Here is a 110,379-nt window from a genome sequence, read left to right as displayed (position 1 = left end):
CCAGTACTCTTCTTCGGTGACATCGAAGTCGTCGATCAGCTTGAACAGGTCGCCGACCAGACGATGCACGATCTGCTTGGCGCGGTCATTACCACCGGTTTGGTCGAAGCCAGCCACGGTTTTGATAAAGTCCTGGACTTCGGGGGTATCGAATATCTTCACGGTCATGGTGACATCCTCTTTTTTATAGGGTGTTGTTTTATTAATGAGAACTGACGTGTACGTGCGTAATTAAGTGTCGTCTTCACGCACCGATGAAGGATGACGGCACAAAGGCTTAACGTTTATTTCCATATAAGGGAACAGCGGCAGGTTGCTAACCAACTCTTGTAGCTCGGCGTTATCTTCAACGTCAAAAATACTGACATTTGAGTAGCTGCCTGCCACTCGCCACAAGTGACGCCATTTGCCCTGACGCTGTAAGTCTTGCGAATACGCTTTTTCGGTCGACTTAATCTTCGCCGCTTGCTCTGCGGGCATATTGGGCGGCAACTTAACGGTCATCTCTACTTGAAACAGCATACGTTTCTCCTCTTAGAACGCGGGTGAACGCAAATAATATCTTTACTAACAAGGCTTTAGTTTGCGGGATGTTATTTACGTGCGTAGTGAGCCAATTTATCTTCGTCAAGCGTGATACCCAGCCCTGCGCCTTGCGGGAGTTCCACGCCAAACTCGGTGTAATTGAGAGGTTGAACGACAATGTCATCCTTAAGCAGTAGTGGGCCAAACATTTCAGTGCCCCAGGCCATTTCCGGCAGGGTAGCCCAAGCATGCAATGAGGCAGCCGTGCCGATCGTGCCCTCAAGCAGCGTGCCGCCATATAGGCCAACCCCAGCCGCTTGCGCGACATGAGCCAGTTCCAGTACGCCATGAATACCGCCGGATTTAGCGATCTTCAGCGCAAAGGCACCACTAAACCCGCCGCACACGAGATCTAGTCCATCGCGGGCATCCTGAACGGCCTCATCAGCTAGCATTGGCACGTTGAAACGGTTAGCTAAGCGAACTAAACCAGCATGTTCGCGGGCGTGAATAGGCTGCTCAATTAACTCAATACCGGCATCCTGCAGCGCCTGAATCCCCCGCACCGCCGTGGATTCATCCCAGGCCTGATTAACGTCAACGCGCACACTGGCACGCTCACCTAGCGCTTCTTTTATCGCCGCCACATGACGTACGTCCTGATTAAGCGGATTAGCACCAATTTTCAATTTGAAGTCGCAGTGGCGACGCTGCTCTAATCGCAGCAGTGCTTCGTCGATATCTTTAGCGGTATCTCCGCTGGCCAGCGTCCAAAGCACGGGTAAGTGTTGTTGTTGAGCGCCGCCAAGAAGGTCAGCGATACTCAAGCCCAAGCGCTTGCCCTGAGCATCTAATAACGCGGTTTCTAGCGCTGACTTGGCAATCATGTTGCCGCGGGTATGGCGATTAAGCCGGGCGCGCAGCTGATGGACATTGTGAGAAGGCTGACCGATCAGCAGCGGGGCAAGATAGGTATCGATATTGCGCTTGATGCTCTCCGGACTTTCCGGCCCGTAGGCCAAGCCACCAATGGTGGTCCCTTCGCCGAGCCCTTCGACACCGTCGGAGTGGCGCATGCGCACAATGACCATGGTTTGGCAGGCCATGGTGGTCATGGAGAGTTTGTGAGGACGAATGGTCGGTAAATCGACCAGCAGTGTCTCAATCTGTTGGATGACGGTTGACATGGCGGCTCCAGCGTCTGGCAATCATTTAACTGAATGTCAGTTTGATAGGCGTTAGGAGACGCAACCAATATTGTTTAAGTGCCTTGCCATACCGAGGAGGTATCACCAACGCATGATTGCCCCTTTTCAACAGTGCACCCGCCACACTGGGATATAGTTCTTTGCGTATTGGAAATCTCTGCATTTCGTAATACTTTGCAAGTAAATTAAAAATACATTAACTATCAAACAGATATAAAACCCACCGCCACCAGACAAGCACACTTTCCCCCTCTTGCTTGGGTGCAGAGGGGGCTGCGACAAAAGAATAAGGCGGAAGTAGCTATCAAAGGGTGTTCATGCAGAGCTATAGCACAGCTAAGCGCTGTCGTGCGGCGATCACATCATCGTGGGGATCGTGGTTCCAGAGCCACTCGAAACGTTTTTCCAGATTTTCGATTAGCTTGGCTTCATCGGCGCCGATGCCAACTCCGGCATATTCGTAGACATCTCCTGCTTCATGGGAGGTTCTTTGAACTTTGCAGGTGCGCGCGTGACGTACCTGCTCAAACGTAGCTAGAACATCGCTGACGTTATGAAGATCGCAACTAGCATCTGCCAGCAAACTGGCTAGCACGTAGGCATCTTCAAGTGCCTGACCGGCGCCTGCGCCCTGGTGAGGCACTAATGCGTGGGCGGCGTCGCCGACAATTAGCACGCGGTCACGGTGGTAGCGGGCGAGTTCGGGTAACTCATGCAGCGCCCACCGCGTTGGCTCAGGAATGCATTCTAGGATTGCTTGGCAAGCCGAGCTCCAGCCCTCAAATACTTTCAGCATTTCCGCCTGGGGTACGGGCTGTACCCACCCGGCTCCTTCGGGCAGCTTTGGATTCGGTGTGGAACGATCCGTAATAAACGCGACAACGTTAATCAGCTGTGATTGTTTGACGGGGAACGTCAGTATGTGGCGGTCTTTGCCTAGATACATCTGGGGCACTAAGGCTAATCGCTTCTCTCTGCCTTTTGCCTCCAGCGCAGCCTCCAGTTGGTCAGTCGGGATCATGCCGCGATAGGCATAAGTACCACTCCAAAACGGATTTATCTCGCCGTACTGCTCTGGAGGTAAGACATGGCGGCGCACTACGGACTTGATGCCGTCAAAGCCGATGATCACATCGCCGGTAAAGTGCGTGCCGTCGTCAAAGTAGGCTGTGGCGTTATCACTGTTTTGTTTGACCTCGACACAGCGCTTACCGAAGTGAGCGATGCCTTCCGGTAGATTGGCGACAATGGCATCCAGAAAATCGGCTCGATGTACTGAAGATTGGCCCACACCTGGCGCTAAGCTGGCGGTTAAGTATGTGTCATCGATACCACGACGCCATTCAAACCAAACATCTACAAAAGGTGCTGGGGAGGAGTCGGCAATCCGCTGATAAGCGTATTCCAACCCCAACAGCTGAATGGCTTTTACCGCGTTGGGGCCAAAGGAGACCCCGGCGCCAATTTCTGAGAATTGGGGAGCGGCTTCGAAAAGTTGAACATCAAGGCCGCTATCTCGGGATAGCGCAACGGCGAAGGCTACGCCGCCGATACCGCCACCGACAATGCCAATAGAGAGACGTTTTTGCTGTGTATGTTTGGCTGGCATGTTTCACTCCGCTCAGGGATTTATCGTTATCATGTTGAGCATCACGCTCTGCCCTTAACGCTATTAGGATGAAACAGCAACCACCACACAGCCCCCTTCATCTGGACTATAAACGGTGCTAATAACAATATGAATCAAAGCGTTGAAACCCCCACCTGCGGTCGGAATAGACTATTGTCGAACAATTGGCTGAGCGCATTCTGATGGTCAAGCTTGCCAATATTGACCTGAACTTGCTGGTGGTATTTGACCTACTGTACCAAGAGCAAAACACTCAGCGGGTTGCACTGCGCCTTGGCATTACTCAGCCAGCGGTAAGCCATGCTTTAAAGCGTTTACGCCTTTTATTGGGGGATGAGCTCTTCGAACGCACTTCACAAGGGCTCCAGCCAACGCCTCGTGCCAGCCAGCTTCATCCCGGCATTGCGGACGCGTTAGCCAGAGTGAATGACACCTTGAACCTGCGTGATGATTTCAACCCAGCCCAGAGTGAGCGCACCTTTAATCTCAACATGACCGATATTGGTGAGATCGTTTTTCTGCCACGCTTACTGCAGCACTTCTCTCAAACAGCACCAGGAATCTCACTGCACACTGCTCGCAGCCACAACAATGAGCTGAAATACGAGATGGAAGAAGGTCAGATTGATCTAGCCGTTGGGTTGATTCCACAGCTTGGGGCGGGTTTCTATCAACAGCGACTATTTGTGCAGCGCTATGTCTGCCTTATGCGCCATGACCACCCACTCGCCACCGGTGAGTTTGGCATAAAGGAGTTTTGCTCAGCTCATCACGCCGTTGTCGTTGCTCAGGGAACCGGCCACGGGGTGGTAGAAGAACAGCTAGCAAACGCTGGTATTAAGCGCCCGGTTAGATTAACACTACCGCATTTCGCTGCCGTTCCCTTCATCGTGAGCAGCAGCGATCTTGTGGTGACGGTCACGAATAAGCTGGCCGAGGCTACCTGTGAACGATTTGGGCTCACCGTTCGTGAGCATCCTCTCGCGCTTTCAGAGATTCCGATCAACCTCTTATGGCACCGCCGTTTTCATCAAGATCCCGGTAACCGCTGGCTGCGGGGGCTGATGTTTTCAATGTTCTCTGAATAAATCGTCAGCAGCCCTAGGCATTGGGCCTGGCCCATGCCGCACGGCTGCTGTGGGCAGCAGTCTTATTGGTGATTTTCCAGGTGCCTTGAACCTTGAGCAGTGCAATCACATCGACCCAAGAGTCCTCAAGGTTCTCGCTATTATCAAAACCTAGCAGCACGCTGGCGACCTCTCCGGCCTGTGTGATGGCAATAAAACGGCTTTTGACCGCTCGCTGGCTATTGGCCCAGCGCTCGAAGCGATCGCTGATCAGGTCAGTCGCTACCGCGCCCTCAGCGTCCAGAGCAAAAATCCACGCCTCTTTATGGAAGGCTTCCTGAAGCTTTTCCATACCGCCTTGAAAGCCATCCACATAAAGCTGTACAACGCGTTTGATCTCGTCTATTTCAGGCGCATCGCCCACGACAGTGATATTCGTCATCTCTTTACCCCTGCTTATTAGTTGTCGGTTTTGTATTGTTTATAACCCAAGCATCTCACGAGCCTGCTGCCAGGTAGCTACCGGGCGCTGGTACTTCTCGCAAAGGGCTACGGTACGCTCGACCAACGCCGCGTTGGAGGGCGCCAGGGTTTCGCTATCCAGACGCACGTTATCTTCAAGCCCCGTCCGAGTATGGCCACCTGCCGCAATCGACCACTCGTTAAGCAGGTATTGATTGGCGCCAATGCCCGCACCGCACCACTGCGCATCAGGCGCCAGCCGTTTGAGCGTCTCAATATAGAAATCAAAGGTTGGCTTATCAGCGGGCATCGAGTTCTTTACGCCCATGACAAACTGTACATAAAGCGGCGTCTTAAGCTTGCCTTGCTTAGAGAGGTTCACTGCCTGGTGGATATGCGACAAATCAAACGCCTCTATCTCGGGCTTAACGGCGTACTTAAGCATCTCGTCGGCAAGCCACTCCACCAACTGTGGTGGATTCTCGTAAACACGATTAGGGAAGTTATTGGATCCAACCGAAAGGCTGGCCATATCAGGCTTGAGCGGCAACATACCGCCACGTGCCTCTCCAGCGCCCGAGCGTCCACCGGTAGAGAGCTGAATGATCATGCCTGGGCAGTGCTTCTTGAGCCCTTCCATCAAACGACCAAACTTCTCAGGGTCGGATGAAGGCGTTTGGTCATCGTTGCGAACATGGCAATGAGCAATAGTCGCTCCCGCTTCAAACGCCGCCTGGGTACTTTCAATCTGCTCCTCAACCGTAATCGGCACGGCAGGGTTGTTCTCTTTACGCGGCAGGCTGCCGGTGATAGCGACACAGATGATACAGGGCTGAGACATGGAAACCTCTTCTTGTTCGCATTGCGAATATTGATTTGCATTACGAACAAGATAGGGCGAATATTTACCAGCGTCAAATCTGAATCGCTACCAATGCCGGTGACAGCCACGTTTTAGAAAGAGACATCGAATACCAGAGGGACAATGGTGTAGAGCGCGACCATGATCACCAGCAAGCCGATGACATTGAGCCAGATACCTGCCCGGATCATGCTCTTGATGGGAAGATCCCCGGTTGCGAAAGCCACCGCATTGGAAGGTGTCGCCACTGGCAACATAAAGGCGCAGCTCACGGCAAAGGTGACCACAATCGTCATCAGAAAGGGCTCGATACCCAACCCCACGGCAATAGACCCCATAATCGGGAAGAAGGCAGCCGCCGTCGCTGTGTTACTGGTTAGCTCGGTCAATAGGATGATGACGATAGCAGTGATGGCTAGGATCAGGATCGGAGGTAACCCCGATAATCCCGAAACGCTCTCGCCAACCCAGGCACTCAAGCCAGTGGCGGTGAACTGGGCTGAGAGAGTTAGGCCGCCGCCAAATAGAATCAACACTCCCCAAGGCACGTCACGGGTGGCCGACCACTCCAGCAACGCTCCTTTCCCTTTAGAGGCAGGAATCACAAACATTAGAATCGCCGCTAAGATCGCTACACTGGTATCGTTGATGTTACCTAACCAAGGCAGCGCACTCTGCACGACTGGAATTCTCGCGATTAACGGCAAGAATACCCAGCAGAACACTGCCCCGGTAAAGACCATCAACACACGCGACTCTTCAGGCGTTAGTCGGCCCATCCCTTTGAGCTCTGTCTCAATCATCGCTCGGCCACCCTGGATATTCTCAACCTCCGAGCGGAACACCAGCTTGTTAAGAACTAGCCAAGCCAGCATCAGCATGGTGAATGAGAACGGCACACCCACTAGCATCCAGTGGCCAAACCCGATACTAAGCCCGTGGGTGTCTTCCATATACGCGCGCATTAGCGCCATCGGCGGCTGGCCGATCAATGTGGCCATGGAGCCGATGGTAATGGCATAGGCAATGCCCAGTAGCACAGCGGCAGAAAACTTGGGCGTGTCATCACCGTTACCCAGTGACTTCACTAGCGCGATGATCGAGCCTCCAATTGGCACCATAATCACTGCTGTGGCGGTATTGCTCACCCACATGGTGATAAACCAGCTTGCGAACATCAAACCGAAGACGATTTGAGCCGGCTTGGTTCCTACGGAGAGCACCGTCAGTAACGCGAAGCGTCGATGTAAGTTCCAGCGCTGCGTTGCCAAGCCCAGCAGCACGCCACCCAATACTAGAAAGACAATACTGTGGGCGTAGGGCGAGGCAGTCTCACCAACCGAGGCAATATCGAAAAAAGGGAACAGCACCAGCGGCAACAGCGACGTGGCAGGAATGGGTATCGCCTCAGTCATCCACCAAGTGGCCATCAGCATCGCAATGCCTGCCACTAGACGAGCATTGAAGGCCAGCGTTTCAGGCAAAAGGAAGAGAACACCCAAGCCAATAACGATACCCATTACAAGTGAGATTGGCTTGAAAGCAGAGGCTTCGGAGTAGGGCGCTTGTTCAACGACCCCTGTGGTATGCGACATGATCGTTTTACCTGCATAGCAATAACAGTGCAGGTGAGTGTTACCTTTGCGTGGCTATGCTACCAATACCTCTCAGGTTGATATGCATACCTAATTGAGACATTTACTCATAAACGCGAATCTATTTATATCCTTAAAAATCAACAACTAATTTCTTATAAATAAGAATTTCAGAAGTTAAAGAATCCTTAAATTTTGCACGGGATAGGGTATATTCCCTTAAATTGAGACGTATCGCTTACGACTAATAGATGGACTAACTCTTTCGCCGGTGTCAGCCACCTACGAGTAGTCGCAAAGCAAAGCACCTCACGACTTTTTAGGGAGTGTCCGCATGCATGTAGATACTGCTATTACCAGCCGCAAATCGGATCGCCGTTTTCTCGGCCCCCGGCAGCTTTATAGCCTGCGGCATGTTTATCTAAAGTGTAATACTGGTCGCTCGTGGCCAAGGGCTGCATACCTGCCCCAAGCTGCTTTTTCTGGGTACCACTCAATTATTCGCGACGAGCTTGAGCTGGACGAAAACTCGCTACTGCTTTGCGGTATAGCGCTGGCGTACGAGGATCCTGATGCACCTGAAAACGCATTTATTACCGAGCGAGAAAGCGCAGGGAGCTTTACTACCTTTCACAGTAGTTAAACGAAAAAAACCCAAGCGTCAGCCTGGGCAAGGAGGATAGTTGAGAAAAGCGAGGGTCTATTCCAGCGACACATTGACTAACCAAACGTCGTTTTACGCGATGACGGTCAGCCCAGCTATTCAACTGATGAGATAGTCAACTATATACAGTTACTAAAGCTTTCTGAAACAGAGAAAGAGAATCGATCATAGCGCACCTGGGGTTAGTCACCGGATACCGGAGCCCTTTCCGTTAGGCAGTCTTCTCTCATCAACAATGTTCCGCTGCCATCTGGAATGATTACAACGCGTTTAAGTTGCGGAACATCTTGCTTAGGCATCGGTTAATATAAATGATTTCATCCTTATGCAAGTCGGCAAAAGCCTTTTCTACCACACGCCCCATGAGCTCTCTGACCACAGTCAACTTGGCTTCACCACTCTCAGTCAACTCCACCTCAGTGACGCGACCATCCTGGGGAGAAGGAGAGGTCTTGAGCAACCCTATCTCTTGCATTTTATAGACGATTTTAGTGATGGTGGAGAGCTTCGCCGCCGCATGAGTGGCAATATCCGACATACTCAAGCGGCCTTGCTCACGCAGGATCATGAGCACCCGCCATTTGGAAGAGCTCAGCCCATGAGGCTTGAGCAGAGCATCCACATCGGCGCTGTATTTAGCATTCAATCGAGCTACCCAGTAGAGGGGAAAGTCTTGCGCTCGATACTCATCAGAAAGAGGAAAGAAGGAGGAGGCAAGTTCATCCTTGTCGACCATAAGGTAGGCGCTCCCAGCGCTACGAAAATAGTGGAATATTCTAGCATGTATTCTCTATAACGAAAGCGCTCAACGAATGCTTCACTCCCTCACTCAAGCCGACGTGTCTCAGAAGGGTACTCACCAAACAATTTGTAGTAGCTTGCCGAAAAATGGCTCAAATGACGAAATCCCATTTCGTAAGCCACATCACCAACCCTACTTTCCATTAAGGTTGAGTTTGCTAACTTTCGCCGTACAGCATTCAACCTGATACATCTTAAAAACTCGATCGGGCGCATCCCCACCACTCGCTGAAAACTATTCTGTAATGTTCTCCGACTGACGCGTAAGCGCTCGCAGAGATCAAGCACACTAAGCGGGTCGCCCGGATCGTCCAGGGCTAACTCCTGGCTTTTCTTGACGATATAGGCACTCACAGCAAGCTCGCTGCGCTTCTCCTCGGAATGTGACTGCAAGAAAATATCGAGCAGCACAGCCATCAAGGTATCTTCGACATCCTTCTCAAGCGCGGGAGCTCCGTGCTCCCCCGGCCTGATAGAACCATCGAAATTCCGACACACCTGAACTTTTATCTCTTTCAGCAACCGCATCGGGACATTCATGCCCGGCAGCGAGATAAACTGGGAAAATTGAGCAGAACCCAGCTCGATGTCCGCCAACCGGGTGAATCTTTCTAGATCGACGCTCAACGACAGGAACGCCATCCTTTCCGGCGCATGTAGCAGGAACTCTTCGCCATCGCGGAGCAGAAGAACACTATTGGAGCCTACCTTGCTCCCCTGAATAATGGGCGGCCTTCCTGTGGCAAAGGCCATGCAGAACCGCTGCTTAGGTGCGTTTCCATGCTGGACGACTCGCTTATCCAGCACCTCATGAAAAACTTGAAAACGCTTTCCTGACACCTGGGAAAGTTCACTCGAAAAGCGCCCTGAGCCCAGCTGGTCATAAACCTGCTGCCATCCCTGGATAGCAGCAGCATGCTGTTGAGAGTCATGAAAGGAACGAACTTCGTATCGCATACCCGACCCCCTGAAAACTCCGCATCACCCATAGCCAAGCAGCATGGTTCACTTCACAGTGCCGACCACCCACCAAGTTAGAATTGTCAAAAGAACGCCGCCAAGACGAGCTGCGCGTAAACATTGGTGCCATTGCCGCCCACTTGTGTCCCCCCCTCGGCTTCGTCTTTCTTAGGCTTGTACAGGCCCAGCAAGGGACTGATGACAATGTTATCGGTCACGGCCCACTGCGCGTAGAGATCCAGCTCCCTGCCATCCAGATTCAGCGTATCGCTACCCTTTAGGGTGCTGAAGTCGAAGAAGAGCGCACCAAGGGTAAGCCGTTCCATAGGGCTGGCGGTCAAGGCGATATGATGGACATCGTTATTGCGTGCATAGGGCCCCGCATAGTTAGCCGCGACTTCACCTTGCAACCAAGTGCCCAGCTCGGGGGGGCTGCTCAGGCCGGTAAACAGCGGATCCCAGCCCTCCGAATAGCGGGTATAACGGTAGGTCAGGCTGGGCGTCCAGGGGGCATCGGCGAAGGTGTAGCCAGCCTCGACATACCAAGCATTTTCTGTGCCAGAATCTTTACTCTGCCAAGCATGTTCGAACGCGAAGTTGGCGTTTTCAATACCGGCGTCACTTTCACCCCGCACGCTGTAGACGTTCATTCCATCACGCTGCTGGAGAAAATCATCGGCCCACTCACGGTTGACATCAAGCCCGTGTACCCAGGTCAGCCCGATGAGACCAGCATCGCCAGCGTAGTCGAGGGTAGCAGCGCCCAGTTCGGTTTCTGCCTGGCCCAGATTGTCAGACTTGAGCCAGGCCGCCGTCCCGTGCAGGCCCTCTTGACCGCCGATACGCACCACGGCGGTGCGATCAAAGGCGTGTCTGGCCGCCAGATAATAGGCGCCGCCACGATTGAGTGCACCGTCCGCAGGCCCTCTGCCCAGGTTCAACCCATCGTCGTTAATGATAAATCCCTTGCCGAGCTGGACGGCCTGCCGACCCAGCGAGAAATCCAGCCCATCCTTCCCAAGCGCGGGGAAACGATCCGCGGAGCGCCACCCCAGATAGGCATCCTCAAGCGTCGTACTGCGCTCCGAGCCGTCGCTGTTACCACCGGCATCACCATCTCCCCAGGTGGCGGAGCTGACCCAGTTGAGACCACCGTAAAAGGTGCCAGATTCTCCCACCCCCTGATAACCGCTGAAGCCGTACTTGATGAAACCCTCGCGCCAGTTCGAGCCACCTTCTCTGCTATCGTAGTTCTTGCGACTGTCCATCCAGCCATGAACGGCCAGCAGATCGGCATTTATTGCCCCCTCAGCACTCGAAGACAGTTCGTAGGCTTGGGCCTGACCTACCTGACCAATGGCGATTGCCAGCGCCAAAGCCCCATTGGCAACCCAAGTCGTCTTGAAAGAGTTCATATTTGCACCTTGATGATTTTGTTCTTATAGGCTCGCTTGATGTGAAAACACGAGCTGTTTGATTCAAGCATGCGCCATCCCCACGGAGATTGAACGCGCTCGGTTAACGCACTAGCCCTGGCGCGAAAGAGCCACCTCAAGCGCCTGAACGATCATGTCAGCCTCATCGTTCGTCAGGGTCAAAGGCGGTGAGAGGATGATCTTGCTGCCGACGGGGCGCACAAGTACTCCTTGCTTGCGTGCCTCCTCAGCGATACGTGCTGCATGCCCTTCGCCAGGATCGAGCGGCTGCCGGGTGCACTTGTCAGCGACCAGATCAAGGGCGATCATCAGCCCCTTGCCGCGCACTTCGCCGACCACATCGAAGCGGTCGCTCAATGGTTTCAGCCCCTCAATCAGGTGCGTGCCGACCTTCGCGGCATTGCCTGTCAGGTCTTCTTTCTCAACGATATCCAGCACTGCCAGAGCGGCAGCACAGGCAACCGGATGACCGCTGTAGGTGTAGCCATGCATGATCACGTTGGCAAAGCCTGGAGCGTTCTCGACGGCATCGGCGATGCGCTGATTGAATACCGTGGCGCCGAGAGGGATATAGCCGGCAGAAATCCCCTTGGCCAAGCAGAGGATATCCGGCGCCACCCCCCAGCCACGGCTGCCAAGCATACAGCCACTGCGGCCGAAGCCTGTCACCACCTCATCGGCGATCAGCAGTATGTCGTGTCGGTCGCAGACTTCCCGCAGCCGTGGCCAATAACTGGAAGGCGGCACTATCACGCCACCAGCCCCCTGCACCGGCTCGGCGATAAAGGCAGCGATCGTGCCAGCACCAAGGAAAGCGATCTGTTCCTCAAGTTGACGAATGCAATGCTCGACCAGCTCTTCCGGCTCACGGCAATCCCAGGGATTGCGATAAAGCCATGGAGTATCAAGCAGATAGCAACCTGCGAGCAGTTCGCCATGGTTATAGTGATAGACGCCGTTGCCGCCGACCGAGGTTCCACCTACATGCACGCCATGGTAACCGTTGCGTAGCGATAGGAAGCGGGTACGGCCCGGCTGGCCAGAGGCGATCCAGTATTGACGCGCCATTTTCAGTGCAGTCTCTACCGCATCGGAGCCGCCGGAGTTGAACAGCACTCGGGCCATACGCTCCTGAGCGAACATGCCGGTCAGACGCTCGGCCAAGTCGAACACGCGCGGGTGGGCGATGCCATCGAAGGTCTGATAGTAGGCCAGCTCGTCGAGCTGCGCGGCAATCGCGGCCTTAACTTCGGGGCGGTTGTGACCAACGTTGACGTTCCACAGGCCACCGACACCATCGAGCAGGCGGTTGCCATCGATATCGGTGACGTAGTTGCCGTCGCCGCGGGCGATGATCAGGGTATTGGCCCGATTGGCTGGCGCCGAGGGGCTCATCGGGTGCCAGAACTTCTTTTCCGCCGTCTTGTATTTTGCGTACATGGGTGCGCCCTTTGTCGCTTCTTGTTTAGCACCCTGCTTGAGCACGAGATTCGTGGACATGGTGACCATCCTCACTGTTGAGCGTCGGACTTACGTACGAATAAGAGCTGCTGAGCAGTGAATTCCAGCAGCCCCTCCAGGCCAAACTCGACGCCAAAACCAGACATCTTGCAGCCTCCAAAGGGTGTGTTCGGTTGAATCTGGGCGTGGCAGTTGACCCATGCCACACCACTCTCCAGCCGACTGGCAATGGCCTGGGCTTCGGCTTCGTCAGTGCCCCACACCGAGCCGCCCAGCCCCATGCTGCTGGCGTTGGCACGTTGCAGTGCGTCTTCCACGTCGCGATAGGCGATCAATGGCAGCACTGGGCCGAACTGCTCTTCATCCACCAAGCGATGGCCATCGGTGGCACCGGTGACAATAGTGGGGGGATAAAAGAAACCAGGTCGGCTTAGGCGCTCCCCTCCGCACAGCACCCGTGCACCATGGGCACGAGCATCATCAACAAGCTCGCCCACCAACGTCAGTTGCTCCAGGTTCTGTATCGGCCCAAAGGTCACACCTTCCTCAAGACCGTTACCGATGACTTGTCTCTGAGCAATAAGCGTCAAGGCCTCGGCTAGTGCCTGGCACTGGGATTCGTGCACGTAGAGTCGCTTGAGAGCGGCACAGGTCTGCCCCATGTTGAGGAACGCCGCCTGGAAAATGTCCTCGGCCACCGCCTCGACCGGTGTGCCGGGCAATACGATAGCCGCATCATTGCCTCCCAGCTCCAGGGTCAGTCGCTTGAGGTTTCCGGCTGCCGCTTGCATGACGCGTTGTCCTGTCTCAGTGGAGCCTGTGAAGACAATCTTGTTGATACCCGGGTGAGAGGTAATGGCATGTCCAAAGCCATGCTCCCCAATGACGATATTGGCGACCCCCTTCGGTACATGACGGGCAATAATCTTGATCAAGCGAATCGTACTCAGGGGCGTAAGGCTGGATGGCTTACTAATGACACAGTTGCCTGCGCGCAACGCTGGCATGATGTGCCACACAGCAATCATGAAGGGCCAGTTCCAAGGGGTGATAGAGGCCACCACTCCCAAGGGTTTGTGGTGCATTTCGATGCGCTGCGTAGGCGTCTCTTCAATCAGTTTGATCGGGAGTTCTTGACTGGCGGCATAACGTGTCCAGGCCACGCCACCTCCCACTTCGGCGTAGGCCAAAGCCAGCGGTTTTCCTTGCTCCTGTACAATCAGCTTCGCCAGCTCATCTGCCTCGCGCTCCATATCATTGGCAATTAGATGCAAAAGCTCACAACGTTGCTCATGGGAGCTGAGCCCCCACTGGGTGAAAGCCTCCCGAGCAGCATTGACGGCTTGATCCAACTGTGCGGTTGAAGCAGCCGAGCACTGCGCAAAAGCGGTATCGCTGGCAGGGTTAATGACCTTGAAGCTGCCTTTTTCCCCGGCCACATCTTCGCCATTGATAACCAGATCGTAATTTTCCATAACGCTTCCTTTTGTTTCTCACCCAGACAATGGGTTGTTTTGCCGAGCTTTTTAGTGAACTTAAAGTTTATGAAAACCAAGCGATTGATATCTTTCAGGCGAAGATCGACGAAGGCGTACTGCCAGAATGACGCCTACCGCCAGAAACAGAGGAATGAGCATGCAGAGGCCATACGAGAGCACCTTGCTTGAGCCCGTCAGGACGTCAAAATGCATCACCGCAATCACTAGCATGAATAACAGGGCCGCACAGGATAGTGCCGGGAACAGGCGCGTTCGCCACATGGCCTCTTGCAACTCGGGGTGACGGATAAAAAAGTACAGCACCGCCAAAGAGGTAATGGCCATCAATAGGATTAAGGAAAGGGCCGCCAAACTGGAGAACCAGGCGAAGAGCTGCAGAATGGGATCACCACCGGAAGCGGCAAAAATCAATATCGCGCTGGCAGCTATCAACGTTTGTAGAAGCGACCCAATGTGGGGACTCTGATGAACCGGATGGGTCGTTCCCAATATGCTTGGCAGCAAACCATCACGGCCTATGGCGAAGAAATAGCGAGCGGCGGAGTTATGAAAGGCGAGCAAACCAGCATAGATGCTGACCAGAAACATCACGCGAATAACGCGCGTCAACTCGGGGCCCACATAATGATCGGACAGCCCATAAATCAGTGTGGTTGGATCGTCGAGGCCTTGGAGGACGGTAACAATTTTATCAACCCCCGTACCGACCACCATCGACCATGTGGAGAGGGCATAAAAGCAGCCAATCAGAAGTATGGAGGCGTAAGTCGCCAGAGGAATATCTCGCTTGGGGTTTTTGGCCTCTTCCCCATAGATGGTCGTCGCCTCAAAACCGATGAAAGCGGCAAAGCAGAACAGTAGGCCTATGGACGGGGCACCACTGAAGACATGCTCGGCATTGAAAGCGTCGAGGTTAACGCCGCTGTCCCCACCACTCGTCAAAATGGCAACATCTAATATTAGAATAACCAGATACTCTGCCGTGACAACAAAGCAAAGCACGCGGGCAGAAAGATCAATTTTTCGATACCCCAGCAATGCGATACTACCCATCGCCAGCAGCGAGTAGAGCCACCATGGGTGGTGCAGGCCAAAGACTTCACTCATGGTGCCTGCCGCAACGCCACCAAACATCCCATACAACCCTATCTGCAGGATGTTATACGCAAATAGGGCGAGTCCGCCGGCGGCACCGCCAGCCACTCCCCCCAGCCCTCTTGCCGAAAAGGCATAGAAGCCCCCGGCATTCGTCACGTAGCGAGCAATGGTGGTGTACCCCACCGAAAACATCAGAATAATCACTAGTGCACACCCAATCAGTGCCGGTGTGCCTGCACCATTTCCCAGCATGATGCCAATCGGAAAGCCGCCAGCAAGAACACTGAATGGGCTGGCGGCGGATACCACGAAGAAAATAATGAAACCGGCACCTAAGGCGCCGCGTCTTAGCTCTGTCGAACTGACAGTAGGAGAGGAAATAACGCTCATTGTTTCAGCCTTTATATTATGCTTATTGGAATTAACAGGGTTACTACCTACATACTATTCCCATCCATCCGTGACCGTTATCCCAAATTGGCATCAATAATTTCATAAAAAACAATGCTTTATAAAATCCAATGAAGATATGGGCAAACTGATTCATCAGCATCGATCATGGTTGGGAAGGCAAGCATGCCCCAGGCGGAATCAAGCAATAAAAAAGTCACCGCAGTGACCAACAAGAAACTCCTTATTTCGGTGCCATAACAAAGTCGAAACTCGTCTGCCACTTCACCTTTCCGCTATTGACTGGAAAATAATCCATAATAAGTGAGTCTTTAACGCCGAAGACCGCATCCGATGTCAGGTAAGCATCACCGGCTACAAAGGTGTGGGTGACAATCCGTTGATAGTCAGGATGAGTGAGCAAGAAGTGCATGTGTGCTGGCCGCCACGGATGACGCCCGAGACTTTCCAGCATCTTGCCTACCGGGCCGTCATCAGGGATCGGATAAGAAACCGGCTTAATGCCAATAAATTCGTAGTAACCATCGGCGGCAGTAACGAAAACGCCGCGATTGTTCCACTCTGGTTGCTGATGGGGCTGCTGAATGTCGTAAAATCCGTCACTGTTGTCTGACCAAACATCGATGCGTACCCCCTCGATAGGATGGCCCTCCAGATCAAGCACCCGACCCTGATAGCGGCACGGCTCGCCCTTGCCATCCAACGAGATGGAAGCTCCCATGGGCAACTCCGGCGCCCCATCCACATGAAAGGGACCGAACACCGTATTTTCGGTTGCGCCCGCCGGACGTCGATGCTGAATGGCATCCACCAGCATGGAGACCCCGAGAGTATCGGAGAGCAAGATGAACTCCTGCCGCTTGTCATCGCACATTTGTCCGGTACTGGTCAGGAAATCGATTGCCAGTTCCCACTCAGCCTGGGTGAGTTCGACCTCCTTGACGAAACCATGCAAGTGCTTGATCAGCGAGCCGATGACCTGACGCAGCCGTGGGTCGATATCTTCCCCCATACGCCTATTGACCGACTCAACGGAGTGCTCTTCAGTGAAGTAATCAATTTGGGACATGGTTAATTCCTTGGTGAGAGCCCTGTCGCCAGGGCCGAGATGAATTATTCGGGACGGGCACCGTTCCAGGCACGCTCGAGCAGCTCGCGTATGGCTCCGCGCTCCACCGGCCGGGGGTTCCAGTACGGGTTCTGCACCGCCTGATCGGCGACGCTGTCCAGATCCGACTCGCTCAGCCCTAAGGCTTTGAGGGCAAGAGGGGCACCGAGTGACGCCGCAAAGTCGTAGAGACCACCACCAAGCTCACCGCCGAAGAGAGCCGCAGCGGGGGCCAGAGCCTCCTCTGCCGATCGAGCGTTGTAAGCCGCGGTATGCGGCAGCAGGATGGCGTGGGTATCGGCATGCGGCAGGTCGAAGCTGCCTCCCAGGGTGTGGCAGAGCTTGTGGTGTAAAGCCATGCCTACGCTACCCAGCACGGTGCCGCACAGCCAAGCGCCATAGAGCGCGTCACTGCGCGCCTGCAGATTCTGCGGCTGTTCAACGATGGCAGGCAGCGCCTGCTTGAGACTGCGAATGCCCTCCATGGCCATGAGGCTGCTGATGGGGTTACGATCCTTGGCATAGAGCCCTTCCACTGCATGCGCCATGGCGTTAAGACCGCTGGTCACACTCACTGCCACCGGCAGTCCAATAGTGAGTTCTGGATCGTAAATCACCACTTCAGGAAGAATGGAGGGATCCTTGATAGTGGTCTTCAGGCCATTTTCAGTTTGCCCCAGAATCGGCGTGACCTCGGAACCGGCATACGTTGTCGCTACCACCACCTGCGGCGCATCGTTGCGATAGGCGATCGCCTTGCCCAGTCCTATCGTCGAGCCGCCGCCCAGTGCGACGACACAGTCGGCGCCTGCTCTATCAAAAGCCGTCATGGCCTGCTCGGTTACCTTCACAGGCGTATGCATGGCCGCCTCGCTGAAGACCCCGGCGCCCAGCTCACCAAGCTGCAAGTTGAGACGTTCAGCATCCTCGCGACGGGAGGGCGTCGACAATACCAGGGCCCTGGTGCGCCCCAACTGGCGCACCTCGTCAGCAATCCTGGCCTGGCTACCCAGGCCAAACACAACCCGCGCCGGGTTGGCCGTATAGAGAAAAGCGTGTGGCATACTTTTGCTCCCTTAGGGTTTGAGCAATACCGATTGCGAGGGGTAATCAGTTGCCCAACCCTCCTGTAGAGGAGCGACGAAGACATTCTCCGTACGCGTTCGGGTGATTTTCCACTTCCCGTCAGGCTCCTTGCGGAAGGCGTTGTTGAGCCGCGACGAACGCAGCAGCGCCTTGCCATTGGAGAAGATCCAGGGCTGGCAATGCACCCACTGGCCCTCCGCAACGTCGCCATTGACATAGATCTGCTCCGAGGTCAGGTAGTGGACGTTGAGCAGGAGCTTGGGATCCTGATCCTTCTTCCAGAACCCTTGGAAATGGCGCCGGATAGCTGCCGCTCCTTCGGCACGGCCGAACTGGTTGTCGTAGTATTCGCCAACGCCCTCCCAGACGGCGTCTTCCGTGTATAGCGCCATGATCAAATCGATACGCTCTTCATCGCTGGTCACACCATATTCGGGAATTGGCGTATCGCACAGAAACATGTAGCGGGTCTGGAGGCGACGTATCTCGGCCTCGGCCTCCAGGGTTTCGATACGTGTCACCAACGCCTTCAGTTCGCTATTTGTGACTTCTGACATTTCTCGCTCCTTTTCTTGTTTGCCGGAGGGTCAACCCCGACGTTAGGTTTGCCCTTTTGCTCAAAATACGCGTAGGGCAGTTAAGGCCGTCTTTGCACTTGCTTAGCTGTTTACAACGACGCACCAAGATGCTCAATCACGCGCCCCAAGCCTAACTTGATCGCCCCGACTCCGGACGGCTCCAGGTTCTCAAACAGGCGCTGTTCGTAGTCATCAGCCATAGACAGCAGGCGTCGTGCCAATGCCTGCCCTTGCTCGCTAAGCTGAACGCAACCATTGCCGTCTACCACCAGCGCACGTTCGCGCAGCCCTGCAAGGGTATCCTCAAGGTCTGCCTGGGGTTGGGCCACACGCTGGGCCAGGGCCTCCGAGGGCAACGGGCCACGATCCGCCAGCAAGGTAAGAATTCGCCACTCATTGTCGTTGACCCCGAGGCTGCTGAGCCGCGGATAGAAATCGCCTCTATAGGCGGCTAGCGCCTGACGCATCAGGTAAAGCAAATGCTTGCCCAAACGACCATCCAGTGCCGTTTGCTCGTCAACGTTCAACACCATGGGATGAGGCTCGGGTACGGCATAGCGCCCGTTGTGGAACACCAGGGCACTGCCCTCGTTGCGATAGGCGTAGCGCACCACTTCGCCAACGATGATTAGGTGATCACCGCCCTCGTAGACATTCCACGTGCGGCATTCGAAATGCGCCGCGGCCCCCTTTATCTTGGCAACACCGCCGATGCCCTCCTCAATGGCAATGCCGCTGAACTTGTCCTCTCCCCGGCGCGCGAAGCGATTGGAGATGTCGACCTGATCATTGCTGAGCACGTTGACCACAAAGTGCTCGGCATTGCGGTAGGCAGTCAGGCTGTAGGCCCCCTTGTCGATGCTCCAAAGGATCAGCGGTGGATCCATCGACACCGAATTGAAGCTGCTGGCGGTGACGCCGTGGTTCTCTTCACCGCTGCGCGTGGTGACCACCGTTACGCCGGTGGCGAACTTGCCCAGCGCGCTACGGAAATCTCTCGTATCGAAGCTCATAAGCGAATCTCCATCCCCAAAATGGGATCGTTTTCAGCGCCCTAATTTCTCGCCGGTCGTACCGGCGATACCGTAGTCGCTCTTGGGTATCTCACTGATGATGACCCGTACATTCGCTTCGGGCGCATCGACCGACGACACGACGGCATCGGTGACCTTGCGGATCAGTGACTCTTTTTGGGCCTGCGTGCGGCCCTCCATCATGTAGACGTGAACGGTTGGCATTGTTTTGTCCTTTGCTTGTCGTCAGATTCTTGTCGTCAGAGGTCGAGAACGATCCGTTTACCCTTGGCCCGGGAGCAACAGACACACATCATGTCGCCTTCCTGTTTTTCGTCTTCGGTCAGAAAGTGATCGCGATGATCGATCTCACCTTCGAGGACGTCGGCCACGCAGGTACCGCACACGCCCTCCTCGCATTTCACCTCCACTTTCACGCCGGCCTTGGCGAGGGCCTTCGCAATCGTCTCCTCGCTACCGACGAACACGCTGACGCCGGATCTTTCGGCGACCACTTCGAAAGCCTCACCCGAGACATCGACGTCGGCGGAGAAGAATTCACGATGAATGCGCTCATCGCCGATGCCATACGCCTGGGCACGAGAGATCACCCAATCCATGAACCCCTGTGGGCCGCACACATAAATGTGTGCCCCCTCCCTGGCACCAGCGAGTTCGGCATTCAGATCGAGTTTTGTATCGACTTCGTCGTCATGGTGATAGGCGACAACGTCGGACAGACCAGCCGCCTCCACCTCGCTCTGGAAGGCCGTCAAGCTGCGTGAGCGCGTGCAGTAGTGCAGCGTGAAATCCTTGCCCAGCGCCTGTAGGCGCCGCGCCATGGCTATCATCGGCGTGACGCCAATGCCGCCGCCGAACAGCAGGCTCTGCGGTGCTTCTTCATGTAGCGGAAAGTGGTTTCGCGGCCCGTCGATCTCGAGCGTTTCCCCCTCTCTCGCAATCCTGTGCAATGTTTCCGACCCCCCACGGCTATTGGGGTCGCGCAGCACACCGATCTCGTAAAACTCGTGCTCTTGCGGATCCGAGCAGAGCGAGTACTGGCGCCACAGGTCGATGTCTCCATCGCGGACATGCACGTCGAGGTGCGCTCCGGCGGTGAAAGGGGGCAGGGGCGCGCCGTCCAGAGCGCGCAGCTGCAATCTGACAATTCCCCCCGGCTCATCAATACGCTTGTCGATCAATAGCATCAGGCTTTTGTTAGTGGTTTCCATTGGCATCACCTCATGTAGATTCCACCATTGACGTCCCAGCAAGCGCCATTGACGAACGCCGCCCGGGGGCTCGCCAGCAGCGCCACCAGGTCGGCAACGAAGTACGGGTCGCCCAGGTGGCCTACCGGGATATTGGCAATGGCTTTCTCGACGTCTTTGCCAAGCACGGAACGCACCATGGGTGTATCCATGGGCCCAGGCGCAATGGCGTTGCAGGTCACCCCGAAGGGAGCCAGATCCCGCGCGAAAATTTTCGTCAGCGTCAGAATGGCGCCCTTGGAGGCGGCATAGTGAGCCCCGGTGGCCGTGCCGCCGTTCTGCCCGGCCAGGGAGGCGAGATTGACGATCCGCCCATAGCCACGCGCCTTGAAGTGGCGGCCAAATATTTGGCTACCCGCAAAGGTGCCGCCGGCGTTGGTGGCCAGCACGGCATTGAAGTCCGCGGGGTCGATCTCCAGCACCCCCTGGACGGCCGTACGCGCCGCATTGTTGACCAGCACTTCTACTGACCCCCAGCGTTCTATGCACTTGTCGAGCACGCTCTGGAAGTCTTCGGGGTTGGTTACGTCTAAGGTGGCGGATACGGCGGTGTCGCCCGCAAGGTCTAGCTCTGAGGCCACCGCCGCGGCCGGTTCGAGCTCAATATCCGAGATCACTACTCGGAAACCAGCTCTATGCAGGGCACGCACGGCTTCGGCGCCGAAGCCACGCGCCCCGCCGGTCACCACGGCCGTCTGGACTTTGTCGGGTGCAGGCATGCTCATCAGAACAAATAGCTGAACGAGTTCAGCATTCCATCGGAGTTGAGCAGACGCGCCACCTTATGGCGGATTTTGAAGCCGCCCGGCGTAACGATGAGGATGTAGGTCAGGTTCGCGGCCCAGATCCGCTGGCGACCGAACTTGTCTTCGATCAGGTGCTCGGCGCAGCGAACCGTGACGTCGTCGGCTTCGACCTTAACAATCACAAAGCGCGATACCGTTCTCACCGTCTGTGCAGGGGGGGCCGATGAAATCGAAAACCCTTGCTGGAAGCGTGTAATGCGATCACGACGCATCTTCGCATCGTCATGGCAGAGGTTGAGCATGTTGTCGAAGTCCTCGCCATCGCCAATGGGTAATGTATAGAAGCCTTCGTCGCTCCACAGGTCGAGCCAGGCGTCGTAGTCCTGACGATCCAGAATGTCCGCCTCGGCCCAGATGAAGGCTTCCGCGTCGCGCAGGAGAAGCCCTTTTTCCTTTTTGATCATCTCGTTCATGCCTGCATCATCCTCTTCCACATGTCGTATGCCGCCCGCATCCCGGTTTCGGCGCTAATATGGCCGCGCGGCCCCACCTCGCCCGGCTGTTCATCGTCGAGGCCGCGATTGAGCAGAATGGGCAATTCCGCGCCCCCTTTGACGCCGCGCTGGATCCGCTCCCAAACTTCGGCATCATCGGGTGAACCAAAGCCCATAGGCCCCTGAAAGTGCTCGTGCAGGCGCAGGCGTACCTGGTTGGCTGCCTCGGGGCCGCCCTCCATGCCGATGGCGATATGGCGAATGTCGGTTCGCTCGACGCTCACCGGCGTCAATACCCGGAAGAAGGCCAGCGAGAACGACACGTTGGGAAAGAGATTGAGGTTGAAGCCCGCACCACCCACGGCACGCACGATCCGTTTTACTTGATCCTCGGGATAGCCTTCGCTGCGCAGCTCTTGGGCCAGCGCCTCGAAGCGCTCCGGGATCGGTGCTTCGAGGTTTTCGTCGAGATCCACCAGCTCGGGAATCATGACCATAACCGAATGCCCGTTACCCAGATCCTCGACGTACCCTTTGCCCTGTTCCAGGAAGGAGAAGACTGCCTCTGTCTCGCCATCCAACGACTGCAGAAAGGATTTGTGGACGACGGGAAAGTGGTAAGCGTCGGTGGTGTTCTCGAGCTGGACTTTCCAGTTCATCGGCACGCTGAACTGGTGTTCGCCCAACACCTTGACTGGGTACCCCGCTCCCTGCTTCATGAACAGGTCGATCCACTTGGTGACCGGGCCGAGAAAATCGACCAGCGGTTCGACCTCCTCGTTGAAGGTGGCGAAGACCATGCCTGCATAAGACTCGGTGCGTAACTTGAGCAAGCCATGCTGCGCCTTGTCGAAGTCGTCACCATATTGCTCGGGGTAAGGCAACGCCCGAAGCGAGCCATCAAGCCCGTAGCCCCAACCGTGGTAAGGACACTGGAACGATGAAGTCTTGCCCTTTTTCACTTCACAAACCGTGGCAGCACGATGGCGGCAGCGGTTCACCATGATATGGATCTCGCCCCTTCTATCGCGCACCACGATCACCGGTTCGAGCCCCACCTGGGAGAGCCTGAACGAGCCCTTGTCAGGGAACTCGCTTTCGTGGGCGACCCACACCCAGGTTTTCTTGAAGATTTTCTGCATCTCCTCCTCGAACAGCTTGGGGTCTTCATACATGGGGGTCTGAATATGATCCCTGAATACGAGCTCGTGAGGGGTGATGTCGATTTTGTTTTCGGTACTCATGATGACCTCGAAATCTCTGTTGTCTTCCTTGTTATCAATGGCTTATCGATGACTCACTCATCACTCGGGCACGACGAGCTCGCGTCCGATTCGCGCCTCGACACGGCAGTATTTCCAGAGCTTGTAGGTGCCGTCCCCTACCGGTGTGGTGCGAAAGAAGTTGCAAGCTTTGGCGACAGAATCGTAGTCCTGTACATCCGCCATAATGTAGAAAGTCCAGGGAGCGGCGATGGAGGGGCCGACCTGGATACAGTCGTCATCCATGATGCCCAGGATCGTGAGGCCGGGCAGGCCGTCGATGCCCTGCAGCATCTCGCGGGTGGCCTCCCACACCTGCTTGGCCTCCTCCGCGGTGGCGTTCATGAAGTTCTGGTTAATGCCGCAGCAAAAAAGTACGCGATGCATAATGTTGGTCTCCGCTTGTCAGATGATGTCGCTAGTTCACAAATAGCCCGGCAGGGGGTCGTGGTTAAAGAAGATGGCGCCGGCGTTCTTCCAGGTGATCTCGCCCATGAAGGCGTGTTGAGTGCACAATAGGGAGTCGCGCAGAATGCGTGATAAGGGATGGCTGTTTTCGGCGCCGGTCATGCCGCTGATCTGGTAGACGCTGCGAATAGCCGCGGCACACTCCTGGGTCAGATGGGTGGTGGAGAGACGCAGCAAGTTGGTTTGATCGCGACTCGGCTCGGTACCGGCCTGAATGGTGTCCCATGCCGACTCGGTGCTGTCATAGAAGAAGGCACGGGCAGCACGCACCTGTGCCTCGGCCTTGGCCAGGGCAATCTGGGCGTACTCGCGCTCGCCCAGATTGGGTGCTCCGGTGACCGACTTGCGCCCGCCGACCATGGCACGCACCACATCCAGTGCTTCCCGAGCCAGTCCCAGCGTAGTCACCGCCAGCACCTGGGCAGCAAAAGCCAACGCGGGATAACGGAAGAAGGGAGCGTCGACATTGGCCTTGGCGCCACGCACAAACGTCCACTCCTCAGCGACATAGGCGTCATCAACCACTAGGTCGTGGCTACCGGTGGCGACCATGCCGACCATGTTCCAGGTGGGGTCGATGAGAACTTGCTCGCGTGGCAGCACCGCCATACGCGGCAAGGCGCCGGGCTCGTCGGGCTGGATTCCGACGCCGCACAGTGAGGCGCCCATGCAGCCGCTGGCGAATTTCCAGCGGCCCTTGATGCGAAAGCCGCGCTCGACCCGCTCGGCGGGATGGGGGGGGAAGATACCTCCCGCGAACACCACATCAGGAGAGTCCTTCCAGATGCTGGCGATGGTTTCCTCGGGCAGGGCAGCTAAATAGGCGGGATTCATACCGAAGCTGGCAACCCAGCCGGCAGAGCCATCGGCCGCCGAGATCGCCTCAACCATTTTCAGAAACTCGGCGGGTGTTTTCTCATCGCCACCGTAACTGGCCGGCACCATGGCACGGTAGACGCCGATGGCCTTGAACTCCTCGACGATGTCCGCCGAGAGGTAGCGCTGCGCTTCGAACTCATCACGCCGTTGGCGGATGCTGTCGAGCAACGCATCAAAGCGCTCCTCGCCGCCCCATTGGGTTTTATCGACCTGGCTGTGCATAAATATCTCCTATTATTGGTAGGGTCTTGTCACGCTGAGCCTTGACCATGTAACGCGCGGCCCGGCATAAACCAGCCTCGTCGCCTCGCCTGCCGACGAGCTGCAGGCTCACCGGTCGGCCCCAATTCGGAGACATAGGCAGGCTCAAGGCAGGGTGTCCCGAAAGGTTAAAGGGCCGTACAAGGGAGGAGATGGCCAGATCCTGTTGCCCCTCCTCGGCTGCCGCGCGGCTCAGTGGAAAGTGCGGCAATGTCGGCAACGCCAGTACTTCGCAAGTCTCAAGCAGCCGATCCACCTCGACAGTGAAGGCCTGGCGCACTGCTTCCGCCTCGCGCAGCTCGGCTTCGGAGGTCTTGGCAGCCGCGCGCAGTCGGCTCTCCACGTCTTTCCCTAAGCGGCCACTGTCGAGCCAGACACCGCAGGCCATATAGGTTTCACGGTTGATCAGCGCCATGGCGGCATCAAAAGCCTCGCCCATCAGTGGTAAAGCACGCTTTTCAGCGGCCAACTCGGCAGCGTCGAGATACGCTTCCAGCGTGCCGAGAATTGCGACATCGGCCGCCACGTCTAGCGTGCATATACGTGGCACCGCTTCACTGCTTTCGACCGAGAATCCCGCATCTATGGATGACATGAAGTCGATCAACTCCTCGATATTGGCGCTGAGCGGCCCCACGCAGTCCAGGCTGCTGGACGCGGGCATAACGCCGCGTCGACTGAGCCGACCAAACGTCGGCTTCAAGCCATACACCCCACAGCAGGCCGCAGGCACCCGGATCGAGCCTCCCGTGTCGGTGCCGATGCCTATCTCGGCCAAACCCGCCGCAACCGCCGCCGCTGAACCACTGGAAGACCCACCCGGGATCAGCGTCGGAAAGCGCGGATTCTCGGGGGTTCCCGTCCAGGCATTGAGCCCAGTCATGCCAAACGCCAGCTCATGCAGATTGGCTTTGCCGACGATGCGATAACCGGCCGCCAGCGTGCGTTCGACGATCTCGGCATGCCTCTCTGCCGCTGGCGCGTCGGCCAGCGCCGCTGAACCTGCCTGGGTTGGATAGCCGGCGATATCGATGCTGTCCTTAACCACGACTCGCTTGGAGCCCGTGCCTAAGTCGAGATGCTGAATAAGAGGTGGCATGGCATTTTTATCCACTTATCACATGAAATTTCAAGTATTTGAAAACACTTTATTACTCATATTTTCTTCAAATTAAAGGACGAATAGCACGATGTCGGGGACTAGAAGTAGTAACGCGATACACAATAGATAAGGCGTCATGAAGTAACCCACGCCCAGAAAGATATCGCCAAAACTGAGCTCAGGGTCGAGGCTTTTGACGATGAAAGCGTTAACCCCTACCGGCGGCGTGATCGCTCCCATGCTGGTCACGATGCAGACCATGATGCCGAACCAGATCGGGTCGTAACCCAGTACCAGCGCCACCGGAAAGAAAATGGGGATCGAGATGATCAGGAAGCCCATGGCATCCATCAGCGCCCCGCCGACGACATAGATAAGCAGTACGCAGGCCATGACCAGCACCGCCGGCAGGGGCAGCGCGGCGGCCCACTCGCCGACCAGGAAGGGCAGCCGCGTGACGGTCAGGAAGCGACCGAACACCACCGCACCCGCCACCAGCATCAGAATCATCGCAGATGTTCTAAGGGTGTTGCTTAATGATTCCCACAGCATCTCCCATGATAGCCTTCCGCGCAGACCGATAAGGGTAATGGCCCCGACACAGCCAACCGCGGCCGCTTCGGTAGAGGTGAACCAGCCGGCGAACAGACCGCCCAGCACCAGAGTAAAGAGGACGAATATCTCCACCACCCCTTTAAGAGAGGCCAGGCGCACTCCCCAGGAGGAGCGTTCACCAGCGGGCGCCATGGCTGGGTTGCGCCAGCAAAGGCAAGCAATGGTCAGCACGAACAGCGTCATAAGGATTAAGCCGGGCAGGATGCTGGCGATAAAAAGATCACGGATGGCAAGCTCGGCTTGCAAAGCGATCACGATCAGTACCGCGCTGGGGGGAATGATGACCCCTAGAGTACCTCCAGCCGCCACGCTGCCGGCACTCAGCGCTTTGTGGTAGCCAAATTTCTTCATTTCCGGTAGGGCAATAGTACCTACCGTGGCGGCTGTCGCCGTATTGGAGCCGCAAACGGCGGCGAAACCAGCACTGCTTAATATCGTTGTCGTGGCCATGGAGCCCTGGCGGTGCCCCGTCCAGGCATAGGCAGCCGCAAACAGCTTCTCGGTAATCCCCGAGCGGAACAGCAGCTCGCCCATAAAAACGAACAGCGGTATGACGCTCAAAGAGTAGGAGGAAAGCTGCTCCCAGATACCGGAGCTGATGATGTTATAGGCCGCCATGGGGCTGGTGATATGCAGCATCCCAAAGAAGCCGACGATGAACATGGCAAAGCTGATCGGCACCTTCAGGATAATCAGCAGAAAGAGCGCCAATACGCCAATCATGGCGACCATTGTGAAGCTCATGCCTCTCTCCCCTGGGTCAGGCAATCCCGCACATCCATCAACAACACGAGGCAGAATGCGGTAAAGCCGAAGGCGACCAGATAGATAATCGGATAAATGGCCAGGCGAAGAGATTGCGATAGTGCACCTCGCTGCATGGCAAAAGTGCCATACTCCCAAAGCTTGAATGCCACCATGGTAAAGAAAAGCAGGCTCACCACCGCTACCAGGAGTTGGATGAGGCGCTGGAGCCGCTGAGGCAGTCTAGCCACCAGCATGTCCAACTCAATGTGCGCCTTGGTCAACTGGGCATAGGCCAAAGAAGATGACACCACCACCGCCGTCAACCAACCTACCACCTCGGTAGTTCCACCGAACGAAGACGCCAGCTGACGCATGATAATGTTGGTCACCACCAAGGACATCATCGCCAGCAAACTCATACCAGCGAGCACAAGCAACAGCCGACTGATTAGGAGTGTGAATCTATTCATGGATGCTCCCTCTTTAATGCCGAATACCCCGCCCGACCCAAGGCCCTGATTACCAACAGCCGTTACTGCTGTTGGTAATGCTCGAAAAGCTCGTGCATTCGCTCATTAAACTCGTAGGCGGGGAGCCCTAACTCAGCAACTCGGGACAGACGCTCCTCATTAAGCGGCATAAGACGTTCGGCCCAACGCGCTGCTTCCTCGTCGCTCAGCGAAACGACCTCTACCCCCTCTTGCTCACGCGCCCACTTTATAGACTCCTCAACATGAGAATCGAGATAGTCACCTGCGAAAAAGGCCATTTCAGCACCCAGCTCATCGATAACCTGCTGAACATCCTCGGGCAGCGACTCCCAGCGCTGACGATTCATAACCGCCACCAGCACCGCATTGGTCAAGGGGTAGTCGGTGATGGACTTAACGGTGCGCGCATAGCCCAGATCCATCAGCACTTCCCGGGAGCTCACGTAGCCATCGACGACTCCCGCTTGCAGTGCCTCGCCCGTATCAGCCTGCGAGAGCGCTACCGGTACCCCACCCAGCGCCGCTAGTACATCGGTACTGTCGCCAGGCACACGGATCTCCTGGCCGTGCAGTTCTTCCAGTGAAGTAACTGGCTGCTTGGTCTGTAAATAACCGGGTTCGGAAGTAAACGCAGTGATGACCTTAAAATCCTCAAGGCCCAACTGCTCGGGGGGGAACTCTTGAATCAAATCATAGAGTGATTGGCTTGCTACGGTCGAATTGACGTCCAGCCCCGTCAGGCTACCGGCCAGATTAAGCAGCGGAAAACGGCCCGGCTCATAGGAAGTGATCGACAGCCCGATATCCGCAACGCCGCTCAGCACACCGTCATACATGTTATTTGCCGTTAGAAGCGTGCCGCCGGGGAAGGTATTGACGGTCACGCGGCCATCAGTGCGACGATGAAGCTCTTCCGCCCAACGCTCCATTTGCACACCGAGGAAGGTGCTGGCAGGCGAAATGAACGCATAGCTAAGGGTGATGTCACTGGCAGCGACGAGCGGACTCATCAGCATACCTACTAGGCTAGTGGCACCCGCCAAGCGCCGAATGCTTGACACTTTTTTCTTCGTCGTCATGGGTCTTATCTCTCTTTATCGTTGTTGTTGGGTGCTTCTTGCCACTCAATACATTCAATATCACATGAAAATTCAAGCAATGCAACAGCCTCATACGCCACAATGAGAACTCACGCGATAGATGGCTTACTGCACAGGATCTAGCGTTGCCAATCGCTGCTGCCGTTCGAGCAAGACGAACGAACCTACCGTCTCAGCCAGACGCAGTGACTGACCCTCGAGCCTATCAGCCGCCGTTGCGGACTCTTCGACCAGTGCCGCGTTCTGTTGGGTCATTTGGTCGAGCCCAGCCACCGCCTGATTGACTTGACCGATACCCTGGCTCTGCTCGCTGGTTGCCGCACTGATTTCGCCAAGCACATCGGAGACCCTCGACACACTGGCAACGATTTCGTTCATGGTGGCACCGGCTGCGCGCACGAGCTCTGAACCAGCCTGAGTCTTGGCGGTGGCATCCTCAATCAGTTCCTTGATCTGCCGAGCAGCGGCGGCGCTGCGGCCAGCCAACTGACGCACTTCGTCTGCTACTACCGCGAAGCCTCGGCCATGTTCTCCAGCGCTAGCCGCCTCAACCGAGGCGTTGAGCGCCAGTAGGTTGGTTTGAAAGGCAATGCTATCCATCACTGAGACGATCTCTGCAATCCGCTGCGACGCGCTATCAATGTCGTTCATGGTTCGCACAGCTTGCGACACCACGTTACCGCCCTGGGAAGCGACTTGCGAAGCAGAGACGGAGAGCTCCTTTGCCTGCCGAGACGCTGAAGCGGTATGTTCAACGGAATGGGTCAGCTGCTCCATGGAAGCCGACGTCTCCTGCAGGTGGGAGGCCGCCACCTCAGTTCGGGCCGACAGATCCTGACTTCCCACGGCAATCTCACTCGCAGCTGCACGCACTGAGTCGCTGCTGTCGCGCACATCGAGTAGTACATCGTTTATTTTATCGACAAAGGCATTGAACTGGATCGCCAACCTAGCACTTTCATCGCGGCCATTGGCGGGCAGGCGGCGGGTCAAGTCGCCATTGCCGACAGCGATGTCATGCATGCGCTCAGCCAACCGACGCAACGGACGAGCAATGCTCTCCCCCACCAACCATGCCGCCAATAACCCCAGACCTGCAATGAAAAGCCCGATCAACGTCATACCCAGAATGTCTCTATCAAGCTGTTCCTCTGTTTGCCGCTGCAGTTCATGCAGTCCAGCAAGCACTGCATCTTCAGGCTGTCGAATCATCAGCACCCAGGTGTTGTCGCCCCCTCCAATAGTAAAAGGCCAGTACAATTCGATTACGCCCTGCTCGGCATCATGGATATACGTAGGCTGGCCTCCTTGGGCCTGCTGTATGCGCTGCTGCAAGGTGGCATCAAAAGCCTCACTAAAAGGTACTCCCAGCGTGGCTCCCTCATGCGTATACGCTACCAGCCCCCCTCTCGGAGCCACCAAGGCCATGTCTCCCGATCCCTCATAGAGTTCTCTATTTTCCTCCAAGAGCATGGACTGGATAAAATCTACCGTCAGATCAACGCCGGCAATACCGCGAAACTCGCCGTCGACAACGATCGGGGCGACGAAGGAAGTCAACATCACTTCCTCCTCCCCCACCTGATAAACGTCAGGGTCTGTAATACATGGCCTCAACGTTTCTCGTGGGCAGAGATAATACTCGCCCTCGCGCAACCCATTGGGCTGAATAACCTCGCTCTCCATGATGGCTGCTTCCTGAGCCATGATGTCGAGATCTCCGTTCTCTCCTCGATACCACAGGGGCATGAAGCGCCCCTGCGGGCTATGTCCCGGCAGGCCACTGTCAGAATAAACGTCATCCTGATCGAAGGCATTAGGCTCCCAGGCAGCATAAGCGACAGAAACATCCTGGTTGACTTCCAGATACTTTCGAATGGCGCCGATTACCTCCTGACGATTAAAATCAAGAGTGGGCCCACCGTTATAAGACACTTCACCCTGCATGGAATTGACAGCTGCCAACCCTTTGGCCATCTCGAGTGCCTGAGTAAATTGAACCTGTATGCTCTCGGCTTGATAGGACGCAATGGCATGCAAACGGCCTTCAGTCTCATCCAGTAGTATGTTCTGCGCTCCCACCTGAGTGGCTTTCTGTGATCTTGTATTTGCCATTACGAAGTAAGCAGACAAAGATAACACCGCCAATATTGTTGAGATGCCAGCCAGCAACGTGACAAATGTGCGAAGGGATTTAAATTTCATATCATCAACCTGTGCAGGGGTTTGATTTTTATTTGTCCAACAGCATGGTTGCGGTAAATCACAGAGATAAAGCGGCGGTTTCCGCTCAACCGGTATGACATAAGCGACCACCTACTACCAATATCACATGAAATTTCAAATAAAAATACACAGTATGTACTTGAATATGTGCATTACTCTCTAACAGCCCCGCACACAGCCCACAACGCAAGGAGCATCTAGTCTCCGCCTCCGGCTACCTTCAGCTTCATGCCTTGCAGAACGTCACTAGCCAGTTCAGATATGGCACACGACAAAAAAGCCCAAGCTTAAGCCTGGGCAAGAGGATAAACGGAGAAAGGTGAGAGGCTATTCCAGTGATTCGTAAGGCAGACCCACATAGTTTTCTGCGATGGTGGTCATCCCTGCTTTAGAGCTGGTGACGTAGTCCAACTCGGCCAACTGCATGCGGCTGTTGAAATCTTCCTCATCGGAAAAGTTGTGCAGCATAGAGGTCATCCACCAGGAGAAGCGCTCCGCCTTCCAGATGCGCTTCAGGCAGGTTTGCGAGTAGCGCTCGATCAAATCCGTGCGGCCCTCTTGGTAGACCTTCACCATTAGCCGATAGAGCGTATTCACATCGCTGGCGGCCAGGTTTAGCCCCTTGGCGCCGGTGGGCGGTACGATATGCGCCGCATCGCCGACCAAGAACAGCCGCCCGTACTGCATGGGTTCGACCACATAGCTACGCAGCGGTGCGATGCTCTTCTCAATCGAAGGCCCAGTCACCAGCTTTGCGGCAACGTCATCAGGCAGGCGGCGCTTCAGCTCTTCCCAAAAGCGCTCATCCGACCAATCTTCTACCTTTTCATCCAAGGGTACCTGAAGGTAGTAACGGCTGCGGGTGGCAGAGCGCATGCTGCACAAACTGAAGCCGCGCTCGTGGCTTGCGTAAATCAGCTCGTCCGAGACCGGGGGCGTGTCCGAGAGCACCCCCAACCAGCCAAACGGGTAGACCTTTTCAAACTCTTTAATACGCTCTGGAGGGATCGATTGGCGGGAGACACCATGATAACCATCGCAACCGGCAACATAGTCACAATCAAGCCGGACGGTTTCACCGTTATACTCAAAGGTGAGGTAGGGGCTGTCGCTATCCAGGTCGTGGGGCTGAACGTTTTCCGCCTCGTAAAGAGTTGTCGCGCCAGCGGCGGCGCGGGCCTCCATCAGGTCCCGCGTGACCTCGGTTTGGCCGTATACCATCACTTTGCTGCCGCCGGTCAGTTCGTCCAGCGCAACCCGCACGCGGCGGTTATCAAAAACCAGCTCAAAACCGTCATGGGGCAGGCCCTCTTCATCCATGCGCTGGTCAACCCCCGCTTCGCGCAGCAAGTCCACCATGCCCTGCTCCAGTACACCGGCGCGGATACGGCTTAATACATACTCACCGCTACGCCGCTCAACAATCACGTTATCAATGCCTTGACGATGCAGTAGCTGACCCAGCAATAGGCCTGAAGGCCCTGCGCCAATAATCGCGACCTGTGTTTTCATAGGGGATGCCTCATCATTGTCATTATCTAAAACGTATGACTTGTATTTTTCAATGAAACACGCCGCATAATAAGGCATGATCTAGATCAATTATTGGACATTTAGCGTCTTATTACCCAACCTTAGTCGTATAGGAGAAGCAGGTGATGCCAGCCTCATCGGCAACGTCCGTTCCGGTCTTTAAACTGTATGGCGAGACGCAGCACTGGCCCACGCCCGACTTGCTCCACTGCGAGTCTATCCCCGAGCGCAGCCAGCTACATGACTGGCGGATCCGGCCGCACCGCCATGCGGATCTCGTGCATATTCTGTTTATTTCTCACGGTAGCGTTGAGCTGGAACTGGAGGGAACAAGCCATCAGCTTCAGAGCACCAGCGCTATCGTTGTGCCCGCGATGGCTATTCACGGCTTTCTCTTTTCACCGGATGTGGAAGGACACATTATCACCCTGGCCAAACCGCTGGCCGACCACTTACATGCACTAATGGGTGAGAGCAGTACGCTAAAAAAAGCCGACTTCTATCCGCTGCTCCAGCCAAACCAGACCGACAAAATTGCCACGCTGGTGGCCCAGATCGACCAGGAGTACCGCCAACCGGCCCCCGGACGCAACAGCCTACTCGAAGCACTTACCCAAGCCTTGGTAGTCGAGCTATCGCGTCTTTGTGCTTATGCAGGCCGCACGGCAAAACGCTATGGCCCCCGCCAAAGTGACAAAGGGCGGCAGCATTTAGAGCACTATCAAGCGCTGATCGACGCCCACTATCGCGAGCAGCCAAGTATTGAGCAGTTAGCCGAGCAGATCGGGGTGAGTAGCGCGCACCTGAACCTGCTCTGCCGGCAGCTCGCCGGGCGCAGCGCCCTGCAATTGCTGCATGAACGCTTATTGCTGGAAGCCAAGCGTCAGCTCACCTATACCAATATGACCATCGGCCAGGTCTCCGACAGCTTGGGCTTCTCTGAACCGGCTTACTTCACACGCTTTTTTAAGCGCAATACCACGCTCTCGCCGCGGGAGTTTCGGCTGCGCCAGCACGCCCAGTCATAGGCGCGAAGCCGTGTTGCTATCTGGCTGGCAATGAGAGCTAACCAACGCTGAAGCCAGCCAAGGGTCTGAAGCTGGTGAGACCCTTTAGCCGCCTAGCAGCCAACTAAAATTTGGAGCACCACCGACACGTAGTGAAGCGCTTTTTAATGTATTCTTATTCGCCTTTATCAGAACTAAAAAGCTGATTGAGCTTTGCATATTGGAGCAGCATTATGGTTTTACCATCTTGAATTTCTCCCGAGCTAATCTTGGCGTAAGCGTCATTAAAATCTAGCTCTAACACCTCGATATTTTCCTGCTCATGCTCTAAACCGCCTCCTGAAGAAACTTTCATGTCGTCTGAATATTCAGCCACAAAAAAGTAAAGTTTTTCGGTGACCGAGCCCGGTGACATATAGGCTTCAAATATTTTCTTTACTTTATCGACCCTATAACCCGTTTCTTCCTCGGCTTCTTTTTTAATACAATCTTCAGCATTATCTTCATCTAGCAACCCTGCACATGTTTCGATTAACATTCCGTTGGCATTGCCATTAACAAATGTGGGCAAACGAAACTGGCGAGTCAATATGACACTACCTTTACTGTTATTGTATAAAAGTATTGTCGATCCATTACCTCGGTCATAGGCTTCACGCTCTTGCCTCTCCCATTCGCCATCTGGTTTTTGATAATCAAATGAGTATTTATTGAGGGTATACCAGTTATCCGACAATAATGTTTTCTCGATATTTTTAACTTTAGTATCCATAGCACTCTCACGATATAAGCCATACTAAGAAGCTTAACAATAAACTAAAATACTGATAGTTCATTGCTTAAATTGCAGATAATAGCTTTTCAAAAAAGCTTTTCAAAATGCCAAAAGGCCAGCGCAAATGCGCTGACCCTTTTTGGTGTCTCTCGACCCAATGTCAAAGCTACGGGCAACTGAGCGTTTAGATACCGTAGCGATTAAACAGGTGCGCCCGGTGGTGGCGGTAGGCACGCTCGGTCATTCGCTCAAGCAGCCGATAGGCAACGCCCAGGGTTCGTTTAATCAAGGAAGCGTTAGTAGCGGAGATCATGGCAGTGGTACCTGACAATTTAGTGAGGATGCTAACAGCATAGCCAAGCACTAGACTTTAGTCCAATGCTTGCACTTTGCCTATCGATACCAGCTACATCCGGCGCTATCGCTTGAAAAGCAGTCGAGTGATATGTCTTCGAGATAGAACTGGTGCGGTTCAGAAATCTGGCTCCATGACACTGAAGGAGTCATTTCCTCGAACATATTACCGCCGGTTGTGGTCTTCTTTTTACCCGTTAGGTAATTAACGCTCACTTCGGTTACTTCCCCCGTGCTGCGCGAGAACCCTGAGTAGTCGTAGCCGATTAGCCGGAATTGCTCGCTCTCAAGCCGAAAGGTAAATGCCTGCCGTGAGACCCCATAGCTTCCACAGCTCAGCCAAGTGCCCAACGCGACGAGGATTCGCCCACGCGCTATCGAGATATCTCCTTCACTTAGTAGTGGATCCGCCAAGCACGGATTCTCCTGACTATGCTCACTGGGCAGTAGATTATCGCGGGTCAAAAACGTACGGTACCCGCTTTGGGTATTAAGCAGCACAATAAGGCGGCGAGGATTAAGGTTGAGAACGGGTGACCCAAACCCGTCATTCTCAAATAGGTTGTCAGCACTCACTTCTTCGACCACGAGCACCGCATCATCTGCACCGTCTCGGTTCAAGTCGCCCGTTGCACTTGAGATGAGCTTCCAGCCAGAGGGCACCCAGTGCTCAAAGAGGGTTGGCGGCTCGGCAAATGTCGAACCGGTAGCAAGAAGTAACGCAACGGCTAGTGTCAAAACCGATAATCGCGGCTTAATGGTCAGACTCCTCTAGACATGAAGCCAAAATAAGGTTTAGCGTCATTTTTGAAACTCAGCACTACCACGCTTATACCGCGCGAGTTTCGGCAACGCTAGCACCACACCCAGTCATAGACGCGAAGCCGTTATAGCGCCCGACGGCAAGCCCGAGTGCTTTCGCCGCGCCCGAAGATCCCCGGGGGAGACCCCATAGCGCTTGCGGAACACCCGCGCAAAATGCGCACCATCAGAAAAGCCGTGCTCCAGGGCAATATGCGTAATGCTGCATTGTTGCAGCGCCGTATCTAATAACGCCAGGTAACACTGCTCCAAGCGTAGCTCACGGATAAACGCGGCCGGTGGTGCCATACGATAACGCCGGAACTCCTCGTAGAGCCCGCGTACCGAGATATTCAGGGCATAGGCCAGATCTTCCGGCGCCAGCAATGTATCGGCAAGGCGCTCAAGCACCATACGTCGTGCTTGGGTAAGTCGCTCGCTGGGCATGGGGGCGTTATAGAGCTGTTCTCGTTGGTAGCGCCAGAGTGAGCCGAACACCAGCTCCAAGGCAGCATCTTCCACCTGAGCTACCGATGGATCACTGTCACGCCTAAGCTGAACACGCAGTGCGGCTAGCGCGGCATACGCAGCGGCATCTACAGGGATGGCAAGCCCTTCACAGCGTTCGGCTAAGCGTCGCCATTCAGGCATATCGGCAAGGTCGACTCTCAACATCAGGGCACGATACTCCCCGTAGGTATGCAACCGGTAGGGGCTAGATAGCCGATAAATAGTCATCTTTCCAGGGGCTAACCGGATAGTTTGCCCACCCTGGCTCATCAGCGCGCCACCGTGTAATTGCCAGACCAGCTTGAAGAGGTGATCACCACTGGTCTGGGCCGCCAGCCGCGGGGTGCGAGCGACGCGCACCGGCGAACTGGCGATGTCTACCAGCCAGCTTCGCAGCAACGCGCGCCCTCGCAGCTGAGCGCAAAATGCGGGCGTTAACGGCGAAACCTCCAGGGGCAACAGATGCCTGTCGTTGGCTTCCACGAAACATTCCAGGCTGGTGGTGCTTAACGAAAATAACGGTGCGCTATCGGGGTATGCTGCCCCCCTTGAGGTAAGGGCATTCATATCAGGGTGACTCCGATTTTATTGTTTCTGTTATTGATTGGTCTCCACACCTATTTAGCTTGCTCCAGACGCTTGCGCTTGGCAACCCACCGCTGCAGCCATCGTCAAGTGTTCTGCAGAGATGGACAAGACCCGGCATGCAATGAGGCATTGAATGGTGAATCCGCAATAGGAGAAGCGCCATGCAAAATAATCATAAATTTCATGCCCTCATTAACGGTGAATTGATCGCTGGCACCCAGCAGATGCCGGTGATCAACCCAAGTAACGAAACGATACTGACCCACTGCCCCAGGGTCACACCTGCAGAAGTGGAGGTGGCTATTCGCGCGGCCAGAACGGCGTGGCCAGCCTGGCGGGACACGCCCATTGAACACCGCCGCGGCGTATTACGTGCCATTGCCGACTGCATTGAGGAGAATGCCGAGGAGCTACAGCGCTGGATAACGCTGGAACAAGGCAAGCCGCTGGCAGGTGCCGCGGTCGAAACCAGTCAGGCCCCTGCCATCTTGCGCTACTTCGCTGAAATGGATCTTTCACCCCGCACGCTGCAAGACGACGAACACCAGCGCGCCGAACTCCACCGTCGGCCTCTGGGGGTTGTGGCGGCGATCGTACCTTGGAACTTTCCGCTTGTGATGGCCTGCTACAAGCTGGGGCCTGCGCTGATCGCAGGTAATACCTGCCTTATCAAACCAAGCCCCACCACACCACTGGCGACGCTGCGCCTGGGTGAACTGATTGCCGACCTGGTACCGCCCGGGGTAGTCAACATACTACCGGACGGTGGGGATGTTGGGCCTTTATTGACCGGCCACTCTGGTATCAACAAAGTCTCTTTCACGGGATCCACGACCACCGGGCGGGCGGTTATGCGCTCTGCCGCCGACAGCCTGCAACGCCTCACCCTGGAGCTAGGTGGTAACGACGCCGCCATCGTGCTTGACGACGTGGACATTGACGCCGTGGCACCCCAGCTGTTCGCCCTGGCCTTCATCAACTCGGGGCAGGTGTGTATGTCGATTAAACGCCTCTATATCCAGTCGGGTATCTACGACCGCCTGTGCGACGCCCTCGCCGAGCTAGCCCACGCCGCCAAGCTGGGCGATGGATTAGACCCGGCGACGCAGTTTGGTCCCGTGCAGAACCATCAACAGTTCGAGGCAGTGCAAAAGCTACTGGAGCTGGCCCCCCAGCATGGTCGCATCATTTCGGGTGGTCATACCTACGGCCCAGGCTACTTCGTCGAACCCACCCTGATTCGCGATATTGAAGAGGGTAACCCACTGGTGGATGAGGAAATTTTTGGCCCGGTGCGTTCGCTGCTGCGCTTTGATGACATCGATGAAGCCATCGCGCGAGCCAATAACTCGCCTTATGGCCTCGGCAGTTCGGTATGGACGAACGATCTCACCCTGGGCAAGCAGATCGCCTGCCGATTGGAATCAGGCAGCGCCTGGGTCAACCAGCACTTCGCCGTGGCGCCGCACATTCCCTTCGGCGGCCATAAGCAGTCCGGCATCGGGGTGGAGTTCGCCGAGGCAGGGCTACACGAATATACCGCGATCCAATCGGTGGTGATCGCCAAGTAATCCGTTTGAACCCAGTCAGGAGCATGCCATGAATATCATTGCCGCCGTTGCCCGCTCCCCGCGGGCGCCATTTTCTATTGAAACGTTACAGCTTGAAGCGCCCCGCGCGGGCGAAATCTTGGTCCGCGTGGTCGCCACCGGTATTTGTCATACCGATATCGCCATGCGCGATCAGCAGCTACCCACGCCTCAACCTGTGGTGCTCGGCCATGAAGGCGCCGGTATTGTCGAAAGTGTCGGCGCAGGCGTCACAAAAGTAGCGGCCGGCGACCATGTCGTCATGACCTTCAACTCTTGCGGGCACTGCCCCAGTTGCTCGGGCGGTCAAGCCAGCTACTGCCATGACTTTTTCCCCCGCAATTTCTTTGGCACCCGTGCCGATGGTTCCAGCGGCCTATCGCAAGATGCCGAGCCGGTGCACGCCAATATCTTCGGTCAATCCTCCTTCGCCAGCCACGCCCTCTGCCATGAACGCAATGTCGTCAAAGTGCCCCACTCAGCATCGCTGGAGCTGCTCGGGCCACTGGCCTGCGGTGTGCAAACCGGCGCCGGGGCCGTGCTTAACTCACTCAAGGTGGCGCCAGGCGATTCGCTGCTCGTGTTTGGCACCGGCTCCGTGGGCCTGTCGGCCATTATGGCGGGGGTGGTCGCCGGTGCGACCACCATTATTGCGGTCGACATCCACGAGCAGCGGCTGGCACTGGCAAAAGAGCTTGGCGCTAGCCATGCCATTCCTGCCAACGCAGAAGACCTTATGGAGCAAATCTTCCAAGCCACGGGCGGCATTGGCGTTGACTACGCCATTGATACCACTGGGCTGCCTGCCGTTATTCAAAACGCAGTAGCCGCTTTAGCACCACGTGGCACCTGCGGGATTGTCGGCGCGTCCGACCCTTCGATCACGGTAGAGTTAAACCTGACCCATATGATGTCGGCGGGGCGCAGCCTGCGCGGCATTGTAGAAGGCGACTCGTTGCCGGATGTTTTTATACCGGCGCTGATTCGCTTGCATGAGCAGGGCCGCTTCCCGTTCGATCGACTTGTTACCTTTTACGACTTTGATCAGATCAACCAAGCGATTGACGATGCCGAGCATGGCCGGGCAATCAAGCCGATTGTGCGTCATCCCCACTGATCATCAGGGCCTGTTGAGCCCAACAGGCCCTAATCTCAACCTCATTAGCCCACATCTGTTTTACCACTAACACTGCCCCCCTCTGCATTTGCAGGGGTTACTTCCCGAATGACTCTTTCTAGTATGGAGTGCGAGCACGCCTCACCGGCGGGCAACCCATGGCCATTTAGGCCAGACCTACCCTCGCTAGGAGAAACCATGATCATTCCCAAGAACAATGCCAAGAGCCATCCCAAGCACAATTCCAAGAGCTATACGAAGTACAATGCTATCTGTCTTGCTGCGATCGTTTCCCTTACCTCAACGGCCTGTTTGGCATCTTCTCTACAAGAAAACGGGGAGCGAACAATCGGGGAACAGTGGGTCACCGAGACGATGATTAATGCTCGGGCCAATATGTTTAACCCTAACCTCAATTTTCTGACGTTCCAACAGCTAGACAAAATGTTTGCCACCCGCCGCGTGGCCGCTTCGTCAACACCGTGGCCGCTTGAAACAGACTTGATTGAAATTGATGACAGTTTCTCGTTTGAAGGGAACGAGGTACCTTTAGAGGAGTACCTGGAAAATACTAAGACCAACGCGCTACTGGTCATTAAAGATGGCAAAATCGTTTATGAGCAGTATCGAAACGGCTTCAGTGATGACAGCCAGCACGCGGTATTCTCGGCCTCAAAGTCGATCCTGGCGACCTTGGTAGGCATCGCCGTTGAAGAGGGCAATATTGAGAGCCTCGATGACCCGGTCACTAAATACCTACCCGAACTAGCAGGCACTGGTTACAACGATGTTCGCGTCATTGACGTGCTGCGGATGCGTTCTGGCGTTGCCTGGGAAGAGGTCTATGAGTTTGGCGGAGACACCCAACTAACGGAAGTGCATGACAACGCGCTTGTGGCTAACAACTACCGCTGGTGCGATTACGCCATTGCCTCTTCCGAGCCGGAGTACGCGCCCGGCGAACGCTTTAATTACGCCACCCTGGATACCAGCGTGCTGGGCTGTGTGCTGGCGAGCGTTTTAGATACCACGGTCGCTGAGTACATGTCTGAAAAAATCTGGCAGCCTGCGGGTATGGAAGCAGATGGCTTCTGGATCATGGATGGCGGCGATGAGTTCTATGGCGCTGGTTTCAATGCCACCCTGCGCGACCTCGGCCGCTTCGGCCTGATGATGCTCCATATGGGCGAGGCTAACGGCAACCAAGTCGTGCCTGCCCACTGGGTAACAGAGGCCACGGTGTCCGACCCTGGCTATGAGCATATTTCGGAGGGCGCCGACCTCGGCTACCAATATCAGTGGTGGACCCTCCCTGATAGCGATGCCTACACCGCCATGGGTATCTATAACCAATACATCTATATCGACCCGGACAACCAAACCGTGGTGGTGAAGTTGAGCCACACGCCCGATGCTGTCGGCTGGGACGATGACAACTTCGCCTTCTTCGACAAGCTCTCTGAGCTCGTTTCTGAGTAAAAATCAGTTAAAAAACGACTCGCACCGGCCTTGGCATACCAGCCATTTATGACTCACCAGGCTGACGCAGCGCTGAAAGCAGCTCTACTTTGTTGCTAACACCTAACTGCACATAAGCGCTACGCAGATACGTTCTTGCCGTTGCCGGGGTGATGCCCAGCATTCGGGCGACTTGTTTATAGGAGCTACCCTGAGCATAGAGGCTAGCGGCACTGAGTTCACGCGGGGAAAGCGCACTTGAACGCTGATGGGAACATAGCGTCAGGGCAATGAGGTCACCACAGTGATGCACGATGATGCCTTTGTTTTCATCAGCAATTAGCGCGGGCGGGGTCGTGCTTAGCTTGTCGGCGATAAGGCGTGGCAGGCTAGAACCCTGCCATCCGACATATTTTCGTTCGAGCGCCACGCGAACCGCTTTACCAATATAGAGAAGCTCCCCCTTCCTATTGGTAAGTGCATAGTTATCCCAGCCATTGGGCAGAGTCTCAAAACGAATCTTGGCTAAATACTGCTTCCAGTAATACGCCAAATGGGTGAGAAACTCTTCCATTAGCAGAGCATCAAGCCTATCGAATCCGCGACTTGTTGCACTGCGATAAATCGACACAAAAAAGAGCATCCCACTGCATGGAAACTCTAGCGTCACAGCCATGCTATGCAAAATGTCATGACGCCGACAGAAAGCTTCAACCTCGGCGCAATCCGTGTCAGGTAAATCGTCATGCCCTCCCCGCACCGCCTTGCCCAGGTAGGAGATTGAAGCCTTAGCGAACCGATCCACCCCGGAAATACGATGCCACTCTTGGGCAAAAGACGAACGCAGCCCCAAGCTGCCATCCATCATGACCCTGGGTGATGAGCCAGGCGATGAGGCGTCTGACGAAAGATACAGTTGCCCCCACCAAGCGGCATCAAAGCCGACAATATTAGCGAAGCCTTGCACCGCCTCACATAGCCATCTTTCAGGAACCGAGCACCTTGGCAGCTGTGTCAGCTCCATTAGCTCACGGCTGAAACGCTTCAATACATCGGCATCACAGGAAAGTGTTTGTGCCTTATTATTATTGATGTCCATAGTCCCACCTGCTGTCGGCCCCAAAGGCCTTGCATCGTTACTATCTCAACGACGCTTAGACTTAGACAAACACTGCCTAGAGCAGAAACATTGTGCTCAAAATGGGGAAGGCGATTAACAGCGCTAGTCGTATCAAGTCAGACACTACAAAAGGCGTCACGCCCTTGAAAATCTCCCCCAGCCCCACATGCGGCGCCATCGCTTTAATCACGAACACATTCATCCCCACCGGCGGGGTCATCAGCCCCAGCTCAACGGTCAGCACGGTCAAAATACCGAACCATACCGGATCGATGCCCATGGCCTGAATAATGGGGTAAACCACCGGCACGGTGATTACCAGCATGGCGATGGAGTCCATAAACATGCCCAGCACAAAGTAGAGCGCCAGGATGCACAGCACCACCACAATAGGTGTGAGATCCATGCCGTAGAGCAGATCAGTGATAGAGAACGAAATGCGCGACACCGAGATGAAGTACCCCAGTGTTTCAGCCCCCACCAGCATAAAGAACACCACCGCAGAGAGCGCCAGCGTCTCTTGTACGCTATGCCATAGCTGGGCACCGCGCATGCCTTTTACCAGAGCGTAAAGCAGCGTGGCGAACGCGCCGACACTGGCCCCCTCGGTGGGTGTAAAGGCACCAAAATAGATACCTAAAATCATCACCAGGAAAACGCCAAAGAAGGGTATTAAGCCGGTCAGCGAGGATAGCTTCTCTTTCCAGGCAGTGGGTTGGCCCGCTACCGCCAGGGAGGGGCGCAGGTACATCACTACCGAAATGGTCAGTGAATACATCACTAGCCCGAGCAGGCCGGGAATCAGCCCCGCCATAAACATATCGCCAACGGACTGCTCGGTAAGAATGGCGTAAATAAGCAGCGCGATGCTGGGCGGAATCATAATGCCCAGCGTGCCGCCAGCAGCCAGCGCGCCGGTGGCTAAACCACGGTTATAGCCATAGCGCTCCATTTCCGGCAGCGCCACCCGGGTCATGGTGCTCGCCGTCGCCAGCGATGAACCGGAAATTGCGGAGAAAATACCGCAAGAGCCCACCGCAGCAATCGCCAGACCACCCTTCCAGCCGCCGCAAATAATGCGCGTTGAGTCAAATAGCTTCCCCGCCATCCCCGAATGGGCAGCAAGTACGCCCATTAAAATAAACATGGGCACGGCGCTGAAGCTGTAGTTAGAGAGCACCTCAACCGGGACGGTTTTTAACTGCGCAACGGCTGCATCCCAGCTTATGACTTGGGCAAACCCCACGACCCCGACAATCAGCATGGTCAAGGCGACCGGCACACGCAGAATCATCAGTACCAATAAAAGCCCTAGCCCAATGGCACCAATCGCTTCACTCCCCATGAGTCACCTCCTCACCCGCCGCATAAATGACGCCTAGCAAGGCATGAATAAAGCTACGTATTCCCAATAGCAAACTGAGCACCGCTGCCAATTGGTAAATCGGCCCCATGGGCAGTCGCAGGTCTTGGGTTATTTCCCCATGTCGCGTAGCGGCAGCAGCAGAATCCAGTAAGCCCACAAACAGGATCAGCCCCAACGCCATAAAACCGAGCAAAAAGAAGCCCTGCACGCGATTTTTGATTGCTTGTGGTAAGCGATGTGAGAACGCTTCCACCACCACTTGGCTTTTTTCGACATTTGCCGCCATCGCCGCCAGTAGCGCGAACAGCATCAAATAGCTAACCAGTTCCACACTCCCCGATACGCGCAGCGCAATCGCGCCTTCCGTCAACCGGGAAAGGTAGCGTGTGCTGACATCAGCAATGGTAACCGCCAGCAGGCCAATCAAAGCGACCCCGGCCACCAAGCGACAAATAAGGGCCAGCCAATGGCTGGCCCGGTAAAGAGTAGATTGCATGACACATTACCCCTATTGGGCGCTGCAAGACTCACTGGCTGCCAACGCCGCCTGATAGACATCGCGCGCCTGATCAAGACCGCGCTCTTCCAGCTGCGTCAGGTAGTTTTCGATACCTGTTTCAAGCGGCTTCTGCCAGTCAGGATGCGCCAGCGGATTTTCAATTTCACGAATGGTATGGCCCGCGTCGGCAGCCTCTTGCTTACCTTCCACATCGAGCCGATCAAACACCGCACCGGCGTTTTCAGCCCATCTCATACCGGAATTATTATCGATCACCGCCTGCTGCTCGGGGGTCAGGCTGTCATAACTACGCTGATTCATGGTGGCCACAAAGATCAGCGTGTAGAACGGTACTTCGGTGTGATAGTTGACGAGTTCGTTGATACGGAAGCCTTTCAGCCCTTCCCAGGGGAAACTCAGACCATCAATAACGCCGCGCTGCATTGAGGTGTAAATATCAGGGGCTGGCATGCCCACTGGGCTGGCGCCCATATTTTCCAGCATTTCACCCGCCACCGCCGTTGGGCGGCGAATACGCAAGCCTTCTAGATCAGCGGGCGTTTGCACATCGGTATCGATGGTGTGGATACCGCCAGGCCCTGTGGTGAACATAAATAGCGGACGCGTATCTTCGTATTCGCTTTCCAAGTGACCGTCGTCATAGAGCGTCTGTAGCACGCACGCCCCTTGTGTTGCGGTGCTGGCTACACCCGGTAGCTCAACAATTTGCGACAGCGGGAAACGGCCAGCCGTATAGCCCTGGGCGGTGGCGCCAATATCGGCAATACCGTTGGCTGCGGCTTCATAGATGGAGTCCGGTTTGGCTAAGGTACCGGCGGGAAACATTTGAATGGTTAGATCGCCATTGGACTCTTCTGCAATGGTATCGGCCCATGCTTGCAGAACATCTTGATTAACGCCGGAAGGGCCAGGCCAAAAGTGGGCCATACGTAGCGTGGTTTCTGCCTGGGCCGAGCTAACGGCCAGGCCAGCAATTGCCGCTGCCAAAATGCATCGGGATAGGGACATTTTCATGGGAGCCTCCGGGACTTTCTTGGATTATTTCAAGTTCGCATAGCGAATACTAGTTCGCTTTAAGCCATCACATTAGTCCACTACGAGGCGTAGAGCTAATCGACATTCGTCTATGCTCAGGTATAGCAACGCGTCGTTCTAGCCGAGTGCTTAGAGTCTCCAGTGATGCTGGCTAGAAGGCTTGCTATAAAAGGTACAATGGCATTATATAATTGGACTTTTCCAACATTCGCTCGCCACTATGGTCGAAGTAGCGACCAGTAGCGCACTTAACGATCGCCTGAAGTACCAAAAAAAAAGCCACCTTCAAACACACCAAGGCGGCTTCAGTGTGAAAAATACGATTACCTTGTCAGCTCGGTATACTTCTCTACCGAGCAAGCCGCCCCACCATAAGGATTTCTTATTGACGTCGCTTTCTTACCAGACATCCTGCTTACACTAGCTAAATGGGGTAATGGCGCGGGCCCAGCTGCATGGTCATCCAGCGCAGATCCGTGAACTCCTCTATCCCGGCCTTACCGCCAAAGCGTCCATAGCCGCTCGATTTAACGCCGCCAAACGGCATCTGTGGCTCGTCGTGCACGGTGGGGGCGTTGATGTGACATATACCCGACTCAATGAGCTGGGCAAACTGCATTGCTCGGGCGGTGTCACGGCTGAATACGGCAGCCGAAAGACCATACTCGCTATCGTTCGCCACGCGCAGGGCTTCTTCTTCATCCTTAACGCGCATCATTGCGACGACCGGCCCGAACGACTCTTCGCCATACAGACGCATCCCCTTGGTAACCCCATCCACCACGGTGGGCTGCATAATGACGCCTTCGGCCTTGCCGCCACAGGCCAGGCGAGCGCCATGCTGCTGGGCATCGTCGAGCAGGGCGTTAAGCTTCTCGCCCGATTCGCGATTGATCAGTGTGCCCAGCGCATTGCCTTCGCCGCGGGGATCCCCCGCGCGCAGCGTTTGCGCCTTGCGGGCCAGCTTTTCGATGAAGGCGTCGGCGACCGCATCCACTACGATCAGACGCTCGGTGGACATACAGATCTGGCCCTGGTTGAAGAAGGCGCCAAAGGCGGCGGCCTCTACGGCGGCGTCCAGGTCGGCATCGTCAAGCACCACGAATGGCGCCTTGCCGCCCAGCTCCAGCAAGACCGGCTTAAGATGACGCGCCGCTTTTTCGGCAATGATGCGCCCCACTTGGGTAGAGCCGGTGAAGTTGATACGCCGTACGGCTTGATGCTCGATCAGCGCCTCGACGACCTCGGCGGCCTGTGGCGGCGCATTGGTCACCACGTTCACGATGCCATCGCCAAGGCCAGCCTCAATCAGCACCTCCCCGATCAGGTGGTGCGTGGCGGGGCACTGTTCAGAGGCTTTAAGAATCACCGTATTGCCGCACGCCAGCGGCGTTGCGATGGCACGGGTGCCCAGAATAATCGGCGCGTTCCAGGGGGCGATCCCCACCACCACGCCGCAGGGTACCCGCACGCCCATCGCCAAACTGCCGGGCACGTTAGAGGGTATTACTTCGCCGCCTACCTGTGTGGTCAGCGACGCCGCCTCGCGCAGAATGTTGGCGGCGACCATAACATTGAAGCCTGCCCAGCCTGCCGTAGCGCCGGTTTCATCGACCATGCGTTCGATAAAGTCAGCTTGCCGCGCCTCCATGACCTCTGCCGCTTTGAGCAGCTTGGCGCGCTTTTCGCCGGGGCCGGTCGCAGACCAAGCCGGGAAGGCACGGGCTGCAGCCTCGGCGGCGGCCCGAGCATCGCTAGCAGTTGCGGCCGCTGTACAGGTGATAGTTTCTCCGCTCAGCGGGTTGGTGTGCTCGAAGGTGGCGGACTCAAGAGCTGAGCGTGGATGGCCGCCTATAAGCAGATCGAGAGTGTTCATGGCGTATTCCTATAATGTAAATGGTAAGGCTGACTACCGTTGCGCCAATACTTATTTTTCACACTGATCGCGTAACGTCAGAGCTTTCTCGTAGACAGAACGAGCGCTATCCAAGCCCCTTTGCTCAAGACGCTCAAGGTAGTTCTCAGTGCCTTGCTTAAGAGGGGGAGCCCAGGCGGGGTCATTGAGTGGATCTTCCACTGCATAGATGGTATCACCTTGAGCCATAGCCTCTTCACGCCCAGTTTTATCAATACCATCAAATACTTGACCGGCCTTACTAGCCCATGCCATACCACTATTATTATCAATCACTGCTTTTAGTTCGGGAGAGAGGCGATCATAAGAGGCTTTATTCATAGTGGCTACGAACGTGCCTGTATAATATGGCAACTCCAAGTGATGATTCACTAACTCATTGATACGAAACACCGTCATGGCTTCCCAGGGGAAACTTAATCCATCTATCACGCCACGCTGCAGTGACGTATAAATATCTGGTGCAGGAATACCCACTGGGTGCGCGCCCATACTTGTGAGCATTTCTCCTGCTACCTCGCTGGGGTGCCGCATCCTAAGACCTTCTAAATCAGCGGGCGTTTTAATTTCGGAATCTTGTGTATGTAAATAGGCTGGCCCAGTGGTGAATAAAAATAGCGTATGGGCATCTTCGTACTCCTCCGCTATGTCACCTTCATCATAGAGTGTTTGTAAAATACAGGCCCCTTGCGATGCGCTAGTGGATACGCCAGGAAGTTGCACGATCTCGGAGAGAGGGAAGCGACCGGAGGTATAGCCTTGTACAGCGATGGCAATGTCAGCCACGCCATTGACCGCCGACTCGTAAGCGTGGTCAGCCTTGCTCAACGTCTGGGAAGGATAGATTTCTACTTTTAACTGGCCGTCAGACTCCTGCTCTACTTTTTGTGCCCAGGCTTGATAAATTTCCTGGTTAACCGTCGAGCCAGCAGGCCACAGGTGAGACATGCGTAGTGTTGTATCAGCATTAACCGAAGCACAAAGACCTACAGTTGATAGGCTGAGTAACAGTGGCGATATTGTTTTTTTCATGAGGGTTCTCTCTGTCATTGTTATGGCCTTCATTGTTTGGCGTGATCACCACGCCCTCTGGGTGTAGCGTCGTATCAAGGTTCTATCGTTGTTGTCGGCACCTCCAGTAATATCGGGCGGGAAGCATCCAGCGCCCGGCATAGCGCGTCCTCGAAGGACTCAAGCGTCTCAGTACGAACCGCCTCAACACCGTACCCCCGAGCCAATTCACAAAAATCCAGCCCTGGCACGTCGAGCCCCGGAGCGTCTTCTGCATCCAGCAGCCGCGAGAACCAGCGTAGCGCTCCATAGGTGTCGTTCTTGAGAATGATAAATACCACTGGAACGTTGTACTGAGCGGCGCTCCACAAAGCGCTGATAGCATAGTTCGCTGAACCGTCACCAATGACCGCAATCACCTGCCGATCGGGTTGAGCTAGTTGCACGCCCACTGCAGCAGGCAAGCCAAACCCGAGCCCCCCTGCCGCCGGGAAGAAGTAGCTTCCAGGGTGGCGCATCTCAACGCGTTGCCAGAAAGCAGTCACTGTCGACGTCGACTCTTTAACGTAGATCGCATCCTCTGGCGCTAGGGCATTAAGGGAGTCAAAGACACTCTCCGGGGCTAGACGTCCAGAGGAAACCGCCTGAGGTGGTGGCAAAGGAAGGGGGTTGGGCAGAACACGGTCACTTTGTGCCAATAGTGGCAGCAGAGCCTCCAGAGTGGCATGAATGTCGCCAACCAGAGCATCTCCCACCGGGGCGCGTGCGGCCTCCTGCACGTCGCCGGTCAAGTGCAACAGTTTTGCGCCTTGGGGTAAGTAACGGCCTGGCGCATATTGGTGATAGCGAAATACCGGAGCACCGATCACCAGTATCAAATCATGGCCATCCAGCTTATCCGAAATTCCCGAAATAGCCGCCGGTAAGACACCGCGGAAACAGGCATGCCGTGTCGGAAACGGACAGCGCGAAGCAGACGGTGCCACCCACACCGGCATACAGAGTCGTTCGCTCAGCTCCACGGCCAGTGAATTGGCACGCACAGCATCAACCTCAGGCCCTAATACCAACACAGGGCTGTGAGCTTGATTGAGATTTTCAGCCAAAGCTTCCAGTTGGGCGGCTGAAGGTAAACCGGCATAGCTAACGTCGTGCTGAACGACTTGGGCTGCGTCACCTTCTACTTCATGATCCCAGTCGTCATAAGGAATTGAGACATAGACCGGCCCACGGGCTGGCAGATTAGCCATATGAATCGCCTGGCTCAACGTACGCGGCACATCCTCTGCACAGGCAGGCTCGTAACTCCATTTAACCAACGGGCGTGGAAGTGTTGATGCATCAACATTAGCCAGCATGGCCTCAACACCGATCATCGAACGGGCCTGTTGGCCTGCCGTAATGACCAGCGGTGAATGGGAATACCAAGCATTGGTCAGTGCTCCCATCGCATTGCCGGTACCCGCGGCTGCATGTAAGTTGACCAGCACCGGCTGGCCGGTGGCCAGGGAATAACCGTCGGCCATGCCAACGACCACACCTTCATGGAGGCCAAGGACATAGCGGAAATCTTCAGGAAAGCGCTTGAGGAACGGCAGTTCATTGGAGCCGGGGTTACCGAAAACAGTGTTGAGTCCCTGTCGGCGGAGAAGCTGGTAAGTAATAGAGTGTACGGTTGGCATGCTTGGCTCTAGTGTGAAGGCGTTTGTTTCACACTAATTGGCCTTTAAACATCTATCAAATAAATATATGCTCTATAAAATATAAATGGTATCTATACTATGTCCGCTATTGATCTAAATCTAGTCCGGGTATTTGTCACTCTCTTTGATGCCCGTAGCGTAACGGTGGCAGCGGAGCGTTTGAACGTCACTCAGCCGTCAGTGAGCTACGCGCTATCGAGATTGCGTGACCTGTTTGACGACCGCCTTTTTGTACGTTCTCGCGACGGCATGGAGCCGACCTTCACTGCGATTCAGCTCTACCCAACGCTGCGCGACTCGCTAGCCCAGATCGACAGTACGCTGGAGGAAAATCGCGATTTTGTCCCGCGCTCTTCACATAGACGATTCCGACTAGCCCTTACTGACCTCGGCGAGCTGGCACTATTGCCACGCATTCTCTCTCATATGCATACCGAGGCGCCAAATGTTGAGCTTGAAGTCATTGCTCTGGAAATCGATAAGGTCGAAGAGTGGTTGGCAGCAGGGAAGGTTAATGCGGTCATCTGTAGTAGGCCTATTACTGCCTCTGGCGTGGAGCGCCAAATCATTCTCAAGGAGCGATACGTTTGCCTGTTGAATCGTCATCATCCAAGTATTGATGATCACCTCAGCTTGGAGCAATTTATGGATGCTAAACATGCGGTGGTTGCTGCTTCGTCAGGACATGGTCTGGCTGAAGATGTGCTGGCAAGGCTAGGGTTGAAGCGCAAGGTTAGCCTCGTGGTGCCCCACTTCTCTATTTTACCGAGAGTCCTGCAAAAGAGCGATTTGGTGGTAATTTTGCCTCAGCAAATTGCTTCTGCCTTTGTGAATGAAGCACCACTAAAAGCACTTGAATTACCATTCGAAGTGCCTCCATTCGATGTAACACTTTACTGGCAGGCACACACTTCGCGTTCGCCCGCTCAACGTTGGTTTTGTAAAAGCATCATTAACGCTATTACCGCAGGAAATTGATTTTTTAGCAGGCTAGTTTGATATAAATCGTGTGGAAATAAAGCCAACTCTCGAACATTCAGCTGTAAGTGGCACCGCTGCCCGACCATCTCTCATAGAGTAATTTCTTTCTTATAATCAATAACTTCAACACATCATCATTGATATATTAATTTTTTGCGCATTTTATGGCTTAGCTTTGTGGCATGGCCCATGGATGATGATGAGCAATTAATATAGATATTATTTATGAACAACCTATAATTTATTTGATTTATGGGAAAGTAATCCAGTATAAGTAATGAATCAGAAACGTGCATATGAGGAAATATTAGCACGGTTTTCAACACCTAATATGTTCGATCACCTTTTAAAAAACTCAGCCAAATTAAACGGTATCGATTTTCAGGAGCAGAATTTTTAAGAGGATAAAATAGTGAATAATCAAACCAGGCAAAAACCTAGTATCGCTATCCTTGGTGCAGGAGCAATGGGTGGACTAATAGGAGGGAGCCTTTCCGAAGGCGGCGCGGACGTTACTCTGATTGACGTTAATGCGGAGCATGTTGATGCTTTGCGCCAGAATGGTCTCAAGCTCAAAACAGATAAAGGTGAGCGATACATCCCTATCCCAGTGCTTTTTCCTTGGGAAGTGAGTAAAACTTATGACCTTATTATAGTTTTCACTAAAACAATGCACACCACGTCGGCAATAGCAGCAATACGTTCAGCAATAGACGCTAATACTGTCCTCTTAAGCCTGCAAAATGGGCTCGATAACAAACTTTCTCTTATGGAGTTCGTAGATCAAAAGAATATTATGGTGGGTATTACCACTTATCCTGCTGACATGAAGGGGCCAGGGTGTGTGGAATCTCATGGCGAAGGAATTGTCAGGCTAGCCTCCGCCTCGGCTGCACCACCCCTACTTGATTATATGCCTGGACTCTTCGCACGTGGTGATATGAAAGCGATTATTGATCCACAGGTAGAGGTGGCAATCTGGGAAAAAGTGATATTTAACGCGGCTTTAAATGGCCTTTGCGCAGTCACCAGATCAACCGTAGGCCAAATAGGCGCTCATGCGGATACTAGAGAGCTAGCATTTCAAATTATCGGAGAACTTTGTGCTACCGCGCATGCCTGCGGGTTTGCTGTTCAGGGCGAGCGTATAGAGAAAACCGTGAGCGAAGCATTGGAACAACACTCTTCTCATAAACCCTCGATGCTCCAGGACGTGCTTGCAGAAAGGCCTACCGAAATTGAAGCCATTTGTGGTGCTGCGGTACGTCGTGCGGAAGAACACAACATCCCAGTGCCTGTTACCCGCACTATTCTAGGGCTTGTCAGGCATATTGACTGGCATTTATAAATCACGACACCAGTTGATTTGTATAATTAAGGCTTTTATTTACTGATAAAAGATAAAAGTCTTGGTGAGTGCGGCTTAAGTATAGAAGTAAAGCCGCCTTCTAGCGGTAAGCCGGAAGGCGGTTTTTTTGCTATTGGTAAGCATAGTATGACCTTGTCGACCTATACTCCCCCCAAGTTACCTTACTATTGCATTAACTAAATCAGATAGTTATCCGCTGTGGGGCTGAGCCCCCGCTATGCTTTGGCAAATTGGATAGTGCAGGCCGGGATAAGATCTACTTTGTCTGCTCGGTATACTTCTCTACCAATCGAGTCGCCTCATCATAAAGCAGCTGGCCATCAAAGCCCCGGCTATCCATGTCGGCTATCCACTGAGCCGTGGCCGTCTCGGCAGCTGCCTGCCAGGGTTGCAGTGAATCCTGGGCGATATAGAACATTTCTCCTTCGCCACTCGCTTCAATAGCTTCTATAGCGCGTTCTTCTGCTTGATCCATGACCTGACCGATACGCTGCGCTTCTTGAAGCCCGGCATTATCATCAATCACCTGTTTCAGTTCCGACGAGAGTGCGTCATAGCTGGCTTGGTTTAAGACCAGCACCATCATCGCCGTGTATAAACCCTGCTCACCCTCGAAAAAGGTGTGGTTCTGGGCGATATCCAGCACACCCAATGCCGCCGCACTCTCGAAGGGCAGTGTCAGGCCATTGATCACCCCACGGGAAATCGCTTCTGGAATTTGCGGCATCGGCATACCCACCGCTTGAGCACCAAGCAGCCCCAGATAACGATTCATGGTTTTCGAGGGCGCACGCATGGCTAATCCTTTCAGATCGTCAGCACTCTCAACAGACGTATCTCTGGTATGGATTTTACCCGGCGTATGCGCGAATACGGCGATGGGGTAAACGCCCTCAAAGGCGTCCTGCATATGCGTTGTCGCAAACTCATGGGCAGCCATGCTGGTGGCTTCCCCCGTTGTGGGTAGGAAGGGTTGATCGAATGCCTCGGACTCCGGGAAGCGATTAGGCGTATAGCTGAGCAGTGTCCAACTGATATCCACCACCCCATCTTTGGCTTGATCATAGAGCGACGGCGCTGAGCCACCCAGCTGCATGGCAGGGAATATTTCCACCTTGATGGCTCCTTCGGACTGCTCTTCGATACGCTTAGCCCAAGGCTCCAAATACTCGGTCTGCACTGGCGTGGCCGGGGCAGCAAAGTGGTGCAAGCGTAGGGTCACCGTATCTTGGGCATAGCCATTAGCACTGAGAAGTAGGCCGCTTAACAGCACGAGGCTGGCGAGTGTGGGTTTTATTGTCATTGTAATGAACTCCTTTATTTACTTCGCTTTCTTGCAAGACATAATGCAAGACATAGTGCTTGCGCTTATCTAAATGGGGTAATGGCGCGGGCCCAGCTGCATGGTCATCCAGCGCAGATCGGTGAACTCCTCTATCCCGGCCTTACCGCCAAAGCGTCCATAGCCGCTCGATTTAACGCCGCCAAACGGCATCTGTGGCTCGTCGTGCACAGTGGGGGCGTTGATATGGCATATACCCGACTCAATGCGCTGGGCAAACTGCATTGCGCGGGCGGTGTCGCGGCTGAATACGGCAGCCGAAAGGCCATATTCGCTATCGTTCGCCACGCGCAGGGCTTCTTCTTCATCCTTAACGCGCATCATTGCGACTACCGGGCCGAACGACTCCTCGCCATACAGGCGCATCGTCTTGGTAACCCCATCCACCACGGTGGGCTGCATAATGACGCCTTCGGCCTTGCCGCCACAGGCTAGGCGAGCGCCATGCTGCTGGGCATCGTCAAGCAGGGCGTTAAGCTTCTCGCCCGATTCACGATTGATCAGCGTGCCCAGCGCATTGCCTTCACCACGTGGGTCGCCAGCGCGCAGCGTTTGCGCCTTGCGAGCCAGCTTTTCGACGAAGGCGTCGGCGACCGCATCCACTACGATCAGTCGCTCGGTGGACATACAGATCTGGCCCTGGTTGAAGAAGGCGCCAAAGGCGGCGGCCTCTACGGCGGCGTCCAGGTCAGCATCTTCAAGCACCACGAACGGGGCCTTTCCGCCCAGCTCCAGCAAGACCGGCTTAAGATGACGCGCCGCCTTCTCGGCAATAATGCGCCCCACCTGGGTAGAGCCGGTGAAATTGATGCGCCGTACGGCTTGATGCTCAATCAGTGCCTCAACCACCTCTGCAGCCTGCACCGGCGCATTGGTCACCACGTTCACGATGCCATCGCCCAGGCCAGCTTCAATCAGCACTTCGCCAATCAAATGGTGCGTCGCAGGGCACTGTTCAGAGGCCTTGAGAATCACCGTATTGCCACACGCCAGCGGTGTCGCGATGGCACGGGTACCCAGAATAATCGGCGCGTTCCAGGGGGCAATGCCCACCACCACGCCGCAGGGTACCCGAACCCCCATCGCCAAGCTGCCGGGCACATTAGAGGGAATTACCTCGCCACCTACCTGGGTGGTCAGCGACGCCGCTTCACGTAGGATGCTGGCGGCGACCATGACATTAAAGCCTGCCCAGCCTGGCGTAGCGCCGGTTTCATCGACCATGCGTTCGATAAAGTCAGCTTGCCGCGCTTCCATGACTTCTGCTGCCTTGAGCAGCTTGGCGCGCTTTTCGCCGGGGCCGGTCGCAGACCAAGCTGGGAAAGCCTTTGCAGCCGCCTCGACTGCCCGAGCAGCATCACTAGCGGATGCCGCCGCTGCCTGGGTGACGACGTCACCGGTAAGCGGGTTATGGCGAGTAATGGTCGCGTCTTGATGAGCGGCACAGCGCTCACTGCCAATTAACAGATTAATATCCATGACTGCCTCTCGTTCAAAGGGTGGCAATTATTGTTATGCAGCACTTATCGCTGGTAGCTCTCCAGCCCTGGCTTGATGCTCTTGTCGTCGAGGAACTGTTTGAGCCCCTGGGCACGGCCCTGCTCGGGGTCAAGCTGCTGCGCCTGATCGAGCTTGGCGTAGAGGTACTCTTCGTTCTGCTCCCAGGTCAGTTCGCGGCACATTTTGAAGCCGATCTTGGCAGCACGCAGCACAACAGGGTTCTTGTCGCACAGCGTAGCGGCCAGCTCGAGAGTGGCTTCGCGTAGCTCGGTCAGCGGTACACTTTTGTTAACCAGCCCCATCTTGGCTGCCTGGGGGCCAGTAAATGTTTCCCCGGTCATGATGTAGTAGAGCGCTTCCCGGTGGCCCACGGTATCGGCCATGGCTTTGCTGACCAGGTTGCCGGGGGGAATACCCCAGTTGATTTCGGAGAGGCCGAAAACCGACTCGTCGGCGGCAATCGCCAAATCGCAGGCCACCAGCGGCGAGAAAGCCCCGCCAAAGCACCAGCCATTGACCATGGCGATGGTAGGCTTGGCGTAGTGGCGCAGTAGCTTCCACTGCCAAGTAGAGGCGTCGCGGCGTACCTTGACCTGAACGATCTCGGGGCTGGCGTCGATCTCGCGGAAGTACTCTTTAAGATCCATACCGGCGGAAAAGGATTCGCCCTCGCCGGTCAAGACCAGTACGTGGGCCTCCTGATCCAGCTCGATAGTTTCCAGCACATCGATCATTTCACGGTTGAGCGTCGGGCTCATGGCGTTGCGCTTTTCAGGGCGATTCAGAGTCACCCAGGCGATGCCCTCTTCAACGTTAACCTTTACGGTTTGCCAGCGATCTTGGTATTTGCTCATCTCTTACTCCTTGGGTTTTATCAAACGACTTATAAAGCTATTTATTCAAAAGCTATTTATTAAAAAACTACTGATTGGAAAGCGGCTGCTTAGCAACTTACTCAGCGGTGAACTTGTCGATTAACTGTCTGGCATCGTTATATAGCGCTTCGCCATCGAGTCCTTTCTCTTCGGCATCGGCGATCCACTCGTCAGCCACTTCCTGGCCCACGGCTTGCCACCGGGCAGTCTCCTCACTATCAAGCTGGGTAATGGTGCCGGGCTGCTCGCCATTTTGGATGGCCTGGATCTGTACCTGGTCGGCGTCATCCATGATCTGACCTATTTTGCGGGCCTCCTGGATGCCGGAGTGAGCGTCGATAATCGCTTGCAGATCGGCGGGCAGCTCGTCGTATTTACGCTGATTCATCGCCACGATCATCATCGTGGTATAGAGCGCATTATCACCGCTGAAGACGGTATGTTCGGTAGTAATATCGGCTAATCCCATGGCGGTAATCGCTTCAAAGGGGATCACCGTTCCATCGAGAACACCCCGTGATAATGCTTCCAGCGCCTGAGCGACCGGCATACCAATGGGCTCAGCGCCCAGCTTGGCAAGGTAACGGTTCACCAGCCGGCTGGGGCCACGCATTTTTAGCCCCTCTATATCGTCGAGTGATTCAATCCGCGTCTCTTTGGTGTGCAGTGCACCAGGGCTGTGAGTATGGACAGCAATCGGGTATACGCCCGCTAACTCATCCTGCATGTAAGTCATTGCATACTCATGAGCTGCCTGGCTGGTCGCAGCGCCTGTGGTCGGTATAAACGGTAAGTCGAAGACCTCTGCCCTAGGGAAGCGACCGGCGTTATAGCCCAATACAGTCCAGATAATATCCACCTGGCCGTCTTTCGCCTGGTCATAGAGCGAGGGAGGCGTGCCGCCCAGCTGCATTGAAGGGTAGAGTTCAACCTCCAAACGCCCGTTGGACTCTTCCTCGATGGCCTCTTTCCAGGGAATAAAGTACTCCTGGTGAACGGGTGCCGAAGACGGGAAGAAATGATGCAGCCTAAGCGTGTACTCGGCCTCCTGGGCGCTGGCCTGCCCAACGCTCAAGACAAGAGGCATGGAGATGGCAAGTGCGAGTAAACGCCGGCGTAGCCTTGGGGTTGCCTGCTGTGTCATAAAAAGTACCTCGTTGTGTTTGTTATGTTGGCTGTGGTCAATGGTTAAGCGACTGAGCACGGCGCTTTAATTCACCGCGAATAAATCAATCAAAACGTTCTCCCGGGTACGCTCGGCAGCGCCGATAAAGATCGTGCGTGTTAGCCAGGCGTAGTCCGAGCTGGAGGTATAAAAGCGCGGCGTGGTCTGAAAGTAATACTCCTCTGGGGCAACGGGCTCCCCGCGCTGAAGGCGCTGCATGACTTCAGTCGAGCCGTGCCGAAACCCGATGTTTTCGACTTCGATGCGCTCGCCACTATCGGTTTCTAGAAAGTAGCGGGCATGCAGTTCGGCCACCCCATCGGTACGCAGGGTCTGCCAGTCCCCGCCACCAGGCAGAACCACGCCGTTCAACCGCTCACCACGCACCTGACCGCCAGTGATCGCAATGAAGCGACGCTTGCCCTGAGGGTTTTCACCGAGCTCCAGCGGGGTAGCGACGTCGACCGTTAAGCGCGCGATAAAAGTTGCTGTCGGTATTCGTTGGGATGCATCACGAGACATGTCGAACTCCCTTGGTCAATTGATTAAGTAGACGAAGCCAAGCGAGATGGCGGGGAAGAGCACCAGCAAAATAATGCGAATAAGGTCGGCCGCTAAAAAAGGCAGAATGCCTTTAAAGGTCTCCGTTAAGGGAATACGCGGGGCCATGGAGTGGATAATGAAGATGTTCAGCCCCACTGGCGGCGTGATCATGCCGACCTCAACGACCACCAGCGCTAAAATGCCGAACCATATCGCCACATCGGTTGCGGGCATACCGAAGTCCATCCCGGTGACGATGGGCAGAAAAATAGGCACGGTGAGCAGGATCATCGAGAGGCTGTCCATAAAGCAGCCAAGTACCAAATAGCAGAACAGAATGCCCGCCAGTACCACCCAGGGACTGATCTCGAGCCCCACAATCCAGCCTGCAGTGATTTGCGGCAGTTGAGTCAGGGCAAGGAAGCTATTAAAGATACTGGCACCGAGCACGATGAAGAAGATCATCGCCGAGGTCACCGCGGTTTCAAGAACGCAGTCCCGCAGGCCGCTCCAACGCAGGCCGCCTCGTGTTATTGCCAAGGCACCGGTGGCGACCGCACCCACGGCGGCAGCCTCGGTCGGCGTAAAGACGCCGGTATAGATGCCCCCAATCACTACGATAAAGATCGCTGCTCCTGGCCACACCTCCAGCAGTGAGCGCCAACGCTCGCCGCGAGAAGCTTTTGCCTTACTCGGCGCACTGTCAGGAAAAAATCGCACGTACAGCGAGATGGCGAGCATATAACTGAACACCGCTAACAACCCCGGCACCAACGCAGCGGCAAACATTTCGTTAATGTTCTGTTCGGCCAGGATCGCGTAGATAACCAGCACCACCGAGGGAGGGATCAGAATCCCCAGGGTACCGCCAGCTGCCAATGCGCCGGTCGCCAAGCTACCGCGATAGCCCTGGCGTTCCATCTCGGGAAGTGCCACCTGGGTCATGGTGGCGGCGGTCGCCAGCGAAGAGCCGCAAATGGCTCCAAACGCACCACAGGCGCCAATCGTGGACATCGCCAGTCCACCACGACGGTGGCCCAGCCAGTCATTGGCCGCCTGGAACATGGCCCGGGAAAGGCCGGCTCTCGCCGCAAACTGCCCCATAAGCAGGAACAGTGGAATGATGGATAGCGTATGACTGGAAAAGTGTTCGTAGGGAAGTGACTTTAAGCCATTTAAAATGCCCATCGGGCCGGTGATCAGCATCATGCCTACGGCACCGACCACCAGCATGGCCAGGCCGATAGGAATACGCGTAGCCATCATCAATAGCAGGACTACAAAACCGCTGGCGCCCAAAGTGAGAGGTGTCATCACAGGTCTCCTTGGGCGGAGTTTTCTTTAACTTGAGCTTGAGTCGAACCGGGCTGTTGCGGGCTGTAAGTAAACGCATCGCAGGTGCGATACAGGCAGACCAGCGTCAACAGCGCGAAACCCACCAGTCCGCCGACATACCCCCACCAGAGCGGTATATCCAGCAGCATGCTGGTTTCCATATAGCGGCGTTTATCGAGCAAGCCGTGATAGAGGCGCCAGGTCATTAACCCAGCTACTACCAAAAAGAGCGTTTCGGCGACAATAGCGAGCAAGCGCTGAACCATGGGCGGCGCATGCATGACCAAGAGATCCACCGTGACATGCCCGCCGCGAAGGTGGCAGTAAGGTAAAAACAGAAAAACGGCAATGGCAGTGCCCATTTCCACCAGCTCGTAATCGCCAGCGATGGGCCCCACCCACGCCAGCATGGTTATATCGCTTAACACTGGTGCACTGGCTACCCACCGGCCAAGAATGCTAACGACGGTGATGATAGCGAGTGCTGTGATTAATAATCCGCCGCTTATCGCGGCAACCCTACAGGGTATCTCAAGGCTACGGCGCATCAATGCAGTGCCGATTGTCGGTACCGTCGCTAAGCTGCTCATCGTTTCGTCTCTTGTTTTTGGAATTCGCTGTATGGTTGAAACCCACCTTGCGCGATACACCGCGAGACCGTCACAACCAAACTAGTTACTTAATATAAGTAATTGTCTTTGAGAGAGCATGCAAGCATTGCCGACAAAAATACGCCTAAAGTTTTATTCTTCGTCCGTATCCGAGGTATATATTTTCACTAACAGTGCCAGCAACTGACGCCTTTCAATTTCACTAAGTGATTGAGTTGCATTGATATCGCTCTGTTCAGCCAGCTCTTTTAGCTGTCCGGTCAAGGCTTCGCCTTTTTTGCTAAGAAAAATCCCGTGGGAGCGCTTATCTCGCTTACAGCGCACCCGCAAAGCCAGCCCTCTTTCCTCCAGGTTGTTAATAAGGCTAACGATTCTGGGAGGATCAATGTCTAGCACCTTGGCTAAATTGGTTTGGGTAATGCCGGGATACCCTTCAATCACCACAAGCGAAGAGAACTGGGCAGGACGTATTTCATGCTCCTGCATGGCCTCATTAAAATGTTTAAAAACAGCAAGCTGGGCCCTTCTCAAGGCGTAACCAAGGCGATTTTCAAGCACTAGACCGGCGACAGAAGTGGGCTCTTTTTCGTCGGGCTCAACTTGTTGAATAGAAGCGCTCTTTTTAGTTATGGCCATGCGTTAATTCCTATCTCATTTAAATAATTACAACTATGGTCTTAAATCAGCATCCTAGCTAATCATCTAGTTAACAACTATAACTATATTCGCCAAGATGACAGCACACAACAAATCCAAGATTTTTCGCTATGGAGCTATTCATGTCACTCCCCCCTCCGCTGACTAACACCTTACAAGAGTTCCGACTACACGGAGGCGATGTTCCCTCTTACCCACACAGCATGACCCAGCGGCTTGCCCATTGGGCAAACAAAACACCCCTGAATACCTTTTTGGCAGAGCGCGAAGAGGGTCGGCACACGTGGCGAACGCTAACCTTCGATGAAGCAATGCCACAAGTGATCCGCCTGGCACAAGCACTGATTGATCATGGCCTGTCGACGGAGCGACCGCTGATGGTGCTGTCGGGAAATAGCATCGAACACGCTCTGCTTGCCTGCGCTGCCATGCATGTGGGCATTCCCTACGTGCCGGTGTCGCCCTCTTACGCGCTACTATCCGAAGATTTCGTCAAGCTGCGACATGTGGTGGAACTGGTGACCCCGGGGATGCTATTTGTCGATGAGGAGGCTCGCTTTAGCCGGGCACTGGCGGCCGTTTGCGATAGTGGTGTCACCTGTGTGGCCAAGGTGCCCGCTCAGCGATCCCTGGCCTTTGATTCCCTCGCCACTACACCAGCCACTGTTGCCGTGGAGAATGCCCATGCCCGCGTAACGCCTGACAGTATCGCCAAATTACTGTTTACCTCAGGGTCGACGGGCATGCCTAAGGCGGTGATCAACAACCATCGCATGCTGTGTAGCAATCAAGCCATGCTAGCAAAACGGCTGAGCTTTTTAGAGCGGCACACCCCGGTGTTAGTCGACTGGCTACCCTGGCACCACACCTTTGGCGGCAATACGATTTTGGGGATGGCGATCCACAATGGGGGCTCTCTATATATTGATGATGGCAACCCCACCGCTCAAGGGGTGCAGCGCACCATCGAGAACCTGCGCGAGGTGTCGCCGACGTTTTACTGCAATGTACCCAAAGGGTTCGAAGCGCTGGTCGAGCATTTGCGCAACGATGACTCCCTGCGTGAGGCCTTTTTCCGCGATCTGGAAATGCTGCACTTCGGGGGCGCCGTGCTACCCGCCCATGTACGCACTGCTCTGGAAGCGTTAGGCAGACAGACTCGCGGAGCCCCCGTTCCCATGTTGACGGGGCTCGGCTCCACCGAAGCATGCCTGGCCTTTTGCACCGAAGAGCCCAGCGATACACCAGGGTTGATCGGGAAGCCTGTACCGGGCATGGCGCTTAAACTAGTGGCAACGGACGATAAGTGGGAGGCGCGCCTTAAGGGCCTCAACATCACCCCAGGTTACTGGCGCGATTCGCAGCGAACCAGCGAGGCGTTTGACCACGAAGGTTACTACCGCACCGGGGATGCCATGCGCCTTATTGACACCGACCGCCCCGAGCGCGGACTCATCTTTGACGGCCGGCTAAGTGAGAACTTCAAACTAGTGACCGGCACCTGGGTCAATGTGGGCACCCTGCGCCTGCACCTTGTGGAACACTTCGCGCCGCTGGTACAGGACATCGTGGTAGTCGGCGAAGGGCGCGATTACCTGACGGGCATCGTCGTGCTGAACCTACCTGCCTGTGAGCACCAGCTTGGCAAAGCGGATACTCCCCTTGATGCTCTGGTCACAGACGCCAGCCTGCATCAATGGTTCGCCCAGCGCCTGGCAACCCACTGCCGTGGCCAGTCAAGCTCCATGCGGTTGGAGCGCCTGCTGCTGCTCAACCAACCGCTCTCCGTTGACCGTGGCGAATTGACCGATAAAGGCTCGGTGAACCAACGGCTAGTGCGCGAACGCTACTCGGATCTCGTGACATCTCTCTACGCTGAGCCACCCCAGGATCCACGCATCATCCTGCCAGCACCTTCATAAACCAGAATCAATGCCAGGATGGCTAAGTGATACCTCTAAGAACCTGCTTTACAGACAGGCATCCTAGAAGCGCCTTCAATTATACGATTCCGCTATACCCGCATCAAAAAGGCTGGCGAAATGCCAGCCTAAAGCTTGGTCGAAACAGTCGTCAGTCACCTACATCACCAATACCTCTATCTCGCTAGAATTGGAAGGTAGCACTTGCCTGAAGGCGACTCGCATCATTGGAGACCCCATTCCCCTGCTCGATATCAGCATGCTGGTACTCAAGACCTACTGACATGCGGTCGGTAACATCCCAAATCACATTGGCAAACCCGTAGTCGAGCGTTTCGAAATGATTGCCATAGGCTGCGGGTAAATCTTGTTCAAGCCGCGAAACACCAACTGAGCTGAACCAGCTATCCGTCCAGTAATGGTTAAGAGAGAGACCAAACGCCCGGGTTTCAATAGTTTCTAGGTTGTTACCCTGCACATAGACGTCAGGTGCGTTGCGGTGCCCTACATTGCCAGGGTTGCCCATATAGTTACCAATCCCCTCACCGTAGGTGGCACTGCCGCGCAAGCTGGTTGACGCATTAAAGGGCAAATTGAACTGCGCCTGCACCCCGTAGCCAGTGACTTCATCATCAATGGTATTGGTGATGTTATTGGTTGAAAGTTGACGCGCTATCCCGGAGAGCGCAAATAAACGCTTATATTCATAGCGCAGCGTCAAATCGGGAAGCTGGCTCTCCCCATCGGCCACTGAAGCATCATTGCGGGCAATGACCGTGGTGGGATTCTCCAAGGCAACAGAGAAACTGCCTTCCCCGACAGGCTGGGTATAGCGCAGCTGTGCCTGCCGCTCAAAGGCGTAGCCCTTAGGATCCCCGAGAGCCAAGGTGCGTGTCCCGCCCACGAAACTCATGAAATTTGACCATGTTTGCCCGGCGAGAAAACCGTTCAGCTCGCCATACGCATGGCGCAGCCCAAACTTACCATCGGGCACAAAATGCCCTTCGAAGTAAGTGGTTAAACGTCCATAGTCAGTCGCGGTGTGGGTACGGAAATTCAGGCGGGATTCATAGGCCGTAAAGCTGGTTCGACCATCGGTTCGATTGCCAGGGTTCATAACGGCGTAAGGATCCGTTGATGTGCCCAGGTCGTAGTCGAAGTCGTAAAACGCATCGAGCTTAACGTACCCCCCAAAGGCGATATCGGTTTTGGTGCCTGGAATATTAATCGTTGATCGATGATTCCAGGGTGGGCCTACACGGCTTGGCTCACCGGTCACGATAGGCTGTCCGGCTTCTACAACATCAAACGCATGGGCCTGGACAGCAAGCGCACAGGGAGCGAGAAGGGCGCATGCAACAAAGTGGTTAATTTTCATTGTCTGTCTCTGCTTTTGGTCGTAATGGTTAGTTGTAATTGTTCTCAATGCGAACGCTGATCCGCATTACGTACCAAAGCTGCGAAAAAAACCTCCATCTGTCAATTAAAATGGAGGCTATGCATCTTCAAATTTATATAAGATATTGAATATTAATAATTTTGTATTATTAATACTTTGGTTTAATTATATAGTGCAACTAAATAAGTCGCCTTTTTATTCAGAATCGGCCAGTAACTCAGGGTAACGCAGCCCGATCAGCGCATGCTCGCGCATTAGCATTTCTGCCCTAGCCCCCTCTCCCCGCTTAAGTGACTGAAATATAAGCTCATGATGAAACTGCGCTAACTGCAACTTTTTAAACTCTCGCTCCAGATCATCGCTATCAATGATGATCGAGTCGGCCGCAGCGAAAGGTAAGTGATTATTTCGTGCAATGGCATCTGCCACGACACCGCTACCGATAGAGTGAATGATAATGCCGTGGAAATGAGCATTAAGCTCACTCCATTGATTGATATCGGATTCTACAAGGTATCCTTTGGCGATTAGCTTTTTTCCTTTTTGGATCCAAAAACTCAACTCTTTATCGACGTCGGGCGGCAGCCCCTGCTCAGCCAAATGCCGAGCGGCCAGGCCCTCCAGCACCCCGCGAACTTCAACGGCACAGTGCACATCTGCTTGGGTAAACTCGCGCACCATAAACCCGCGCTTGCCCGCCTGCTGCAGCAACCCCTCTTGCTCTAATGTGCGAAAAGCCAGCCTTACCGGCGTTCTCGAAACACCAAGTTGCTCCGCAACCGCCACTTCACCAAGACGCTCGCCAGGAGCATACGCCCCCTCACTGATCAATTTACGCAGTCGGCTGACGACACTTTTATCGTTGTTACTCATTTAATTTTTCTCTCATATCAACACTGTTTAGCCATTCACTCGCGGATTCTACGAAAGTATAGGTTGACTGCAAAAACCTTCCTAGCCTTTACTTTGGATCCAATAACCATAATTACAACACTAAATCAAAAGGAGTTAACCGTGACTCAACAAGCCCCCTTTCCTTTAAATACCTGGTACGTTGCCTGCACTCCAGAAGAGCTCACAGAGAAACCGCTTGGACGTACTATTTGCAATAAACAACTAGTTTTCTTCCGCGGTGACGAGAATCGCGTGGCCGCCGTAGAGGACTTTTGCCCCCACCGTGGCGCGCCGCTCTCCTTGGGCTTCGTGCGTGATGGCAAGCTGGTGTGCGGCTACCACGGCCTTGAAATGAACTGCAGCGGCAAATGCGACAGCATGCCCGGCCAGCGGGTTCGAGGCTTTCCAAGCAATCGCGCCTACCCCGTTGAAGAGCGCCACGGCTTCATCTGGATCTGGCCGGGGGCTCCGGATAAGGCCGACGCCGCACTGATCCCCGAGCTGCACTGGGCCAACAACCCCGACTGGGCGTATGGCGGCGGCCTCTACCATATTCAGTGTGAATATCGCCTGATGATCGACAACCTTATGGATCTTACCCATGAGACCTATGTGCACGCTTCCAGCATCGGCCAGCCGGAGATAGAGGAAGCCGCCCCAGAAACGACGGTTAACGGCAGCGAAGTGATCACCAGCCGCGAGATGGAGAATATCCCCGCGCCGCCTTTCTGGCAGGCCGCCCTGCGTGGCAACGGACTTGCTGATGACGTCCCCGTAGACCGCTGGCAAATTTGCCGCTTTACGCCCCCCAGCCATGTCTTGATCGAAGTCGGCGTGGCCCACGCGGGCAATGGCGGCGCTAAAGCACCGGCAGATGTGAGAGCGTCCAGTATCGTGGTCGACTTTATCACTCCTGAGAGCGATACCTCTATCTGGTACTTCTGGGGCATGGCCCGCAACTTCAAGCCGGAAGATCAAGAACTCACCGACAAGATCCGCGAGGGCCAGGGCAAGATCTTCGAAGAAGATCTTGAGATGCTCGAAGCCCAACAGCGCAACCTGCTGCGCTACCCCGAGCGCCAACTGCTGAAACTCAATATTGACGGCGGGGGCGTACAGGCTCGCCGCATTATTGATCGCATCTTAAAAGAGGAGCAGGCCGAGCAACCCCAGGAGGCAACGGCATGAGCCACCCCTCTCTATCGCTTATTGTTGAGGTAAAAGCTCGCCATGAGGAGGCGCTAGGCATTGCCACCTTCGAGCTTGCCGACCCGCACGGTCGACCGCTCCCCCCCTTCAGCGCAGGCGCCCATATTGACGTGCAGGTGAAAGAGGGGGTGATCCGGCAATACTCGCTGTGCAATCACTCTGAGGAGCGGGATCGCTACTTGATCGGCGTATTACGAGATGAAGCCTCCAGAGGAGGCTCCATCGCCATGCATGATGAGATTAAAGTGGGCAGCCTGCTACTCATCAGCGCCCCTAAAAATCACTTCCCGCTTAAGCCAGCTAAACGAACTTATCTGCTGGCGGGCGGGATCGGCATCACGCCATTGCTGTGTATGGCAGAGCGTTTAGCGCGCACCGATGCAGATTTTGAACTGCACTACTGCGCCCGCTCCGCTGAACGCATGGCCTTCCGTGAGCGTATCAAAACGTCAAGCTTCGCCGATAGAACATACTTCTACCTGGACGATGACACCGCGTCGTCAACCCTAGACCTGGAAAAGCTGCTGAGTGAGCCGGAGGCTGATGCCCAGGTCTACGTCTGCGGCCCTAGCGGGTTTATTAACGCCGTCCTATCAACAGGTAAACAGTGCGGCTGGCCAGCCGACCAACTGCACACGGAGTACTTTGCAGGCGCTGATACAGTCACCGAAGACGATGGCAGTTTCGAAGTACGCATCGCCAGCAGCGGCGCGGCCTTTACAGTGCCCGCCGACAAAACCGTCTACCAAGTGCTGGCTGAAAATGGCATCGACATCATGGTCTCCTGCGAGCAGGGGGTATGCGGCACCTGCCTCACCCGCATACTCGAAGGCGAACCCGACCACCGGGATTTATACCTGGATGACGATGAGCACGCGGCCAACGATCAATTCACGCCCTGCTGCTCCAGAGCCAAGAGCAAAACCCTGGTATTGGATCTTTAAACCGTCTCAAACAAAGTTTCAAAAACAGCTTCAAAAACAGTTTCAAAAACAACTTCAAAAACAATCATAAAAACGTGCCCCATCGACTAGCAATCAGGATAACGACAATGAAAAAACTACCCACCCATTTAGCCAAGGCGACCCTGTTTGGCGTGTTCGCCATTTCATTCGCGGCCCCCGTCGTGGAAGCCAGCACCACACTGCGGGTAGCGCACGTCTGGCCGGGCGGTTCCATGATAGACCGTGAACTGTTTCAGGCCTGGGCTGAAAGCGTCGAAGAAGCATCAAATGGGGAACTGAAAGTAGAAGTGTTCCCCAGTCAGACGCTGGCGAAATCGGCTCAAACCTACGAAAGCGCGGTGATGGGCATCGCCGACATAGGCGCCTCCGCCCAGGGCTATACCGCCGGCCGCTTTCCGCTAACACAAGTCGTCGAACTGCCGGGCGTGTCATCAAGCGCCCGCCAAGGGGCTTGTATTCTCCAGTCGCTTTACGATCAGGGGCATTTTGAACAGGAGTACGCCGACACACATCCGCTGTTCTTGTTCACTACCGGCCCAGGTTACCTCCACACCAAAGATCAGCTTATTGAAACACCGGCTGATCTCGAGGGGCTTCGCCTACGTCGCCCTACGCCCGTGGTGGGTGATATGTTCGAGCGACTCGGTGCCCAGGCGGTGGGCATGCCAGCGCCGGATGTGTTTACCTCCATGCAGCGCGGCGTGGTCGACGGCCTAAGTTTTAACTGGGAAGGCATGAAGACTTTCCGGCTGAATGAACTGGCGCAGTACCACACCGAAGTGCCCCTGTATGACCTTTCCCTGTTCGCCACCATGAGTCAGCGCAGTTACGACAGCCTGCCAGCCGATTTGCAGCAAGTAATTGATGACCACAGCGGCTTAGAGTGGTCACTTCGTGCGGCGGAGGTTTACGACGAGATGATACGCCAAGGCCGTGAAGAGGCCGTTGAAGCGGGGCATGAGTTTGTCGTCATTGAAGACGCCCTCGAAGATCCTGAATGGGGCCCTGTACTGCAGCAAACCATTGATGATTACTTGGAAGAGATTGGCGGCGCTGCCAATGACATCTACGAAGCCGCGATGGATTTACAGCAAAGCTGCCCAGCCTAGATTAGGGTTAATCATTGTTTTAGCCATAGCGAAAGGGCAGCCAATTGGCTGCCCTTATCACTGTGTTAATACCCGTAAGCATAAATTAAAAATCAAAAAACACCGTTTCTCCCTCACCCTGTAGGCGGATATCTAGCCTGTAACGCACCTTGCCATCAACCTCTTCACGCTTGGCGATCAGGGTTTGGCGGCGCGCCGGTGATTCGATGCGGGATAGTACCGGGCACTGGGCGTTCGCTTCAGCCTCGTCGTCAAAATAGAGCCGCGTTTGCAGGTGGATGTTCACACCCCGGGCAAACAGCGTAAGGGTAATATGCGGCGCCATTAGTTGGCCGCTGAGGTGCTTCACCGCGCCGGGTTTGATGGTGGTTAATGACCACTCGCTGCCGTGATCGAAGGTGGTAGCGGTGCGGCCAAAGCTATTAAACGGCTTTTTTAGATCGTAATCGGCCTGGTAGTCGCCATTAGCATCGGCTTGCCACGCTTCAACGAAAGCATCGCGCACCAGGTCGCCGTTGCCATCGATAACGGTACCCACCACTTCGATATGCTCGCCCTCGGCGTCGGGCTTGGCCATCTGGTTCCAGATCTCTTCGTCCCGCACCGGATTGCCCGCTGCCGCAAGGGCAAGGCCAATATGTACGTAGGGGCCAGCGGTTTGCGAGGCGGTTTCACGCAGCATCAATTCGCTGGTCGGCTGGCTGTTAGGCTGATTCATGAGTTATCCCCCGCCCTTATTGGTTTTCGGCTATTGATTTTCAGCTATTGATTTTCAAAGAAGGTCTGCAACTCACCGCGCACCACCACATCAAAGCGGTAGGCCAAGCAGTCCATCGGCTTGCTATGGGCCATATCCAGCCGCCCGATCATCGTCTCAACCGCGAGCGGGTCTTTCAGCGTATGCACGATGGGACAGAGGGGAATCAGCGGGTCGCCTTCAAAGTACATCTGGGTGATCAGCCGGGTAGAAATTGAAGGGCCGGTGACGGATACGTGGATATGCGCCGGGCGCCAGCTGTTCATATCGTTGGGCCACGGGTAAGGGCCGGGCTTGATGGTGCGAAAACGGTACATGCCCTGCTCATCGGTCAAACAGCGCCCCACACCGCCGAAGTTGGGATCCAGCGGCGCCAGGTACTTATCGTTCTTATGCCGGTAGCGGCCGCCCGCGTTGGCCTGCCACATCTCCACCAGGGTATGCGGTATCGGCTTACCGAACTGATCGACCACTCGGCCAAACATGATAATTCGCTCACCCTGGGGCAGCCCGCCCTGGCTCGCATCCTGACGAAAATTCAGCAGCAGATCATTATCGTGGGGGCCCATACGCAGGTGGCTAAAATCCGGGCCGGTCAGTTCAGACACGGTCGGTTGCTGCATACTCACCAGCGCCTGCTGGGGCGAGCGCGCTACCGAGGTTTTATAGCCCGGCGCGTAGGCGGGCGGATGCCAGTTACGGTCACGGGCCACAAAGCGTTTGTTATCGTGGGTCATCACCCTTACCTCTCATCGATTATTTTGACTCGCTACTCGCCCCAGCCCAGCTCTTTGGCGAGGGCGAAGGCGTGATTGGCTGCCGGAACACCGCCGTAAATCGCTACATGCATCAGCACCTGACGCAGCTCGGCCTCAGACAGCCCAATCCGTTTGGCGGTTTTTAAGTGCAGCGTTAGCTCTTCGCGGCCAAGCGCGGCGAGAATCCCGGTAGTGATCATGCTGCGTTCGCGACGAGTAAGATCGTCGTTGCTCCACAGCTCGCCCCAGGCTAAGCGGGTAATCATCTGCTGGAAGGGGGCATCCAGGCTGTTGGCGTTGGCAGTAGAGCGCGCCACGTGCTCTTCGCCCAATACCTGTTTGCGGGTCTCAAGGCCGGTGGCGTAGGCAACGCCTTGGTTGGCCACGTCACCTAAATCAGCGGCCAAAACCGCGAGCAGTTTCTCGGCAAATAGCGCCGGGGCTTCTACCGAGGGCACATGGCCAACACCGTTAAATATTTCCAGCGGTGGGCCATCGAGTTCTGCCGCTAGGGCTTCCAGCGTGGCGGGCGGGGTGGCCATATCTTCGCTGCCGCCAAACAGCTGCACTCTCGTGTTCTTACCTGATAGCTTGCCAGTAAAAGTATCGCGACCAAGCATTTCACACAGCTGGGCGTAGGACTCATCGTCACCGCGGCCCATCTGTGTGCACCAGCCCGCTTTCAGGGCGGGGCTTGCCTCAAATGTCGCCGGGGCAAACCAGCGCGGCACGATCTCTTGGGACATCGCCACTAGGCCTTCCTGGCGTACGCGACCCGCGCGGGTATTCCAGAGATCCGGGTTGCCGATGACCGCGCCGGTGTTGGTCAACGTGACGGAGAGCAGGCGCTCGCTATGCGCGGCTATCAGCTGCTGGCCAACAACGCCACCAATCGATGTGCCAGCAAAGTGAAAGCGCGACGCGCCCGCCAGCTCTACAAGCGCGAGAGCCTCTGCAGCTAAGTCTGCGGGGGTGATTTGCTCGCCGCTGACTGCCTGACTGGCACCGTGGCCGGGAATATCCCAGGTCAGCACCCGGTAGCGGGGCAGCAGCGCTGGAATCACATCATCCCATACCGCTTGGCTCATGCCCAAAGGGTGCGCCAGCACGACCAGTGGGTTTACTTGTGCACCGAGCAGCCGATACGCCACGCTGCGACCGTTGATGGTATGAAATGCCATGATTCCCTCCGTTAAACCCGTTCAATCAGCGTGGCGATACCTTGGCCAACGCCCACACACATGGTGCACAGCGCATAACGTTTGCCGCTGTTTTGCAACTCATGGGCAGCGGTCATTAACAGGCGCGCACCGGACATGCCTAACGGGTGACCCAGGGCAATCGCGCCGCCGTTGGGATTCACCCGGGGGTCGACGTCTTTAAGGCCAAGATCGCGCATGCAGGCCAACGCCTGAGCGGCGAACGCCTCGTTAAACTCAAACACATCGATATCGTCCATCGAGATACCGGTGCGCTTGAGCAGTTTCTGTACGGCCGGTACCGGGCCATAGCCCATAATGCGCGGCTCAACGCCCGCCGTGGCCATGCCGATAATCTTCGCCATCGGCGTTAGGCCATGCTGCTTAACCGCCGCTTCGCTGGCCACCAGCATCGCCGCCGCGCCGTCGTTAACGCCAGAGGCGTTGCCGGCGGTCACGCTGCCGCCTTCACGGAAGGGAGTAGGTAAACCTGCCAGCTTATCGAGAGTGGTCTCCCGCAGGTGCTCATCCTGATCAAAGATCAGCGGTTCCTGCTTACGGCGTGGGATCTCAATCGCGGTAATCTCTTGGGCAAAACGCCCGGCCTTTTGAGCAGCAGCGGCTTTCTGCTGGGAGCGTAGCGCAAAGGCGTCCTGATCTTCACGGGAGATGTTGAACTGCTCGGCGACGTTTTCTGCCGTTTCCGGCATGGAGTCAATACCATAGGCTTTCTTCATCAGCGGGTTGATCAAGCGCCAACCGATGGTGGTGTCTTCGATTTTTTGAGTGCGGGCGAAGGCGCTATCGGCCTTGCCCATCACAAAAGGCGCGCGAGACATGGACTCCACGCCGCCTGCCAGCGCTAGCTCCATCTCACCGGCTTTAATGGCGCGAAACGCCGTGCCGACGGCGTCCATACCCGAGCCGCACAGGCGGTTCATGGTCGTGCCGGGTACCGAAGTAGGAATGCCCGCCAACAGCGACGACATGCGCGCCACGTTGCGGTTATCTTCACCGGCCTGGTTGGCGCAGCCCATAAACACTTCTTCGATGGCGGCGGGATCGAGTTCCGGCGCTTCTGCTAGTACGGCTTTAAAGATGGTCGCCGCGAAGTCATCCGGGCGCACGCTGGCAAGCGTACCGCCAAAGCGGCCTACCGCCGTGCGGCGGGGATGACATAAATAAACGTCACTCATAGCAAACTCCTTTATGCGTCCGCGTGGGCCCGTTCGGTGCGGGCTTTCAGCTCACGCAGAATCGTCAGCTCGTTTTCGCTGGGCTCTGGGGTGCTCTCAAGCTGCTCGGCAAAGCGAATTTCCCAACCAGTGGCTTCAATCACGTCCTCGCGGCTTACACCAGGATGTAGCGAAACCACCACCAGCTCTTTGGTCTCCGGGTCTGGCTTCATCACGCACAGGTCGGTAATCACCCGGGTGGGGCCTTTGCCAATATTGGGTACGTTATCGCGGCCTTTGCCGTCGCGGCCAAAACCTAACGTGGTGACGAAGTCGACATCTTTTACAAAGGCACGCTTGGAGTGCTTAAGGGTGATAAACACCTCACCCGCGTTGGTGGCGATTTCCGGCGCCCCGCCGCCGCCCGGCAGGCGCACCTTGGGTGCTTTGTAATCGCCGATTAAGGTGGTATTCAAGTTAGCAAAGCGGTCGATTTGCGCGGTGCCTAAGAAGCCCACGCTCACTTTGCCGCCTTGCAGCCAGTAGCGGAACATTTCTGGCACTGCCACGGTGGTCAGCGCTGATTCACACAGTTCGCCATCACCGATGGAGAGCGGCAGAGTATCGGGCTTGGTTTGCAGCGTGCCGGACTCATAAATCAGCACCACATCCGGGGCGTGAGTCAACCGTGCCAAGTTGGCGGCTTCCGAGGGCAGCCCGATGCCTACAAAGCAGGTCATGCCATTTTCCAGTGCCCGCGCCGCGGTGACCGACATCATTTCAGAAGAGGTATATTCCAGACTCATCAGGCTTGGCCTCCTGCATTAAAGACGTTGTCATCGAGCCACTGGGTGAAGGTATCGCGGTCGCGAGCAATCGCATCCCACTCTTTATAAAAGCGGTTGCTGCGGCCGTAGTAGCCGTGGGTGTAGGAAGGCAGCGCGCCTTTCTCCGCTACCGCAACGGCGCTGATGGCCCAGCTAGGAATCACGCAGGCGTTGGGGGTAGCCCCCAGGTCATCAACAATCTCTTCCACCGTGACAATACTGTGCTTGGCAGCGAGTACGGCTTCCTTCTGTACGCCAACGATGCCTTCTACCAGCACGTTGCCTTGGCGATCCGCACGCTGGGCGTGAATGATCGAGACATCCGGGCGCACTGAAGGCACGGCGGCTAAGCGCTCCCCGGTAAAGGGGCACTCGATGAATTTGATTTGATCGTTGACGCTGGGCAGTTCGCTACCGATGTAGCCGCGAAACACCGCTAGTGGCAGACCGGCAGCACCCGCTTCAAACGCGCAGGCCATGGCCGCGTGGCTGTGCTCCAGAATCTCGATCTTGCACGGCCAGCCTTTCTCCACCGCATCACGCAGGCGATGCAGCGAGCCCACACCGGGGTTACCGCCCCACGAGAAGATCACCTTTTTAGCGCAGCCCGCGCCAATCATTTGATCGTAGATGATATCGGGAGTCATACGGATCAGCGTCAGATCACGCTTTTTCTGGCGGATCACTTCGTGACCGGCGGCAAATGGAATCAGGTGGGTGAAGCCTTCCATGGCCACGGTAGCGCCGTCTTGGACGTAGCGCGCTACCGCGTCATGCAAGCTGAGAAACTCGGCCATGATGGGTGCCTCTTAGCGGGTCGTTGGCGTATTTGTTAGTGAGCTGCTGCAAGTTGTTCGTTAAGCGAACATAGATCCTCTATACGAACAATCTACTGCTGAACGCTAATGGGGTCAAACCCAACGGCGCCCGCCTAATGACCCTGTCAAACCCAACACTCACTCCACAACCAAACTTAACGCTTTGTTTTTAAATGCGCTTATTGCGCTTCTAGCCATTTTTTGGCGCGTATGACCTGGGCGGCGCTGCTACCAAGGTATAAAGCAGGGTCGCAGGCATTGCGCAACGCCTCGTCATCAACGTCCCCTTTCACATCAGGGTGGTCGGCAAGCACGGCTGAGTAAGAGCGTGATTCACGACGCGCAACTTCTGCCGCTTCCGCGCTAACCGCTTTGGCTTTCTCCACACCTAGCGTAGGCGCCAGCAAACGTGCGACGGGCTCGGCCATAATGCCGCCACCGGTGGCCGCCAGATTGCGCCACATGTTATCGGGGTAGACCTCTAGCCCTTCCAAAAGCACGGCCACTTGCTCCAGCGCCCCCTCTACCAGCAGAGCGCTCTCCATTAACGGCGCCCACTCCGCGTGCCATTCACCCAAGCCGCGTTCAAGAGGCTGGGCAGCAGCGTTGATCAACACACTGGTATGGCCATGCACTTGACGCGCCGCGCCACGGATCAGCGCGCTGCGTACCGGGTTACGCTTATGGGGCATGGAGGAGGACTCGCCCATGCCCGGCGCCGATGGCTCCGCCACTTCACCAACTTCGGTTTGCGTTAGCAGAGACACATCCAGGGCGATTTTTTCAGTGGCCCCGGCTACCGCATCTAATGCCGTGCCAAGGGCATGGATCGGGTAGCGGTCGGTATGCCAGGACAGCACCGGCACCGCCAAACCGAGTCGCTCGGCCAAGGCGTCCATCCACTCAAGCCCCAGCGAGTCCCAACCAGAATGCACGCCCACCGCGCCACCAAACTGAACGGGCAGTTCCACCTCTCCCAAGCGGCGGCGGCTCTGCTCCAAGCCGATTGCCCAGTGGGCCACCTTGACGCCAAAAGTAATCGGTAGTGCCTGCTGCATTAAAGTTCGACCTACCATGGGCGTGTCGCTATGGGCATCCATAAGCGCTAACGCCGCCGTTCGGCAGCGCATCAGCAATTCATCTAACGCCGCTAAGCGTGGTTTCAGCAGCATCATCAGCGCGGAGTCGACCACGTCCTGGCTGGTTGCCCCCTGATGCCAGTAACGCTTGATCTTATCGGCGAGCAACGCGCGGCTCTGCTTTACAAACGGAATTGCCACATTGCCACCGCTGGCAATACCCGCCGCGACCTCTTCGCTATTGAATTCCGCATTCTCCAACTGTTCGCGCATTTGCTGGCTAACGCCAGCAGGCACCGCGCCGCTGGCTTCCTGAACTTCAGCCAAGGCCAACTCAAAGGCCAGCATGGCACGCACCATGGCGTCATCGTCACACTCGGCGATGGCGCGCTGGCTCATAAAGGGGTGTTTTAAAAATGCGGCGGGCATGGGCGTTACGCCTCCTATTAACGTTGTTCAGAACCAGCTCAACAGTCCACAAAGGTACGACTCAGAACAGAAGTGTACAGTTGTTCGCCATTCGAACCATACGCTAAATAGGTCGGTACTTACGACTGCGAGAGCGTGGCATCAGTGACCACGTAGCGCAGTACCATCTCGGTAACATGATCTTCCAGTTTGCGCTGGTTCTCAGGTGAGGCTTGTTGCCAATCAAAAATCCGCGAAAAGGTGTGCTGGTTTGAGACATTGAAAAATGACAGCGCGCTAATCAGCCAGTGCAGCTCCCGTGGATCCAAGCCTTCGCGAAAACAGCCGGCCTCTAGACCGCGAGCATAGACACTGGTGAGCGCATCAATCACCCCGGCATTGAGTGACTGGATCAACTCAGACTGCGCCAAAAAGCGGCCATGATGAATATTTTCGATCATTACCAGGCGAATAAAGTCGGGGTTTTTGGCGTGATGGCAGAAGGTAAACCGCACGAGTCGGCTAAGTGCTTCAAGCGGGGCCAGATGGTCAAGATCCAGCTCGGCCTCTTGAAGTCGCACTTTCTGGTAAGCGGCTTCCAGAGTGTGCAGATAGAGCGTCTCTTTATCATTGAAGTAGTAGTAAATCATACGCTTGGAGGCGCGGGTTTTCTCGGCGATCTCATCGATCCGGGCCCCAGAGAGGCCTTTTTCGGAGAATTCGCGGGTGGCCACCGCAAGAATATCGGCGCGCACGGATTCGGGGTCATTTTTACGCCGTCGCCGCGCGGCAGGAGGGCTGGCCTTGGTCGAAGGGGCTGTCATAGAGCATGCCTTTTATTGTCGTGGTCGTCTTTGGTCTAGTATGCCACAGCTTGACTGAACGTACCATTTCGTACATTGTTGATTATGACAGGATGGAACGGCTAAACACGCCACTGATTTAGGCTTTTCCAAACCTTATAACAACGACCCAACAAGAGGACAACAACAATGTCTTTGACCCCTGTGTTTACAAAATCTGTGTCTATAAAGAAACGCGCCCTAACGGCGGCCCTTGCTACGGTTACGCTGGTTGCCGCTGCTAGTGCCTCCGCCCAAACGCTGCGCTTTGCCCACGTTGATCCTGATGACTGGACCACCTCGAAAAAAGGTGCGGCCGGTCAAGTGTTCAAAAACCTGGTGGAAGCCGAAACGGATCTTACCGTGGAGCTCTACCCTGCTGGCGCGCTAGGCGGTGAAACCGAACTGATTGAAGGCGCGCAGGATGGCACCATCAGCATTGCGATGGTCTCCGGTGCCTATGCCAACTTCTGCCCGGCGGTCGCCGTGACGGATATCCCTTACACCTTCCCGTCAGCGCCCGTTGCTTGGCAAGTAATGGACGGCGAATTCGGCACTGCATTGGCTGAACACTGCTTGCAGGAAACCGGCCTACGCACACTGGCCTACGGCGAAACCGGCTTTCGCCACTTCACCAACTCTGTGCGCCCGATTCACTCGCCGGAGGATATGCAAGGGCTGAAGTTCCGCGTACAGACCATTCCGCTCTACCTGGAAATGGTCAGCGCTTTGGGTGGCGAACCCCAGGGTATCGCCTGGGGTGAAGTGCCCACGGCGCTTGCTACTGGCGTTGTCGATGGCCAAGAGAACCCTATCTCGGTGATCTACGGCAATAATTTCTATGAGTTTCAGGATTATTTGACCCTGGATCGCCACGTTTACGGCGTCGATCACCTGCTGATTAACGACGAGATCTTTCAGTCGCTAAGCGAGGAGGAGCAAGCCGCAGTAAAACGTGCCGCTGTGGTCGCTGGCACCACTGGCCGTGCCATCCAACAGTTCAACTCAGCCGAGGGGATCACCAAACTGGCAGCCGAGGGCATGGAGATCACCCAGCCTACCGCTGAACAGATGGAAGCCTTCCGCGAAGCTGCTCAGCCGCCGGTTCAGGCGTACCTACGCGATGAGCTAGGCGATGATGCCGAGTGGATTGATCGCCTCTCTTCCGCTGTGGAAGAGGCATCCGCACGCTTCTGAACCCCGCCTGATTAAAGCGCTTTGCGAGTGGGCCTTGGGTGGCCCACTCGCGACCCTGCGTACCTGACTAACGATTGAAGGTGCTCTTATGTCTCATCTTCTCGCCCGTATACACCGCGGCCTAATCCTGTTCAATGGCAGCTTGGCAGGGCTTGCCATGGTGATGATTTTCCTGCTGGTCGCAGGCAATGCCTTTGCGCGCTATACCTATGGCGGCTCCATTACCTGGGGAGAAGACACCGCCATTTACCTAATGATTTACGGTCTGATGTTTGGCATGTCCTGGGCGTACCTGCAGGACAAGCACATCGGCTTTGATCTTATTCGTCGTTTACTGCCGCCACGTTGGGTGCGCTGGCAGGCCGTTGCTGTCGATTTGATGGTGCTGGTGATTGGCATCGGCTTAATGCTGTCGGCAGTTGAGTTTATCGCTGCGCGCGGTGGGCGCACCTCATCCAGCACGGGTATGCCGATGTGGCTGTTTCAAGCCTCCATGCTGATTGGCGGCGGGTTGCTCAGCCTCTCTGCACTGGTGATGGCGGGCCTGCGCCTGAGCACCCAGCAGGGTGAGGAGACATCAGCATGATTTTTATACTGCTTATCGCCCTTATTCTGCTTGGGGTGCCGTTTGCCTTTGCCATTCTCGGTTCGCTGACAGTGCTGATGAGCGTCGGCGATTTGCCCTACCACATCCGCATTGTCTCGCAGCAGTTTTTTGGCGGCATGGAGTCCTTCCCATTGCTGGCCATACCGCTGTTTATTTTGGCGGGCGAGCTGATGAACGAAGCGGGTATTACTCACCGAATTATTAACTTGGCCACCGCCATTGTCGGCCGCCTGAAAGCCGGGCTGGCGCACGTGAATATCTGGGCGTCGGTGATTTTTGCCGGCCTCTCTGGTTCGGCGATTGCCGACACCTCTGCGCTTGGACGGGTGTTTGTGCCAGCCATGGAGAAAGAGGGTTACCCGCGGGATTTCGCCGCGGCGCTTACCGCAGCGTCTTCGGTCATTGGCCCGATTATCCCACCGAGTATTCCGGTAATTATTTACGCGCTCACGGTATCTGGCGTGTCGGTACCGGGACTCTTTCTAGCCGGTATCGTGCCCGGGCTATTGCTCGCGTTGGGACTCTCGCTCTACGTCTATTTTTTCGCCGGTGATCTGGGCGCGGCACAGACCAAGAAACAGTCACGCCGCCATGCCCTTTTGCATGGGTTGCTGCCTGCACTCATGCCGGTGTTTGTGGTCGGTGCCATTCTAGCCGGTATGGTTACGCCCACCGAGGCGGCGGCTTTTGCTGTGGTCTACGCGCTGATTCTGGGCGTGGTGCTCTACCGCAATATCAAACTGGTGAACCTGCCAGCCATCTTCGCCCGCGCCATGCGCGATAGCGCAGTGATTATGGTCATCATGGGCGCCGTCTCCGCCGCCAACTGGGTGCTGACATTCGAGCGCGTGCCCAACATGCTCACCGAGTGGGCACTGATGAGTATCGATACCCAGTGGACCTTCCTGATCGCCGTGATTCTGCTACTGCTGGTGGTGGGGCTGTTCCTGGAAGGCATCGCGGCCATTTTGGTGCTCGTGCCGATCCTTCACCCCATTGCCATGGCGCTGGGTATCGACCCGCTGCACTTCGGTATCGTGGTGATTTTCAACCTGATGATGGGGCTAATCACACCGCCCATGGGGCTCTGCCTGTTTGTCGCCGACTCCGTCTCCGGGGTGGGCATGGGGCCGATTATCCGCCGCATTTTACCGATGCTGGGCGTGCAGTTTTTGATCCTGCTGCTGATTACCTTCGTACCGGCGCTGGTCACCTTCCTGCCGCGCCTGGCGGGTTACTGATATTACTCAAAGTAAGGAGCGTGATGCCATGTACTCATCCATTGCCACGGTTTGCCTAAGCGGCTCGCTGGAAGAGAAGGTAGACGCCATCGCCCAAGCGGGTTTTGAAGGGCTTGAGCTGTTTGAAAACGACTTAACCGCGTTCACCGGCACGCCGCGGGAAGCGGGCGAGCTGATTCGCGCCCGCGGACTTAAGCTGGTCACGCTCCAGCCGTTTCGCGATTTCGAAGGCCTGCAGGGGCGCGCCCGGGAACGGGCGTTCGACCGCGCCGAGCACAAGTTTGACCTGATGGAGGAGCTCGGCACGGACTTGCTCATGGCCTGCAGCACCGTTCACCCCGACTCACTGCCGGGTTTAAGCCGCGCCGCCGATGACTTCTATGAGCTAGGTGAGCGTGCCGCACGACGCAATCTGCGCGTGGCCTATGAGGCGCTGGCCTGGGGCCGCCATATTCACGACTATCGCGACAGCTGGGAAGTGGTGCGCCGCGCTGCCCATCCCAATGTCGGCCTGGTACTGGATACCTTCCATATCTTCTCCCGCCAGACGGAGCTGGGCACCATTGGCCGCATTCCGGGGGATCGCATCTTTCTGGTACAGACCGCCGATGCACCGCGCCTCTCCATGGATCATCTGTCGTGGAGCCGCCACTACCGCTGCTTCCCCGGCCAGGGCGAACTGCAGATGGATAAATTCATGGCCATGCTGGACGAGACCCGTTACGACGGCCCGCTCTCCCACGAGATCTTTAACGATGTGTTCCGCATGGGCCACAGCGACCAGACTGCTCGCGACGGACTGCGTTCCTACCACTTGCTGCGCAGCATGCAGGGCGACAGCGGCATTCCCGCGCCCCAGCCGATCGAGTCGGTCGCCTTTCTGGAGATTGCCGTTGAGCCCGACGATTTAGCACCGCTGCGCGAGTTGCTAAGCGCCCTGGGCATGGCCTGCGTGGGGCGCCACCATACGCTCAACGCCGAACGCTGGGCGGCGGGCGACGTTAATCTGGTGCTCAACACCGAGGCGCACTTCACCGGCCGTGTACCGGGTCGCGACGCTACCGCGGTTACCGCTATTGGACTGCGCGTAGGCAACGCCTATGAAGCGTTCAAGCGCGCGGATAAGCTGGGCTACGCTATTGTCGAGCCCGAAGAGGTGGGCGCCAGCCACCGCATGAGCGCACTGCGCAATGTGGACGGCAGCCTCTCCTATATCATTGACGACTCGCAACTTAGCCGTACCTGGGATCGTGAGTTCACTGTGGATGTGCAGCCCGTTCCCCAGAGCGCGCTGGTGGATATCGACCATATCAGCGTGGCGCTCTCCTACCATGACTACCTCTCGCTGATGCTGCAGTACCGCGCTATTTTTCAGCTGGAGCCAACGCCTTCCTTCGATGTCACCGACCCCCGCGGGCTGATCCAGAGCCAGGTGCTGCAAAACTACAACGGTCGCTTCCGCCTGGCGCTTAACGCCAGCGCCTCGCCGGATACCGCCAGCAACCGCTTTGTGCGCCAATACGGCGGCTCGGGAGTTCACCATGTCGCCCTGCGCACCAACGCCATGCGCGACACCAGCGCAGCCCTGCAACAGGCGGGCACGCCGGTACTGCCGATTCCCGGTAACTACTATCGCGACCTGGCCGCACGCGTTGACCTTCCTGCACAAACCCAAGCGTGGATGCAGGCGCACCACATCCTCTTTGACCAAGACAGCCATGGCGACTTCTATCAGCTGTATACCCAGCCTGGCCGTCAGGCGTTCTTCTTTGAGCTGGTGCAGCGTGATGGCTACCAAGGGCTAGGCGCGCCGAATGCCTTTGTGCGCGTCACCGCGCAGCAGCGCCTGGAAGCAGAAATTGATGGCATGGATCAAAAAACGCCAAAGCACCCCACAGGAGGAAGCCAAGCATGATTAAACTCGGTCTGGTAGGAGAAGGCATTGCCAAGTCGCAATCCCCGGATTTACACGAACGCTTGGGCGCTTCGTTGGGCGAGCCGGTACGCTACGATTTAGTCGACAGCCTGGGCGTGTCAGATTTTGACTTTCCCAACGCTATAAAAAAGCTGCGTAGCGAGGGCTACCGGGGAACCAACGTTACGTTCCCTTTCAAAGAAAAAGCCGCCCAGCTGGCTGATATTCGCGGCGAAGGGGTGCTCCGAGTGGGTACCGCCAATACGCTGCTGTTCGATGAAAACGGCCTGCGTGCGGAAAACACCGATTACACCGGTTTTATCAGCGCCTACCGCCACTCCTTCGGTAGCCAGCCTGCGGGGGAGGTGCTATTGATTGGCGCCGGTGGCGTGGGCCGCGCAGTGGCATGTGCACTGGGTGAACTCAATGTCAGTTGTCTGCATATTCTTGAACGTGACGCCACGCGGGCAGAAAACCTTAGCCGGGATCTTAACGCCATGGGTATTAGCGCGGCGTGCGTCACCCCGGAACAGGCGCAAAGAGAGCTTCCCAAGTGGCAGGGCGTGGTCAACTGCTCACCCATCGGCCACATCAACCACCCGGGTTGCCCAATTGATACCACCGGGCTTAGCGATCAGCACTGGGTCTTTGATGCGGTCTATATCCCCGCCCACACCGAGCTGTTAAACGCCGCTCAACGGGCGGGCGCCAAAACGCTTTCGGGTGTTGACCTGTTTGTGTTTCAGGGCGTGGATGCGTTTCGCTTTTTCACTGCGGATCGTATCGCCCCTGCGCAGATCGATCCGCATGTGATACCGCTGCGTACCCACTACATAGAACAGCTCGTCGCGCCGTCTGCTCACTCCGAACCATAAAGTTCGGGCCATAAAGCTGGTCATAAAGTTCTGGTCAAGAGGTTCTGACCATGAAGCTCGAGCGATGCAGCGCGGGTAGTGAAGCGCTGAAAAAATAACGTACAATTATTCGTTATTCGAACACTACTATTTCCTTTGGGCGCTAAAGAGGCCGCTATGCTTGCCATTCTTGCCATTACCACGCCTATATTTCTGCTGATTGGGGCGGGTTATCTCGCAAGATGGAGCGGCATTATCCAGCGCGAGCAGGTGCAAGGGGTGGGGGTATTCGTGCTCTACTGCGCGCTGCCCGCGCTAGTGATTCGTGCGTTAACCCAGCAGCCTCTGGAAGAAATTTTCAAGCTCAACTACCTGGTAGCTTACGGCCTGGGCTCTATCGTCGTGTTCAGTGGGGGGTTACTGCTGTGCTTAAAACGACAGCGCCAGCCCCTTAACGCCAGTGCCATGCAGGCACTCGGTATGGCGGCGGCCAACAGCGGCTTTGTCGGCTACCCAGTGGCAGCCATGGTCATTGGCTCCCCTGCGGCGGTGCTCTTGGCGCTGAATATGGTGATTGAAAACCTGCTTATTATTCCCGCCGCACTGATTTTAGCTGAGCTGGGCAGCCATCAAGGTTCCAGCGTATGGAAGACGGTCAAACACACAGCGCTTAGCCTAATCAAAAATCCCGTGCTGATTGGCTTACTGGTCGGCATTAGCCTGGCGATATCCCATATACAAATACCTGGCCCGCTGTTTAAAGCCATTGATATGCTGGCCGATGCAGCAGGGCCAGCGGCACTGTTCGTGATTGGCGGGACGCTGTTTGGCCTGCAGGTAAAAGGCATGGCCAGGGACGTTGGTCAAATAGTGGTCGGCAAACTCCTCATTCACCCGTTGGCTATTTTCATCGCCTTTTATTTTGTCCCCGGTATCGATCCCCTTTATATGGCCGGTGCGCTGCTGTTTGCTGCCGCACCGTTGATCAGCATTTACCCTCTGCTCGGCCAACGCTATGGCTTAGCCGGGGTGAGCGCGGCCGCCCTGCTGGTGGCGACAATCGCTTCGTTCTTTACGCTTAGCCTGATAATTTGGTTGATGACGCTATCAGGACTCATAACGTTCTAACGTTTGAGTTTATACAAAAACAACGATTGATTGCCGCCAAGGACAACAAAAATGCCTCAACACCCTGGTCAAAACAAAACGTCTCAGCAGCACTGCGCCGTGGTGACCGGCGGCGCCAGAAACATCGGCCAAGCCATTGCCCTGCGTCTCCAGCACGAGGGTTACCACGTTATCGTGGTGGATATCGTTGAGCCGGAGGCAGAGTCTTTGCGAGCAGACGCCGTTCTGGTCGACCTTGCCGATGCTGACGCCACCCACCGGGTGATGGCGGAAATCGCTGCACGCAATAGGGTGACCCGGCTAATCAATAACGTGGGCATTGTCGCCCCGGCCCTGCTTGAAGAAACGCAGATTGAAGACTTCGATAGATTAATGCACCTGAACGTACGTTCGGCGCTGATATGCACACAGGCACTGCTACCTTCAATGAAAGCAGCCGGCATGGGGCGCATCGTCATCAATGCCAGCCGCGTGGTACTCGGCAAAGAAGCGCGCACCATTTACAGCGCCACGAAAGGCGCGCTGCAATCCATGGCTCGCACCTGGGCATTAGAGCTGGCGGAACATGGCATTACGGTGAACTGCGTTGCCCCAGGGCCCATCGCTACCAGTGCCTTCTGGGAGAATAACCCCCCAGATTCTGAGCGCGCCCGCCGCATCATCGATAATATCCCGTTAAAGCGCATGGGCCAGCCCGAAGACGTGGCCCAGGCTGTCAGTTTTTTCTGCGACGAACGTAGCAGTTTCATTACTGGCCAGACGTTGTTTGTCTGCGGCGGAGTGACGGTCGGTTAGGCCGGGCAACTCACGTTTGGTGTGATTCGTCAGTACTATTACGTGTGCCACGTCGGGATGCGGCAAAGCGATAGATTGCCAGACCGATGGAGCCCACCGTCAGCACGATGAAGACCCAGGTGATAGGCCCACGCACAAAAATCGACAAGTCGTTGGAGCCGATGAGCAGAGAACGACGCAGGTTGTCTTCGAACATCGGCCCCAGAATGAAACCGATCAGAAACGGCGCTGCGGGTATGGCGGTACGATTGAAGATGTATCCCAAAACCCCAAAAGCCAACATCAGCCCCACGTCGAAAGTGGCGTTATTGACTGCATAAGCGCCGTAGACACAGAACATCAAGACGATGGGAAAGAGGATTGACTTGGGGATATCAGCAATTAACGAGAAGTACTTGATGGCAACGTTACCCACCACCAACAGGATGACCGAACTGCACATAATACCCAGGAACAGTGCATAGATCAGCGACAGATTTTCCTGGAACATAAGCGGGCCAGGGGTTAAGCCATGCACCATAAAAGCACCCAGGATAATGGCGGTGATGACATCCCCAGGAATCCCTAGCGATAACAGCGGAATTAATGTCGCCCCGGCAACGCCATTGTTACCGGCCTCCGCCGCGGCCACCCCTTCTACCTCGCCCTTGCCGAAATTGGCTTTGTTGGGAGAGCGCCTGCGTGCATCGCTGTAGGAAATGAACGCTGCCGCTGTCGCTCCAGTGCCAGGAATAGCGCCAATAATGACGCCAATTAAGCTGCCCCGGACAATGCTTTTCATACAACGTTTGAGCTCAGAGAAGGCCAAACCAGCACCACTCGCCTTTGCCTTAATATGAGGAATGGCTTTCTTACGATAAAACTCGATAATCTCTGGAATAGCAAAAAGCCCAATCAACAGGGGGATAAAGGAGATGCTGTCCATTAAGTTGTAGTTGCCGAAGGTAAGCCGCTGTGAACCGAAGACCTCATCCAGCCCTACCATGGATAACAAAATACCTAGCAGCGCTGCCATCAAGCCCTTGATCATAGAGCCGCTGGCCAGAGAGATGATAATGGTGAGAGAAAAACAGATCAGCCAGAAAAATTCTGGTGCACCGAAGTTCAGCGCAATCTTTGCCAAGTAGGCGGCAAAAAAGATCAACGCAATGTTGGAGATAAAATCGGCAATGACCGATGAGTAAAGCGCAGCCTTTAGTGCTTTTTTGGCATGCCCCTGCTGGGCCATTGGATAGCCGTCTAGCAAAGTACAGGCCGAAGCGGGTGAGCCCGGGGTTCTGATTAGAATCGCGGTAATCGAGCCGCCGTACATCCCCCCTTTATAGATACCTACTAACAGCAGGATAGCCGCCACCGGCTGCATAGAGAAGGTAAAGGGGAGTGCCAATGCCACCGCCATGGTGGCGGTTAAACCGGGGATGGAACCAACCACCACGCCGATAACCACGCCTACGGCTATGGCCAGAAAGTTGTCCAGACTAAAGAATATGCCAACGACTTCCGAAAAGTTTTCCATAGGGCACCCAGAAAAATAAGTAGCGAATCAGAAACCGAGCGGCATTATCGGTAGTGGCACGTTCATTACTTCTACGAATAAGAGCGCCACGATAATAGGAAACAGAAATGCCAGGCTATATACCCACCAAGTGCGTACCGGGTGTGCTACGAAAAGAACTAATGTTGCCAAAATGCCGCAGAACACGGCGCCCATCGCCTCAAACAAGGCAACATATATCACCAGCGACAGCACCATTAGCACGAAACGCCGCGTGGAGCCTTTCTCAATCGCTCTCTCATCCTCCTCGGTTTTCCCTTCCAAAATGAAGGCCTGAAGAATGAGCAGAATCGAAAACAGCAGGATCAGCCAGCCGATGATCGCTGGCAGCCAGCGCGGCGACATCATTGGGTTTTGTAGGATCGGCGGTTCGTTTATATAGTTAGGCACCAGATAAAAGACCAACACGATGGCAAACCCCAGCAAGACGATGCCGGTGATGAGGTCGCTAGTATCTTTTACTTTTACTCTGCGCTTGGAACCCGAAGGTGTCATCGCGGCCTTCTCCTGGGAAACAAGAGAGGCGAGGGTAGCAGCCCTCGCCTCAGTGTTAGGACGGAAGACTACTTAGTTACTGGCTAATGCCAGCCTGCTGTGCAACGCCTTCCCAACGCTCGACTTCATCGGCAATGAACTGCTTGAACTCTTCGCCAGACACCTGACCCGGTTCCGCGCCCAGTTGATCTGCAAAGTCCAAAAACTCCTCACGTTCCATCACTTTAGCAAGGGCGTCCTGCATAACGCTTTGCGCTTCTTCAGGGAAAGAGCTGTGTGCCACCAGGCCAAACCATGCCGTCGTGACGAACTGGTCAAGGTTATACTCGCCCACTTCCGACAGTGTGGGCACATCTGGCAGGTACTCTGACCGCTCAGCGGAGGTAACCGCCAGAGCGCGCAAATCACCCGAGCGAATATGCGAAAGGACGGTCGGCATGTTCTCGAAAGAGACATCGACATCGCCGCCTAATAGCGCAGGAAGAGCCGCACCGCTGCCGGCAAAAGGCACTGCCGTCATGTTGGTTTCAGTCAGCGTCTTGAATAACTCACCGGACATATGGATGGAGCTGCCCACGCCACTGTGGCTGAACGTCATGTTCTCTTCTTTTGCCGCTTCAACAAACTCAATCACACTTTCATAAGGGCTATCGGCGGGAACCACCATGACATTGGGGATATCGATCATGTTTTGCAGGAAGACAAAATCCTCAACCGGATCATAGCCCAGGTCAGGATAGATGGCAGCGCCAATGGTGTGCCCTGGAGACGCCATCAAAATAGTGTGATCGACACCGCGGCCACCTCGAGCGAGACGCCCGGTGCCCACAGTAGAGCCCGCCCCCGGGCGGTTCTCCACAACCACGTTAGCATCAAGCTCTTGCTGAAGAAGATCCGCGACACGGCGGGACAAAACATCCGTGGTGCCACCTGGGGCATAGGGGACGACAAGACGAATATCGTCAGTAGGCCACTCATTGGCACTGGCAGAGGAGACGGTAAGACCAAGCGCTAGGGCACTTCCGCAGGCAGCCAGACATGTTGCGCTAAGGAGTTTATTCATTGTTATCTTCCTGTGTATTGCATTATTTTTATGTTCGCATTTCGTACATCTATTCGTATTACATACAGCGAGGTTACTCTTTTACTTTAGTCACAAAAAACACGACTTTAGTATAAATTATTGAAACTAAAGTGTATTTAACTTAGTAAGATAATTAGCAAACTCTGCTTCATAAATAAGAATTAGCAAATATTCATAGAGGGCGCAGCAAAATTCTCACCGCTAACTAGCTTCCAGCTACGCCATAACAACTTTCCCCGCTATTGAAATCTCATCTTATGCACTACTCGCCGATAGCATAGATAACATAATTGCGTCCAAAGCCGCCTGATAGCCTTGAGTTCCCAGTCCAGCAATAACGCCATCGGCACGCAGCGATACATAGGAGTGATGGCGGAAGCTTTCCCGCTTGTGCACATTGGAAATGTGCACTTCGATGACCTTACCCTCAAAGGCATTCAACGCATCCAGAATGGCCACCGAGGTGTGAGTATAGGCAGCCGGGTTGATAATAATCGCCTGGGTGCCATCCAACCGCGCCGCATGAATGGCGTCAATCAGCGCGCCTTCGTGGTTGCTCTGCAGGCAGTTTAGCTCCCAGTCAGCCATCACGGCTTTTTCCCGCAGCGCGTTATTGACGTCTTCCAGGGTCTCGTAGCCATAGATTTCCGGCTGCCGAGTGCCGAGCAGATTCAAATTAGGGCCGTGCAGCACTAACACTTTACCTTGGCTCATATAGCATTTTCCTTGAGCAGTTCACGATGGTCGAGGGCAAAATAGCGTGGCTGGCTGCTGCTCAGCCGCCTCGCGCTTGGCTTTATCTTTACAGAACCGCTTGCGGGCGTCGACGCCTTGAGACACAAATAGGCTAACACCGCGAATTAGCGCTGCGCGGCCTGAGCGGCCAAGCGAATGCCCGCGTTTGCGGCGCCAAACTGCTGATAGGCGCCACGCCGCTCAACGATTTCGAAGAAAAATCGGCCCGAGAAAGTTTCCGTATAGGCGTGAAAGAAGTCGCCTTCGTCGTTGCGGTCAAACAGTATATTGCGTTTACGCATTGCCTCTAACAGCTCCTCTTCCAGCCCGTAGCGCGCGTCAAGATCGTCGTAGTAATTCTGCGGAATCTTCAGCAGCGGCAACCCCCGCGCTTGGAGTTCATCCACCGTGGCGAAGATATCGTGGCTCTCAAAGGCGATCTGCTGCACGCCACCGCGAAACTCGCTCAGAAAACGCCCTGGCTGGGTATCCTGGGCCTGTGAAACCGTCAGCGGGATGCGAATAGTCTGCTCAGGGCTAATCACTGCTTGGCTGATCATCATGCCTCTTGGGTCGATAATCTCGTTCTCCGCAGCCGCATTGAAACCAAATACGGTGCGATGAAACAGTTGCCAGCTGAGTAGCTGTGTCGCAGGGAGTACGTAAGAGAGGTGATCTACCCGGGTAAGGCCTGCCTCATTGCGGCTCTCTTGGTCAAACAGCTCAAAATCGGTTCGCCACTGCAAGTCTTCAGCGGCCTGGTCATCCACTAGGTACACAAGGCTGCCTTCGATACCCCGCAGCGCTGAGATTTCCATCTCGTCTTCGCCCACCTGGCCACGGAATGTCTGTGCCTTAAAGGCTTTTGCACGGGCCAGCCCGCGCTCAACGTCATCAACACGGAAACCTACCGCACACACCGAGGTACCGTGAAGCAGCCGGAAAGTATGGGCAAAGCTATCCGTTTCAAAATTGAGCACCAGGTGAATTTCGCCCTGCTTCCAGAGTTCGACATTTTTGGAGCGATGGCGGCCCACATGGCGAAAGCCCAGTGCATCGATAAACTCGCCCAGCGGCGCGGCGCTCTCTTCTTCAAGGGTAAACTCAATAAAATGAATGCCGTTATAGCTGGGTGCCGGGGGAATAGGGCTTGCCCAGGGGCCATCCTCAATGAGGTTTTCGAGCAGAATGAGCGAGCGAAGACCATCCATAGCGGTAATTTCAGTTGGAGCAGCGCGGAAGGCGTCGCTAAAAATTTCCAGCGACAGCGGGCCGTCGTAACCGGTTTTGGCGAGTTCAGCCATAAAGGCTTTCAGCGCAAGGCGCCCCTGGCCGGGGAAGCAGCGGAAATGGCGACTCCACTGCAGTACATCCATATCCAGTAGCGGCGCATCGGCCACCTGGACGAAGAAGATTTTTTGTTTAGGGATTTTGCCGATGGCAGAGAGGTCATGACCGCGGGAGAGAATATGAAAGCTATCGAGCACTATGCCCAAATTAGCGTGATCGACTCGGCGCACGGCTTCCCAGGCATCGCGGTAGTCTGAGATATGCCGCCCCCAGGCCAAGGCTTCAAACCCCACCCTAATATTACGCTTTGCTGCCAGTTCGGCAAGCTCGCGCAAATCGGCCACTACGCGATCCATATCGTCGACGGCCTGGGGGGATACATTGCTACACACCAGCAAAAAATCCGTGCCTAGCTGTTCCATCAGTTCGAACTTACGCTCGGCACGCTTTAGATTGCGGCTACGCTGAGGTTCCGGCATTGCTTCAAAATCGCGAAACGGTTGAAAGGCAACAATCGTTAGCCCAAGTCGCTCACACAGAGCGCGCACTTCCTGGGGTGAGCCATCGAAGGAGAGTAGGTCATTTTCAAAGATTTCTACGCCATCAAATCCGGCACGGGCGATGGCTTCCAGCTTAGTCCGCAGGTCTCCGCTTAGACAAACAGTGGCAATGGCGCGCATAGCCTCCTCCCAGGTAGTGCATTCAAGCGAATGTGCTTTAGCACTACGACGCTATTATGTGTCGCTATGGCTGAGCCAATGGCTTCCCGTACAAACGACCATTGTTCGCATAACGTTCGTTAGTTCGCATTATGCCCGATAGGGTGGGGTGTCTGGCAACCAGTACCCAACTGCCAACATTGGATTAGTCATAAACTTTTACTATACGTAATAGAAATTTATTGTTAATAGAAATATTGTGAATAGAAACAACGCTTAATACATTCACAATTCTATTGCTACCGGCTAAACAAGCATGTTTCACATTGAGCTGAATAGGCCATCGCAATATTAAACCTTGGTCTTATACGAAGGTTTGTTGATTGACAGCCGCCATGCCGGCCTCTAGTGTTCGCCTTAAGTACTTAAGTTCGTAAGGCGAACGAATATCACCATTAAGCAGCACTAATATAATAATTCGTTGGAGGATAAGCATAATGACTAAGCCACTTTTCACCCAGTTGGCTATCGCCATCAGCTCCTTGGCCGTCGCGGGTGGCGCCCTCGCCGATTACCCTGCGCGTAATATCCAAGGCACCATCCAGTGGGGAGCCGGGGGCGCTACCGATAACGTGGTACGCAGCCTAACCCCCCACGTGGAAGAGGTTCTGGATACCACGATTGTTCTCACCAACCGCCCTGGCGGTACCGGCGTTATTGGCATGAACCATGTCATGCGCCAGCGCCCTGACGGCTATAACCTGCTATTTGGTGCAGAGAACCCTCAGCTATACCCACTGATGGGCTTAGCCGATTTCACCTACGATGATATGTACCCTATCAATATTATCGGCCAGGGTCGGGTTGTTATCGCGACCCATCCTAATAGCCCCTTCGATACTTTTGCGGAGCTGCTTGAGTACGCCCACGAAAACCCCGACGAGCTCAAAATGGGCGGAACGGGTGCCGGTGGCTTGCCCAGTACGATTCACGCAATGATCAACTCTGTCGACGATCTTAATGTGCGTACAGTGACCTTCGGCGGCGATGGCCCAGGCGTTACAGCCCTGCTGGGTGAACATATCGACTTTATGCCGCTAAGTCTTTCCGCGGTGGCCGAACAGATCCGTGCTGGCCGCCTGAAGGGCCTGGCCGTGCTGGGTAGCGAAGAGCTGGAAGACCTGCCGGACGTTCCACCGATTACCGATGCGCTTCCCGGACTCGATTCATTCTTGCCCTGGGGGCCGTTCTGGGGTGTCTTTGTGCATGAAGATACACCCGATGACGTTAAAGCCACCTTGGAAGATGCTTACGAGCAGGCCGTTGCCAGCGATGGTTTCCAAGAATTCCTGACTAATTTTGGTGGCGAATCGCTCAACCTAAACGGCGAAGAAGCGCAGCAATACCTGGATAACTGGCAATCCGTCACAGCGTGGTCAATGTTCGAAGCGGATGCGGTCGAGAAATCCCCTGAAGAGCTGGGTATTCCACGCCCCTAACGCTATCTTCCTATGACTTAGGGGGCAGGCTAATCACCTGTCCCCTTGGAGTCTCTGTATGACTAAAAAAATCGAACGCGTTCGGGCGGGTGAAAAAGTATTCGACTGGCTGCTGTTGCTGTTTAGTGCCGGCGTTCTCTACGAGGCTTATCGTATCGATAATGGAGTGCAGCTAAATTCAGCTGGCTCTTTTCCTGTCGGTCTAGCCTTGATAATGCTGGTCTCCTCAATAGCGATTCTTTTCAGCCATCGACGCAAGCAGCGAGATCCCCAAATTCGCAGCGCTAGCCAAGAGTTTAAAGTGTTTTTACATGAACATTTTAAAACGCATATTGTGGTGTTCTCGATAGTATCGATGCTCTATTTAGTCGCTATCGTATGGACAAGCTTCTATATAAGTACCTTTATCTTTTTAGCCGCTATGTTCATTTATTATCGTCAAGGAAAAATCATTAGCTCTTTAGTGATTGCCTCTCTCGCCATTGCGATAATTTATATGCTTTTCACGATAGTGTTTCGTGTCTATCTTCCTTGATTATGAACCCCGAGGCATCCAATGAGTGATACCTTCTCCTATCTGCTCATGGCTTGGCTTGATCCAGGTCTATTGGGCTTGACTGCCCTTGGCGTTATTGCCGGTATTTACATCGGCGCTATTCCCGGCCTCTCGGTTACGATGGCCGTCTCCATTCTGATTTCCTTTACGTTTTCCTGGGAGATTAATAACGCGCTAGCGCTGATGGTGGGCATTTACGTTGGTGGCGTTTACGGCGGTTCGCGCACCGCTATCTTACTCAATATTCCTGGTGCCCCATCAGCGGTCACTACCGCCTTTGACGGCTACCCGTTAGCCCAAAAAGGGGAAGCGGGTAAAGCAATTGGTCTAAGTACCGTAATGTCAGTAATAGGTGGTTTGATTGGTGTTGTTGTACTCGCTGCTACGGCACCACACCTTGCCGACCTTGCACTTAAGTTTGCACCCCGCGACTACTTTTTAATCGCCGCCATGGGCTTGCTATTGGTCAGCTCGCTGTCGGGTAAATCACTGGCACGCGGTATTTTCTCTGTCGCCCTGGGTGCCACCATTGGCTTGGTCGGCATGGACATGGTCACCGCCCAGCCACGCCTCACCATGGGCAGTATGGAGCTGCTGGGCGGGATTCATTACGTCGTCGTCATGATCGGCCTGTTTGGGGTCGCGGAAGCATTTTACCAGCTGCACAATATGGCCAAAGTGCCCGTTAAACAGAACGTTGACAAGATCGTTCCGCCTCTTAATATGGTGCTCAAGTTTTTACCGCTCTCTTTACGCACCTCTATTATCGGCGTCGTGGTTGGCGCACTGCCGGGCACCGGCGGCGATATTGCGTCACTGTTTGCCTATGATCACGCCAAGCGCACCGTTAAAAACCCTGAAGTGCCTTTTGGCGAAGGTGCGTATGAAGGGCTTGTGGCACCTGAAACCGCCAATAACGCCGCGGTGGGTGGCGCTTACGTGCCTATGCTTACCCTGGGCATGCCAGGCGACGCGGTCACCGCCGTTATTATCGGTGCCCTGGTTATTCATGGCCTGAACCCAGGCCCGATGCTGATGATCGAGACGCCGTATATCTTTTGGTTTACGGTCGGCAACTTGGCATTGGCCAATATTTTTCTGCTCATCTTTGGACTAACCGGTATTAAGCTTTTCTCAAAAATTGTTGAAGTGCCAAAAGCGATTATGATCCCGCTGATATTGGTGCTGTGTGTGGTGGGTACCTACTCGCTTAACAGCAGCATGACAGAAGTTTATTGGATGCTAGGCTTTGGCATTTTGGGCTACTGGTTGAAGATGTTCGGTTTTCAGATGGGCCCGATTATTCTTGGTGTTATCCTTGGCCCGCTGCTGGATCAGTCATACCGTCAGGCCATGTCATCGGTCGGCGACAGCAGTGTCGACTTCCTGCTTGCGCTGGTAATCAACCCGCTGTCATTAGTGCTTACCTCGGTAATCGTGCTGGTTTTACTGGGCAACACTCCCCTCAAAGGTTGGTTATATTCACGCTTCAAACGTAGCTAACGTTCGTATAACGGCACTTACCGTCCAGGTATAGTGCCGTTTTTGCTTGGAACCTAGCCAGCGGAGCAGCTCCGTGAGTGATGACGATACGATCCCTTTATACGCATTGGTATTTGACTTCGATGGCGTTGTTCTCGACTCTGCAACCCTAAAGCGCCAGGCGTTTGCCGACGTATATCGTCAGGCGCCTGAAAGCCAGTATCGCGCCGTTGTGGCTTACCTCAGCCGCCGCGGTGGCCAGCCTAGAGAGGTCAAGTTTCGCCATATTGAAGAGCATATACTGGGCAAGCCAGCCAGTAACGCCCGTATCCAGGCGCTTTGTCAGCAATTTAAAGCCAGTGTCGAAGAGCGTTTACTAGCCGCACCGCCAATTCCTGGAGCGCTAGAATTTTTAAGTGGTTGGCACAACCAACGTCCGCAGTATCTGCTCTCTGCCACACCCGAACAGGAACTCAAGGCTATTGTGGCGCAGCGCCAATTGGCGCTTTACTTTAAAGAAGTTGTGGGCGCGCCCCCGGATAAAGCCACGGGTTTACGCAACTTACTCACCCGACACCAGCTGGCAGCGAAAGCCACCGTTATGATTGGCGATTCGTATAATGACTATCGCGCCGCACGCTCAAACGGAACGCTTTTTGTTGGTGTCACCGCGAATCCCGCTCAATCCCCTTTTCCAAACGATGTCGTCACGATTAAAGATCTATGCACATTGGTTCAAGCGCTCAACCTTCTATAGCGAGCAGCGCATATATGTTCGCTATTCGAACAATATGCTATATTGGTCTTTTAAATTTACGCCTATTCCGATGAGTGGACACCGATGGAAGAGCAGCTTCTGGATGAAATGTTAACCCCCGATGACCGCGACTTCGTAACAGCGCTGGCGAGCGGCCTGGAAGTGATTTTAGCCTTTGATGAAAGTCACCCACGCATGACGCTTAGCGAAGTGGCCGCGCGCACGGGCATGAACAGGGCCAAGGCCCGACGCTTTCTGCTCACCCTGCATGCGTTAGGCTATGTACGCAAACAGCAGCGTTACTTTGAGCTAGCGCCGCGGGTGCTTCAACTGGGCTACTCGTTTTTGTCCGCCAATAATTACCGCAGCGCTATTCAGCAGTATCTGGAGGAGATCACCAACGAGTGTGGCGAGTCATCCTCTTTAGGCGTGCTGGATGGCGATGAGGTTATCTATGTAGCCCGTTCAGCGGCGCGCCATAGACTAATGGCCATTACGCTATCCGTAGGGACTCGCTTGCCAGCAGCACATACTTCAATGGGACGCGTTCTGCTCGCTCAATTGTCAGAAGCGGAACTGGAAGCCTACTTGGAGCGGCTGACGTTAGAGCGCTATACCGATAAAACGTTTACCACCAAAAGTGAGCTTAAAAAGTGTATTCACAAGGCGCGCCAGCAAGGTTACGCCATCGCCGATCAAGAGCTGGATTCAGGCTTACGCTCGCTGGCAGTTCCGGCCTTTGATGCCAATGGCAAACTATTGGGCGCTATCAACATTAGCACTAATGCTGCACGTATCGATTTAGATACGCTACTGAAAGAGTACTTGCCGCTCCTACAGTCAAAAGCCCGCCTAATTCGCACCACTATTAGCTGCTAACCCGCCAGGTTCACCAGCGCCTGTTCAAGCGATGTTTGCTGGCGCTGGGTATATAGCTCGATTTCATCGATGACGGCTCTGCCCAGGGCCTGCTCAAACGCCTGCTGGCTTGCGCTGCTGGCATAGTTATCATGACTGCTTCCACCCAGGTTGGATTGAAAAATACCGGCCGCACTTACGGGCAAGAAATCTTCATAAATCATGGGGGTAACTCTGAGGGCGCCTTGTTCGATCAAGCTCTCCACCCGCTCAACTGAAACCGGCCCTTGCACAGAGGCTCCCGGAACTGCTTGGTAGTGGAAAAAAGCCAACCTCTCACGGCGCAGCGTAGCGTAATCATCGGGAAATGCTTTAAACACATCCGATAAATGCGCTTGATGAGCGTCATTATCCACTGCCATAGGTGCATTTTCCTTGGCGGAGGCTAGCAGACGATCATAAAGCTCACGCCCTTTAGCGGTTAACGCAATACCGCGCTGTTCAATTTCGCCAAAGCGGGCGGTGTGCTTACCCTCAACAGCGTCCGCGAATGCGATGGTCTCTTCCAGTGCTTTAAAACTGGTTTGGCGCAACAGTATCGGGCAATCGCGACGCGGCGGGCCTTCAATAGTCGCTTTAGGGTCAATGCCCACACTGGGCATACGCCGCTGCACGTCATCAATATCCAGCGTTCTCGGCGTTAGGTGGTTAATGTGCGGGCCACGGAAGCAGACCACATCAGCGATTAAGCGGTGTTCGGCGTGCAAACGCTCATAGGTCGCCAAATCGACCGTGGCGTTGTCGTGCCAGCGAAACGTTTCCAACGCTTCCTGCACAAACTGCTCGGCATCCTCGGCACTTAGGCCGCCCTGTTGCTCAAAACGCTCAACCAGTGTTTTGACGTTGGCAGTGAAGATATCGCGGGCCTTTAAAATTTCACTCGCCTGCTCTCTGAGCTCCGCTTTTTCAATCAACTCAAGGCGTAGTAACGAGGTAAACACACGAAATGGATTACGCTTAAGCGCACTATCCTCCACCGGCCGAAACGCCGTGGAGTGAACCGGTACGCCCGCCGCGGCTAGATCATAGTAGCCTACCGGTTCCATACCCATTACGGCGAACATGCGCCGCAGCATGGCTAATTCGTTTGGGCTACCCACTCGAATAGCGCCGTGGCGTTCAACGCTGATACGTGCCAGCTCATCGCTGGTTTGCAATTCACTATTTAGCCTGGGGTTTGCGGCTAATACCGTTTGGTTAACCGCCTCAACCAGCGACAGCAAGGTGCCGTATTGGGGTACCTCTTGCTGATACATTGCCGACATCGCGCGGGAAAACTGGTCGCGAATTTCATCACTGCTAACGTAAGTTGAACTCATCGGGCTATCCTGTTTGTAAACGGCTATAGCGGCCCATATAAGGGTGGTACCTACATAGTAGCGCTATCGAGGCATTAACAATTTCACTTTTTCCGCGCCTTGCTACAAATAAAAGCCATTTAAAAGCCGCCCTCAGCGCTTAACAGCCAAGCTTCTTAGCCTGTTATATTAGCGCTTGATCTTGTTGACGTAGGCTGGCACTCATGACGCTTCCTCTTTATCTAGGCTTGCCCATGTGGGCCAATCAAGACTGGTTGGGCAACCTTTATCCACGCCACGCTAAAACTGAGCTGTTAACCGATTACGCCGCGGTGTTTTCCAGCGTTGAGGGCAATACTACCTTTTATAGCGGCACGCCAAAGCCAGAAACTATTGCTGCCTGGGCGCGCCAAGCACCACCCCACTTTCGCTTCTGTTTTAAATTACCTGCCAGCATCACCCACGATCAGCGTTTAACGCGCTTGGAAGACGCTTGGGCATTTTTAGCGGCGCTAGAACCGCTTCATGATCGCTTAGGGCCAACCATGGTGCAGTTGCCGCGGGATTTTGGCCCTCAAGAGCTTCCCCAACTTGAAGCGCTGCTTAAAGCTTGGCCTGCCCATTTGCCTTGCGCGGTCGAGGTTCGCCACCCTGAGTTTTTCCACAAAGGGGCCGCCGAAACGGCCCTCAACCGCCTGTTGATAACTTATTCAGCCAATCGCGTGATGCTTGACGTGCGCCCGCTCTTCTCGACTCCGGCAAATAACCATTTGGGCTTGGCCCACGCTCAGCAAGAAAAGCCGAAACTCCCGCTACACGTGCTTTCCACGGCAAATGTTCCTGTCATTCGTTTCATTGGCCATATTGACAAAACGATTAATAGCAGCTACTTCACCGCCTGGAAAGACCGCCTAAAGCTGTGGATAAATCAGGGGAAAACCCCTTTCTTATTTGTGCATACTGCGGATAACCGCGAGTCTCCCCACATGGCTCGCATCCTCTATAACGCGCTAGGAGAAGTGACGCCATTACCCCCACTTGCCCCCTTCGCCGGTGAAAAGCAAAGCCAGCTGTTTTAGACCGCTTTTTTAGGTGAGCTAACTGGCATGCTTGCTTTCGATCAGATAAATTGCGTTTACTTTCGGAAAAGTACGCTGGCAATGACTCATTTTTCCGAAAAAACGGTGTATCGCACCGAAAAACTCATTACAACTGATTAAAAGAAGGTGTGTCATGGCAAAACTTGCACACGCACAATGGTCATCGCGCATGGCCTTTGTGCTGGCCGCCGCTGGTTCAGCGGTAGGCCTGGGGAATATTTGGCGGTTCTCTTATTTGGTTGGTGAAAGCGGTGGTGCCGCTTTTGTGCTGGTCTATCTTGCCTGCGTGGCATTGGTCGGGGTGCCCATTCTGCTTTCTGAGTGGATGATTGGCCGACGCGGCCAGAAAAACCCCATCGACAGCATGAAGGATCTCGCCCATCAAAGCGGTAAGTCTAAGGGGTGGGCACTGGTCGGTATCAGCGGCGTAGTCGCCGGCTTTCTGATCCTGTCTTTCTACAGTGTGATTGGCGGCTGGTCGCTTAACTATACGCTGAGCTCGGTCATTGGCACCTTCAGCGGCCAAAATGCCGAAAGTATTGGCGAGATCTTCAACGGAATGCTTGCAAGCCCCGGCACGCTGCTGCTCTGGCACAGCGCCTTTATGCTACTGGTTATCGGCATCGTTGCCCGCGGCGTGACCAAGGGACTTGAGAGCGCCGCGCGCTCGTTGATGCCTGCGTTGGTCATTTTGATGCTGATTTTGGTGGGTTACGGAATGACCACCGGCCACTTCGGTGAAACCTTAACGTTTATGTTCAGCCCTGACTGGGGCGCGCTGAATGGCGGCGTGGTGCTTGCGGCCATGGGCCAGGCGTTCTTCACGCTGTCACTCGGGATGGGCATCATGATGGCCTACGGCTCGTACCTTGGCGAAGACGTCAATCTGCTGAGCACAGCGCGCACGGTCATCATTATTGATACCGCCATTGCGCTGCTTGCCGGTTTGGCTATTTTCCCCATCGTCTTTGCTAATGGCTTGAGTGCCGGCGAAGGCCCGGGGCTGATCTTTGTCACCCTGCCTATCGCGTTTGGCAATATAACTGGCGGCGCCATCCTGGGACTGATGTTCTTCCTGCTGCTGACTTTTGCCGCGTTAACCTCAGCGATCTCATTGTTGGAACCCACCGTCGCGATGCTTGAAGAGCGCACTCCGCTGTCGCGCATTCCAGCAACCTTGGTTAGCGGTATTTGCGTGTGGCTATTGGGTGTTGCAGCGCTGCTGTCGTTCAACCTGTGGTCTGACGTTGTATTCTTCGGGCTGAATATCTTTGACTTGCTGGATACCTTCACGGCGAAAATTCTACTCCCGCTTACCGGACTGGGAGCCGTCGTATTTGTCGCGTGGTGCCTGGATCGCAAGAGCGTTGAGGAAGAACTGGCGCTGTCTGCAACAGGGCTCATCGTGTGGAACATTGTGGCACGCTTTATAGCACCGATCGGCGTTATCGTGGTGTTCCTCGCCGGTATTCTTTAATACGGGTCTGCTCGGCTCTTTGGATTCTAGAGCCGAGCGCCTATTAGCATGCTTTAAAACGGCTAGATCTCATATCAGGCATTGCCACATGGCAATGTTCTCAGTGCCGTCTCAGTGCAACTCGCTCTCTTGCCGATCTTCATCGGGTAAGGGGGCGATATCCCGCGATAACTTCTGAAACTCTCGATGCAGCTCAATACCCCGCCGCGCCCTTAAGCTACGTTGGGCTGCGCTGCGCTGGCGCTGAGCGTGCTCATCCACTTCCATACTCATAAAGATATCGAGCAATTCGCTTTTAACCGAGGTGATTCGTTCGACGTTTCTCATAATCGACGTTCCTCCAGATGAATATGCCTTCGTCCACCTGCATCCGTGACGACTGTTATGATGCAGTGCGGCACTTCAATTATTACTATAACCTACTTGACAAAATGATGACTATTCCTAAAAAAGGGGGCTAACGGCCTTTAAACGCTATACCTAACGTCGTTATCAATGCCCATTTGCGCCACCAGTCAGGCATACTGTGACCAATGCCAACGAAGCCAAGTGTGCTAGAAAGCCAAGGAGCTGTGAACGTGAGTCGCGCCCTGTTCGATGAAATGAGACGCCGCATGGAGCACTTTCGACGCTCCGAGCAAAAAGTGGCGCGGTTTGTACTGCGCAACCCCGAAGAGGTTATCCACATGCGCATTGTGGATCTGGCCACCGAAGCCACCGTTAGCGAACCTACCGTGGTGCGCTTTTGCCGTGCGCTGGGTTGCAATGGCTTTCAGGACTTCAAGCTACAGCTAGCGCAAATGCTGGCCAGCGGCAGTCAGTTCGCGCAGTTCTCCATGAACGATAGCGACTCGGTCGCTGAGTTTTCCCACAGCATCTTCGACTCGACGGTGGGCACGCTGCTCTCGGTTCGCGACCGGCTGGATAACGATGCCCTGGGCCGTGCGGTAAATGCCCTGGCGATGGCCAATCGGGTTGAGTTCTATGGCTTTGGGGCTTCCGGCGCTGTGGCCTTTGATGCCCAGCACAAGTTTTTCCGCCTACAAATTTCCACCTCTGCCTACGCCGATCCGCATATGCAGAATATGTCGGCGGTGACGTTGAACGATGGCGATGTCGTTGTGGCCATTTCCCAAACCGGCCGCACCAAAGCGCTGGTTGCCAGCGTGCGCTTGGCCCGTGAAGCGGGCGCGACGGTGATTGGCCTGTGCCCCAGCGGCTCGCCGCTGGCCGAAGAAGTCAGCCTGCCGCTGTATATCGATGTCCATGAAGATACCGAGATCTATACCCCGCTTAGCTCACGCATTGCACACTTGGTGCTAATTGACGTGCTTGCCGTCGGCGTGGCCAAAACCCGCGGCCCGAAACTCGCCGAACAGCTTAAAGCGGTTAAAAAGAGCCTTAACACGCTGCGCTTTCCTGAAGAATCCTAGTCTTTGCCTATACCGAGGGCAGGTTGTAGCGAGGGTCTTTTGACAGGGATGTCAAAAGTAGCGCCCACGGATGGGTTCACAGCGCCCTCGCGGAAACCTGCCCTCGCACAGAGGCGAGAAGATTGCCACACCTGTATACACAGCCAGTTTGCTGGCTGTGCTAGACTAGCCGCCTATTTTTTGATCCGGCAGCGGCTACTATGGACGACGTCACGGCGATTCTCGATCAGCTCAACTCCGCCCAGCGCGAAGCAGTGAGCGCCCCCCAAGGTAATCTGTTGGTGCTCGCAGGCGCTGGCTCCGGTAAAACCCGCGTGCTGGTGCATCGCATCGCCTGGCTGATGCAGGCGGAAGGGCTGTCACCCTACGCGCTGCTCGCCGTCACCTTTACCAATAAAGCCTCAAAAGAGATGCGCACGCGCCTTGAGGCGCTGCTGAGCCTCTCAATGCGCCATGTATGGGTGGGCACCTTCCACTCTATCGCCCACCGCCTGCTACGCACACACTGGCAGGACGCCAAGCTGCCGCAACACTTTCAAATCATCGACTCCGACGATCAGCTACGCCTGGTCAAACGGCTGCTGAAAGATTACTCCATCGACGACGAGCGCTACCCGCCGCGCCAAGTGCAGCACTTTATCTCCGGTTGTAAGGAAGAGGGGCTGCGCCCCCACCAGGTTAATGTCGACGGCGATGCCTACATGGGCCAGATGGTCGAGCTCTACGAGCGCTACCAGCTCACCTGCGAGCGGGGAGGTCTGGTCGATTTCGGCGAGCTGCTGCTGCGAAGCCTCGAGCTACTGCGCGATAACCCGACACTTCTGAAGCACTACCAGGAGCGCTTTGGCCACGTACTGGTGGATGAGTTTCAGGATACCAATACACTGCAATACGCCTGGCTAAAACTGCTCACCGGAATGAAGACGCCGATGACCGCGGTGGGCGATGACGACCAGTCGATCTACGGCTGGCGCGGCGCCAAGGTGGAGAACATCAGCCGCTTTGAGCAGGAGTTCCCGCAAACCTACACCGTTCGGCTTGAGCAGAACTACCGCTCCACCAGCGCGATTCTGGAAGCTGCTAATACGCTGATCAGCCATAACAGCGAGCGGATGGGTAAAAACCTGTGGACTGACGGCATCGAAGGCGAGCCGATCTCGATCTACGCCGGGTTTAACGACCTGGAAGAAGCCCGCTATATCGTTGATACCATTAAAGAGAAGGTCGACGAAGGCTTCAACCGCCGCGATATCGCGATTCTTTACCGCTCCAACGCCCAGTCGCGGCTGCTCGAAGAGACGCTGATTCGCCAGGGCATGCCCTACCGGATTTACGGTGGCCACCGCTTTTACGAGCGCCTGGAAATCAAAAACGCCCTGGCCTATTTACGCCTGATGCTCAACCGCGATGACGACGCCTCGCTGGAGCGGGTGATTAACGTGCCCACCCGCGGCATCGGTACGCGCACGGTGGAGATTGTCCGTCTGCGCGCCCGTGAGCAGGGCATTCAGCTGTGGCAGGCGCTCCACGATTCAATTAACGACGGCTCCTTGAAAGGGCGCGCCGCCAATGCGGTTCAAACCTTCGCCAATCTGATTGAGCAACTCGATAACGATGCTTCCGGCATGGCGCTGCACGAGATTATCGATCACGTCACCGTGCATACCGGTTTGATTGAGCATCACAAAAGCGAACGCGGCGAGAAAGGCCAGGCACGGGTGGAAAACCTGGAAGAGCTAGTCACCGCTGCCCGCGCCTTTACCCATGGCGATGTGTTTGAAGCGCCTGAGGCGGGCGAAGGCATGGCGGCACTGGAAGCGTTTCTTTCCGAAGCGGCCCTTAACGCTGGCGACCACGAAGCCGAAGAGTTTGAGGATAGCGTCCAGCTAATGACGCTGCACTCGGCGAAGGGCCTGGAGTTCCCCGTGGTGTTTATTGCCGGTGTCGAAGAGGGCCTGTTTCCGCATAAAATGTCGCTGGAAGAACCGGGCAGGCTCGAAGAGGAGCGGCGGCTCTGCTACGTGGGCGTCACCCGCGCCATGCAGAAGCTCTACCTGACCCACGCCGAAACCCGTCGTTTACACGGCAAAGAGGTGTTCCCGCGACCGTCGCGCTTTCTCCGCGAGCTGCCGCCCCACCTGATGGAAGAAGTCCGCCTGCGGGGGCATATTTCCCGACCGGTCACCGCGTCGCGCACCTCCTTTGCCCAGCAAAGCGTCGAGGGCAGCGACGACCTACCCAGCTTGCACGTCGGCCAGGGGGTTGAACACCCGGTATTTGGCGAAGGGATTATTCTTAACGCGGAAGGCGAAGGCGCCCGCGCCCGAGTACAAGTCAGCTTTGAAGGCGAAGGCGTCAAATGGTTAGTCCTCGGCTTTGCCAAGTTGACGCCGCTCTAAGGCGCAAGCGCTTGGTGTTGAGGCCAATGGCTTGCCGATTAAAACCCGCTTAGCGCATACTGGCGGACGGACACTGCGCTTTTTTGCGCGCTGACAAAAAAATCCTATAATTTCCGGAGTTTTGCTCGCCATGCAACGCCGTAACTTCCTAAAAACCGTCGGCCTGGGTGCCGCCGGTGTCGCTGCTGCCCCTTTTGTAACCACCTCTAGCGCGCGCGCTCAAGAGACCTATACCTGGGACATGGTCACCTCGTGGCCAAAAAACTTTCCCGCCCTGGGCACCGGAGCGAATGACTTCGCCCGCCGGGTAGAGCAACTTTCCAATGGCCGCATGCAGATCCGCGTCCATGGTGCGGGTGAACTGGTACCCGCCCTGGAAGTGTTCGACGCCGTGGCTGCCGGAACCGCTGAAATGGGTCACTCCGCCTCTTACTACTGGCGCGGCAAAGTGGCTGCTTCGCAGTTCTTTACCGCCGTACCGTTCGGCATGACCACCACCGAAATGAACGCCTGGTTGTACCATGGCGGTGGCCAGGAGCTGTGGGATGAGATCTACGCCAATCACAACCTGAAGCCGTTTGCCGTGGGCAATACCGGCACGCAGATGGCAGGCTGGTTCAAGAAAGAGATCAACTCGCTAGACGATATGCAGGGGCTGAAACTGCGTCTGCCTGGCTTGGCAGGTGAGGCGATGAACGGCATCGGCGTGAGTACCGTCAATATGCCGGGCTCGGAAATCTTTACCTCATTGCAAACCGGTGCACTGGATGCCGCTGACTGGGTTGGGCCGTATAATGATTTGGCGTTTGGTTTGCACCAGGTAGCTGACTACTACTACACCTCGGCTTGGAACGAGCCCTCTGCGGTACTCGAAGGCACGATCAACCTGGATGCCTGGAATTCGCTGCCGGAGGATCTGCAGGACGTGATCCGCGAGGCCGCACGCGCGTCTAACATGGCCATGATCAGCGAATTTGCCTTCCGCAACGCCCAGGCGCTGGAAGCGCTGGTCGATGAGCATGGCGTTCAACTGCGTACTTTCCCCGAGGATGTAATGGCGGCGCTTTATACCTCGTCGTTGGAAGCCATCCAGCGTCAGGTCGATAGCGACGAAGAGTCTCGCCGTGTTTACGAGTCTTATTCTGCTTTCCAGAAGCTGCTGCGTCCGTTCAGCGATGTGGGTGAGTACGCCTACCTCAAGAACCGCGATAACGTTGAGGGCTAAAGCGTTAGGCTAAACGACAAGCACGGCCAAAGGGCGCACTAAGCGCCCTTTTGCTATTTAGGGCGGGGTTTTGATGGTGGAACTAGTCGCTATGCACCGCGCGTATGCGGCCATTATCGTCCAATGCGACCATCACAAAGCGCGCTTCAGTGACTTTCTGACGCTCTTCTATACGCTGCCCATAGGGCGGACGCACCCAGACCTCTACGTCAATTTTGATCGAGCTATGGCCAATCTCTTGTACCTGGGTGTAAACGCTGACCATTGAGCCCACGCGCACCGGGCTTAGAAAGTCCATGGCCTCAATCGCCACAGTCGCCGTGCGGCCACCCGCTTCACGCCCAGCTGCCAGCTCGGCCGCTTGATCCATCTGGTTGACCAGCCAACCTCCGGGTATATCACCATAAAAATTGGTATCTTGGCGGGAAGCCAGTAATTTTAAAGTAAGCTGCCCTTGCGGGGCGGGAGCGTCGTCCAAATCGGTTTCCAAAAGAGTCATGAGTTCGTCGCTTAGTCAGTTTATTGTTGTAAACGTTGCAGGGCGTCACGTTGTTAATGGCTGTTGCTGCATCGCAACACCAGTGAATGGATTCAGTTAACCATAAGAGGACGCTTGTTTGAATACTCCTGTGCATACTCTTTCAACGCATCGTAGCTCTTCTTTACCTCGACAGCACTTCTTGTTGCGCTGGGTAATAACGCTTCTGGTACTGGTGGCCCCCCTGGCCTGGAGTCAACCAGCCGCTATGAGTGGCACCTTGGGCGCGGTGGGCTCCGACACCATGGCGGGGCTCATGCTGCGCTGGGGCGAAACCCTGACTACTCGCTATCCAGAGGTAAAGCTGCAATTTCAAGCCAGCGGCTCGGCCAGTGCGCCCACGGCGCTGGTGGCAGGCACCACCCGGCTTGGCCCAATGTCTCGCCCGATGACGGCTGACGAGCGCGATAATTTTATTGAGCGCTATGGCTACCCGCCGCTGGAATTAAAGGTCGCCCGTGATGCACTTATTGTGGTTGTACACCGCCACAACCCGCTTCGCACGCTAACCCGCCAGCAGGTCGATGCGATTTTCTCCACCTCTCGCGCCTGCGGTGGTGAAGCACCCATTAGGCGCTGGGAGCAACTCCCGGCGACCCGTGACTGGTCATTTGGCCATATTGCGCTGCATGGGCGTAACCTTGCCTCAGGTACCCACGGGCTATTTCAAGAGCGGGCATTATGCGGTGGTCAATTTCGCAACGATATCAGCGAACACCCTGGCTCATCGGCGGTGGTCGCCGCAGTGGGCGAATCCGCCAATGCGATGGGCTACGCCGGGTTTAACCACCTCACCCCAGCCGTGCACGCCTTAAGCCTCTATAACGATGAAGGCACCGCCATACCGCCCGATGAAGCGTCTGTACAAAGCGGCGATTACCCGTTGTCACGCTACCTTTATCTCTACGTAAACCAGCCACCGGGCGAGACGTTGCCGCCACCCGAGCAGGCATTCTTAAGGCTGATTCTATCCGAGGAGGGTCAACAGATTGCTCGTGCGTCCGGTTTTGTTCCGTTAACTCAAACGGTTATTCGCGAGCAGCAAAAGCGCCCTTAACGCTCAATAAAGGTGGTCAACCACTGTCATCTAACTGACACATAATTGTTTTAGGGTAAGGGGTTAATCTATGGAGTGTTTTCACGTCGCTCTTTTTTCACGACTCGTTTTTTCACGGCACACTTGTTCAATACCTATTGATCCGTTCTGTGATCACCTCGGTTTTGCCATGATATCGACATGACCCTACCTCGGCTAAACTCTTCTCGCCAGCCGTTACGGCTGCTGCAGGATCGCGTGGCTACCGGTTTAATTACTGCGGGTGGCGTGGGCGTGCTGCTGGCAATTCTGGCGATCGGCGTTTTTTTGGTGTGGGAAACCCTGCCGCTGCTAGCGATTGGCGATACCTTGGCGCTGGCTAAGCTCTCGCCACTGGCCTGGGGCACCCTCAAAGCCGCGCTAGCTGCACTGCTGTTCGCCATTCCCGTGGCCTTGGGTGCAGCCATCTACTCTGCACTGTTTATGTCAGCGCGCCTGCGTTCGCGCATCAAGCCCGCGCTCGAAATGATGGAGGCTATCCCCGGTGTGGTGGTGGGCTTTATTGCCGGGCTTATTTTGGCGCCTTGGGTAGAACGTCATCTCGCCAGCGCGTTAGTGCTGATTATTTGGCTCCCGCTCAGTGCTGCGCTGGCCGGTTTACTCTGGCAGTTGGCCAAAACACGCCTGCGCCGCCGCTTACCGCTCTCCTGGGCGGGCCTCTGGCTGATTCCCTGGCTCGCTTTCATGGTGGCGATAGCGCTATGGCTTGCACCATGGTTAGAGCTGCATTGGTTAGGCGGTGACCTACGCCAATTGCTCGACCAGCGCTACGGCATGGATTACGCCACCCGGAACGCGCTGATCGTCGGCATTGCCATGGGGTTTGCGGTTATCCCCAGCATCTACTCACTGGCAGAAGACGCGCTGGCAGATGTGCCCCCGACCCTAATAGAGGGCGCCCAGGCGCTGGGTGCCAGCCGCTGGCAGGCGTTATGGAAAGTGGCACTGGTGGCAGCGGGCCCTGGTATCTTCTCGGCGATAATGATTGGAGCGGGCCGGGCGGTGGGCGAAACCATGATAGTGCTTATGGCCAGCGGCAATACTGCCCTGTTTAGCGCCAGCCCCTTTGAGGGAATGCGCTCCATGGCCGCGGCTATCGCCATCGAACTACCTGAAGCGTCACCCGGCGGTCAGACCTACCACCTGCTGATTTTGGCCGCGCTAGTGCTGTTTATATTTACGTTCTTGGTTAACACCCTGGCCGAGGTCGTCCGCCAACGCTTGCGCCGCCGCTACCGTCAGATAGGAGGCACACTATGACCTCTGTCTCGGCCAACTCGGCCTCTCGCCGACCTCGTTTTAGCCAGATAAATGACTTGTGGCCCTGGCTATGTGCCGCCAGCGTAGCGCTTTCCCTGCTGATGCTGGGCGCGCTTCTCACGCTACTGTTAGTACGCGGGTTAGGGCACTTTTGGCCCGCCTCGCTGGAAGAGGTCACCCTTAGCTCAGGTGAAACTTTTGCTGGCCAAGCCGTACGCGAGGTCGCGTTGCCCCAACAAACAGGGGATGAACGCCTCTACTTCACCGGCAACCAGGATATCGATGGCGCTCGCTGGCGCTGGGTGACCATCGAGCAAATTGTCGAGCGCGCCCAGCCAGCCGACCTGATACGCATTGATCGCAGCCCCTGGGGCGACTTTATTGGCCGGCTAGAAGCCATTGAGCAAGGTGACCAGCGCTGGGAGGGAGAGGCTGCTTGGCAGCAGTTGACGGCGCTCTTAGCGCTTCCCGCTAACCAGCGCCAGGCGGGCCAACTGCTGCTTACCAGCGTGGATGGCCACACCCTGCGCCAACCACTCGCTAGCGTAGTTAGCGCTCAAGCGCCCAATGCCATGAGCGGGTGGCAGAAAGCCCGTGCCTGGGGAGAGGGTGTTTGGCGATTTTTAAGCGAAGGCCCACGGGCGGCCAATACCGGTGGTGGCGTATGGCCGGCTATTTTTGGCACCGTACTGATGGTGATTTTAATGTCGGTGATGGTGACCCCATTCGGGGTGCTGGCAGCTATTTATCTTAATGAAATCGCCCATCAAGGACGGCTAACTCGCCTCGTGCGCATCGGCGTACGTAATCTGGCGGGCGTGCCGTCGATTGTGTATGGGGTATTTGGCTTGGGGGTGTTTGTATATGGTATTGGCGGCTCGCTGGATGAGTGGTTCTTTAGCGATACGCTGCCTTCGCCCACCTTTGGCACTGGCGGCCTGCTATGGGCGTCACTCACCCTCGCGCTGCTGACCCTACCGGTGGTGATTGTGGCCACAGAGGAGGGCCTGGCGCGCATTCCCGAAGCTCAGCGTGAAGGTGCCGTGGCGCTCGGCGCTACGCGCTTAGAAATGCTCACCCGCATCGTGCTGCCCATGGCCGCCCCGGCGATGCTGACAGGGGTCATCTTGGCGGTCGCCCGCGCGGCCGGTGAAGTGGCGCCGTTGATGCTTGTGGGAGTCGCCAAACTAGCGCCTCAGATGCCCATCGATGGTGAGTTTCCTTACCTGCATTTAGAGCGCAAGTTTATGCACCTTGGCTATCATTTATTTGATACCGCCTTTCACGGCGAGGATGTGCAGGCCGCCATTCCACTGGTTTACGCCACGGCGCTACTTTTAGTATTAATTGTGCTGATGCTTAACCTAACTGCCATATTTCTGCGTCATTATCTTAGCCGTCAACGGGGAAACGAATGCTAGCGTCATTACATTCAGACAACACCTCTCAGGCATCAGTGGCGCACTTTACGTCCGAGCACAGCTGCCTGAGTATCGATCACTTTAGCCTCGCCTACGCGGGGAAAGAGGCGTTACGCGACTTAACCCTCAGCGTTCCGCGGCATCGTGTAACCGCCTTCATTGGTCCGTCGGGATGCGGTAAGTCGACGCTATTAAGGGCGATTAACCGGCTGCACGATCTCAATGAGTCGGTCACCCACAGCGGTCAAATCACCCTGGAAGGGCAGGATATTCATGACCCTCAAATGAATGTCACCGAGCTACGGCGGCGTGTCGGGATGGTATTTCAAACACCCAATCCCTTCCCCATGTCGATCTATGAAAACGTTGCCTTTGGCCTGCGGCTGCAGCAGCGCCTGCCTAAGCGCAAAAGGGACGACATTATTGAGTGGGCTTTAACCTCCGCCGCGCTATGGGATGAAGTAAAAGATCGCCTGCACCGTTCCGCCTGGCAGCTTTCGGGTGGTCAGCAGCAGCGCCTGGTCATCGCCCGCACCTTAGCCGTTCAGCCCGATGTGCTGCTGCTGGATGAACCTGCATCAGCACTCGACCCCATATCAACCCTCAAAATTGAGGAGTTGATCCGTAACCTTAAGTCGGAGCTGACGCTGGTACTGGTCACCCATAATATGCAACAAGCGGCGCGCGTATCGGATTACACCGCCTTTTTGCATCAAGGTGAGCTGGTGGAATACGGGCCTACCGATCAAGTCTTCACCAACCCCCGTTTGCAACGCACCGAAAACTACATCACCGGCCGCATCACCTAGGCCTTAGCGACTGAACCGTCAGGAGTGCTCCATGGATATTACTAGCGACTCTCACAGCCAGCATATCTCTCGCCAGTTCAACCAGGAGCTGGAAGAGCTGAAAACCCACCTGATGGCCATGGGTGGTCTGGTGGAAAAACAAGTGCAGGACGCCGTCTTTGCCCTACTGGAAGGCGACACTCGCCTAGCCGAGCAGGTGCGTGACAATGACCGGCAGGTCAACGACCTGCAGCTGCAAATCGACGATGAATGCACCCGGGTACTGGCGCGCCGCCAGCCTGCAGCGTCTGATTTGCGTCTGGTGCTGGCCGTTATCCGCGCCACCTCTGACCTTGAGCGCATTGGCGATGAAGCCAGCAAGATCGCCCGCAATGCACTGTTACTGAGCGAAAACACCAGCACCATTCGGGGTTTGGTAGAGGTGCGTCACATTAGCGAGCACGTGCGTAAAATGCTCCGCGATGCGCTCACCGCCTTTGCCCGATTCGATACCGATCTGGCTATGCAGGTCGTGCGCGAAGACCAGCTAGTTGACGACGAGTACAGCAGCGCGATGCGCTCGTTAATGACCTTTATGATGGAAGACTCGCGTTCGATTACATCAGTACTCAGCATCATGTGGGTGCTGCGCGCGCTGGAACGGGTAGGTGACCACGCCGACAACCTCGCCGAGTACGTGGTTTATCTCGTCAAAGGCCTGGATATTCGCCACAGCGACACCGACGACCTGGATCCGAAGGTGCTAAAAAAGTCTTGACCTGATACGGGTTTCCTCCTGCAATACGTCCAGGCTGCCAAGCGGCCTGGACGTTTGAATCACGAGGAGCTCCCCCCAAATGCTGGATGCTGTCACTGCGCTTAGCCGAGGTACACGCTGTGTGTATCGACCGGGTATGCGCCGCTATATTTTCCTGCCGATTTTAGTCAACCTGATTGTCTACGTGAGTATGTTCAGCTTTGTGCTCAGCCGCTTCGATGGCTGGTTGGCTCATTGGATGAACATGGTTCCTGCCTGGCTTGATTGGCTAGCGTGGCTTATCTGGCCCCTGTTTGTGATCAGTCTGTTAGTGGTGGTGTTTTTTACCTTCACGCTGATTACCAGCCTAATTGCCGCGCCTTTTTACGGCTTTTTAGCCGCGAAAGTTGAAATCCAAGCCACTGGCCGTGAGCCCATTGATGACCGAGGTCTGGCCAAAACAGCCATCGATGCGGTGGGCCGTGAGTTTGTTAAGCTCGCCTATATTCTGCCGCGTGCCGCCGGCCTGTTTGTGATTAGCTGGATTCCAGGCGTCAATTTAGTTGCCCCGCTACTGTGGGCGCTGTTTTCCGCCTGGGTGATGGCCATCACCTATTTGGATTACCCCATGGATAACAACAAGGTAACGTTTGCCGATATGCGGCAACGGCTAGCCAAGTGCTGGTGGCAAAGTCTCAGTTTTGGTGGGCTGGTCACGCTTATCACCTGGATTCCGCTGGCCAATCTATTTCTGATTCCCGGCGCTGTCGCGGGTGCTGTACTGCTCTGGGATGACCACTATAGAGACGGCATGTAATGATGCAAATAATGACGCACGTGGCATCACGTCGCAGTAAGCGCTTATTACCCAGGCTAAGTCGCTTTGCTACCTTTACGTTTTAGCTAAATTACCCTCCCTTCAATAAACAATAAGGAATAAACGCATGTTAAAACCGATGGCTTGGCTGGGTGGCGTGCTCGTGATGGCCGCCATGTCTATTTCAATGGCGTCTGGAGCACTCGCCCACGACGTGCGAACAGACGCTCTGCGCATTGCGCACTCCTTCGCCACCCCCACCCCACCGGGCGCTGAAAACGGCGCCGCTTATGTGGATATCACCGCCTTTTCAGACCCCGTCACCCTGATTGGCGCCAGCAGCCCTGCAAGCAACAATGTTGAGCTGCACAATATGCAAATGGACGGCGATATGATGCAGATGCGGCATGTGGATGAAATTCATGTCGAGGCTGGAGAAACCATTAGCATGCGCCCTGGCGGCGGCTTTCACTTAATGTTGCTTGGATTAACCGAGCCGCTAAAAGAGGGCGAGCGGTTCCCGCTCACCCTCACCTTTGCGGAACAGGGTGATGTGGACATTGAAGTCTGGATTCAAAGCGCCCAAGAAGGTAGCGAAGCAGCTGATGGGCATCATCACTGATGCCGGTTGCTTTTAATACATAGCAAATAACACATAGCAAAAAACCCCGCCAAATGAACTGCACCCCAAAAGTTGGACACTCCTCCAACGATTGGGGTGTTTTTCATGGCGAAA

The 110,379-nt window shown here is 55.3% G+C and carries 103 protein-coding genes; 36 read left to right on the top strand and 67 right to left on the bottom strand.

All coding sequences use genetic code 11. The annotated features are described in order from the left end of the window. From J7J49_RS05635 to salA, 4 genes are all read right to left on the bottom strand, one after another. On the bottom strand, positions 1-168 hold a 168-nt coding region (locus J7J49_RS05635), incomplete at its 3' end, for a dioxygenase (RefSeq protein ID WP_285222407.1). A gap of 63 nt (positions 169-231) precedes the next feature. Further along, a complete protein-coding gene (gene catC / locus J7J49_RS05630) occupies positions 232-522 on the bottom strand; it encodes a muconolactone Delta-isomerase (protein WP_215090910.1) in 291 nt (96 codons plus the stop codon). A 71-nt stretch (positions 523-593) separates the two neighbouring features. Next, the gene (locus tag J7J49_RS05625) at positions 594-1,712 is read right to left on the bottom strand and encodes a muconate/chloromuconate family cycloisomerase (RefSeq protein WP_215090908.1); all 1,119 of its coding nucleotides are present in this window, start codon (positions 1,710-1,712) and stop codon (positions 594-596) included. Positions 1,713-2,058: 346 nt separating this feature from the next. Continuing rightward, complete coding sequence (gene salA / locus J7J49_RS05620; RefSeq protein WP_215090906.1) at positions 2,059-3,342, bottom strand: salicylate 1-monooxygenase; 1,284 nt, start codon at positions 3,340-3,342, stop codon at positions 2,059-2,061. Between the two features lie 185 nt (positions 3,343-3,527). Here salA and J7J49_RS05615 point away from each other — a divergent pair, with 185 nt between their 5' ends. Then, entirely contained in the window at positions 3,528-4,451 is a 924-nt protein-coding gene (locus J7J49_RS05615) for a LysR family transcriptional regulator (RefSeq protein ID WP_251048163.1), read from the top strand. Between the two features lie 13 nt (positions 4,452-4,464). Here J7J49_RS05615 and J7J49_RS05610 read toward each other — a convergent pair whose 3' ends face one another. The 3 genes from J7J49_RS05610 to J7J49_RS05600 all read right to left on the bottom strand — a co-directional run bounded on the left by J7J49_RS05610 (position 4,465) and on the right by J7J49_RS05600 (position 7,349). After that, positions 4,465-4,872: a nuclear transport factor 2 family protein gene (locus tag J7J49_RS05610; protein ID WP_215090904.1), complete on the bottom strand. Its 408-nt coding sequence runs from the start codon at positions 4,870-4,872 to the stop codon at positions 4,465-4,467. Positions 4,873-4,911: 39 nt separating this feature from the next. Then, complete coding sequence (locus J7J49_RS05605; protein ID WP_215090902.1) at positions 4,912-5,733, bottom strand: 3-oxoadipate:acetyl-CoA acetyltransferase; 822 nt, start codon at positions 5,731-5,733, stop codon at positions 4,912-4,914. A 113-nt stretch (positions 5,734-5,846) separates the two neighbouring features. Beyond that, on the bottom strand, positions 5,847-7,349 hold the full coding sequence (locus J7J49_RS05600; protein WP_215090900.1) for an SLC13 family permease: 1,503 nt from the start codon (positions 7,347-7,349) through the stop codon (positions 5,847-5,849). Between the two features lie 334 nt (positions 7,350-7,683). Between J7J49_RS05600 and J7J49_RS05595 the strand changes: the two genes are divergently transcribed. Beyond that, on the top strand, positions 7,684-7,992 hold the full coding sequence (locus J7J49_RS05595; protein WP_215090898.1) for a nitroreductase family protein: 309 nt from the start codon (positions 7,684-7,686) through the stop codon (positions 7,990-7,992). Positions 7,993-8,272: 280 nt separating this feature from the next. On the opposite strand, the gene J7J49_RS05590 is transcribed toward J7J49_RS05595, so the two are convergent. From J7J49_RS05590 to pobA, 23 genes are all read right to left on the bottom strand, one after another. Continuing rightward, positions 8,273-8,749 (bottom strand): MarR family winged helix-turn-helix transcriptional regulator, encoded by a 477-nt coding sequence (locus J7J49_RS05590; RefSeq protein ID WP_215090896.1) that lies wholly within the window; start codon positions 8,747-8,749, stop codon positions 8,273-8,275. An 89-nt stretch (positions 8,750-8,838) separates the two neighbouring features. Then, the gene (locus tag J7J49_RS05585) at positions 8,839-9,771 is read right to left on the bottom strand and encodes a helix-turn-helix domain-containing protein (RefSeq protein ID WP_215090894.1); all 933 of its coding nucleotides are present in this window, start codon (positions 9,769-9,771) and stop codon (positions 8,839-8,841) included. Between the two features lie 86 nt (positions 9,772-9,857). After that, complete coding sequence (locus tag J7J49_RS05580; protein WP_215090892.1) at positions 9,858-11,189, bottom strand: alginate export family protein; 1,332 nt, start codon at positions 11,187-11,189, stop codon at positions 9,858-9,860. A gap of 111 nt (positions 11,190-11,300) precedes the next feature. Then, complete coding sequence (locus J7J49_RS05575) at positions 11,301-12,605, bottom strand: aminotransferase class III-fold pyridoxal phosphate-dependent enzyme (protein WP_251048164.1); 1,305 nt, start codon at positions 12,603-12,605, stop codon at positions 11,301-11,303. Between the two features lie 116 nt (positions 12,606-12,721). Further along, a complete protein-coding gene (locus tag J7J49_RS05570; RefSeq protein ID WP_215090888.1) occupies positions 12,722-14,146 on the bottom strand; it encodes an aldehyde dehydrogenase family protein in 1,425 nt (474 codons plus the stop codon). A 60-nt stretch (positions 14,147-14,206) separates the two neighbouring features. Beyond that, positions 14,207-15,658 (bottom strand): APC family permease, encoded by a 1,452-nt coding sequence (locus J7J49_RS05565; RefSeq protein ID WP_215090885.1) that lies wholly within the window; start codon positions 15,656-15,658, stop codon positions 14,207-14,209. 244 nt (positions 15,659-15,902) lie between these two features. Beyond that, a complete protein-coding gene (locus J7J49_RS05560; protein ID WP_215090884.1) occupies positions 15,903-16,748 on the bottom strand; it encodes an intradiol ring-cleavage dioxygenase in 846 nt (281 codons plus the stop codon). A 44-nt stretch (positions 16,749-16,792) separates the two neighbouring features. Then, positions 16,793-17,851, bottom strand: coding sequence for a maleylacetate reductase (locus J7J49_RS05555; RefSeq protein WP_215090882.1), 1,059 nt, complete (start codon positions 17,849-17,851; stop codon positions 16,793-16,795). Positions 17,852-17,863: 12 nt separating this feature from the next. Next, positions 17,864-18,430: a nuclear transport factor 2 family protein gene (locus tag J7J49_RS05550; protein ID WP_215090879.1), complete on the bottom strand. Its 567-nt coding sequence runs from the start codon at positions 18,428-18,430 to the stop codon at positions 17,864-17,866. A gap of 110 nt (positions 18,431-18,540) precedes the next feature. Further along, positions 18,541-19,464 carry a flavin reductase gene (locus J7J49_RS05545; protein ID WP_215090877.1) on the bottom strand — a complete coding sequence of 308 codons (924 nt, stop codon included), beginning with the start codon at positions 19,462-19,464 and terminating at the stop codon, positions 18,541-18,543. A 33-nt stretch (positions 19,465-19,497) separates the two neighbouring features. Further along, positions 19,498-19,689, bottom strand: a complete 192-nt coding sequence (thmT, locus tag J7J49_RS05540; protein ID WP_215090875.1) for a 2-hydroxymuconate tautomerase — start codon at positions 19,687-19,689, stop codon at positions 19,498-19,500. A gap of 35 nt (positions 19,690-19,724) precedes the next feature. Further along, positions 19,725-20,696 (bottom strand): PDR/VanB family oxidoreductase, encoded by a 972-nt coding sequence (locus J7J49_RS05535; protein WP_215090873.1) that lies wholly within the window; start codon positions 20,694-20,696, stop codon positions 19,725-19,727. Between the two features lie 5 nt (positions 20,697-20,701). Next, positions 20,702-21,454, bottom strand: coding sequence for an SDR family NAD(P)-dependent oxidoreductase (locus tag J7J49_RS05530; protein WP_251048162.1), 753 nt, complete (start codon positions 21,452-21,454; stop codon positions 20,702-20,704). 5 nt (positions 21,455-21,459) lie between these two features. Next, on the bottom strand, positions 21,460-21,954 hold the full coding sequence (locus J7J49_RS05525; RefSeq protein WP_215090869.1) for an aromatic-ring-hydroxylating dioxygenase subunit beta: 495 nt from the start codon (positions 21,952-21,954) through the stop codon (positions 21,460-21,462). Then, positions 21,951-23,219, bottom strand: coding sequence for an aromatic ring-hydroxylating oxygenase subunit alpha (locus tag J7J49_RS05520; protein ID WP_215090867.1), 1,269 nt, complete (start codon positions 23,217-23,219; stop codon positions 21,951-21,953). Before J7J49_RS05520 ends, J7J49_RS05525 begins: the two co-directional genes overlap by 4 nt. Before the next feature lie 60 nt (positions 23,220-23,279). Next, positions 23,280-23,624, bottom strand: coding sequence for an IacB protein (locus tag J7J49_RS05515; protein WP_215090865.1), 345 nt, complete (start codon positions 23,622-23,624; stop codon positions 23,280-23,282). A 36-nt stretch (positions 23,625-23,660) separates the two neighbouring features. After that, positions 23,661-24,806, bottom strand: coding sequence for an acyl-CoA dehydrogenase family protein (locus tag J7J49_RS05510; RefSeq protein ID WP_215090863.1), 1,146 nt, complete (start codon positions 24,804-24,806; stop codon positions 23,661-23,663). Next, a complete protein-coding gene (locus J7J49_RS05505) occupies positions 24,787-25,944 on the bottom strand; it encodes an amidase (RefSeq protein ID WP_215090861.1) in 1,158 nt (385 codons plus the stop codon). Before J7J49_RS05505 ends, J7J49_RS05510 begins: the two co-directional genes overlap by 20 nt. Before the next feature lie 72 nt (positions 25,945-26,016). Next, positions 26,017-27,306 carry a TRAP transporter large permease gene (locus J7J49_RS05500; RefSeq protein WP_215090859.1) on the bottom strand — a complete coding sequence of 430 codons (1,290 nt, stop codon included), beginning with the start codon at positions 27,304-27,306 and terminating at the stop codon, positions 26,017-26,019. Then, the gene (locus J7J49_RS05495) at positions 27,303-27,779 is read right to left on the bottom strand and encodes a TRAP transporter small permease (RefSeq protein ID WP_215090857.1); all 477 of its coding nucleotides are present in this window, start codon (positions 27,777-27,779) and stop codon (positions 27,303-27,305) included. Before J7J49_RS05495 ends, J7J49_RS05500 begins: the two co-directional genes overlap by 4 nt. A gap of 62 nt (positions 27,780-27,841) precedes the next feature. Next, a complete protein-coding gene (locus J7J49_RS05490; protein WP_215090855.1) occupies positions 27,842-28,879 on the bottom strand; it encodes a TRAP transporter substrate-binding protein in 1,038 nt (345 codons plus the stop codon). Positions 28,880-29,005: 126 nt separating this feature from the next. After that, positions 29,006-31,105 (bottom strand): methyl-accepting chemotaxis protein, encoded by a 2,100-nt coding sequence (locus J7J49_RS05485; RefSeq protein WP_215090853.1) that lies wholly within the window; start codon positions 31,103-31,105, stop codon positions 29,006-29,008. Positions 31,106-31,453: 348 nt separating this feature from the next. Then, positions 31,454-32,638 carry a 4-hydroxybenzoate 3-monooxygenase gene (gene pobA, locus J7J49_RS05480; RefSeq protein WP_064235742.1) on the bottom strand — a complete coding sequence of 395 codons (1,185 nt, stop codon included), beginning with the start codon at positions 32,636-32,638 and terminating at the stop codon, positions 31,454-31,456. 146 nt (positions 32,639-32,784) lie between these two features. On the opposite strand from pobA, the gene J7J49_RS05475 reads away from it, so the two are divergent. Continuing rightward, on the top strand, positions 32,785-33,687 hold the full coding sequence (locus tag J7J49_RS05475; protein WP_215090852.1) for a helix-turn-helix domain-containing protein: 903 nt from the start codon (positions 32,785-32,787) through the stop codon (positions 33,685-33,687). 154 nt (positions 33,688-33,841) lie between these two features. Here the strand turns inward: J7J49_RS05475 and nudK are convergent, their stop codons facing one another. From nudK to J7J49_RS05460, 4 genes are all read right to left on the bottom strand, one after another. Then, complete coding sequence (gene nudK, locus J7J49_RS05470; RefSeq protein ID WP_215090850.1) at positions 33,842-34,438, bottom strand: GDP-mannose pyrophosphatase NudK; 597 nt, start codon at positions 34,436-34,438, stop codon at positions 33,842-33,844. A gap of 187 nt (positions 34,439-34,625) precedes the next feature. After that, a complete protein-coding gene (locus J7J49_RS22645; protein WP_285222406.1) occupies positions 34,626-34,754 on the bottom strand; it encodes a hypothetical protein in 129 nt (42 codons plus the stop codon). Positions 34,755-34,834: 80 nt separating this feature from the next. Then, a complete protein-coding gene (locus tag J7J49_RS05465; RefSeq protein WP_215090848.1) occupies positions 34,835-35,533 on the bottom strand; it encodes a hypothetical protein in 699 nt (232 codons plus the stop codon). Between the two features lie 132 nt (positions 35,534-35,665). Then, entirely contained in the window at positions 35,666-36,673 is a 1,008-nt protein-coding gene (locus tag J7J49_RS05460) for a helix-turn-helix domain-containing protein (protein WP_215090846.1), read from the bottom strand. Between the two features lie 182 nt (positions 36,674-36,855). Between J7J49_RS05460 and J7J49_RS05455 the strand changes: the two genes are divergently transcribed. From J7J49_RS05455 to J7J49_RS05445, 3 genes are all read left to right on the top strand, one after another. Then, entirely contained in the window at positions 36,856-38,265 is a 1,410-nt protein-coding gene (locus J7J49_RS05455) for an aldehyde dehydrogenase family protein (protein WP_215090844.1), read from the top strand. Positions 38,266-38,293: 28 nt separating this feature from the next. Next, entirely contained in the window at positions 38,294-39,400 is a 1,107-nt protein-coding gene (locus J7J49_RS05450; RefSeq protein WP_215090842.1) for an NAD(P)-dependent alcohol dehydrogenase, read from the top strand. 108 nt (positions 39,401-39,508) lie between these two features. After that, positions 39,509-40,879 carry a serine hydrolase domain-containing protein gene (locus J7J49_RS05445; protein ID WP_251048161.1) on the top strand — a complete coding sequence of 457 codons (1,371 nt, stop codon included), beginning with the start codon at positions 39,509-39,511 and terminating at the stop codon, positions 40,877-40,879. A gap of 46 nt (positions 40,880-40,925) precedes the next feature. Here J7J49_RS05445 and J7J49_RS05440 read toward each other — a convergent pair whose 3' ends face one another. The 7 genes from J7J49_RS05440 to mdlC all read right to left on the bottom strand — a co-directional run bounded on the left by J7J49_RS05440 (position 40,926) and on the right by mdlC (position 49,507). Next, the gene (locus J7J49_RS05440; protein ID WP_215090841.1) at positions 40,926-41,957 is read right to left on the bottom strand and encodes a helix-turn-helix transcriptional regulator; all 1,032 of its coding nucleotides are present in this window, start codon (positions 41,955-41,957) and stop codon (positions 40,926-40,928) included. Positions 41,958-42,033: 76 nt separating this feature from the next. After that, on the bottom strand, positions 42,034-43,323 hold the full coding sequence (locus J7J49_RS05435) for a TRAP transporter large permease (protein WP_064235750.1): 1,290 nt from the start codon (positions 43,321-43,323) through the stop codon (positions 42,034-42,036). Beyond that, positions 43,313-43,840, bottom strand: coding sequence for a TRAP transporter small permease (locus J7J49_RS05430; RefSeq protein WP_064235751.1), 528 nt, complete (start codon positions 43,838-43,840; stop codon positions 43,313-43,315). Before J7J49_RS05430 ends, J7J49_RS05435 begins: the two co-directional genes overlap by 11 nt. A gap of 12 nt (positions 43,841-43,852) precedes the next feature. After that, positions 43,853-44,878 (bottom strand): TRAP transporter substrate-binding protein, encoded by a 1,026-nt coding sequence (locus J7J49_RS05425; RefSeq protein ID WP_064235752.1) that lies wholly within the window; start codon positions 44,876-44,878, stop codon positions 43,853-43,855. Positions 44,879-45,323: 445 nt separating this feature from the next. Then, positions 45,324-46,775, bottom strand: a complete 1,452-nt coding sequence (locus J7J49_RS05420; RefSeq protein ID WP_215090839.1) for an aldehyde dehydrogenase — start codon at positions 46,773-46,775, stop codon at positions 45,324-45,326. Positions 46,776-46,826: 51 nt separating this feature from the next. Further along, on the bottom strand, positions 46,827-47,846 hold the full coding sequence (locus J7J49_RS05415) for a TRAP transporter substrate-binding protein (RefSeq protein WP_064236243.1): 1,020 nt from the start codon (positions 47,844-47,846) through the stop codon (positions 46,827-46,829). A 74-nt stretch (positions 47,847-47,920) separates the two neighbouring features. Next, on the bottom strand, positions 47,921-49,507 hold the full coding sequence (mdlC, locus tag J7J49_RS05410) for a benzoylformate decarboxylase (protein ID WP_215090837.1): 1,587 nt from the start codon (positions 49,505-49,507) through the stop codon (positions 47,921-47,923). Positions 49,508-49,606: 99 nt separating this feature from the next. Between mdlC and J7J49_RS05405 the strand changes: the two genes are divergently transcribed. Together J7J49_RS05405 and J7J49_RS05400 are read left to right on the top strand one after the other, a co-directional pair. Continuing rightward, positions 49,607-50,506, top strand: a complete 900-nt coding sequence (locus J7J49_RS05405) for a LysR family transcriptional regulator (RefSeq protein WP_064236245.1) — start codon at positions 49,607-49,609, stop codon at positions 50,504-50,506. Positions 50,507-50,921: 415 nt separating this feature from the next. Next, complete coding sequence (locus tag J7J49_RS05400; RefSeq protein WP_205634226.1) at positions 50,922-51,857, top strand: ketopantoate reductase family protein; 936 nt, start codon at positions 50,922-50,924, stop codon at positions 51,855-51,857. A gap of 277 nt (positions 51,858-52,134) precedes the next feature. Here the strand turns inward: J7J49_RS05400 and J7J49_RS05395 are convergent, their stop codons facing one another. From J7J49_RS05395 to J7J49_RS05360, 8 genes are all read right to left on the bottom strand, one after another. Beyond that, a complete protein-coding gene (locus J7J49_RS05395) occupies positions 52,135-53,181 on the bottom strand; it encodes a TRAP transporter substrate-binding protein (RefSeq protein WP_215090835.1) in 1,047 nt (348 codons plus the stop codon). Positions 53,182-53,250: 69 nt separating this feature from the next. Next, complete coding sequence (locus tag J7J49_RS05390; RefSeq protein ID WP_215090833.1) at positions 53,251-54,699, bottom strand: aldehyde dehydrogenase; 1,449 nt, start codon at positions 54,697-54,699, stop codon at positions 53,251-53,253. A gap of 44 nt (positions 54,700-54,743) precedes the next feature. Next, complete coding sequence (locus tag J7J49_RS05385; RefSeq protein ID WP_215090831.1) at positions 54,744-55,574, bottom strand: p-hydroxycinnamoyl CoA hydratase/lyase; 831 nt, start codon at positions 55,572-55,574, stop codon at positions 54,744-54,746. 97 nt (positions 55,575-55,671) lie between these two features. Continuing rightward, on the bottom strand, positions 55,672-56,739 hold the full coding sequence (locus J7J49_RS05380) for a TRAP transporter substrate-binding protein (protein WP_215090829.1): 1,068 nt from the start codon (positions 56,737-56,739) through the stop codon (positions 55,672-55,674). Positions 56,740-56,805: 66 nt separating this feature from the next. Further along, on the bottom strand, positions 56,806-57,282 hold the full coding sequence (locus J7J49_RS05375; RefSeq protein WP_064233968.1) for a DUF3237 domain-containing protein: 477 nt from the start codon (positions 57,280-57,282) through the stop codon (positions 56,806-56,808). Positions 57,283-57,297: 15 nt separating this feature from the next. Continuing rightward, a complete protein-coding gene (locus J7J49_RS05370) occupies positions 57,298-58,617 on the bottom strand; it encodes a TRAP transporter large permease (protein WP_064233969.1) in 1,320 nt (439 codons plus the stop codon). Then, positions 58,617-59,228, bottom strand: a complete 612-nt coding sequence (locus J7J49_RS05365) for a TRAP transporter small permease (protein WP_215090827.1) — start codon at positions 59,226-59,228, stop codon at positions 58,617-58,619. The genes J7J49_RS05370 and J7J49_RS05365 overlap by 1 nt, the downstream gene beginning before the upstream one ends. Before the next feature lie 153 nt (positions 59,229-59,381). Continuing rightward, the gene (locus tag J7J49_RS05360; protein WP_215090826.1) at positions 59,382-59,885 is read right to left on the bottom strand and encodes a MarR family winged helix-turn-helix transcriptional regulator; all 504 of its coding nucleotides are present in this window, start codon (positions 59,883-59,885) and stop codon (positions 59,382-59,384) included. Positions 59,886-60,028: 143 nt separating this feature from the next. Between J7J49_RS05360 and J7J49_RS05355 the strand changes: the two genes are divergently transcribed. Continuing rightward, positions 60,029-61,828, top strand: coding sequence for a feruloyl-CoA synthase (locus tag J7J49_RS05355; RefSeq protein ID WP_251048160.1), 1,800 nt, complete (start codon positions 60,029-60,031; stop codon positions 61,826-61,828). A gap of 184 nt (positions 61,829-62,012) precedes the next feature. On the opposite strand, the gene J7J49_RS05350 is transcribed toward J7J49_RS05355, so the two are convergent. After that, the gene (locus tag J7J49_RS05350) at positions 62,013-63,206 is read right to left on the bottom strand and encodes a DcaP family trimeric outer membrane transporter (RefSeq protein ID WP_064233972.1); all 1,194 of its coding nucleotides are present in this window, start codon (positions 63,204-63,206) and stop codon (positions 62,013-62,015) included. Between the two features lie 216 nt (positions 63,207-63,422). Next, the gene (locus J7J49_RS05345; RefSeq protein ID WP_215090821.1) at positions 63,423-64,100 is read right to left on the bottom strand and encodes a GntR family transcriptional regulator; all 678 of its coding nucleotides are present in this window, start codon (positions 64,098-64,100) and stop codon (positions 63,423-63,425) included. Positions 64,101-64,241: 141 nt separating this feature from the next. Here J7J49_RS05345 and J7J49_RS05340 point away from each other — a divergent pair, with 141 nt between their 5' ends. The 3 genes from J7J49_RS05340 to J7J49_RS05330 all read left to right on the top strand — a co-directional run bounded on the left by J7J49_RS05340 (position 64,242) and on the right by J7J49_RS05330 (position 67,404). After that, positions 64,242-65,309 carry an aromatic ring-hydroxylating dioxygenase subunit alpha gene (locus tag J7J49_RS05340; RefSeq protein WP_215090819.1) on the top strand — a complete coding sequence of 356 codons (1,068 nt, stop codon included), beginning with the start codon at positions 64,242-64,244 and terminating at the stop codon, positions 65,307-65,309. Further along, positions 65,306-66,274: a PDR/VanB family oxidoreductase gene (locus J7J49_RS05335; RefSeq protein WP_215090817.1), complete on the top strand. Its 969-nt coding sequence runs from the start codon at positions 65,306-65,308 to the stop codon at positions 66,272-66,274. Before J7J49_RS05340 ends, J7J49_RS05335 begins: the two co-directional genes overlap by 4 nt. Before the next feature lie 107 nt (positions 66,275-66,381). Continuing rightward, on the top strand, positions 66,382-67,404 hold the full coding sequence (locus tag J7J49_RS05330) for a TRAP transporter substrate-binding protein (RefSeq protein WP_215090815.1): 1,023 nt from the start codon (positions 66,382-66,384) through the stop codon (positions 67,402-67,404). Positions 67,405-67,489: 85 nt separating this feature from the next. On the opposite strand, the gene pcaG is transcribed toward J7J49_RS05330, so the two are convergent. The 8 genes from pcaG to J7J49_RS05290 all read right to left on the bottom strand — a co-directional run bounded on the left by pcaG (position 67,490) and on the right by J7J49_RS05290 (position 75,249). Then, a complete protein-coding gene (pcaG, locus tag J7J49_RS05325; protein ID WP_215090813.1) occupies positions 67,490-68,122 on the bottom strand; it encodes a protocatechuate 3,4-dioxygenase subunit alpha in 633 nt (210 codons plus the stop codon). A 44-nt stretch (positions 68,123-68,166) separates the two neighbouring features. Next, entirely contained in the window at positions 68,167-68,898 is a 732-nt protein-coding gene (gene pcaH, locus J7J49_RS05320) for a protocatechuate 3,4-dioxygenase subunit beta (protein WP_064233983.1), read from the bottom strand. 32 nt (positions 68,899-68,930) lie between these two features. Further along, a complete protein-coding gene (locus J7J49_RS05315) occupies positions 68,931-70,100 on the bottom strand; it encodes an alpha/beta fold hydrolase (RefSeq protein ID WP_215090811.1) in 1,170 nt (389 codons plus the stop codon). An 11-nt stretch (positions 70,101-70,111) separates the two neighbouring features. Then, the gene (gene pcaF / locus J7J49_RS05310) at positions 70,112-71,314 is read right to left on the bottom strand and encodes a 3-oxoadipyl-CoA thiolase (RefSeq protein WP_215090809.1); all 1,203 of its coding nucleotides are present in this window, start codon (positions 71,312-71,314) and stop codon (positions 70,112-70,114) included. 11 nt (positions 71,315-71,325) lie between these two features. Beyond that, positions 71,326-72,099 carry a CoA-transferase subunit beta gene (locus J7J49_RS05305; RefSeq protein ID WP_215090807.1) on the bottom strand — a complete coding sequence of 258 codons (774 nt, stop codon included), beginning with the start codon at positions 72,097-72,099 and terminating at the stop codon, positions 71,326-71,328. Continuing rightward, positions 72,099-72,917, bottom strand: a complete 819-nt coding sequence (locus J7J49_RS05300) for a CoA transferase subunit A (RefSeq protein ID WP_215090805.1) — start codon at positions 72,915-72,917, stop codon at positions 72,099-72,101. The genes J7J49_RS05305 and J7J49_RS05300 overlap by 1 nt, the downstream gene beginning before the upstream one ends. 200 nt (positions 72,918-73,117) lie before the next feature. Beyond that, positions 73,118-74,446 carry a class-II fumarase/aspartase family protein gene (locus J7J49_RS05295; RefSeq protein WP_215090803.1) on the bottom strand — a complete coding sequence of 443 codons (1,329 nt, stop codon included), beginning with the start codon at positions 74,444-74,446 and terminating at the stop codon, positions 73,118-73,120. Positions 74,447-74,565: 119 nt separating this feature from the next. Beyond that, positions 74,566-75,249 carry a TetR/AcrR family transcriptional regulator gene (locus J7J49_RS05290; RefSeq protein ID WP_215090801.1) on the bottom strand — a complete coding sequence of 228 codons (684 nt, stop codon included), beginning with the start codon at positions 75,247-75,249 and terminating at the stop codon, positions 74,566-74,568. Positions 75,250-75,417: 168 nt separating this feature from the next. Between J7J49_RS05290 and J7J49_RS05285 the strand changes: the two genes are divergently transcribed. The 7 genes from J7J49_RS05285 (at position 75,418) to J7J49_RS05255 (ending at position 83,004) form a co-directional block, all read left to right on the top strand. Beyond that, complete coding sequence (locus tag J7J49_RS05285) at positions 75,418-76,464, top strand: DctP family TRAP transporter solute-binding subunit (RefSeq protein WP_215090799.1); 1,047 nt, start codon at positions 75,418-75,420, stop codon at positions 76,462-76,464. Between the two features lie 88 nt (positions 76,465-76,552). Next, positions 76,553-77,050, top strand: coding sequence for a TRAP transporter small permease (locus J7J49_RS05280; RefSeq protein WP_215090797.1), 498 nt, complete (start codon positions 76,553-76,555; stop codon positions 77,048-77,050). After that, positions 77,047-78,312, top strand: a complete 1,266-nt coding sequence (locus J7J49_RS05275; protein WP_215090796.1) for a TRAP transporter large permease — start codon at positions 77,047-77,049, stop codon at positions 78,310-78,312. Before J7J49_RS05280 ends, J7J49_RS05275 begins: the two co-directional genes overlap by 4 nt. Positions 78,313-78,340: 28 nt before the next feature. Next, the gene (locus J7J49_RS05270; protein WP_215090794.1) at positions 78,341-80,227 is read left to right on the top strand and encodes a bifunctional sugar phosphate isomerase/epimerase/4-hydroxyphenylpyruvate dioxygenase family protein; all 1,887 of its coding nucleotides are present in this window, start codon (positions 78,341-78,343) and stop codon (positions 80,225-80,227) included. Continuing rightward, complete coding sequence (locus tag J7J49_RS05265) at positions 80,224-81,102, top strand: shikimate dehydrogenase family protein (RefSeq protein ID WP_215090792.1); 879 nt, start codon at positions 80,224-80,226, stop codon at positions 81,100-81,102. The genes J7J49_RS05270 and J7J49_RS05265 overlap by 4 nt, the downstream gene beginning before the upstream one ends. Before the next feature lie 156 nt (positions 81,103-81,258). Then, positions 81,259-82,209, top strand: coding sequence for an AEC family transporter (locus J7J49_RS05260; RefSeq protein ID WP_215090789.1), 951 nt, complete (start codon positions 81,259-81,261; stop codon positions 82,207-82,209). 51 nt (positions 82,210-82,260) lie between these two features. Further along, positions 82,261-83,004, top strand: coding sequence for an SDR family NAD(P)-dependent oxidoreductase (locus tag J7J49_RS05255; protein ID WP_215090787.1), 744 nt, complete (start codon positions 82,261-82,263; stop codon positions 83,002-83,004). Between the two features lie 10 nt (positions 83,005-83,014). On the opposite strand, the gene J7J49_RS05250 is transcribed toward J7J49_RS05255, so the two are convergent. From J7J49_RS05250 to J7J49_RS05230, 5 genes are all read right to left on the bottom strand, one after another. Then, on the bottom strand, positions 83,015-84,520 hold the full coding sequence (locus J7J49_RS05250; RefSeq protein WP_064233996.1) for a tripartite tricarboxylate transporter permease: 1,506 nt from the start codon (positions 84,518-84,520) through the stop codon (positions 83,015-83,017). Positions 84,521-84,547: 27 nt separating this feature from the next. Next, entirely contained in the window at positions 84,548-85,054 is a 507-nt protein-coding gene (locus J7J49_RS05245; RefSeq protein WP_064233997.1) for a tripartite tricarboxylate transporter TctB family protein, read from the bottom strand. A gap of 76 nt (positions 85,055-85,130) precedes the next feature. Continuing rightward, positions 85,131-86,117 carry a Bug family tripartite tricarboxylate transporter substrate binding protein gene (locus J7J49_RS05240; RefSeq protein ID WP_064233998.1) on the bottom strand — a complete coding sequence of 329 codons (987 nt, stop codon included), beginning with the start codon at positions 86,115-86,117 and terminating at the stop codon, positions 85,131-85,133. A 276-nt stretch (positions 86,118-86,393) separates the two neighbouring features. Next, positions 86,394-86,852 (bottom strand): type II 3-dehydroquinate dehydratase, encoded by a 459-nt coding sequence (gene aroQ, locus J7J49_RS05235; protein ID WP_215090785.1) that lies wholly within the window; start codon positions 86,850-86,852, stop codon positions 86,394-86,396. 146 nt (positions 86,853-86,998) lie between these two features. After that, a complete protein-coding gene (locus J7J49_RS05230) occupies positions 86,999-88,843 on the bottom strand; it encodes a bifunctional sugar phosphate isomerase/epimerase/4-hydroxyphenylpyruvate dioxygenase family protein (RefSeq protein WP_215090783.1) in 1,845 nt (614 codons plus the stop codon). A 476-nt stretch (positions 88,844-89,319) separates the two neighbouring features. On the opposite strand from J7J49_RS05230, the gene J7J49_RS05225 reads away from it, so the two are divergent. From J7J49_RS05225 to J7J49_RS05205, 5 genes are all read left to right on the top strand, one after another. After that, a complete protein-coding gene (locus J7J49_RS05225) occupies positions 89,320-90,321 on the top strand; it encodes a tripartite tricarboxylate transporter substrate binding protein (RefSeq protein ID WP_215090781.1) in 1,002 nt (333 codons plus the stop codon). Between the two features lie 58 nt (positions 90,322-90,379). Beyond that, complete coding sequence (locus J7J49_RS05220) at positions 90,380-90,856, top strand: tripartite tricarboxylate transporter TctB family protein (RefSeq protein ID WP_064234002.1); 477 nt, start codon at positions 90,380-90,382, stop codon at positions 90,854-90,856. Positions 90,857-90,877: 21 nt separating this feature from the next. Continuing rightward, entirely contained in the window at positions 90,878-92,380 is a 1,503-nt protein-coding gene (locus J7J49_RS05215) for a tripartite tricarboxylate transporter permease (protein ID WP_064234003.1), read from the top strand. 73 nt (positions 92,381-92,453) lie between these two features. Continuing rightward, entirely contained in the window at positions 92,454-93,116 is a 663-nt protein-coding gene (locus tag J7J49_RS05210) for an HAD family hydrolase (RefSeq protein ID WP_064234004.1), read from the top strand. 84 nt (positions 93,117-93,200) lie between these two features. Continuing rightward, positions 93,201-93,995, top strand: coding sequence for an IclR family transcriptional regulator domain-containing protein (locus tag J7J49_RS05205; protein ID WP_064234005.1), 795 nt, complete (start codon positions 93,201-93,203; stop codon positions 93,993-93,995). Here the strand turns inward: J7J49_RS05205 and hglS are convergent. Beyond that, on the bottom strand, positions 93,992-95,353 hold the full coding sequence (gene hglS, locus J7J49_RS05200; RefSeq protein WP_215090780.1) for a 2-oxoadipate dioxygenase/decarboxylase HglS: 1,362 nt from the start codon (positions 95,351-95,353) through the stop codon (positions 93,992-93,994). The two genes, J7J49_RS05205 and hglS, sit on opposite strands and share 4 nt — an antisense overlap. A gap of 203 nt (positions 95,354-95,556) precedes the next feature. Between hglS and J7J49_RS05195 the strand changes: the two genes are divergently transcribed. Beyond that, complete coding sequence (locus J7J49_RS05195; protein WP_215090778.1) at positions 95,557-96,411, top strand: DUF72 domain-containing protein; 855 nt, start codon at positions 95,557-95,559, stop codon at positions 96,409-96,411. A 154-nt stretch (positions 96,412-96,565) separates the two neighbouring features. Next, positions 96,566-97,909 (top strand): sodium-dependent transporter, encoded by a 1,344-nt coding sequence (locus J7J49_RS05190; RefSeq protein WP_215090776.1) that lies wholly within the window; start codon positions 96,566-96,568, stop codon positions 97,907-97,909. 111 nt (positions 97,910-98,020) lie between these two features. Here the strand turns inward: J7J49_RS05190 and J7J49_RS05185 are convergent, their stop codons facing one another. Continuing rightward, a complete protein-coding gene (locus J7J49_RS05185; RefSeq protein ID WP_022521120.1) occupies positions 98,021-98,236 on the bottom strand; it encodes a PA3496 family putative envelope integrity protein in 216 nt (71 codons plus the stop codon). A gap of 251 nt (positions 98,237-98,487) precedes the next feature. Between J7J49_RS05185 and hexR the strand changes: the two genes are divergently transcribed. The 3 genes from hexR (at position 98,488) to J7J49_RS05170 (ending at position 102,966) form a co-directional block, all read left to right on the top strand. Beyond that, the gene (gene hexR, locus J7J49_RS05180) at positions 98,488-99,342 is read left to right on the top strand and encodes a transcriptional regulator HexR (RefSeq protein ID WP_022521119.1); all 855 of its coding nucleotides are present in this window, start codon (positions 98,488-98,490) and stop codon (positions 99,340-99,342) included. 200 nt (positions 99,343-99,542) lie between these two features. Next, the gene (uvrD, locus tag J7J49_RS05175) at positions 99,543-101,741 is read left to right on the top strand and encodes a DNA helicase II (protein ID WP_215090774.1); all 2,199 of its coding nucleotides are present in this window, start codon (positions 99,543-99,545) and stop codon (positions 101,739-101,741) included. Between the two features lie 130 nt (positions 101,742-101,871). Next, complete coding sequence (locus tag J7J49_RS05170) at positions 101,872-102,966, top strand: TRAP transporter substrate-binding protein (protein WP_064234010.1); 1,095 nt, start codon at positions 101,872-101,874, stop codon at positions 102,964-102,966. Positions 102,967-103,048: 82 nt separating this feature from the next. Here the strand turns inward: J7J49_RS05170 and J7J49_RS05165 are convergent, their stop codons facing one another. Continuing rightward, complete coding sequence (locus tag J7J49_RS05165) at positions 103,049-103,465, bottom strand: acyl-CoA thioesterase (RefSeq protein ID WP_064234011.1); 417 nt, start codon at positions 103,463-103,465, stop codon at positions 103,049-103,051. Between the two features lie 247 nt (positions 103,466-103,712). Here J7J49_RS05165 and J7J49_RS05160 point away from each other — a divergent pair, with 247 nt between their 5' ends. The 7 genes from J7J49_RS05160 (at position 103,713) to J7J49_RS05130 (ending at position 110,265) form a co-directional block, all read left to right on the top strand. Further along, positions 103,713-104,561, top strand: a complete 849-nt coding sequence (locus tag J7J49_RS05160) for a PstS family phosphate ABC transporter substrate-binding protein (protein ID WP_121499368.1) — start codon at positions 103,713-103,715, stop codon at positions 104,559-104,561. Between the two features lie 180 nt (positions 104,562-104,741). After that, complete coding sequence (locus J7J49_RS05155; protein WP_215090772.1) at positions 104,742-105,860, top strand: ABC transporter permease subunit; 1,119 nt, start codon at positions 104,742-104,744, stop codon at positions 105,858-105,860. Continuing rightward, positions 105,857-107,281, top strand: coding sequence for a phosphate ABC transporter permease PstA (pstA, locus tag J7J49_RS05150; RefSeq protein WP_064234013.1), 1,425 nt, complete (start codon positions 105,857-105,859; stop codon positions 107,279-107,281). The genes J7J49_RS05155 and pstA overlap by 4 nt, the downstream gene beginning before the upstream one ends. Further along, entirely contained in the window at positions 107,275-108,090 is an 816-nt protein-coding gene (gene pstB, locus J7J49_RS05145) for a phosphate ABC transporter ATP-binding protein PstB (RefSeq protein WP_064234014.1), read from the top strand. The genes pstA and pstB overlap by 7 nt, the downstream gene beginning before the upstream one ends. 31 nt (positions 108,091-108,121) lie before the next feature. Beyond that, on the top strand, positions 108,122-108,847 hold the full coding sequence (gene phoU / locus J7J49_RS05140; protein ID WP_064234015.1) for a phosphate signaling complex protein PhoU: 726 nt from the start codon (positions 108,122-108,124) through the stop codon (positions 108,845-108,847). Positions 108,848-108,926: 79 nt separating this feature from the next. Beyond that, positions 108,927-109,643 carry a sulfate transporter CysZ gene (gene cysZ, locus J7J49_RS05135; protein WP_215090770.1) on the top strand — a complete coding sequence of 239 codons (717 nt, stop codon included), beginning with the start codon at positions 108,927-108,929 and terminating at the stop codon, positions 109,641-109,643. Between the two features lie 127 nt (positions 109,644-109,770). Next, a complete protein-coding gene (locus J7J49_RS05130; protein WP_251048159.1) occupies positions 109,771-110,265 on the top strand; it encodes a copper chaperone PCu(A)C in 495 nt (164 codons plus the stop codon). Positions 110,266-110,379 lie beyond the last annotated feature (114 nt).

Origin of the sequence: Halomonas sp. ISL-56 (assembly GCF_018612805.1) — a bacterium.
GTDB lineage: Bacteria > Pseudomonadota > Gammaproteobacteria > Pseudomonadales > Halomonadaceae > Vreelandella.
Note: the sequence above shows the minus strand (reverse complement) of the source record. Positions and strands in the feature narration are given on the sequence as shown.

Excerpts from the sequence above, each read along its gene's own strand:
- J7J49_RS05585 (WP_215090894.1), bottom strand. The coding sequence starts at position 9,771 with ATGCGATACGAAGTTCGTTCCTTTCATGACTCTCAACAGCATGCTGCT.
- J7J49_RS05365 (WP_215090827.1), bottom strand. The coding sequence starts at position 59,228 with ATGAGCAGCTTAGCGACGGTACCGACAATCGGCACTGCATTGATGCGC.
- J7J49_RS05230 (WP_215090783.1), bottom strand. The coding sequence starts at position 88,843 with ATGCGCGCCATTGCCACTGTTTGTCTAAGCGGAGACCTGCGGACTAAG.
- J7J49_RS05195 (WP_215090778.1), top strand. The coding sequence starts at position 95,557 with ATGACGCTTCCTCTTTATCTAGGCTTGCCCATGTGGGCCAATCAAGAC.
- J7J49_RS05530 (WP_251048162.1), bottom strand. The coding sequence starts at position 21,454 with ATGCCTGCACCCGACAAAGTCCAGACGGCCGTGGTGACCGGCGGGGCG.
- J7J49_RS05440 (WP_215090841.1), bottom strand. The coding sequence starts at position 41,957 with ATGGACATCAATAATAATAAGGCACAAACACTTTCCTGTGATGCCGAT.
- J7J49_RS05295 (WP_215090803.1), bottom strand. The coding sequence starts at position 74,446 with ATGCCCGCCGCATTTTTAAAACACCCCTTTATGAGCCAGCGCGCCATC.
- J7J49_RS05545 (WP_215090877.1), bottom strand. The coding sequence starts at position 19,464 with ATGAGCTTCGATACGAGAGATTTCCGTAGCGCGCTGGGCAAGTTCGCC.
- thmT (WP_215090875.1), bottom strand. The coding sequence starts at position 19,689 with ATGCCAACCGTTCACGTCTACATGATGGAGGGCCGCACGCAGGCCCAA.
- J7J49_RS05405 (WP_064236245.1), top strand. The coding sequence starts at position 49,607 with ATGTCCGCTATTGATCTAAATCTAGTCCGGGTATTTGTCACTCTCTTT.
- J7J49_RS05225 (WP_215090781.1), top strand. The coding sequence starts at position 89,320 with ATGACTAAGCCACTTTTCACCCAGTTGGCTATCGCCATCAGCTCCTTG.
- J7J49_RS22645 (WP_285222406.1), bottom strand. The coding sequence starts at position 34,754 with ATGATCTCCGCTACTAACGCTTCCTTGATTAAACGAACCCTGGGCGTT.
- J7J49_RS05190 (WP_215090776.1), top strand. The coding sequence starts at position 96,566 with ATGGCAAAACTTGCACACGCACAATGGTCATCGCGCATGGCCTTTGTG.
- J7J49_RS05130 (WP_251048159.1), top strand. The coding sequence starts at position 109,771 with ATGTTAAAACCGATGGCTTGGCTGGGTGGCGTGCTCGTGATGGCCGCC.
- J7J49_RS05600 (WP_215090900.1), bottom strand. The coding sequence starts at position 7,349 with ATGTCGCATACCACAGGGGTCGTTGAACAAGCGCCCTACTCCGAAGCC.
- J7J49_RS05280 (WP_215090797.1), top strand. The coding sequence starts at position 76,553 with ATGTCTCATCTTCTCGCCCGTATACACCGCGGCCTAATCCTGTTCAAT.
- J7J49_RS05555 (WP_215090882.1), bottom strand. The coding sequence starts at position 17,851 with ATGCCACACGCTTTTCTCTATACGGCCAACCCGGCGCGGGTTGTGTTT.
- J7J49_RS05255 (WP_215090787.1), top strand. The coding sequence starts at position 82,261 with ATGCCTCAACACCCTGGTCAAAACAAAACGTCTCAGCAGCACTGCGCC.
- J7J49_RS05450 (WP_215090842.1), top strand. The coding sequence starts at position 38,294 with ATGAATATCATTGCCGCCGTTGCCCGCTCCCCGCGGGCGCCATTTTCT.
- J7J49_RS05415 (WP_064236243.1), bottom strand. The coding sequence starts at position 47,846 with ATGAAAAAAACAATATCGCCACTGTTACTCAGCCTATCAACTGTAGGT.
- J7J49_RS05420 (WP_215090839.1), bottom strand. The coding sequence starts at position 46,775 with ATGAACACTCTCGATCTGCTTATAGGCGGCCATCCACGCTCAGCTCTT.
- cysZ (WP_215090770.1), top strand. The coding sequence starts at position 108,927 with ATGCTGGATGCTGTCACTGCGCTTAGCCGAGGTACACGCTGTGTGTAT.
- pstB (WP_064234014.1), top strand. The coding sequence starts at position 107,275 with ATGCTAGCGTCATTACATTCAGACAACACCTCTCAGGCATCAGTGGCG.
- J7J49_RS05285 (WP_215090799.1), top strand. The coding sequence starts at position 75,418 with ATGTCTTTGACCCCTGTGTTTACAAAATCTGTGTCTATAAAGAAACGC.
- J7J49_RS05315 (WP_215090811.1), bottom strand. The coding sequence starts at position 70,100 with ATGGCATTTCATACCATCAACGGTCGCAGCGTGGCGTATCGGCTGCTC.
- J7J49_RS05460 (WP_215090846.1), bottom strand. The coding sequence starts at position 36,673 with ATGAATGCCCTTACCTCAAGGGGGGCAGCATACCCCGATAGCGCACCG.
- J7J49_RS05215 (WP_064234003.1), top strand. The coding sequence starts at position 90,878 with ATGAGTGATACCTTCTCCTATCTGCTCATGGCTTGGCTTGATCCAGGT.
- J7J49_RS05425 (WP_064235752.1), bottom strand. The coding sequence starts at position 44,878 with ATGAAAATGTCCCTATCCCGATGCATTTTGGCAGCGGCAATTGCTGGC.
- nudK (WP_215090850.1), bottom strand. The coding sequence starts at position 34,438 with ATGGATACTAAAGTTAAAAATATCGAGAAAACATTATTGTCGGATAAC.
- J7J49_RS05565 (WP_215090885.1), bottom strand. The coding sequence starts at position 15,658 with ATGAGCGTTATTTCCTCTCCTACTGTCAGTTCGACAGAGCTAAGACGC.
- J7J49_RS05570 (WP_215090888.1), bottom strand. The coding sequence starts at position 14,146 with ATGGAAAATTACGATCTGGTTATCAATGGCGAAGATGTGGCCGGGGAA.
- J7J49_RS05510 (WP_215090863.1), bottom strand. The coding sequence starts at position 24,806 with ATGCACAGCCAGGTCGATAAAACCCAATGGGGCGGCGAGGAGCGCTTT.
- J7J49_RS05380 (WP_215090829.1), bottom strand. The coding sequence starts at position 56,739 with ATGACACAGCAGGCAACCCCAAGGCTACGCCGGCGTTTACTCGCACTT.
- uvrD (WP_215090774.1), top strand. The coding sequence starts at position 99,543 with ATGGACGACGTCACGGCGATTCTCGATCAGCTCAACTCCGCCCAGCGC.
- J7J49_RS05330 (WP_215090815.1), top strand. The coding sequence starts at position 66,382 with ATGAAAAAACTACCCACCCATTTAGCCAAGGCGACCCTGTTTGGCGTG.
- J7J49_RS05300 (WP_215090805.1), bottom strand. The coding sequence starts at position 72,917 with ATGGCCGAGTTTCTCAGCTTGCATGACGCGGTAGCGCGCTACGTCCAA.
- J7J49_RS05305 (WP_215090807.1), bottom strand. The coding sequence starts at position 72,099 with ATGAGTCTGGAATATACCTCTTCTGAAATGATGTCGGTCACCGCGGCG.
- J7J49_RS05205 (WP_064234005.1), top strand. The coding sequence starts at position 93,201 with ATGGAAGAGCAGCTTCTGGATGAAATGTTAACCCCCGATGACCGCGAC.
- J7J49_RS05160 (WP_121499368.1), top strand. The coding sequence starts at position 103,713 with ATGAGTGGCACCTTGGGCGCGGTGGGCTCCGACACCATGGCGGGGCTC.
- J7J49_RS05505 (WP_215090861.1), bottom strand. The coding sequence starts at position 25,944 with ATGCCACCTCTTATTCAGCATCTCGACTTAGGCACGGGCTCCAAGCGA.
- J7J49_RS05245 (WP_064233997.1), bottom strand. The coding sequence starts at position 85,054 with ATGACACCTTCGGGTTCCAAGCGCAGAGTAAAAGTAAAAGATACTAGC.
- J7J49_RS05525 (WP_215090869.1), bottom strand. The coding sequence starts at position 21,954 with ATGAACGAGATGATCAAAAAGGAAAAAGGGCTTCTCCTGCGCGACGCG.
- pcaG (WP_215090813.1), bottom strand. The coding sequence starts at position 68,122 with ATGAATCAGCCTAACAGCCAGCCGACCAGCGAATTGATGCTGCGTGAA.
- phoU (WP_064234015.1), top strand. The coding sequence starts at position 108,122 with ATGGATATTACTAGCGACTCTCACAGCCAGCATATCTCTCGCCAGTTC.
- J7J49_RS05165 (WP_064234011.1), bottom strand. The coding sequence starts at position 103,465 with ATGACTCTTTTGGAAACCGATTTGGACGACGCTCCCGCCCCGCAAGGG.
- J7J49_RS05390 (WP_215090833.1), bottom strand. The coding sequence starts at position 54,699 with ATGGATATTAATCTGTTAATTGGCAGTGAGCGCTGTGCCGCTCATCAA.
- J7J49_RS05490 (WP_215090855.1), bottom strand. The coding sequence starts at position 28,879 with ATGACGACGAAGAAAAAAGTGTCAAGCATTCGGCGCTTGGCGGGTGCC.
- catC (WP_215090910.1), bottom strand. The coding sequence starts at position 522 with ATGCTGTTTCAAGTAGAGATGACCGTTAAGTTGCCGCCCAATATGCCC.
- J7J49_RS05495 (WP_215090857.1), bottom strand. The coding sequence starts at position 27,779 with ATGAATAGATTCACACTCCTAATCAGTCGGCTGTTGCTTGTGCTCGCT.
- J7J49_RS05605 (WP_215090902.1), bottom strand. The coding sequence starts at position 5,733 with ATGTCTCAGCCCTGTATCATCTGTGTCGCTATCACCGGCAGCCTGCCG.
- J7J49_RS05220 (WP_064234002.1), top strand. The coding sequence starts at position 90,380 with ATGACTAAAAAAATCGAACGCGTTCGGGCGGGTGAAAAAGTATTCGAC.
- J7J49_RS05250 (WP_064233996.1), bottom strand. The coding sequence starts at position 84,520 with ATGGAAAACTTTTCGGAAGTCGTTGGCATATTCTTTAGTCTGGACAAC.
- J7J49_RS05350 (WP_064233972.1), bottom strand. The coding sequence starts at position 63,206 with ATGAAAATTAACCACTTTGTTGCATGCGCCCTTCTCGCTCCCTGTGCG.
- J7J49_RS05610 (WP_215090904.1), bottom strand. The coding sequence starts at position 4,872 with ATGACGAATATCACTGTCGTGGGCGATGCGCCTGAAATAGACGAGATC.
- J7J49_RS05360 (WP_215090826.1), bottom strand. The coding sequence starts at position 59,885 with ATGGCCATAACTAAAAAGAGCGCTTCTATTCAACAAGTTGAGCCCGAC.
- J7J49_RS05270 (WP_215090794.1), top strand. The coding sequence starts at position 78,341 with ATGTACTCATCCATTGCCACGGTTTGCCTAAGCGGCTCGCTGGAAGAG.
- J7J49_RS05435 (WP_064235750.1), bottom strand. The coding sequence starts at position 43,323 with ATGGGGAGTGAAGCGATTGGTGCCATTGGGCTAGGGCTTTTATTGGTA.
- J7J49_RS05155 (WP_215090772.1), top strand. The coding sequence starts at position 104,742 with ATGACCCTACCTCGGCTAAACTCTTCTCGCCAGCCGTTACGGCTGCTG.
- J7J49_RS05550 (WP_215090879.1), bottom strand. The coding sequence starts at position 18,430 with ATGTCAGAAGTCACAAATAGCGAACTGAAGGCGTTGGTGACACGTATC.
- J7J49_RS05535 (WP_215090873.1), bottom strand. The coding sequence starts at position 20,696 with ATGGAAACCACTAACAAAAGCCTGATGCTATTGATCGACAAGCGTATT.
- J7J49_RS05515 (WP_215090865.1), bottom strand. The coding sequence starts at position 23,624 with ATGCATCGCGTACTTTTTTGCTGCGGCATTAACCAGAACTTCATGAAC.
- pstA (WP_064234013.1), top strand. The coding sequence starts at position 105,857 with ATGACCTCTGTCTCGGCCAACTCGGCCTCTCGCCGACCTCGTTTTAGC.
- J7J49_RS05395 (WP_215090835.1), bottom strand. The coding sequence starts at position 53,181 with ATGACAATAAAACCCACACTCGCCAGCCTCGTGCTGTTAAGCGGCCTA.
- J7J49_RS05355 (WP_251048160.1), top strand. The coding sequence starts at position 60,029 with ATGTCACTCCCCCCTCCGCTGACTAACACCTTACAAGAGTTCCGACTA.
- J7J49_RS05625 (WP_215090908.1), bottom strand. The coding sequence starts at position 1,712 with ATGTCAACCGTCATCCAACAGATTGAGACACTGCTGGTCGATTTACCG.
- J7J49_RS05560 (WP_215090884.1), bottom strand. The coding sequence starts at position 16,748 with ATGTCCCAAATTGATTACTTCACTGAAGAGCACTCCGTTGAGTCGGTC.
- salA (WP_215090906.1), bottom strand. The coding sequence starts at position 3,342 with ATGCCAGCCAAACATACACAGCAAAAACGTCTCTCTATTGGCATTGTC.
- J7J49_RS05290 (WP_215090801.1), bottom strand. The coding sequence starts at position 75,249 with ATGACAGCCCCTTCGACCAAGGCCAGCCCTCCTGCCGCGCGGCGACGG.
- J7J49_RS05475 (WP_215090852.1), top strand. The coding sequence starts at position 32,785 with ATGCCAGCCTCATCGGCAACGTCCGTTCCGGTCTTTAAACTGTATGGC.
- mdlC (WP_215090837.1), bottom strand. The coding sequence starts at position 49,507 with ATGCCAACCGTACACTCTATTACTTACCAGCTTCTCCGCCGACAGGGA.
- J7J49_RS05485 (WP_215090853.1), bottom strand. The coding sequence starts at position 31,105 with ATGAAATTTAAATCCCTTCGCACATTTGTCACGTTGCTGGCTGGCATC.
- hglS (WP_215090780.1), bottom strand. The coding sequence starts at position 95,353 with ATGAGTTCAACTTACGTTAGCAGTGATGAAATTCGCGACCAGTTTTCC.
- J7J49_RS05520 (WP_215090867.1), bottom strand. The coding sequence starts at position 23,219 with ATGAGTACCGAAAACAAAATCGACATCACCCCTCACGAGCTCGTATTC.
- J7J49_RS05455 (WP_215090844.1), top strand. The coding sequence starts at position 36,856 with ATGCAAAATAATCATAAATTTCATGCCCTCATTAACGGTGAATTGATC.
- J7J49_RS05375 (WP_064233968.1), bottom strand. The coding sequence starts at position 57,282 with ATGTCTCGTGATGCATCCCAACGAATACCGACAGCAACTTTTATCGCG.
- J7J49_RS05575 (WP_251048164.1), bottom strand. The coding sequence starts at position 12,605 with ATGAGCCCCTCGGCGCCAGCCAATCGGGCCAATACCCTGATCATCGCC.
- J7J49_RS05335 (WP_215090817.1), top strand. The coding sequence starts at position 65,306 with ATGAGCCACCCCTCTCTATCGCTTATTGTTGAGGTAAAAGCTCGCCAT.
- J7J49_RS05260 (WP_215090789.1), top strand. The coding sequence starts at position 81,259 with ATGCTTGCCATTCTTGCCATTACCACGCCTATATTTCTGCTGATTGGG.
- pobA (WP_064235742.1), bottom strand. The coding sequence starts at position 32,638 with ATGAAAACACAGGTCGCGATTATTGGCGCAGGGCCTTCAGGCCTATTG.
- J7J49_RS05445 (WP_251048161.1), top strand. The coding sequence starts at position 39,509 with ATGACTCTTTCTAGTATGGAGTGCGAGCACGCCTCACCGGCGGGCAAC.
- aroQ (WP_215090785.1), bottom strand. The coding sequence starts at position 86,852 with ATGAGCCAAGGTAAAGTGTTAGTGCTGCACGGCCCTAATTTGAATCTG.
- pcaF (WP_215090809.1), bottom strand. The coding sequence starts at position 71,314 with ATGAGTGACGTTTATTTATGTCATCCCCGCCGCACGGCGGTAGGCCGC.
- J7J49_RS05385 (WP_215090831.1), bottom strand. The coding sequence starts at position 55,574 with ATGAGCAAATACCAAGATCGCTGGCAAACCGTAAAGGTTAACGTTGAA.
- J7J49_RS05370 (WP_064233969.1), bottom strand. The coding sequence starts at position 58,617 with ATGACACCTCTCACTTTGGGCGCCAGCGGTTTTGTAGTCCTGCTATTG.
- J7J49_RS05500 (WP_215090859.1), bottom strand. The coding sequence starts at position 27,306 with ATGAGCTTCACAATGGTCGCCATGATTGGCGTATTGGCGCTCTTTCTG.
- J7J49_RS05590 (WP_215090896.1), bottom strand. The coding sequence starts at position 8,749 with ATGGTCGACAAGGATGAACTTGCCTCCTCCTTCTTTCCTCTTTCTGAT.
- J7J49_RS05170 (WP_064234010.1), top strand. The coding sequence starts at position 101,872 with ATGCAACGCCGTAACTTCCTAAAAACCGTCGGCCTGGGTGCCGCCGGT.
- J7J49_RS05345 (WP_215090821.1), bottom strand. The coding sequence starts at position 64,100 with ATGAGTAACAACGATAAAAGTGTCGTCAGCCGACTGCGTAAATTGATC.
- J7J49_RS05185 (WP_022521120.1), bottom strand. The coding sequence starts at position 98,236 with ATGAGAAACGTCGAACGAATCACCTCGGTTAAAAGCGAATTGCTCGAT.
- J7J49_RS05275 (WP_215090796.1), top strand. The coding sequence starts at position 77,047 with ATGATTTTTATACTGCTTATCGCCCTTATTCTGCTTGGGGTGCCGTTT.
- J7J49_RS05265 (WP_215090792.1), top strand. The coding sequence starts at position 80,224 with ATGATTAAACTCGGTCTGGTAGGAGAAGGCATTGCCAAGTCGCAATCC.
- J7J49_RS05430 (WP_064235751.1), bottom strand. The coding sequence starts at position 43,840 with ATGCAATCTACTCTTTACCGGGCCAGCCATTGGCTGGCCCTTATTTGT.
- J7J49_RS05580 (WP_215090892.1), bottom strand. The coding sequence starts at position 11,189 with ATGAACTCTTTCAAGACGACTTGGGTTGCCAATGGGGCTTTGGCGCTG.
- pcaH (WP_064233983.1), bottom strand. The coding sequence starts at position 68,898 with ATGACCCACGATAACAAACGCTTTGTGGCCCGTGACCGTAACTGGCAT.
- J7J49_RS05240 (WP_064233998.1), bottom strand. The coding sequence starts at position 86,117 with ATGAATAAACTCCTTAGCGCAACATGTCTGGCTGCCTGCGGAAGTGCC.
- J7J49_RS05595 (WP_215090898.1), top strand. The coding sequence starts at position 7,684 with ATGCATGTAGATACTGCTATTACCAGCCGCAAATCGGATCGCCGTTTT.